This is a genomic window from Nonomuraea indica, from assembly GCF_002850745.1.
GTDB lineage: Bacteria > Actinomycetota > Actinomycetes > Streptosporangiales > Streptosporangiaceae > Nonomuraea > Nonomuraea indica.
Window position 1 is genome coordinate 81,379 of the sequence record NZ_KZ559478.1, and the last position, 94,516, is coordinate 175,894.

The window sequence follows — 94,516 nt, forward strand, 5'->3', positions numbered from 1 at the left end:
TCCGCCGACGGCATGGCGAGTGCCTGGGGCAAGGTCGCCATCAGCCAGTTCGGCCATGTCGTGTACGGCAACCTGGAGGACACCCGGGGCAAGGGCTGCGCCTGGGCGGTGCTGCGGGCGCAGGACGCGAACAACGGGCGCTGGAAGACGTTCGGCTTCTACAACTGCACGCCGGGTGTCGGGACGTTCCGCAAGGACTACGGGAGCGTGCTGCAGATCAAGGTGCAGGTGTGCCGCGGCACCTCGAAGGCCCCCACCGGCGATTGCTCGAAGCAGAAGACCATCCTCACCCAGGGTGGCTGACGGCGCTCGCGGCGTCGAGGGAGTCGAGCCAGGCGAGGAGGCGGTCGCCCTGGCTCGTCATGACGCCGGGGTCGCGCAGGGCGTTGGACAGCAGCGACATGCCCTGGTACGCGCCGACCAGCGTGAGGGCGAGCCCGGCGGGGTCGGGCAGGCCGAGTGCGCCGAACTGCCGCTCCGCCCAGTCGAGCAGCAGCCGGATGACCTTGCCCGCCTCCAGGTCGAGACCGCCTTCGGCGCGCTTGTCCAGCTCGACGGCCAGCGTCCCGGTGGGGCAGCCGTAGCGGGCCGCCACGTCGCGCTGGCCGACCCACGCGGCGACCAGGCCCTTGAGCCGGTCGCGGGGGTCCGGGAGGGCGTCGAGACGGTCCGTGAGCGTGCGCAACTGCCGGGCGTGCTCGGTGAGCGCCGCCGCGACGAGTTCGTCCTTGGTCTTGAAGTAGTAGTAGACGTTGCCCACCGGCACGTCGGCGGCCCGGGCGATGTCGGCGATGGTGGTCCGCTCCACGCCCTGCCGGTGGACGACCTGCGCGGTGGCGGTCATCAGCCGTTGCCGCTTGGAGCCCGCCGTCGCCCGGGAGCCGGCCCCGGAGCCCTTGGAGTCAGTCACCTGACTCACTATAGACGTCCCGGACGAGCGAATACCGTGATCCGCGACGACAAGGAGAGTTCATGAACCGTAAGACCGCTGTCGCGTCGTTAGCCGCGGCCCTGCTGGTCACCGGGTGTTCGGTGACCATCCCCGAGCCCGACCAGAAGGGCATCGTGTACGACGCGGGGATGTTCTCCGACACCACGTTCCAGAACTGTGTCGATCCCGGCGTGCGTGACGTGTCCGGCTGGGGCGACAAGGGCTACGTGTACCCGGCCGGGCAGCGTACGTTCGAGTTCGCGGCCGACCCGAACGACCCGTCGGGCGACAGGACGAAGCCCGGAGCGGAGGCGGGCCCGCTCACGATGTGGACGAAGGACCCGCTGGAGATGCGGGTGTCCGGCGTGGTGACGTTCTCCCTCACCGGCGACTGCCAGACGTTGCGGCGCTTCCACGAGCAGATCGGGCTGAAGTACGAGGCCGACACCGACGCCGGCTGGGACAAGCTGCTCAGCGTCTACATCGGCCAGCCGCTCGACCGGGCCCTGGACGCGGCCAGCAAGGAGTTCGCCTGGCGCGACCTCACCTACGTCAACCCGCAGGCCAAGCAGCAGTGGGAGACCAAGGTCGCCGAGTACATGGGACAGTTCCTGCGCGAGCAGGGCGGCACGGCGTTCTTCGAGAAGTTCTCGGTCACGCTCCAGCAGCCGCAGCCGCCGCTGAAGGTGCGTGAGGCGATGGCGGCCGTCCAGCAGGCGCAGGAGGAGAACACGGCGCAGAAGGCCAAGAACGAGAAGGCCCGTACGGAGCTGGAGGCGATCAAGGCGCTGAAGGACGTGCTCGGCGCGCAGGGCGCGGTCATGTGGCAGGCGGTCAAGGACGGACGGATCCAGATCATCGTCTCGGACAGCGGCCAGATCAACGTCACGCCCAACCGCGGCGGCGGCAACTGAGCCACCGGTCCCCCGCCGCGTCACGCACGGGGAGCCCGGCACGTCACCCGCGTCGCCGCCCGCGGCCGCCGCGACGGCTCCGGCTGCCCCGGCTGCCCGGCGCGTGGCCGTCCGGCATGCGCAGCCGGTGACGCGGGGCGCGGGCCGGCACGGACACCAGGTTGCGGAATTCGGCCATGGCCACGTCGGCCGGATGATCGGAGTTCGCCACCGCCGCGACGATCTCGGACGCCTCCCTGCCCGCCACCTCCGCGAGCTGGGCCACGACCTGCTGCGGGCCGCCGAGTTCGAGGAGGTTGAGCAGACCTTCGGCCATCAGCGACAGCTGCTCCCGCGGGCTGAGCTGCTCCGGGCGTACCTTGCCGGCGTCGACGAGGGCGGTCAGGGCGATGGGCCCCAGCACGCGGTCGTCCCGCAGGCGCGGCAGCATGGCGCGGCCGTCGGCGTGCAGTTGCACCAGGGTGTCGAGCAGGGCGGCAGCCCGGGAGCGGAACGGGCAGGCGCGCACGGCGTCCAGCAGCGGCTCCACGCTGCCGCCGTTGGCGGCCAGCCAGCGGCGCAGCTCCTCCTCGGCCTGTTCCTGCGGGTAGTGCTGGGCGAGCATGCCCAGCAGCTCGGCCGGCGCGGCGCCGGCCAGCTCGCCGACCAGCGGGGCGTCGCGCCCCTCGGCGAGCAGGCGGTCGCGCACGGCCCGAACGCCCAGCGGGGTCAGCTGGACGAGAGGGCCCGGCTCGGCCAGCCGGGCGCGCAGGCGGGCGCGGGCGTCGGGCGGCAGATCGTGGTCGTCGATGTCCAGATCGCTGGAGTAAAGGTCGTCGGCCAGGCCGTGGCTCAGCTCGACGGCGCCCAGGGCCGCCAGCGCCTCGAACGTCGAGTCAAGCCCCTGGCGCACCTGCTCCCGCCAGACGCCGTCGTCGAAGCCGAGGTAATCCTCGCAGGCCAGCAGGATCGGCTCCGCGAGGCGGGCCACGGGCATGGGAGCCGGCATGCCGTACACGGAGTTCAGCGCGTCGTCCACGATCTCGTCGAACAGGCGGGCCAGCGGCGAGCGGGACGCACCGATCGCGGCGCCGAGGTCGAAGAAGGACTCGAAGGCCCGTGACCACAACCGCTCGGGCTCGCGCAGGAGCGGTGCCGCCTTCGCCACCCGCAGCAGGCGGCCCTTGCTCACCCGGACGAGCCGCGCCGCCTTCGCCCAGGCGACCAGCAGTCCGACCTTCGGCAGCTCCGCCGCGCTGCGGGCGCGCAGGTCCTGCTCGCCGGTGCCGAGCAGGGCGGCGAGCTCGCGGGCGTCGGTCAGGCGGAGGTTGCCGGTGCCGGTGAGTGCCCGCCCGCCGCTCCCCGTCCAGTCCGCCAGTGCCACCAGCTGCCGTACGACTTCGCTGCGCGCCGCCGCCGCGGTGAGTGCGGCCGGCGGCGGCAGGGTGACGGGTGGCTGCGGGAACGCCCGCTCCTCATCGGGCCCGGACTCGAAGAACCGGGCCATCACCAGCCTGTCGAGCAGGTCGGCGTCGTAGTCGACGCGTCCGGCGTCGACGTCACGCCGGAACCTCGCCACGGCCTTGCCGTCGGTGAGGTCCACACCGTGGTCGAGTGCCGTCCGCGTCCAGAACGTTGCGACGCTCTGCCGGTCGGGATCGTCGAGCACGGCCGGATACTCGGCCGCGGTCGCGTCCACGGCCGCCTCCAGCTCGGCGGGCGTGGCGCCCCGCGGATCACGCAGTCCGGCCTCGGCCAGGTAGCGGAACATCGTCGTCAGGCTGTCAGGCGCGGCGTCCAGCACCTCGCGGGAGGCGACCACGTGGTGCGGAAGCCACTCCAGCAGGAAACGTCGCACCTGCCGGGCGTTCCAGAAGCACAGCCGCCCGTCCCGGCTGCGGTGTCGCGACTCCAGCGCCGCATCCACGATCACGCCCTCGACCGGCAGGCGGCGCTCGCCGGCCCAGGTGAGGCAGCGGCGAACCAGCAGTGCCTTGGCCGCCTCGAACTCCTCGTCCTCGTCCGGCTCGAACCACGTCCTCATGATCTGCTCCGGCTCGACGGTGCTGGCTGCATCACCCGCAGCGTATCCCCTCAGCCCACACCACAGCGGCCTTTCGGCCGCGCGGGCGGAGCGCGGGTGCGAGGCGCCGAAATGGCCGAAAGTGGCCGGGATCGTGTGGCGGGTGCGGGAATCGAACCCGCCCTGTGCGGCTTATGAAACCGCCGAGCACACCAGCGCCCTCACCCGCCCTGGCAGGCGAGCCTGCGGGGCATGTGCGTGCCGCTACGCATTCGCCGCATGTCGCCCTCCTCCGGCTCGGGTCGCTGGACTTACGAGGATGCTGGATCCGCCGTACGCGGTGCAACGGGATATCGGGGCCCCGCCGCACCGCGTCCCGGCCGGCGGTCGCCGGGGCCCGCCTAGAAGAGGCCGAGCTTCTTGGGCGAGTAGCTGACGAGGAGGTTCTTGGTCTGCTGGTAGTGGTCGAGCATCATCTTGTGGTTCTCGCGGCCGATGCCCGAGTTCTTGTACCCGCCGAAGGCCGCGTGGGCCGGGTAGGCGTGGTAGCAGTTGGTCCAGACGCGGCCGGCCTTGATCTCGCGGCCGAGGCGGTAGGCGGTGTTGCCGTCGCGGGTCCAGACGCCGGCGCCCAGTCCGTACGCGGTGTCGTTGGCGAGTTTCAGGGCCTCGTCCACGGAGTCGTAGGTGGTGACGGCGACGACCGGGCCGAAGATCTCCTCCTGGAAGACGCGCATGTCGTTGGTGCCGCGGAAGATCGTCGGCTCGATGTAGAAGCCGCCTTCCAGGCCGGGGACGGTGCGCGGGCCGCCGCCGGTGAGCAGTTCGGCGCCCTCCTGCCGGCCGATGTCCAGGTACGAGAGGATCTTCTCGTACTGCTCGCTGGACGCCTGGGCGCCGATCATGGTGGCCGGGTCCAGCGGGTCGCCGGAGACGATGGCGCGGGTGCGTTCGACGCAGCGGGCGATGAAGTCGTCGTAGACGGCGGAGTGGATCAGCGCGCGCGACGGGCAGGTGCACACCTCGCCCTGGTTGAGGGCGAACATCACGAACCCCTCGACGGCCTTGTCCAGGAAGTCGTCGTCGGCCGCCAGGACGTCGGGCAGGAAGATGTTGGGGCTCTTGCCGCCCAGTTCGAGGGTGACGGGGATGATGTTCTCGCTGGCGTACCTCATGATGAGCCGGCCGGTGGACGTCTCGCCGGTGAAGGCCACCTTGGCGACGCGCGGGCTGGACGCCAGCGGCTTGCCGGCCTCCACGCCGAAGCCGTTGACGACGTTGACCACGCCGGGCGGCAGCAGGTCGGCGATCAGTTCGATCACCAGCAGCAGGCTGACGGGGGTCTGCTCGGCGGGCTTGATGACCACGCAGTTGCCCGCGGCGAGCGCGGGGGCGAGCTTCCAGGCGGCCATGAGGATGGGGAAGTTCCAGGGGATGATCTGGCCGACGACGCCGAGCGGCTCGTGGTAGTGGTAGGCGACCGTGTCGGGGTCCAGCTCGGCGAGGCCGCCCTCCTGGGCGCGGATGACGCCGGCGAAGTAGCGGAAGTGGTCCACGGCCAGCGGCAGGTCGGCCGCCAGGGTCTCGCGTACCGGCTTGCCGTTCTCCCATGTCTCGGCCACGGCGAGCGCCTCCAGGTGCTGCTCGATGCGGTCGGCGATCCGGTTGAGGATGTTCGCCCGCTCGGCGGCCGGGGTGCGGCCCCATCGTCCGGCCGCGGCGTGGGCGGCGTCCAGGGCCAGCTCGACGTCGGCCGCCGACGAACGGGCGACCTCGCAGAACACCTGGCCGGTCACGGGGGACGGGTTGTCGAAGTAGCGGCCTTCGACCGGTGCGGTCCAGTCGCCGCCGATGAAGTTGTCGTACCGCCGGGCGAAGCTGACGATGCTGCCGTCGGTGCCTGGCTGCGCGTACACCATGGGACGCTCCTCGCTGGTCGGTGTGCCGTCGGGTGATGGGGCTCACTATGCGAGGACGAGGTTGGTGAAAGGTTGGCGTCCGCGTCAGCCGTGCAGGGCGCGGTGCAGCCTGCCGAGGGCGATGCCGCGCCGGGCGTCGCCCGGCGCGAGCAGGCGCAGGGCGTGCTCGTGCACACCCGCGTCGTACGGCACGCGCTCGCCGTACCCGAGCGCGTGCTCGGCGTCGTCGCCGGCGAGGACGGCCTCCCTGACGGCCACCTCCAGGTGCCGTCGCCACTCCACGATGCCCGGCGCCTCCGACCAGGGCAGCAGCGGGCCGCGGTAGTGCCGCAGGGCCGCGGCCACGTCGCGGCGATCGAGCGCGCGCAGCACCTCGGCGGCGTCGCAGGTGACCGGCCGGGTCAGCGCGTACCTGCGGGTGGCGACGCCGCCGCCGAGCGCGCGCCGCAGGTGGGAGATCTCGGCCTTGAACGTGGAGACGGTGACGTGCCGGTCGCCGTAGAGGGCGTCGCGCAGGCGTTCGGGGGTGAAACCGCCGGGTTCGAGGGCGAGCAGCGTGAGGATCTCCACCTGGCGGGGACGCAGGCGCAGCGGCGTCTCGCCGAGCCGGACGTCCTGGGCGCCCAGGCAGTCGAGCCTGATGTCCGAGCCCGGCGGGCTCGTGTCGACGGCCGGGTCCAGGCGGGCCTCGACGGCCGCGGCCAGCGAGCGGACCGTGGACATGGCGAGCGGGTGCGAACGGTCCCAGGTGGTGGACAGGTCGAGCACGCCGAGGACGCGGCCGCCCGGGCTGCGCAGGGGCGCGCAGTAGCACACCCAGCCGTGCAGGGCGGCCACCAGGTGCTCGGCCGAGAAGACGGTGCTGGGGCGGCCGGTGAGCAGGGAGAGGGACAGAGCGTTGGTGCCCATGGCCGGCTCGCCCCACCGCCCGCCCGGCGCGAAGTTCACCCGCTCGGCGCGGCGGCGCATCACCCTGCCGCCGCAGGTCCACAGGATCGTGCCGGACTCGTCGGTCACCGCGGCCACGTAGCCGGCGTCGTCGGCGACGCCCCGCAGCTCGTCGGCCAGCGCCGTCACCGGGCCGTGGAGGGGCGAGGCCGGCCAGCGCGCGTCGCTCTCGGCCACCGGCGCGGCGTCCCTGGCGGGGTCCACCGTGGCCAGCGAGCGCCGCCACGACTCGGCGACCTCCCTGCGCAGCGGGGATCCGGCGTGGGGCGCCGTGCGCGGGTCGCGGACGCGGCGGGACCACTCGTGTTCCAGCGCCGCGCGCCGCTGACGGAGGTCGCCGTGTTCGGCCATGGGGCTTCCCGGGTGTGCGTGGAGTGCCGTGCGTCCCCACATGGTGCGTCGCCGGACCGCCCGAGGTCCAGTGGGCGGCGGGAGGTCAGGGCACCGCGTACGTGCTGTCGCGGACGTCGGTGATCGCCATGGAGCCGGGGGCGTGGCTGATGGCGAACGGCGGCCGCGACCGCATGACCGCCGCCTGGGACGTCACCCCGCAGCACCAGAAGACCGGCAGCTCCCCGCGCCGCACCTCGACCGGGTCGCCGAAGTCGGGCCTGTCGAGGTCGGCGATGCCGAGCAGGGACGGGTCGCCCACGTGGACGGGAGCGCCGTGCACGGCCGGGTAGCGGGAGGTGACGCGCACCGCGACCGGGACGAGGTGGGCGGGTACGGGCCGCATCGTCACCACCAGCGGGCCCGACAGTTCGCCGGCGGGGCGGCAGGCCCGGTCGGTGCGGTACATGGGCACGTTCGTGCCGGCCTCGAGGTGGCGTACCGGCACGCCGGCCTCGACCAGCGCCCGCTCGAAGGTGAAGCTGCAGCCGAGAAGAAAGCACACCAGGTCGTCGCGCCAGTAGGGGGTGACGTCGGCCGTCTCGGTGACCTGCTCGCCGTGCTCGTACACGCGGTAGGCGGGCAGGTCGGTGCGCAGGTCGCCGTCGAAGATCGACGCGGCGACGTCGCCGGGCTCGGTGACGTCCAGCACCGGGCAGGCCTGGTCGTTGCGCTGCGCGAACAGCAGGAAGTCGTACGCGCGGTCCTTCGGCAGCGCGAGGAGGTTGGCCTGCGTCCAGCCGGCCGACCAGCCGGACGTGGGCGTGACCAGCCCGGCGCGGAACGTCTCACGGGCCTCGCGCGGGGTGAGCCGGGCCGGGTCCGAGGGTGGTGTCATGTCGCAGCCCTTTCGCGGATCGGATGAGCCGGTCGGAGGAGCCGGGTCGGAGGAGCCGGGTCGGAGGAGCGGGATCAGATCAGCCGGAAACGTACGCGCTGGCCGGGGCGGGCCTGGGCGGCGCGGTCGACGTCGCGGGAGCAGACGACCGCGATCACCGGGTAGCCGCCGGTGAGGGGGTGGTCGGCGAGGAACAGCGTGGGCTGCCCGGACGGCGGCACCTGCAGCGCGCCGGGGACCATGCCCTCGCTGGGCAGCTCGCCCGTCCTCGCGCGCTCCAGGGCCGGGCCGCACAGCCGCATCCCGACCCGGTCGCTGTCGGTGGTCACCAGGTACGGCTCGGCGCACAGCCGGTCCAGCGCCCCGGCCGCGAACCAGTCGTCGCGCGGGCCCGCGATCACGTGCAGGAGCACGTCACCGCAGGGGGGGTCGGCGACCGGCGCCAGGTCCAGCGTCGGGAACCGCGCCGGCGGCGGCCCGACCGGCAGCAGGGAGCCCTGGACGGGGCGCGGCGGGCCGAGCCCGGCGAGCGTGTCGGTGGCCAGCGAGCCGAGCACGGGCGTCAGGTCGATCCCGCCCCGCACGGCGAGGTAGGTGCGCAGGCCCCGGCCGGGGACGCCGAGCCGGAGCGTGGCGCCGTCGGGCAGCGGTTCGACGGCGTTGTGGCCGAGTTGCCGTTTGCCGCCGTCACGGCAGGTGACGGTGGCCGGGCAGGGGGCGCCGGTAAGCGCCACGAGCAGGTCGCCGTGGGCGGTCACCCGCAGCCCGCCGAGCGTGACCTCCAGCGCGGCCGCGCCTTCGGGGTTGGCCAGCAGCCGGTTGGCCAGCCGCAGCGATCCCCGGTCGGCCGCGCCGGACCGGCCCACGCCCAGGTGGCCGTGGCCGGGCCGGCCGAGGTCCTGCACCGTGGTCATGGGGCCGGACGCCAGCACCTCCAGCAGGCGCGGGTCACCCATCGCGGACCTCGGTGAACCGTACGCGGACGCCGGGGCGCAGCAGGGCGGGCGGGTCGGCGGCGAGGTCCCAGACCGCGAGCGCGGTGCGGCCGATGAGCCGCCAGCCGCCGGGCGACTCCCTCGGGTAGACGGCGCTGAACTCGGCCGCCAGCGCCACCGACCCGGCGGGCACCCGGACGCGCGGCTCCGGGCGGCGGGGCACCACCAGGCGGGGATCGCCGCCGGCGAGGTAGCCGAACCCGGGGGCGAACCCGCAGAACGCCACCGTCCACGGTGTCCCGGTGTGCGCGGCCACCACGTCCCGCTCGGACAGCCCGGTCAGCTTCGCCACCTCGGCCAGGTCGGCGCCGTCGTACACGACCGGGATCGTCACCTCGCCGGCCGGTGCGGGCCGCGAGGCGGCGGGGCGGGCGGCGCGGACGGCCGTCTCGACCTGGCCCAGCCGGGCCGGCGAGTCGCAGCGGATCAGCAGGGTGCGCGCCGCCGGGAGGAGGTCGGTGACGCCGGGCACGGGATCGGCGGTCAGCGTCCCGTACAGGGCGATGACGTCGTCCAGCGTCGCGAGCTCCACCAGGAGCGCCGTGTCCCCGTAGCGGCGCACCGTCGGCGCCGTGGCCCCGTCCCTCGCACTCTGCGACGTGTCCATATGTTGAACCTAAGTATTGTTGAACGATCAGACAAGTCTTGGAAGCCAGGTTTCCTCGACGGTTACACAGAAGTGGCGGGCACGCCGTGTCCGCCGGGTCGTCGATCATCTCGCGTCCCGGGTGCGGCCGCTCCGCGTATCGTGAGGACATGCTGACGGTCGGCGTGGATCTCGCGGCGGAGGCGGCGCGGACCGCGGTGGCCTGGCTCGGCTGGGAGGAGGGCCGCGCCCGGCTCACCGGGGTGGCGGTCCGCGCGGACGACGACCAGGTGGTCCGGGCCGTGACGGGCGCCGCCAAGGCGGGGTTCGACTGCCCGCTCGGCTGGCCCGACCGGTTCGTCGACTTCGTCAGCGCGCACCGGGCGGGGCACGTACGGGTGCCGGAAGGGGTGGCGGGACGGGTGTGGCGGCGGGATCTGGCGCTCCGGGTCACCGACCAGGTGGTGCACGAGCAGACCGGGCTGACGCCGCTGAGCGTGTCCGCCGACCGCATCGGGCACGCCACCATGCGCTGCGCCGGGCTGCTCGCCGAGCTGGCGCTGCGGGGCCGGACGGTCGACAGGCGGGGCGGCGGGGCCGTGGTGGAGGTCTACCCGGCGGCCGCCCTGAAGCGCTGGGGGCTGCCGTACCGGGGGTACAAGCGCGCCGCCAACCTGGCGGCGCTCGGGCGGCTCGTCGACCGGCTGCTGGAGGCGGCGCCGTGGCTCGACCTGGGCGAGCACGAGCGGGTGTGCCGCGCCTCGGACGACGCCACCGACGCCGTCGTCTGTGCGCTCGCGGCGCGCGCCGCCGCCCTCGGCATGGTCACCGCGCCACCCGAGGATCAGGCCGGCGTGGCCGCCACCGAAGGCTGGATCGCCCTGCCCACCGCGCCGCTGGACCGGCTCGTCACAGCCGGGTGAGAAAGCCTCCTGCCCCCCCCGCCGCTGGACCGGCTCGTCACAGCCGGGTGAGGAACCAGTCGCAGGCCAGGCGGGCGACCTCCTCCAGGGCGCCCTTCTCCTCGAACAGGTGGGACGCGCCCGGCACGATCTCCACCCGGGCCTCGCCGGCCAGCAGCCGCACCGCCTGCCGGTTCAGCTCGATGACGACCGTGTCGTTGCCGCCGATGACGAGCAGCGTGGGCTGCCGCACCTGGGGCAGCGCGTCGCAGGCCAGGTCGGGCCGCCCGCCCCGGGACACGACCGCCCGCACCGGGCCGGGGCGGCGGGCCGCGGCCACCAGCGCGGCCGCGGCGCCGGTGCTCGCGCCGAACAGCCCGATGGCGGGGCCGCCGCCGGAGTCCTCCCGGGCGGAGGGGCCCTGCGGAGCCCAGTCGGCGACCACCGCCCAGTCGATCAGCTCGGTCATCCGGTCGGCGAGCAGGCCGATGTCGAACCTCAGCTCGCGGGTCACCGTGTCCAGCCGCTCCTCGGCCGGGGTGAGCAGGTCGGCGAGCACGGTCGCCAGGCCGGCCGCCTGCAGGTGGGCGGCGACGTAGCGGTTGCGCGGGCTGTGGCGGCTGCTGCCGCTGCCGTGCGCGAACAGGACCACGCCCCTCGGCCGGGCGGGCACGGCGACGTCCGCGTCCAGGACCACGCCGGCCATGGGGACGCGCAGGCTCTCCTCGACGACGGTCATGGCAGTCCCGTCGGGCGCACCCGGGTGTGTCGCGAGGGCGCCCGCACCCTCGCGACCTGCTGACATACCAAGCGTACGCCTCGGCCTCCCGGCCGCTCCCGATGCGCCGGCAGCGCCCGCAGCAGCGCGCCGACCGGGCAGCCGGCCGCTCCTACAGCGCGAGCAACGCGCTGACGGGCAGCCGGCTGTCGGACAACGGCCGGATGGCGATGCGCAGCAGCGCCAGCGCGTTGTCGTCACCGGCGATGCGGTTGGCGCTCAGCACGCCGCACGCCTCGCAGAGGTGGATGATCAGCCACTCGCCGTCGCCGCGCACGGTGACGCTGAACGCCGCCATGCGCCCGCGGCAGCCCGCCCGCCGATCGCCGGGCACCCGGTCGTCGACGTGCAGGCTGGTCAGGCAGTGCGGGCAGTGGTTGCGATGGGCCGTGCCTGGCGCGACGACGGGCACGTCGAGCCGGCAGCCGGCGCACCGGAACGCCTCACGGCCCTCCCCCCGGTGCGGGTCCTTGCGCCGTTGCGGCCGGCTCGCGACCGGTTTGCGGCGCGGCATCACAGATCCCCGAACGCTTCCAGCGGGAACGGCGGCTGAGCCAGTGGACGCACCGCCATCCGCATGAGGATGAGCTGGTTGTCGTCACCTGCGATCGGGTTGGAGGTGAGCTCGCCGCAGCGGGCGCACCGGTGGATGACCATCCAGCCGCCGCTGCGCAGCACGGCGATGGAGATCGGGATCATGCGGGACCGACACTCCGACGGTCCGCCCTCGACCCGGTCGAGGACGTGCAGGGAGTGCAGGCAGCTCGGGCAGTGGTTGCGTCGGCCCCCGTCGGGGGCGACCGCGGTGACGGTCAGCCCGCAGCGGACGCACGGGAAGGTATCGGTGATGGTGCGGGTCTTGTCGTCGGTGGACACCCTGGGTTACTCCTTGCCGGGAAACGTGCATGTGAGCAGCAAGGAAGCCCGAGCGGGCCTCGCGCGGTCAGGTGTGACCGGGCAGGCGTGACACGGTGGGCGGTCCGGCCGTCAGGGACGACGGAGCGGGGACGAGCCCACGGTGGGGCGAGGCGCGCCGGGCGCGGGGCGGGTCATCAACCACTCCTCTCCGGCGGCCGCGAGGCCACCCACGGTGTAGACGACAGACGACCGCGAGCGTAACAACGTACCGCTCGCGGTCGCCAACGATTTTCCGGCGCGTCCCAGGTGGTGGGACCGCCGGTGGACGGTCGCCTCAGACGGTGATGGTGGGGCGCTCGTCGCGGCGGTGCCGGCTGATGCGGGTGCCCACGCGCCTGAGCCGGATGCGGTCCCGGCGGTGGGCCGGCTCCAGCGCGATCGAGCGCGCCCCCTCGGGCACGTGCCGCAGGTCGTGCGTGATGAGGATCGTGGTCCGCCCGGCCATGAGCCGCCGCAGCGGCTCCATGACGCGCGCGGCCGTCACCTCGTCCAGTCCCGTCATCGGCTCGTCGAGCACGAGGACCGGCGCGTCGCGCACCAGCGCGCGGGCGATGGCGATGCGCTGCCGCTGCCCGCCCGACAGGAGCCTGCCGCGCTGCCCGACCGGCGTCTCGTACCCCCGGGGCAGCGTGCTGACGAAGTCGTGCACCCCGGCCAGCTCCGCTGCGCGGATCACCTGGTCGAGCGTGGCCCCCGGACGGCCGTAGGCGATGTTCTCCCGCACCGTGCCGGAGAACAGCATGCTCTCCTGGTGCAGGATGGTGACGTTGTCGCGGAGCGAGGCCCGTGTCAGGTCGCGGATGTCCACGCCGTCGAGCAGGATGCGTCCCGCGTCCGGGTCGTAGAACCTCAGCAGCAGCTTGGCCAGCGTCGACTTGCCCGCCCCGCTCGGTCCGGTGCAGACGATGAGCTCGCCCGGCGCGGCGGAGAAGGACAGGTGCTGGAGCGTCGGCCTCCTGCGGCCGGGATAGGTGAACGAGACGTCCTCGAACTCGACGTGCCCGCGGCTGCGCGAGACGAGCGTGACGGCGGTGCGGCGGTCGGTGACGGCCGGCCGCGTCCGCAGGACCTCCATGACCCGGTCGGAGCCGGCGGCGGCCTCCGACACCGACAGCGCGATCTCGCCCAGCGCCTGCACGGCCGGGTAGAGCATCGCCAGGTACGCGGCGAAGGCCAGCAGGCCGCCGAGCGTGAGCCGGCCGGCGGCGATCTCCCAGGCGCCGAAGCCCAGGATGACGATCATGCAGACGGTCTCGATGACCTGCACGATCGGGCCGTACAGACCGGACAGGCGGGCCTGCGACAGGTTGGCGCGCAGCCAGCCGCGCCCCTCCGCGTGCAGCCGCCTGGACTCGGTGGCCTGGCGGTTGTACGCCTGGACCAGCGACTGGTTGGCGAGGCTCTCCTCGATGACGCTGTTCATCGCGCCGTTGCTGAGCCGCTCGCTGGCCGAGGCGGTCCTGAAGCGGCTCGCGAACGCCTTGGACACCACGAGGAAGCAGGGGACCAGCGCCATCGTGATCAGCGCGAGGTCCCACCGGACGAAGAACGCGGCCCCGGCGAAGAAGACGACGCTGACCATGGTGGTGAACACCTTGACCAGCCCCGATCCCACCAGTTGCTCGATCGACTCGATGTCGTCGGTGAGCCGGGCCATCAGGTCGCCCAGTTTCCGGTTCTCGAAGTAGTCCGGCGACAGCGTCTGGACGTGGGCGTAGATCCTGTCGCGCAGCCTCAGCAGGAAGCGTTCGCCCGCGAGCGCGGTGACGTACGCGCCCCCGAACGCGCTCGCCCCGGCCAGTGCGGCGAGGCACAGCCAGGCCAGCGCGGGCTGCCAGAAGGCTCCCAGGTCGCGGGTGGCGAGCACCTCGTCGGTGATGCGTCCGAACAGGGCGATCGCCGCGACCTCGCACAGGGCCGCCACGATCGCGAACGTCCCGCCGACCACGAACAGCCAGCGCAGCCCACGCGTGTCCGGCCAGAACTCCCGGAAGGTCCGGCGGACGGACACGGCCGGCGCGAGCACTGCCGCGTCCGGCCGGTCCCTGGCGGAGAGTGAGAGCCGGCGGGTCGCCCGCCGGCTCTCACGTGGGGCTTCTACCACCACCAACCCCGGCGCCATCCGCCCCATCCGCCGCCCCACCAGCGGCGGCCGCAGCCACCTCCCCATCCACATCCGCAACGGCGACGACGGCAGCCGCAGCCGCCCCAGCCTGCCTTGAATCCGTTGAGAGTCATCGCTCTCTCCCCCCGTGATCGGGACTTTCATTTCAAAACGGGACGTTAGCACCCACACTCGCACAAATCACTACTAATCACAGTCATTAAATGAGACTTGACCGGACACGCCGAGAAAGGGGCTGGTTGCGCACATGCGGTAAATGACCAGCAAATATTCGTGTACGTCTTCTTACTCCTCTGTTGGTTTAACCTTCAACACGGGGCTCGACCAGCGGGGATGCCACCAAGAGGCAAGTCGGAGGAGCCACTTACGACCGACCTGAGTAGGCATTTCGCGCAAATGCCGAGCGCGGCCCGACGAGGCTCGGACCGGAGGCGGTGAACGGCCGTTGATGTGAACTCCGGAGTAACGTGCGGAGGCGCGATGTCTATGGGCCGGATCGCGCACTCATCCGGCCGGGCGAGGAACTCCCTCCTGAGAGGGAGCCGGGAGATCGCCCGGCTCGGCGATGCCCTCCGACCTGCGCGGACGCCAGGATTGCGGCACGACCTCGCCCCCGAAGGAGCCACCGCAGATGAACGTCCGCACCGCCTTCGTCGCCGCCCCCCTGCTGATCCTGGCCTACGGGCTGATCAGGATCGCCGACGGTTTCGACGGTGAACGGGGACCTGGCCTCGCCTGGACCACCGGCCACCTCGCCTTCCTCGCCGCCCTCGTGCTCTTCGTCCCGATATTTCGGGAGATGAGGCGGATGCTGGGCGGCACTCTCCTGGCCACCGCCGGCCTCGTGATCGGCGTCGCGGGCCTCGCCTGCGCGGGCGCCCAGTTCGTGATCGACATCGTCGTGGGCCTCATGGCCGCCGACCACGCCGCGATGAGCGTGCTGTTCGACCAGGTGCAGGCCGTACCGGGCGTCCAGCTCGCCGTCTACGACGCCGGGCCCTTCCTCTTCTACGCCGCCCAGCTCATGCTCGTCACCCACCTCGCCGCGCGCCGCCTGGTCAAGGCGTGGACGCCCCTGCTCGTGCTGCTCGACCTCGCGCTGCCGATCATCGACCGCGACTTCATCCCCGTGGGCGCGCTCCTGCTGCTGGTCTCGTTCCTGCCGCTGGCCCGCCGTTCCGCGCCCGCGCCCAGGCACATCCCCGCCCATGCGTGAGACCCGGCGTCCGGCTGCCTCCCGGTTCGCGGAAAGATGGGACGCCGTGCCCCATCCGACACTGGTCGACGTGGCCCTCCGCCGCCTGCGAGCGCTCCCCACCCCGCTGGTGGACGGGGCGCTTGCCGCCGTCATCCTCCTCGTCCAGATGTGGCCGCTGCTGACGGCGGACCAGCGCACCGGCGTTCCCTGGGACTGGTGGGGCTACGTGGTCGTCGTCGCGGCCTCGGCGCCGCTGGCGTGGCGGCGCCGCGCGCCGGCGGTCGTCCTCGTCGCCAGCCTCTGCGCGGGCGCCCTCTACGACCTCGCCGACCACGTGGCGCGCCAGCCCATCTGGTACGGCGCGCTCGTCGCGATCTACACGGTGGCCTCCCGGTCGGCCCGCCGGCTGCGGCTGGCCCTGCTGGCCTTCACCGTCGTCGGCGGCCTGGCGACGGTCGGCTCCTCGGAGACCGCCCTGCGCGGGGTCGTGCTGTTCGTCGCCGCGTACGCCATCGGCAGGGCCGCGGCCACCTCCCGCGCCCACGCGGCCGCCCTGGAGGAGCGCGCCGAGCACCTGGAGAGAGAGCGGCAGATGGAGGCCGAACGCGCGGCCGAGCGGGAGCGGGCCCGGATCGCCCGCGACATGCACGACATCCTCGCCCACGCGGTCAGCCTCATGGTCGTGCAGGCCGAGGCCGGGCCCGTGGTGGTCAGGAGCGACCCGGCCCGCGCCGAGGCCGCCTTCGACGCGATCGCCGCCGCCGGCCGCGACGCGATGGGGCAGCTCAGGCGGATGCTCGGCCTGCTGAAGGAGGACGAGGCCCCCCGGGCGCCGCAGCCGACCGTGGACGACCTCCCCGCGCTGGCGGCCCAGGTGTCGAACGCCGGGCTGGCCGTCGGCTGCACCGCCTCCGGCGTGCCTCGGACGCTGGCCCCGGACTGCGCGGTCGCCGCGTACCGCATCACGCAGGAGGCGCTCACCAACACCGTCAAGCATGCCGGGGCCCGGCACGCCGACATCAGGCTGACCTGGGACGACGACGGACTCCTGATCGACATCACCGACGACGGCCGGGGCGCGGGCCACGGGCTGCCGTCCGGCGGGCACGGCCTCATCGGCATCCGCGAGCGTGCGGCGGCCTGCGGCGGCACCGCCACGGCCGGGCCGCGGCCGGACGGACCGGGGTTCCGGGTGTCGGTGCGGCTGCCGGCGGAGGGAGCATGACCATGGACATGGCAGACAGCGCGGGAAGGGTGTGGCCGTGAGCGTGCGCATCGTGGTGGCGGACGACCAGGAGCTGGTACGGGGCGGGTTCGCGATGATCCTGGACGCCCAGCCCGACATCGACGTCGTCGCCGAGGCGGGCGACGGCGTGGCGGCGGTGGCGGCCGTCCGCGAGCACGACCCCGACGTGCTGCTGCTGGACATCCGCATGCCCCGGATGGACGGCATCGAGGCGGCCGGGATCGTGTGCGCGGAGACCGGCTGCCGGGTGCTCATGCTGACCACGTTCGACCACGACGACTACGTCTACGACGCGCTGCGGACGGGCGCCAGCGGGTTCCTGCTGAAGGACGTGCGCCGCGACGAACTGGTGAACGCCGTCCGCGTGGTGGCGGCGGGCGAGGCGCTGCTCGCCCCCACGGTGACCCGCAGGCTCATCTCGCAGTTCGCGGCCGGCCCGGCGGCCCGGCCCCGGCAGGCCGCCGCCGGGGCGCTGGAGGCGCTGACCGCGAGGGAACGCGAGACGCTGCAGCTCATCGCCCGGGGGCTGTCCAACGCCGAGATAGCCGAGGCGATGGTGGTCAGCGAGCACACGGTCAAGACCCACGTCAGCAACCTGCTGGCCAAGCTCGGGCTGCGCGACCGGGTGCAGGCGGTGATCGCCGCCTATGAGTCGGGACTGACCGTTCCGGGTGCGTAACGCGGGGTGCGGCGGGTAGGCGGGCCGTCATGACCACGGGAATCGAGGACTTCGACGCCGACATGCTCTGGGAGGAGTTCCACCAGGTGGTGAACATGACCTCCGAGGAGCTGCGCGCCTACCTGCTGGCCGACGCCTCCGGTGAGGAGGGCTTCCCGCCCGAGGCCGACCTGGGCATGGACGAGCTGGGCCGGGGCGTGCTGCACGTGCTGAGCAAGCGCAAGGGGGACCTGACCAAGGAGGACCTGGAGACCATGCGCCAGGTCGTGGACCTGGTGGAGACGCTCGGCGACAGGACGGACGACGAGTCGCGCCGGCTGCAGCTCTCGGTCGGCCACGACCCGCTGAGAGCCGCCTGACCGCCGGGGCGCGGCGGCACGGATGGCACCATGGGTGGATCGGGCACGACTCCGGTGATACCAGGGCCGTGCCGTCATCGTCCGAGGAGGCCCGTTGACCGACAACCTCGACCTCGCCGCCAGCGCCCAGGAATTGGCCGACGCCGCACCCGCGGGATCGCTGGACCGCGCGGCGGCGGCGTCCGTGGCCATCACCCTGGCCACGACCCGCGACGCCGCCCAGGCCCGGCAGACGCTCGACGGGCTGGCGCCCGACGACGTCCGGCAGGCCGCACTGCGACTCTTCGACCGCCTGCGCGGCGCCTGACCCGGACCGCGGGCTCGCCCGTGGAGTCGCCCGTGGGCTCGCCCGTGGAGTCGCCCGTGGAGTCGCCCGTGGAGTCGCCCGTGGAGTCGCCCGTGGGCTCATCCGTGGGCTCGCCCGTGGGTCGTCCGGGGCCTCGCCGGCGCGTCCCGTCAGAGGCGGATCTCGTACTCGACCTCGTCGATCGCGGTGCCGCCGTAGTCGTCGACGCGCCGCTCGCCCGACTCGGTGAGCCCGCACTTGGCGTAGAAGCGGCGCGCCTGCGGCGTGTCGCGCAGCGTCCACAGGTGCGCCAGGCCGTACCCCTCGTCGCGCAGCGCGGCGAGGGTGGCCGTCATGAGGGCGCCCGCGATGCCGGTGCCCCAGCCGTCCGGGTGGTTGTAGAAGCCGACGATCTCGGCGGCACCGGGCCGCCGCGGCGAGGCGCCGAAGCGGGAGAAGGCGAGCGGCCGCTCCCCCGCCGAGGCGAGCAGCACGGTGTCCGTCGTCTCGGCGAGCACGCGGTGCCACCGGGTGCGCCGTTGCTCCGCCGCCCGCGCGCAGAACTCGGGGTCGAAGAACCTCGCGTAGGCCGCGAGCCAGGTCGTGGCGTGGATGTCGCCCACCACCACGCTGTCGGCGGGCCCGGCCCGGCGGATCGTGAAGTCTGACGCCATGGCCGCATCCTAGGCGCCTGGCCGCACCTGACCCAGGGGGCTGCGCGAGACGGGCCTCAGGGTGACGGTCCACGAGCGTGACCGCACGCCGGCCGACCGGCTCCACGGCTACCGCCTGCGCATCGACCAGCAGGGTCAGGGGCGCAGGTCGTGGAACAGGGCGAGCCGGGAGTGGTGGTAGGCGAGGGCGTCCTCGTCGTGCGCGTCGCCCCTGCCCGCCGCCTTGTGGAAGTACGCGCACTCGCGGCGGATCTTGTGCCGGACGAGCTGGGCCAGCGTCTCGTCGTCGAGCCGGCCCGCCGTGCCTCCGGCCTCGTGGTAGGCGGCCATGAACTCCCGGGCCGGGCCGAACTCGTAGTCGCCCCACTCGGCCGCGGCGGCCGCCAGCTCCACCTCCGGGGCGCCGGTGAACGCCTCGTCCCAGTCGAGCACCGCGACGGGGACGCCGTCCCGGAACAGGACGTTGCCGGTGTGGTAGTCGCCGTGCAGCGCGTGCCGCCCGGGGTGCGCGGCGTGGAAGGCCGCCAGCCACCGGTCCAGCTCGGGGTCGGCCAGCTCGGGCGCGTCGGCGGGCGGCTCGCCGTACAGGCCGGTCTCCTGGAAGGCGGGCCGTGGGCGGGGCGGCGGGCGCAGGGCGGCCAGGGCACGGTGCAGACGGGCGAGCAGCCCCGCGGCGCCCGCGAGTTCGGCGGCGGACGGTTCGTCGTCGAGCCGGGCGCCCGCCACGTACGGCCAGACGGACACCGGGCGGCCCTCCACCTGGACGAGGGTCGCGCCGGCCGCGCAGGGCAGGGGGGCCACGGCCTCCGGCAGCAGGCGGACGGCGGGGAGCACGAGGGCGTGGCACCACCGCGCCTCGACCGGGTCCTGACCCGCCGGGCCTATCCTGACCACGTGGTCGCCCAGCCGGTAGGCGGCCGACTCCTCGCCTCCGCTCAACCGCTCGGCCGGACCCGTGACGCCCCAGAGCTCGGCCGCCACCCCGAACGCCGCCGCGACGAACGGCTCCTCCCCGATGATCATGACCGACAGCCTAGCGACCCACCGTGGCCCATGCTCGTGGCGAGCTACCGCGGGCGGGGAGAATGCGCCAGGGTTGGGGGGACAGCGCACCACATCGCGACGTGAAGGAGACCAGTGGCAGAGCCCGTCACGCTGGAGGCCCGAGGCAGCGACTTCGCCCGGCTGGCCAGGAAGATCAACGACGCCGGTCTGCTCGACCGGCGCCCCGTCTACTACGCGGTACGGCTGAGCCTGGTCCTGGCGGCCTACGCCGGCTGCTGGGCGCTCTTCTGGTGGGTCGGCGACTCGTGGCTTCAGGTCCTCGTGGCCGTGCCACTCGCCGTGATCTTCGCTCAGATCGGGTTCCTGGCCCACGACCTCGGACACCGGCAGGTCTTCCGGACCCGTCGGCCGAGCGACGTGGTCGGGCTGCTGATCGGGAACCTCGGCATCGGCCTCGGCTGGGGCTGGTGGAACACCAAGCACAACCGCCACCACGCCAACCCCAACCACGAGGACCACGACCCCGACGTGTCCCCGGCGGTGATCGTCTGGTCCACCGACCAGGCGAGGCGGAGCAGCGGCCTGCCGCGGTTCGTCGCCAGGTGGCAGGCGTTCCTGTTCTTCCCGCTGCTCACGCTGGAGGCCTGGCACCTGCACGTCGCCAGCTTCAAGGCGCTGGCCGACCCCACGACGAAGCGCCGGCCGGTGGAGGGGGCGCTGCTGGTCACGCACTTCGCGCTCTACCTGGGCGCGGTCCTCGCCGTGCTGCCGTGGGACAAGGCGCTGGTGTTCCTGGTGGTGCACCAGGGCCTGTTCGGCGTCTACCTGGGCGCCACGTTCGCGCCCAACCACAAGGGCATGCCGGTCCTGACCAAGGACGACAAGCTCGACTTCCTTCGCAAGCAGGTGCTGACGTCGCGCAACGTGCGGGGCGGGCTGTTCACCGACGTGCTGCTGGGCCAGCTCAACTACCAGATCGAGCACCACCTGTTCCCGAACATGCCGGCGCCCAACCTGCGACGGGCACAGCCGATCGTCCAGCGTTACTGCGAGGAGATCGGCGTCAGCTACCTGCAGACAGGGCTGATCGACTCGTACGGCCAAGCGCTGCGGCACCTGCACGAGGTGGGCGCGGTGCTGCGCGCCTGACCGGAGGCGGACTCAGCTCTGGGCGAGCCGTCGCTGCAGCTGGTCACGGCGCCGTTCCAGGTCGGCGATCAACTGCTCCTGCTCGTCGGCCATCGCGATCATCGCGCCGACCTCGATCGGGTCGGTGGCGCCGATGTCCCCGATCTGCTCGCGGACCTCCTTGTTCTGGGCCCGCAACCTGGCCAGGTCCTCTTCGACCTGTCGCAGCTCATCATCTGTGCTCATTCCCGGCCCCTACCCACGAGTGGGCCGGGCGCACCCGCCCCGGGAACAACGCTGCGACAGCCCGGGCACAATGGGCGCATGCGCAGGGTGCCGGCCACCACGGTCATCTCGTTCGCCGCGGTCGTCGTCGTGCTGGCCGGCACGGTCGTCGCCTCGCTGTTCACGCCGCACCGCGTCCCGAACGCCCTCGACGTCGTCCTGCCGCTGGTGGCGGCGGCAGGCACGCTGCTGCGCGAGCGCTTCCCCCTGGCGGCGCTCATCACCGTGGTGGCGGCGGTCGACGTCTACTACCGGTTCGCCGGGTACGACGGCCCGCTGATCGTCCTGTCCTTCCTCGCCCTCTACACCGCCGCCGACCGGGGTCACCTCGTCGCCGCCATCGCCGCCGGCGCCGTCTCGCTGCTGGCCATGGCCATCGGCGAGACCGGCGAGGTCCGGCACGTGGACGACAGCATGTTCGTGGCCGTCACCGGCTGGATCGTGGCCTGCATCGCCTTCGGCGGGGTCACCCGCAACCGCCGCGCCTACCTCCAGGAGGCCGAGCGGCGTGCGCTCGACGCCGAGCACACCAAGGAGGAGGAGGCCAGGCGGCGGGCGAGCGAGGAACGGCTGCGGATCGCCCGGGAGCTGCACGACGTGGTCGGGCACAACATCTCGATGATCAATGTCCAGGCCGCCGCCGCGCTGCACGGCCTGCACCGGCGTCCCGAGAAGGCGGAGGCGGCGCTGCGCACCATCAAGGACACCAGCAAGGAGACGCTGCGGGAGCTGCGCACCACGCTCGGCGTGCTGCGTCAGGTGGACGAGGACGCGCCGACGGCGCCCAGCGACAGCCTGGCCCGGCTCGACGCGCTGGTGGCGGCGACGGGCCTGCGGGTGACGACCGAGGTGTCCGGGCCGCTCGACGCGGTGCCGACCGAGGTGGACCTGGCGGCGGCCCGCATCATCCGCGAGGCGTTGACGAACGTCTCGCGGCACTCGGGCACCGACCGGGCCACGCTGAGCGTCACCAGCGAGTCCGGACATATCGTGATCAGGGTGGAGGATGACGGCCCCGGAGCGTCGTACACCGAAGGGAGCGGCTACGGGGTGCGCGGCATGCGCGAGCGTGCCCTGGCGCTCGGCGGCACCCTGGAGGCGGGCCCCCGCCCCGAGGGCGGCTTCCGCGTCGTCGCCGACCTCCCCCTGCCCGCCCCCGCACGCCCCCAGTGATCGGAGTCCGATGATCCGCGTACTGCTCGCCGACGACCAGACCCTCGTCCGCGCCGGATTCCGGTCCATCCTCAGCGACGAGGACGACATCGAGGTGGTGGCCGAGGCCGCCAACGGCGAGCAGGCCGTGGCCAAGGCCCGCGAGTCGCGCCCCGACGTGATCCTCATGGACATCCGCATGCCCGAGCTGGACGGCCTGGAGGCGACCCGCCGGATCGTCGCCGACCCCCGGCTCGACGGCGTCAAGGTGATCATCCTGACCACGTTCGACCTCGACGACTACGTCTACGGCGCGCTGCGCTCCGGCGCGGGCGGCTTCCTCGTCAAGGACACCGAGCCGGCCGAGCTGATCCACGCCGTCCGCGTGGTGGCCAGGGGCGACGCGCTCATCGCGCCGTCGATCACGCGCCGGCTGATCGCGGAGTTCGCCGGCCGGGTCAAGCGGCCCGACCCGAGCCCCCGGCTCAACGCGCTGACGGAGCGCGAGCGGGAGGTCATGACGCTCGTCGCGGGCGGCCTGTCCAACGACGAGATCGCCGAGCGGCTCGTGCTCAGCCCCGCCACGGCCAAGACGCACGTCAGCCGCATCATGACCAAACTGGGCGCCCGCGACCGGGCCCAGCTCGTGGTGTTCGCCTACGAGGCCGGCATGATCACCCCGGGCTGGCTCGGCTCCTGATACGTCCGGGGATGTACACCCGGCGGCCGGATGAGACCGGAGTCGTACGCCGGATGCCCGCTGCGGGCTGACGCGGCGGAGCGGACCGTAGCCCGAGGCTCTGTGGCATGGAAACCGTGGACCTCGCCCGCCTGCAGTTCGCGCTCACCGCCGGGGCGCACTTCCTGTTCGTCGCGCTGACGCTGGGCCTCGTCACGCTGGTGGTCGCCGTCCAGACCTGGGCGACGATCACCGGCAGCCCCGTCCACGAGCGGATGACGAGGTTCTGGGGCCAGCTCTACATCATCAACTACGCCATGGGCATCGTCACCGGCCTCGTGATGGAGTTCCAGCTCGGGCTGTCGTGGAGCGGGCTGACGGAGTACGCGGGCAACCTGTTCGGCGCCGCGCTGGCGCTGGAGACGCTGGTCGCCTTCTTCGTCGAGTCAACCTTCCTCGGCCTGTGGATCTTCGGCTGGAACAAGCTCAACCGGTGGGCCCACCTGGCGGTGATCTGGGTGGTCGCGCTGACGGCCTACGCCTCGGCGTTCTGGATCCTCGTCTCCAACGGCTTCCTGCAGAACCCCGTCGGGTACGTCGTGGACGGCGACCGGCTGCGGATGACCGACTTCGGCGCGCTGGTGGCCAACCCCGCCGCCCAGGTCGCCTTCTTCCACGTGCTCGGCGGCGCGATGATCGTGGGCGGGGTCTTCATGGCCGGGGTGAGCGCCTACCACCTGCGGCGACGCTCCCGTGAGCAGGACTTCTTCCGCAAGTCGCTGCGGATCGGGATCGCGGTGGCGCTGCCCGCGACGCTGTTCACGGCCACGTTCGGCGGTCTCGGCTTCCAGACGCTGCAGCCCGCCAAGGCGGCCGCGTGGACGCGTGACGTCTCCGGGCTGGCCGCGGCCCAGGCGGAGATGGTCGCCGCGCACGGCCCTGGCGACTACCTGCCGCCGGTCGCGTGGGTGCAGGCCGGCGGCATGACGATGATGCTGGCCTTCGCCGTGCTGATGTTCTTCTACGGGGGGAGCTTCCTGCTCATGCTGGCCCGGCCGGCGGCGCACGGCTTCCGGCTGTGGCACTGGCTGCTGACCGCGACGATCCCGCTGCCGTTCGTCGCCATGATCTCCGGCTGGATCTTCCGCGAGATGGGCCGCCAGCCCTGGGCCGTGTACGGCCTGCTGACCACGGCCGAGGCGATGTCACCGGTCACCGGCGGCCAGGTGCGGTTCTCGCTGGCCGCGTTCGTGACGGTGTTCGCCGTGCTCATCGTCGTCAACTCCTGGCTGCTGGCGAGGGCCGCCCGCCGCGGGCCCGACGCGGTGGCGTTGGGCGACCGCCCGATCGACGTCCCCTCCCCCGCCCTGACCTTCTGAGGAGCCCGTCATGGAGATCTTCATCCTGGCCTTCTTCACGCTCGGCTACCTCGTGCTGGCCGGGGCCGACATCGGGGTCGGCATGCTGCTGCCGTACCTGGGCCGCTCCGGCGGCGAGCGGCGCGAGGTGATCGCCGCCATCGCGCCGTTCTTCCTCGGCAACGAGGTGTGGCTGGTCGCCACCGCCGGTGTGCTCGCCGGGATGTTCCCCGAGCTGGAGGCCGAGCTGTTGCACGGCAACTACGGGCCGGTGGTCGTCCTGCTGGTGTCGTGGGTGGTGCGGGACGTGGGGCTGTGGCTGCGCGGGCGCCTGCCGGGCGAGCGCTGGCGGCTGTGCTGGGACGGCGCCGTCGTCGCCGGGAGCTGGGGTCTGGCGCTGAGCTGGGGCGCCCTGCTCGGCCACGTGCTGCTCGGCCTGAGCGGTCCCATCGCCGCGCTGCCCGCGCTGGTGCTGTCCGCGCTGTTCGCCGTGCACGGGCTGGCCTTCGCCACCCTGCGGCTGCGCGGCGAGCTGCGCCGGCGCGCGGCCGTGCTGTCCGGCGGCGCCGGCGAGGCCCGCACCTACGCCCTCACCGCCGGCGCGCTCATGGTGATCGGCGTGCTGGCCGGGACGCGGCTCCCGCTCGACGCGGGGCCCACGGCGTCGCTCCTGACACCGGTGATCCTCACGCTGCTCCCGCTGCTGGTCGCCGCGCAGGCGTGGGTGTGGTGGACGTTCCGGCACCGCGTGACCGGCCCGTCCTACCTGTGAGCGGCACCGCGTGACCGGCCCGTCCTACCTCTGCGCGCCCGCCCCGGGAATGCGTCGCGCCGGGGCGGGCGCTGTGACCGGCATGACGGTACGCGAACTACGGCTGGTCGTGACGGCCGAGGACTACGAGCAGGCGCTGGCCTTCTACCGCGACACGCTGGGCCTGCCGCAGCGGGCCGCGTTCTCCTCCGAGGGCGGCCGGGTGACGATCCTGGAGGCCGGCAGGGCCACCCTGGAGATCACCGACCCGCCCCACGCCGCCTTCATCGACGAGGTGGAGGTGGGCCGCAGGGTGGCGGGCCACATCCGGGTGGCGTTCGAGGTGGACGACTCCACGGAGGCGACGGCCCGGCTCGCCGCGGCCGGGGCGACGGTGGTGGCCGAGCCGACGCGCACCCCGTGGAACTCGCTCAACGCGCGCCTGGAGGGACCGGCAGGACTCCAGCTCACCCTGTTCGAGGAGCTGGGCGACTGACGCGCTACCGGGAGTGCTCCGACTTGGCGGAGGCGTCCTCCGGCGGCACGTCCGGCGCCGAGGCGCGCAGCCAGCGGCAGCCGTGCGGGCCCAGGTGCAGGGACACCTTCCCGCCGTCCGGCACGCGCGTGGTGCCGTCCTCCAGGAGGTCGGTGAGCAGGCAGCCGTCGAGGCCGTCCAGCGTCAGGCCGACCTCCCGGGCGGTGTCCGACAGGTTGTGCAGGATCACCACGGTGGCGCCGTCGGCGTCGCAGCGGTGCGCGAGCACGGCCGGATGGTCCGCGTCGAGCACCGTGCAGGAGCCCCACGCCAGTTCGGGGCACTCCCGGTAGCGCTCGATCAGCAACTGGATCCACCGCAGCAGCGAGCCCGGGTCGCGCTTCTGGTCGGCCACGTTCACCCGCTTCGGGCCGAACGCGCCGTCCGGCATGGTCCGCTCGGGCTCGCCCCGGCCGAACCCGCCCTCGGGCGCCCACTGCATCGGCACCCGGACGGCCATCCGCCCCTCCGCCTCCAGGTTCTCGCCGAGGCCGATCTCCTCGCCGTAGAACAGCACCGGCGTGCCCGGCAGGGAGAACAGCAGGCTGTAGGCCATCTTGATCCACCGCAGGTCGCCGCCCAGCATCGGCGGCAGCCTGCGGCGCAGCCCCCGGCCGAACACCTGCATGGACTTCTCCGGGCCGAACGCCCGGAAGACCTCCTGCCGTTCCTCCTCGGTGAGCTTGTCCAGGGTCAGCTCGTCGTGGTTGCGCAGGAACGTGGCCCACTGGCAGTCCTTGGGCGGCTTGGGCCGTTCCCTGAGCGCCGAGGCCAGCGGTCCGGCGTCGCCCCGGGCCAGCGACAGCCAGGCGCGCTGCATGCCGATGAAGTCGAAGCACATGGTGACCTGGTCGCCGAGCCCGTCGCCGAAGTAGGTCACCAGGTCCTCGTACGGCACGTTGACCTCGCCGAGCAGGACCGAGTCGCCCTTGCGCCGCGTCATGAACGCCCGCAGGTCGGCCAGGAAGTCGTGCGGGTCGGCCAGCTCCGGATCGACGTTCTCGATGAGGAACGGCACCGCGTCCACCCGGAACCCCGACAGCCCCAGCTCCATCCAGAACCCGAGCACCCGGGTGATCTCGTCGCGGACGGCCGGGTTGGCGACGTTCAGGTCCGGCTGGTGGCGGTAGAAGCTGTGCAGGTAGTACTGCCCCGTCTTCTCGTCGAACTCCCAGACGCTGTCCTCCTTGTCGGGGAAGACGATCTGGCTCTTGTCGTCCGGCTCCGGCACGTCCGACCAGACGTACCAGTCGCGCAGCGGCGACTCCCTGCGGGAGCGGGCCTCCAGGAACCACGGGTGCTGGTCCGAGGTGTGGTTGACGACCAGGTCCGCGATGACGCGCAGCCCGCGGTCGTGCGCGGTCCGCATGAACTCCACGAAGTCACCGAGCGTCCCGAGCCGGGGGTCGACGCTGTAGAAGTCGGTGACGTCGTAGCCGTCGTCCTTGCCCGGCGTCGGGTAGAACGGCATCAGCCACAGGCACGTCACGCCGAGCCCGGCGAGATAGTCGATCTCCTGGGTCAGGCCGCGGAAGTCGCCGATCCCGTCGCCGTTCCCGTCCTTGAACGTCTCCACGTCCAGGCAGTAGATGACCGCGTTCTTCCACCACAGATCCGACGTGTAGGTAGGTCGCATCGCGACCCGCTACCCAGCGGGGGCGCTCGCATGCCGGGCCCGAGGGCCACGAACCCGTGCCCCGCCGCGTTTCCCGCGGCGTGCCTCCGTCACCGCGATGCGGGGCGTGCTACATGTCCGGTTTTGCGGGCAGTCATCATCGCGCTGTGGCAGAACACCACTAAGGTCTGACCGACACGACCCCCCGCGGAAGGGCGATCATGAGCGACCACGCCATCACCTTCGACCTGATCGACGCCGACAAGGACGGCCGCATCTCGGCCGAGGAACTGGTCCGGCTGATGGAGGCCCTCGGGCAGCCCATCACGCTGGAGCGCGCCCAGGCCGGGGTGGCCAGGCTCGACCAGGACGGCGACGGGCTGATCGACCTGGAGGAGTTCGGCTCGTTCCTGCGGGACTGAGGCGGGCGCCCGGGATGCTAGAGTCTCGGGCGGACCGATTCCTGATCATGGGCAGAGGGAGGTTGATGAATATGGCTGCCGACAGCCGTCTTCAGCATGCCCTTCCCCGGGTCGCGCGAGCCTGAAGCTTCTCGGCGCGGCCCGGTCACCCCGAACGACCAGGAGCCTTGATGTCCTCTTCCGTCTCCACCGCCGACCTGATCACCGACCGCCTCGTCCTGCGGTCGTGGACCCCCGACGAGGTCGCCGCCGTTCTCGACGGCGCCCGGCCGGCGCACTGGGCCGCCGACTTCCCCGCCGAGGGCGACCACGTCATCGCCGGGCTGTTCGCCGACCACCCCGCCTGGCTCGGCCCGTACGGGCACCGGCAGATCGTCGAGCGCGACAGCGGCCTGGTGGTCGGGTCGATCGGCCTGTTCTGGCCGCCGTCCGACGGCGCGGTCGAGCTCGGCTACGGCGTCGTGGCCTCCCGCCGCGGGCGCGGTTACGCCCCCGAGGCGGCCCGGGCCCTGACCGCGTTCGCCTTCACGGCGCCGGACGTCCGCGGTGTCCACGCCACCGTCGAGCTGTCCAACCCGCCGTCGATCCGCGTCCTGGAGAAGGCCGGCTTCCACCGGACGCACACCGACGCGGAGCAGGGCACGGCCAGGTACGACGCCGCGCCGCCGGCCCGCGACTAGCGGCCCCGGCCCCGGCGCGCTACCAGTGACCCCGGCCCCGGCCCCGGATCGAGGTGTTCAGGGGCGGGCCGGGGCCGGGTGCGGCGTGGTGAGGTGGTGGCGGTCCAGCCAGCGGGAGATGGCGCGGCCGATGGCGTCGGGCTGGTCCTCGGGCGCCTGGTGGCCGGCGGGGCCGATCCCTTCGACCTCCAGCGCGGCGGCGGTGCGACGGGCCCAGTCGACGATCTCGGGGGCCGCGATGCCGACGCCGTCCTCGACGGTGAGCAGCAGTTTGGGCACCTCGGGGCTGTCGGCGAGCCATCTGCCGTAGGCGTCCATGCGCTCGGCGACGTCGGCGGGCTCGCGGTCGAAGGGGATCTCGCGGGGCCACTGCAGCAGAGGTCGTCGTGAGGCGGGGTCGGGGTACGGGGCGCGGTAGACGTCGTGGTCCTGGCCGCTGAGGCCGGACTTGATGGCGAACGGGTGCGGCAGGGCGTACTCGATGGCGGCGTTGTCCTCCAGCAGCAGCCGTTCGCCGAGGCCGGGGGTGCGCAGGGCGCGGGAGTGCTCGGCCACGTCGGGCGGCAGTTCGTCCCACATCTGCGGGCGCAGGAAGGTCTCCAGCACGGCGATGCCGCGGGTGCGGCCAGGGTGACGGGCGGCCCAGTCCATGCCCAGCGAGCCGCCCCAGTCGTGGCCGACCAGGACGACCTGGTCCAGTTCCAGGGCCTCGAACCAGGCGTCCAGGTAGCGGGCGTGGTCGGCGAAGCGGTAGGCGATGTCGGGTTTGCCGGATGCGCCCATGCCGATCAGGTCCGGCGCCAGGATTCTGGCCTGCCCGGCCACATGCGGGACGACGTTGCGCCAGAGGTGGGAGGAGGTGGGGCTGCCGTGCAGGAACACCACCGGCTGCTCGCCGGTCCCGGTTTCGACGTGGGCGAGGTAGGAGTCGAGAACAGCGGTGACGGGCATGGCGTGTCCTTTCGCGCGGATGCCGATGTCGGCATGGGAGGACTCCTCGGGGAAATCGACACGATACGTGGCGTGTCGCAACGGAAGTATCTCCTCAGCGGATATCACTGTCAACACGACACGTTGCGTGTCTCCGATACCCTGGGGCCATGATGAAGCCGCCCAATCCCGAGCGCCGCAGCGAAAAGAGCCACCGCGCCACCCTCGAGGCCGCCCTCGACCTGTGCGCCGAGCAGGGATACGCGCAGGCGACGGTGGAGGGCATCGCCGCGCGTGCGGGCGTGAGCAAGAAGACGATCTACCGGTGGTGGCCGTCCAAGGGGGCGGTCGTCCTGGAGGCCGTCCACGAGGCCTCACTGCTCCCCACGGCCTTCCCCGATACCGGAGACCTGGCCGCGGACCTGCACACGCAGCTCATGGGGGTCATCGACATGCTGCAGGCGCCGCGCGTGCGGTCAGCCTTCATCGGCGTGCTCACCGAGGCTCAGCACGACCCCGCCCTGGCCGGGCGCCTCCATTGTCAGTGGCTCAGACCGCGCATCGACGAGTTCCAGGACCGCCTGCGCAGGGCTCAGGAACTGGAACAGGTCCCGCATGACGTCGACCTGGACATCACCATGGACCTGCTGTACGGGCCGATCTTCCACCGGCTGATGGTGCACCTCCCCCTGCCCGACGCCGTCCACATGCGCAAAGTGATCGTCAGCGCCCTTCCCTCCCTCGGCCGCCCGCCCGGCGGCCGCTGACCCGCGAACGCCCGCCGCCGACCCGTGAACGCGCGCCGCCCCGCCCCGGAAGGCCGGGGCGGGGCGGGGCCTGCGGATCGCGGGCGCGGAGCGCGGGTCGGGCGCGGGCGTCAGGCGGTGTGGACGTACACCTGGCCGAAGACCTCCGACAGGGCCTTCAGGTCGGTGGCGGCGTCGGTCTCCGGGTGGGCGGGGTCGTAGACGGTGGCCAGGCGGGGGCGGATCTCGGTGAGCTTCTTGAACTGGTCCCAGGTGGCGTTGGCCGCCCACTTCTCGCCGTACATCCGGCTGACCTGACCCTCGGCGTTCTGCCAGCGGCTCCACAGGGTGACGGTCTCGGCGGCGTCGTCCTGCAGCGGCGTGGCGACGCGCTCGGTGACGGCCTTGGTGACCTGCTCGGCGGTGAGCTGCGAGCCGCCGGCGGCGGCGAAGCCGGCGTCCTCGGCGGTGAGGTGGCCGTAGGCGTCCCAGGCGCGGGCGCGGACCTGCAGCCACTGGTTGCGCTGCGCCGTGGCGGCGTCGATCTTCCAGGGGGTGTACGTGGTGGCCAGGTGGCCGCTGTCGAGTGCGAGCTGGTCGATGAGGCCCTTGGCCAGCCAGGCGCCGATGCGGTCGGGGTCGAGCAGCGGGTACTTGGCGGTCACCGCGGTCTTGCAGGCCTCCTCGGCCCCGCAGCCGAACACCGGCACGACCGTGTGCGCCGCCAGCTTGCGACCCGGCAGCAGCTTGCGCAGCTCGGCCGTGGCCTCGGTGACGAACTTGTCCATCTCGTCGGCGTTCTGGAACGTCTGGCCGACGCCGAGCTGCCGGGCGAACCGCACGCCCACGACGCCCTCCTGCGCGGCGACGGCGGCGACCTTCCTGGCCGCCTCGGGCAGCTTGCCCGCCTTCCAGTCGTCGGAGAGCTCGGTGTCCACCCAGACGCGCAGGCCGGCGGCGGCCGCGGTCTTCACGGCCTGCCCGGCGGCCGTCTTCTCCGCCTCCGACACCTGGGCCTGGGTGAGGCCGTGCGGGTTGACGTAGCAATCCTCGCCGGCGGCGCACTCGGGCGTGCCGCCGTCCTCGGCGCCCTCGACGTCGGGCTCGCCGACGTCGTGCAGCTCGCCGTCACCGTCGCCGGGGCCGGGGGCGGCGGGAGTGCACTCGTTGCCGTCCTCGGCGCAGTCGATGAGGATCGGCGGGATCGGGGCGGCCGCCTCCATGTTCTCGCCGTCGTTCTGCATCCAGAACTGGACGGCGTTCAGCGCCTCCTCGGGCGTGTTCAGCCAGCGGCAGGTCACGTACGACGGAGTGCCGGCGGGAAGCTCGTCGTTGCAGCTCCGCGGATCGTCCTGAGCCGAGGCGGGGGCGGCGATGCCGAGCAGGGAAAGGGTCACGCCTAGGACGAAGATCTGCCGCAGTCGCATCGGGCGCCTTACTTCGAGGGGGTGATCGTCGGGCATTTAGCACAATATCCGGACGATCAGTGCTGTTCAATGAAATCGAAGGCTTTGGTCAGGTCGCTCTGACCCGCAGTGGGCGGGGCTGTCACCCCGGATATTCCGACGGCCGTCCCCGGATATTCAGGCGACAATCGCGCACCGTACCGGCAGAATGAGCCCGTTTGGCGGGTTCAGGGGGTTGCTCGGTGCATGGTTTTCTGCGCGATGTCGGGCTGTTGCGGGATCGGCGGTTCGCGCTGCTGCTCGCGGCTCGGACGATCTCGGTCCTGGGCACCGCGTTCGCGCCGGTGGCGCTCGCGTTCGGCATCCTCGACCTGCCCGGCGCCGACGCCACCACGCTCTCGGTCGTGCTCACCGCCGAGGCGCTGCCGATGGTGCTGTTCATGCTGGTCGGCGGGGTGATCGCGGACCGGTTCCCGCGGCACCGGGTGATGACGGTGAGCGAGCTGGTCAACGCGCTCGCCTTCGCCGCGCTCGGCACGATGCTGCTCACCGGATGGACCCCGCTGCCGGTCATGGCCGCGGCCGCGGCCGTCAGCGGCCTCGGCATGGCGGTGATGTACCCGGCGCTGACCGGCATCATCCCCGAGGTGGTGCCGGCCGACCGGTTGCAGACCGGCAACGCGCTGCTCGGCCTCGGCGCCAACAGCTCGCGGGTGGCCGGGGCGGTGCTGGGCGGGGCCACGGTGATCCTGGTGGGCGGCGGATGGGCGCTGGTGGCCAGCGCCGCGATGTTCGCGGTCGCCGGGGTGCTGATCGCGGCGCTGCGGCTGACCCGGGCGGAGCGACCCGCCGCCGAGCGGCACTCGGTGCTGGGCGACCTGCGCGAGGGCTGGCGGGAGTTCTCCTCGCGGCAGTGGATCTGGGTGGTGGTCGCCCAGTTCTCCATCATGGTGATGGCCATCCAGGCCGGTCACGGGGTGCTCGGGCCCCTCATCGCCAAGGAGAGCCTGGGCGGGGCGCCGGCCTGGTCGGCGTTCCTGGCCGGCGAGGCCGTCGGCACGATGGCCGGGGTGATCGTGTCGCTGCGCGTGCGACCCGCCCGCCCGATCTTCGTCGCGGTGCTGCTGTGCCTGCCCTCCGCGCTGCCGTACCTGCTGCTCGGCCTGGCGGCGCCGCTGTGGGCGATCGTGGCGGCGGCGTTCGTGCTGGGCGTCTGCTTCGACGTCTTCGGCGTGCTGTGGCAGACGACCATGCAGCGGGAGGTGCCGGCGGAGTCGCTGTCGCGGGTCAGCTCGTACGACGCGCTGGGGTCGCTGATGTTCGGGCCGATCGGGCTCATGCTGGCCGGGCCGGTGGCGCAGCTCGCGGGCACCCGGACGGCGCTGCTCGGCTGCGGCGTCCTCGTCGTCGTGTCCACGTTGGCGGCGCTGCTGTCCCCAGGGGTGCGCAACCTGCGCGCTCCCGTGGCTGCCTCCCCCGCGTCCGCGCCCGCGTCAGGCTGACGCGCCCAGCGCGGCCCGGTCGCGGAAGTAGGCGTTGGACCGCGGCTGGAACATCAGCGTCACCGCGCCCAGCACGGCCAGCAGGTGCAGCGACCGGCTGGCCATGAACACCAGGTCCACGACCCCCGCCTCGGCCAGCGCCGCCGCCACCGACCCTCCGTCGAGCAGCCACCGGGCCGGCTCGACCACCAGCGACAGCGTGCCGAACACGCCCAGGGTGACGGCGAGCGTCCAGCGCGCCCAGCCGGCGCCGGCCCGCATCCGCAGCGCCAGCAGGACGGCCGCGGTGAAGACGGCCAGGCGGAAGGCGATGCCGGGCAGCAGCCCGCCGAGGGCGGCGCCGTCGGCCAGCGCCCCCGTCACCATCAGCGTGGCCTCGAACGCGCCTGCCGCCACGGCGAACAGCCACAGCATGGCGGCGGTGCGCACGACGGGCGGCGGGTCCGCCTGGGCGGTGGCGGCGGAGGGGGCGTGCGTGATCATGGCGGGCTCCCGGTGAGTCGGTCGGCTACGGCAGAAGTCTGCGCCGATCAGCCCGCCAGGACATGCCCGCCGTCCCCCGGATGCCCGGTGAGGCAGGCCCTACCGGACCTCTCCGCTCGTCCGCAGCCCCCGTGACGGCAGCCGCTCGTGCCGCCCGAAGCGGGCCTCCGGCTGGTGCTCGCCGTCGAGCACCCCCGCCACGTACGCGGCGAGCTCCGGGGCGTGCTTGAAGCCGTGCCCGGAGTCGCCGCCGAGCAGCCACACGCCGGGCGAGGCCTCCGCGATGATCCACTCGGCGTCGGGGGTAAGCGGATACTGGCAGACCTGGCTGAACAGCACCGGAGCCGTCGCCAGCGAGGGGAACCGGCGCCGCAGGTAAGCCCTGATCCGCTCCACGCTCTCGGCGTCGACGACGCGCTCGCCGTGCTCCGGCTCGTACGGCCGGCCCTCGGCGTCGGAGGTGGCCTTCGCGCCGGCCCCGTCCACGTCGCCGTGCCCGTAGGCGGAGGCCCCGTAGTCGACCCAGGCGGGCGTGCCCGGCGTGGTCCAGGCGGCGGGCACGGCGAAGTGCAGCGTGTCCTGCTTGGTCACGGTCAGCGGCAGGTCGAACAGCTCGGGCAGCCACGCGCCGCACGCCCACACCACCCGGTCGGCCCGCAGCACCTCACCGCCGACGTCCACCGCGCACCCGTACGGCGCGTCCGCTCCCGGCACGGGCACGGCGCGGGCCCGCACCAGCCTGACCCCGGCCGCGACCGCGAGCCGGGCGGTCACCTGGGTGGCCCGCCGGGCGCGGAGCACTCCGGCGTGCGGCTCCCAGAGCAGGAAGCTGAGGTCGTCGCCCCGGAACTCGGGGAAGAAGCGGGCGCCGTCGGCCGGGTCCAGCACCTCGCACGGGATGTCCAGGTTCTTCAGCACCCGGGCGCTGTCGCTCTCCCAGCCGTCCGGCGTGCCGGCGAACCACATCATGCCCGCCTCGTGGTACAGCTCCTCGCCGGCCCGTTCGCCCAGCCGCCGCCAGCCCTCCCGCGCCCGCCACGCCATCCGCGCGTACCAGTCGTCGGCGCCGTGGGAGCAGCGCAGCAGCCGGGTCTCCCCCGCGCTGGCCTGCCGGACGTGGCCGGGCTGGTGCCGCTCGACCAGCGTGACCTGCCAGCCGGTGTCCGCCAGCCGCAACGCCAGCGACGATCCCCAGATGCCCGCTCCGACCACAATGACCGATTTCATGGGTCCAAGGTGACCGTAACCCGCCCCCTGCCGCAAGGGTCAGGCGATGAACAGCGTCACCACCACGCCCGAGCAGTTGCCCGCCACGCAGATGCGCACCGGCACCCGGGACACGCCCGTGGCGGCCGGGATGCCGCCGACCTGGCCGTCGGGGCCGATGGAGACGCCGCGGGGCAGCGTGCGCGCGTTCGTCACGGTGAACGTGGGCGGCACGCCGGCCGGGCCGCCCTCGACGCCGATGTGGCCGTCGAGCCGCACCCCCACCCGCCCGGGGAAGGTGAGCTGGCGGGGCCGCCAGCTCACGTAGTCGTAGACCAGCAGCGTGACGGGCTGCTCGACGCACTTGGCGCTGTCGCACAGCCGGACCGGCTCGGTGAAGGATCCGGGGATCCGGGGCTTGCCGCGCAGGTTGCCCTGCCCGTCGAGCTCAACGCCGGGTGCCAGCCGGGTGGGCTCGATGGCGACGTCGTCCTCGTACGGCAGGAGGCGGTCCTTCACCTCGATGCCCACGGTGACGTAGAAGGTGTCGACCACCACGTGCGCGGGCGGCGGCTCCGGCTCGTCGTCCGCCGCCCGCGGCTCGCGCAGGCTGGTCTCGCCGGACACGTGGATGCCCGCATCACCCGCCACGTGGACGCCGGACAGGTCGGCTCGGGCCTCGCGGGCGTGTCCGGACATCTGCTCCCGGACGGGGGGCAGCACGGGAATCATGGCGCACACGACCAGCGCGGCGATCAGGAGTGTCCGCATCCATACCCCTCGGTCGAACCTCCCAGCTACGTACCCTCATCGCCGCGGAGGGTCACCTCGGGTGCACCCATAGATAATCGATGCATGACGGCCGAATCCGCCCAGACGCTGGAGCGCGGGCTCCGCCTGCTGAGACTGCTCGCCGACGGCAAGGGCGGGCGCACCCCGACCGAGCTGAGCAGCGAGCTGTCGCTGAGCCGGCCGGTGGTCTACCGGCTGCTGACCACGTTGACGAGCGAGGGGTTCGCCCGGCGGGACGCCGAGGGGCGGGTGCACCTCGGGTTCGGGGTGCTGGTGCTGGCGCAGGCCGTGCAGCCGCTGCTGCGCGCGGCCGCGCTGCCCGTGCTGCGCCGGCTGGCCGAGCAGGTGGGGGCGACCGCGCACCTGACCGTGGCGGAGGGCGACGACGGGCTGGCCGTGGCGGTGGTCGAGCCGACGTGGACGCACATGCACGTCGCCTACCGGGAGGGCTCGCGCCATCCACTGGCCAGGGGCGCGGCCGGGCGGGCGATCCTGGCGCTGCGTGACGGCCGGACGGACTATCTCGTGACGGAGGGGCAGTTGCAGGAGGGAGCCCGGGGCATCGCCGCTCCGGTGGCCGGGCTGCCGTGGCTGGAGGCGTCGGTGGGGGTGGTGACGTTCGGTCCGCTCGACGAGACGGCGGGCCCGCGCGTGGTGGAGGCGGCCGAGCAGCTGACCGCCGCGCTGGGTTGACAGGGAACACCTGATGGACGACGGTATTCCCATATAGAGGACACTAGCGTCCGATAAGCGGACACTGCTGGGGAGGGCGGATGCCGTACTACCGCGTCGTGGGCGAGGTGCCCCGCAAGCGCCACGTCCAGTTCAGGCGACCCGACGGCGGGCTGTACGCCGAGGAGCTGATGGGCGAGGAGGGCTTCTCGTCCGACGCCTCCCTGCTGTACCACCGCCACCTCCCGACCGCGATCGTCAAGGCCGAGGCCGTCGCCCCGGCCGCCGAGACGCGTCTGGAGCCCAACGTGCCGCTCTCCCCGCGGCACTTCCGCACCCAGGACCTGCGCAGCGCCGGCGACCTGGTGTCCGGCCGCATGCCGCTGGCCGGCAACGGCGACGTCCGGTTGTCGTACGCCACCACCGACCGGCCCAGCGAGCTCTACCGCAACTCGATGGGCGACGAGTGCGTCTACGTCCAGAGCGGGCGGGCCAGGTTCGAGTCCACGTACGGCGTGATCGAGGCGGGCCCCGGCGACTACGTCGTCATCCCCACCGGCACCATCCACCGCTGGGTGCCCGACGCGCCGGTCAACGCGCTCGTCATCGAGGCCGCCGGGCACATCCGGCCGCCCAAGCGCTACCTGTCGCAGTACGGCCAGTTCCTGGAGCACGCCCCCTACTGCGAGCGCGACCTGCGGGCGCCCGCCGAGCCGTTCACCGTGGAGGGCGAGGAGGTGCCGGTGCTGGTGCGCACCCGTGGCGGGCTGACCCGGCTCGTCTACCGCAACCATCCGTTCGACGTGGTCGGCTGGGACGGCTGCCTCTACCCGTACGCCTTCAACATCGAGGACTTCGAGCCGATCGTGAAGAAGACGCACGCGCCGCCGCCCGTCCACCAGACGTTCGAGGGCCCCGGCTTCGTCGTCTGCTCGTTCTGCCCGCGCCCGCTGGACTTCCACCCCGACTCGGTGCCGATCCCCTACAACCACCACAACGTCGACTCCGACGAGTTCATGTTCTACGTGGGCGGCGACTACTCCGCGCGCAAGGGCTCCGGCATCGACGTCGGGTCGGTCTCGCTGCACCCGGCCGGGTTCACCCACGGGCCGCAGCCCGGCGCGGTCGAGGCGGTCATCGACGCGGTCGGCCGCGGCGTCACCACGACCAGCGAGATGGCGGTGATGGTCGACACGTTCCGCCCGCTCGACCTCGGACCGGCCGCACTGGCCTGCGAGGATCCCGGTTACGCCTGGACCTGGTCACGATGAGCGCCATCCTCTTCACCGCCCTGGTGGACGACGCGGGCCTGTTCCCGCCGACGTCCCTGCACATGGACGAAGCGCTGGCCCGCCACCGGCGCGACCAGGAGCGGGGCCACAAGGTGCTGACCCATCGCTTCCTGTGCCCCGCCGGCCGCCTCGACGGGCTGCGCCGCGAGGACTTCGTGCCCCGGCGCATCGGCCTCATCGTGGACACGCCCGAGGTGCCGTCCTTCGACGACCTGCCGGTCGACCTGGTCGAGATGCGGCCGGCGGACGACACGCCCGTGTCGGTCGTGGCCGGGCGCCTGGCCGGGCGGCTGCCGGCCGGGGTCCGCCTGTTCGTGGAGGTGCCGGCGGGCCCGGCCCCCGGTGACGTGCCGGAGGGCGTCGGGCTCAAGGTGCGGTGCGGCGGACTGACCGGCGACGCGTTCCCGGCTGTCGAGCACCTGGCGGCGTTCATCCGGTCGTGCGCCGACAGGGAGATCCCGTTCAAGGCCACCGCGGGACTGCACCACGCCGTACGCCACTTCGACCCGTCGCTGGGCGTCGACCGGCACGGGTTCCTCAATCTCGTGCTGGCCGTCTGCGAGGCCGTCGAGCAGCGCGACCCCGCGCCCGTGCTGCGCACCACCGACGCCCGCCGGCTGGTGCAGCACGCGCGCTCGGTGCCCGCCGACACCGCCAAGCGCGCCCGCGAACTGCTGGTGAGCTACGGCTCGTGCAGCACCACCACGCCGGTGGCCGACCTGACCGAACTCCGGCTGATCGAGGAGGACGCGTGAGCTGGGGAGTGGACAACCTGCCCTACGGGGTGTTCTCCCGCCAGGGGCAGGCGCCCCGGGTGGGGGTGCGCTACGGCGACCGGGTGCTCGACCTGGCGGCCGCGCTGCACGACGAGGTGTTCGCCGCACCCTCGCTCAACCCGTTCATGGCGCGCGGGCGCAGCGCCTGGCACGACACCAGGGCACTGCTGCAGGAGAAGCTGACCACCGACCTGTCCGTCGTCGAGTCCCACCTCGTCCCGCTGGACCAGGTGACGATGCATCTGCCGTTCGAGGTGGCCGACTACGTCGACTTCTACTGCTCGCTCGACCACGCCTCCAACATCGGCAGGATGTTCCGGCCCGACTCCGAGCCGCTGCTGCCCAACTGGCGGCACCTCCCGGTCGGCTACCACGGCCGGGCGGGCACGGTCGTGGTGTCCGGCACGCCGATCAGCCGGCCGCGCGGCCAGGTCAGGGCCGGGGTGTTCGGGCCGTCCGGCAAGCTGGACATCGAGGCCGAACTGGGGTTCGTGGTGGGCACGCCGACCAGGCTGGGCACCTCGGCGGGCGCGTTCGAGGACCACGTGTTCGGGGTGACGCTGCTCAACGACTGGAGCGCGCGCGACATCCAGGCCTGGGAGTACGTACCGCTCGGGCCGTTCCTCGGCAAGTCGTTCGCCACGTCGATCTCGCCGTGGGTGACACCGCTGGAGGCGCTGCCCCGCGTGCCCGGGCCGCCGCAGGACCCCGAGCCCCTCGGCTACCTGCGCAGGCGGGCCGACTGGGGGCTGGACATCGAGGTCGAGGTGCGGATCAACGACGAGGTCGTCTCGCGCCCGCCGTACTCCACCATGTACTGGACGCCGGACCAGATGCTCGCCCACCTGACCGTGAACGGCGCCTCGCTGCGCGTCGGCGACCTGTTCGCCAGCGGCACGATCTCGGGTCCGCGGCGCGAGGAGCGCGGCTCCCTCATCGAGATCACCTGGAACGGCACCGAACCGGTCAAGCTGTCGAGCGGCGAGACCAGGACGTTCCTGGAGGACGGCGACACCGTGACCCTGCGCGCCACGGCCGGCGACATCACGCTGGGAGAGGTGTCGGGGACCATCGTGTAGATCACCGAGCGTGCTTGTGTCGTGACTCCCCGATACTCTGGACTCCCCTTCCCGGAGAGCAGGAGTGAGATGCGGCGCGCCACGGTGAGTGTTCACTGTGCCCTTGTAGTCACCGTTCTGAGCGTGTTCCTCACGGCCGGCTGCGGCTCGGTGACCGCGCGGGCGCCGGCGCCCGCGCCGCCGTCCGTGCAGGTGTGGCCCGCCTTCGACGGCAAGAACGCCCGCACCGACCGCGGGCTGGTGGTCCGGGCCCGCGGCGGCACGCTCGGCAGCGTGCTCGCCTACGCCGAGGGCCGGCCGGTGCCCGGCCGGCTCGACGCGGCCCGCACCACCTGGCGCTCCGACTGGACGCTGCGGCCCGGCACGGAGCACACGGTGACGGCCACCGCCACCCGCCCCGGCGCCCCCTCCGCGGTGGCCGTGGGCCGTTTCCGCACCCGCACCGCGCAGCGCACCTTCCGGGTGGCCTCGGCCGTGCCGCTGCCCGGCGAGACCGTGGGCGTGGGCATGCCGATCATCCTCACGTTCGACACGCCGGTGCGTGACAGGGCGGCCGTCGAACGAGCCCTGGAGGTGCGGGCCGAGCGGCCGGTCGAGGGCGCCTGGCGGTGGATCGACGACACCCGGGCGATCTACCGCACCAAGGAGTTCTGGCCCGCCAGGCAGCGGGTCACGGTCGTCGCCCACCTGGCCGGCGTCCGCGCCGCCCCGGGCGTGTACGGCACCGCCGACCACCTGCTCAGCTTCACCGTCGGACGCGCCCAGACCAGCACCGTCGACACCCGCACCCACCAGATGACGGTCCGGCGCGACGGCCGGGTCGCGCAACGCATGGCCATCAGCGCCGGCATGGGCACCACCCACGAATACACCACGACCAGCGGCGTCCACCTGACCATGGACAAGGGCAACCCGGTCCGCATGATCTCCCCCGGCCGCAGCAAGGGCGACCCCGGCTACTACGACCTGCTGATCGACCACGCGGTCCGCATCTCCGACAGCGGCGAGTACGTCCACGCCAAGGACAACGTGTGGGCCCAGGGCCGGGTCAACGTCAGCCACGGCTGCATCAACTCCCGGCCGGACCAGGCGGCCTGGTTCTACGCCGGATCGCTGCGCGGCGACCCCGTGACGATCACCGGCACCGACCGCGAGCTCGAGTGGCACAACGGCTGGGGCTACTGGCAGCTGTCGTGGGAGGAGTGGCTGAAGGGCAGCGCCCTGCGTCGCCCGGCGCCCGCGACAGGCACGCCGGCGCAGCCCCTGCCCCAGCGCTGAATCGGCGGCTACGGTGTGGGTGGAGAGGAACTAATCAGGCACCTGGGCCCGTTGTCCTAAGAGGAGGGCCGGAGCATGGATGAATGGGTCATCTGGGTGATCCTCGCGCTCGTCCTCGGCGTGGCGGAGATCTTCACCCTCACCGCATCACTCGGGATGCTCGGTGTCGCCGCGCTCCTCACGGCGGCGGGCGCCGCCATCGGGTTGCCGGTCCCCCTGCAGTTGCTCGTCTTCGGCCTGTCCTCGACCGCGGGCCTGTTCGTGGTGCGACCGCTCGCCCTGCGGCACATCCGCCAGCCGCAGCTCAGCCGCTTCGGCGTGGAGGCCCTCGTGGGCAAGCCCGCCTACGTGGTGTCGGAGGTGACCGGGCGCGACGGCAGGATCCGCATCGGCGGCGAGGAGTGGTCGGCGCGCGCCTATGACGAGAGCCTGGTGATCCCCACAGGGGCGACCGTCGACGTCATCGAGATCGAAGGGGCCACCGCCCTCGTCTATCCCAGGGAGTGAACATGGATCCGCTGTTGCTGGTCGGGCTCTTCGTCATCCTCTTCGCCGTGTTCACCGTGCTCAAGGCCGTGCGGATCGTGCCGCAGGCACGCGCCCGCAACGTCGAGCGGCTGGGCCGCTACCACCGGACGCTGAAGCCGGGCCTCAACTTCGTCATTCCCTACATCGACCGCGTCTACCCGATGATCGACCTGCGCGAGCAGGTGGTCTCCTTCCGCCCGCAGCCCGTCATCACCGAGGACAACCTGGTCGTCGAGATCGACACGGTGCTCTACTTCCAGGTGACCGACCCGCGCGCCGCGGCCTACGAGATCGCCAACTACATCCAGGCGGTCGAGCAGCTCACCGTCACCACGCTGCGCAACGTGGTCGGCTCCATGGACCTGGAGAAGACGCTGACCTCGCGCGACACCATCAACAGCCAGCTGCGCGGCGTGCTCGACGAGGCGACCGGCAAGTGGGGCATCCGCGTCAACCGCGTCGAGATCAAGGCCATCGACCCGCCCAAGACCATCAAGGACGCGATGGAGAAGCAGATGCGGGCAGAGCGTGACAAGCGCGCCGCCATCCTCACCGCCGAGGGCCAGCGCCAGTCGCAGATCCTCACCGCCGAGGGTGACAAGCAGAGCCGCATCCTGCGGGCCGAGGGCCAGCGCTCCGCCGCCATCCTGGAGGCCGAGGGCCAGTCAAGGGCCATCGACCAGGTCTTCCAGGCCGTCCACCGCAACGACCCCGACCCGAAGCTGCTGGCCTACCAGTATCTCCAGGTGCTGCCGCAGCTCGCCCAGGGCTCCGGCAACACGTTCTGGGTGATCCCGAGCGAGGTCACCTCGGCGCTGCAGGGCGTCTCCAAGGCGTTCACCGAGGCCCTGCCGCCGTCACCGGCCACCCGCGAGGAGATCCCGCAGAGCGCGGAGATGGACGAGGAGATCGCCAAGGCCGCGGAGGCGGCGGCCGAGGCGGTGGCGGACGCCCAGGAGGCCGAGAGCCCCAACGGCCCCCGCCAGCTCACCCAGTCCACCCCCGACCCCCTCGCCACCCTGACCGAGGATCGGGACAGGTCACCCCGGGAACGCTGACCCCGCGAGGGCCGCACAGGCGACCCGCCTCGGACGACCCGGGCCAGGCGACCTGCTCAGGCGCGCTGGTCGGCGGCCAGGGCACAGCGGCCTGGGCAGGCGGCCTGGGTCACACGGCCTGGGCAGGAGGGCTGGACAGGAGGGCTGGACAGGAGGGCCGGGCAGGAGGGCTGGTCAGGCGACTTCGAGCAGGCGACGCACCTGGTCCTCCCGGTGCGTCGCCCTGGCCCGGCAGGCCAGTTTGACGGCCGCGTCGGCCAGCGCGATGTCGCGGTTGACCTCCGGGATGTCGTCGCCCATCGCGGTCCGCAGCCAGGTGGAGATCTCACCCCACGAGTAGACGCTGATGTTGTCGGCCTCGACGAGCGGCGGCGGGAACCCTCCGGGGCCCCGCTGGCCGTTCGCGAGCTGGCGAAGGCTGGCCTGTGTCCGCTTGCCGTGCCGCCGCGCCGCGTCGCCCAGCGTCACCGCGTCGTCGTGGTCCACGCCGATGGCCCACAGCCCGTCCACGCTCCGGATCTGGACGAGCACGGACATGATGGCCTCAAGCAGGCTGCCTGATTCGCGGTCGCACATGAGAAAGGTGCTGCCGTCCGGTCCGCCCGCCACGGCGCAGTCATCCAGCCCCGCCTCGTAGAGAAGATCGGCCTCCTGGTCTGTGGGCGCTCGATTGAGCGTGACGCGGAAATCCCACGTGCTCATGACTCCTCCTCGCTCTTGCCGCACCGAGCGTGACCGGTCGCCCAGGTCACGACGGCCTTGGCATGGTTGCCCGCATTGCGGGGCGTGGACCACACCTTGAAGGGCGTGGCACCGCATATGCATCGCACCCAGCCCCACCGATGCCCGTTGTGGCTTTCGACCACTGTCAACGTCGGGATCTCGCGTAGCCTCCTGAAGGCCGCGTTGATCTCGTTGTACTGGTGTCTTCCTCGACCGACCATGTTGTAATCCTGCAACAGTGTTGCACACGTAGAACGCCTTATCCAGCACTGGAGCCCCAACTTCAGCGCTGTGGACCCCGGTTCAACAAACGGGGCCCGGCCCGCGTCTGGGTGGTGATGAGACGAGGAAAGGCGAAGTCACGTGGAAGATGACTCCCGCTTCGCGGAGTTCGTCGCCGAGCGGGCCGACGCGCTGCTGCGCTACGGCTACGTGCTCAGCGGCAACGCCCACGACGCGGCCGACCTGACCCAGGAGGCGCTGATCAGGCTGCACCGGGCCTGGGCGCGGGTGCGCCGGAAGGACGATCCGGAGAGCTACACCAGGATGATCATGGCGCGGCTGCACATCAGCGCCTGGCGGCGCCGCCGCCGCGAGCGGCTCGTCCGGGACCTGCCGGAGACCTCCCACCTGGACACGCGGCCTTCCGACGGCGAGCAGGGCCTGTGGCAGGCGCTCGCGGAGCTGCCGCGCAGGCAGCGGACGGTGCTCGTGCTGCGCTACTACGAGCAGCTCACCGACTCGGAGATCGCGAGTGTGCTGAGGATCTCCCACGGGACCGTGCGCAGTCACGCCTCGCTCGGGTTGAGCAGGCTCCGCTCCACGATCGCCCACCGGACCTTCACCCAGAGGAGCGTGTGATGACCAGGGAACTGGAAGACGACCTGCACCGGCTCCTCACCCGGGCCGCCGACCGCGCGCCGCGCGCGCCGAGCGGGTTCCCGGCGCGCATCGTGACCCGGTCCCGGCGGCGGCGCGCGCGAGGGCGTGGCGTGCTCGCGGCAGCCGCCGTGGTGCTCGTCGTCGGCGGGATCGGGGTGACGGTACGCGACGGGGCGGGGCCCGACACGGCCCGGCACCCGGCTCCTTCGCCCGTGCCGACGACTTCGCCCGTGCCGACGACGACCGCCTCCGCGCGCCCTGCTCTCGTCGAGCGGGTCTGGCCGGAGGCGGTGTGGAAGATCCCGGTCAAGCTGCCCGGGGGGCGCAAGGGCCGGCCGCAGATCTTCCTCGGCGACCGCACCCTGCTGCTGGAGACGTGGGAGAGCCATGAGAAGGCCGACGCCCTGTACGCCTACGACCTGGAGACCGGCGAGGCCCGCAGGATCACCGCCATCCGCACGCCGAAGGGGGTCTTCGCGTCCGGCTACGCGGTCGGCGCGGGACGGATCGTGTGGCAGACGATCGAGGGCGGACACACCCGGTTCTGGTCGGCGCCCGTCGAGGGCGGCGACCCCGTCGCCGTCGCCACGGACCGCGAGGTAAGGGGGCGCGGCGACGAACTGACCGTGGTGGGCGGCCGGATCGCCTTCTCGCTGTTGGAGGGCGGTGTCTTCACGCTTCCCCTCGGGGGCGGGAGCGTGGAGGCCGTACCGGGCGCCGACCGGCACCACATCCTGCGCTGGCCGTGGGTGGGAACGCCCGGCGAGTACACGCCGGACGGCGAGACGAGCTTCGAGGAGCTGCTCAACGCCGAGACCGGGGAGACGAGCCGGGCGGTGGTGCGACCGGGCGAGCGGGACGTCCGGTGCGGGGTGACGACCTGTACCGGCACCAGCCCCGAGGGGCGGCCCTTCAGCCGGCTGCGGGACGGCTCCGGCGAGCGGGACCTGCCCGACTCCACGTACGGGCTGGCCGCCGACCGTTTCATGACCGTCCGCCTGCCCCCGCCCTCCGGCGGCCAGGTCCTGCTCGACCTGGCCACCGGCAGGGCGGCCGACCTGGGCTTCCGGACGGACGCCGAGGGGCGGTCGATCCATGTCCAGCCGGGGATCGGCGACGGCCGGCTCGTCTCCTTCGAACTCGACGGCCAGTACGTGGTCATCGACCTGGCCAGGATCCGCTGACCGGCTCTCACTCCGCCTGGCCGCGGTCGAAGTAGGCGGCCAGGCCGGGGTCGAGGGGCGGGACGTCGTACGGCATGCCGCCGTCGCGCAGCGACATCGTGGCCATGTAGCCGGCGGCGACGCTCATCCGGGCGGCCACCGGCGAGGTGTCGGTCGTCCCGCCCTCCCGGACGAACCTGAGCCACTCGGTGATGATGGCCGTGTCCGCGCCGCCGTGGCCGCCCTGGGCGTCGGGCACCCGGTAGGTGACGTCGGCGTCGGGGCGGTAGTCGGTGGGGCCGGTGTTCCACACCCGGACGGTGTCGCCGGGGCGGTCGCCGAAGTTCTCCAGCCGCCCCTCGGTGCCGATGACCGTGTAGTTGCGCACGTAGTCGGGCGTGAAGTGGCACTGCTGGTAGGCGGCGATGACGCCGTTGTCGAGGCGCATGTTCATCACCGACACGTCCTCGACGTCCACCACGTGGTGCAGCCCTGTGCGGTGGGTGGGCGGCCAGTCGAACTCGCGCAGCCAGCCCTCGGGCCGCGGCGTGCCGGGCTCGCGGCGCGGCAGGTCGCCGTACAGCATGAGGTCGCCGAAGGCGTTGACGCGGCTGGTGTAGCCGCCGGCCAGCCAGTGGATCACGTCGAGGTCGTGCGCGGCCTTCTGCAGCAGCAGGCCGGTGGTGCGGGCGCGGTCGGCGTGCCAGTCCTTGAAGTAGTAGTCGCCGCCGTAGGCGACGAAGTGCCGCACCCACACGGTCTTCGGCTCGCCGATGTCGCCCCGCCGGACGATGTCGCGCATCAGCCGGACGACTCCCATGTGCCGCATGTTGTGCCCGACGTACAGCCTGGTCCCGGTGCGGCGGGCGGCCCGCAGCACGCGATCGCAGCCCTCGACAGTGATGGCGAGGGGTTTCTCCAGGTAGACGGCCTTGCCCGCCTCCAGGAAGTCGATGGCGACGCTCTCGTGCGTGTCGTCGGGCGTCAGCACGATGACGGCGTCGAGGTCGTCGCGCTCCGCCAGGCGGCGGTGGTCGTCGGTGAGGAACTCGGCCTCGAACCGGCCGGCCTGCGCCTTGAGCACCGCCGGGTCGCTGTCGCACAGCGCGGCCACCACGGCGCCCCGGCCGGGGCGGTGCGCGGCCAGGGCGAGGCCGGCGCGCAGGCCGAGGCCGACGACTCCGATCCGCAGGTCTTCCACGTGCGTCCTTTCTCGGGTGGTACGGGTTGGGACCCTACTTCGAGCCGGTGAAGGCGATGCCCTCGATGAGCTGCCGCTGCATGACGACGAACAGCACGACGATGGGCGCGCTGGCCATCAGCGAGCCGGCCATCAGCACCGGATAGTCGGTCATGTGCTCGCCCTGCAGCGCCGACAGCCCTGCCGACAGCGGCATGCTCTCGGGGTCGGTGTTGACGATGAGCGGCCACATCAGGTCGTTCCACGACCACAGCACGGTGAGCACGCCGAGCGCCATCAGGCCGGGCCTGGCCAGCGGCAGCATCACGCTCCAGAAGACGCGCAGCGGGTTGGCGCCGTCCAGCCGGGCGGCCTCCTCGACCTCGGCGGGCAGCGTCATGAAGAACTGCCGCATCATGAACGTGCCGAACGCGCTGAACATGCCGGGCGCGATCAGTCCCGGCAGGGTGTTGAGCCAGCCGAGGCTCTGCACGATCTGGTACTGCGGGATGAGGAAGAGCTGGCCCGGCACCATGAGCACCGACAGCAGCGCGATGAAGATGACGTCCCTGCCGGGGAAGCGCAGCCGGGCGAAGGCGTAGGCCGCCAGCGAGCAGAACAGGAGCTGGGCCAGCGTCCGCCCGGCGGTCATCACCACGGTGTTGCCGAACTGCTGCAGGAACGGCGTCTCGTCGAGGACGGTCGCGAAGTTGGACCACTCGAACGAGGGGATCCACACCGGGGGCGTCCTGGTCGCCTCGGTGAAGGTCTTCAGCGAGGTGAGCACCTGCCAGAAGAACGGCATCACCATCGCGGCCGCGCCTACCGCGAGCACCAGGTGGACGGGCCACAGCCGGCCGTTACGCATAGTGCACCCACCTCTTCTGGACCCGGAACTGGACGACGGTCAGCAGCAGGGTGATGGCCATGAGCACCACGGCCATCGCCGCCGCGTACCCCTTGGCGCCCTCCTCGAAGGCGCGCGTGAAGAACAACGAGACGACGGTCTGGGTGTCCTCCCGCGCCGGGTTGCCCCGGCGCAGCATCAGGTAGACCAGGTCGAACATCTGCAGGCCGTTGATCACGCTGAGCACGGACACGAAGAACACGCTGGGCGACAGCAGGGGCAGCGTCACCCGGAAGAACTGCCTCACCCGCCCGGCCCCGTCGATCGAGGCGGCCTCGTACAGGTGACGCGGGATGGCCTGCAGGCCGGCCATGAAGATGACGGCGTTGTAGCCGATCTGCGTCCACACGCCGACGGCGACGAGGGCGTACAGGGCTGTGGACGGGTTCGCGATCCACGAGGTGCCCTGGACGCCGACGAGGGAGAGCAGGTAGTCGACCAGGCCGTAGTCGCCGTTGTAGAGCCAGGTCCAGATCATCGCGACGGCGGCCGGCATGGTGACGACGGGCAGGAAGTACAGGGTCCGGTACAGCGAGACCAGCTTCAGCCCGCGGGTGCCGAGCAGCGCGGCCACCGCGATGGACAGCGGGATGCCGAGCAGGCTCAGCGCGCCGTAGACGAAGGTGTTGCGCAGGGCCCTGGCGTTGGCCGGGTCGGTGAAGACCTCCGCGTAGTTGCGCAGGCCGATCCAGGTGGCGTCGCCGAACAGCGTCCACTCGGTGAAGCTGTAGTAGACCGACTGGACGACCGGCCACAGGTAGAACACACCGAGGCCGAGCACGAGCGGCGCGATCATCGCGTAGCCCCACACCCAGTCACGGTCGCGCAGCCGGCGGCGGGTGGCGGGGCGGGCGGCCGCCCTGGCGGCCGCCCTTCCGACGGTGCTCACTTCTCCTGCGACAGGGCGGCGTTCATGGTCGCCGCGAACGCGCGGGCGACGGCCTCCACGTCCTGCCCCTCCGAGAACGCCTTGGTGATGGCGTCGGTCTCGGGCCGCGCCCAGGCGGCGGTGTTCTTCGAGACGGGGTACGGCCGGGCGTCGGGAAGCTGGTCGATGAACGCCTGGAGGTTCAGCTTGGGCATCGACTTGACCCAGGAGTCCTGCAGTCCCTCGTAGGCCGGGATGACGGCGCCCGACTCGGCCTGAATGCGGTTGGCCTGCTCGGAGCCGAGGAACCTGAGGAACTCCCACGCCTGCTCGGGGTGCTTGGTCTTGGCGTAGATGACGTTGGCCAGGCCGTGGATGACGGTCGCCTTGCCCTTGGGGCCGGCGGGCAGCGGGGCGACGTCGGCGTTCAGGCCCTCGGTCTTGTTGTACTGCGCGGCGTCGTACGAGCCGTCGTACCACATGGCGAGTTTGCCGCTCTTGAACATCTCGATGGGGTCGTTGTCGGTCATCTGCTGGACGGTGGGCGACAGCTTCCGGTCGAGGAGGTCCTTCCAGAACTTCAGGCCCTCGATGGTGGCCGGGTCGTCGTAGCCGGACTTCTTCCTGTCGTCGGAGATGACGTATCCACCGGCCTGGAAGATCGTGTTGTAGTAGAGCTCCTGGGGCCAGGCCATCGCGCCGATGCCGTGGACGCCCTTGGCCGGGTCGGTCAGCTTCTTGGCCGCGTCGCGCACGTCGTCCCAGGTCCACGAGGCGTCGGGGTACTTCACCCCGGCGGCGTCGAAGAGGTCCTTGTTGTACCAGAGGCCGATGGTGTCGAAGTCCTTGGGGATGCCGTACTGCTTGCCGTCGAGGGTGTAGAGGTCGACCAGCGACTTGGGGTACTTGCCGAGGTCCAGCTTGTCCTTCGCGATCCGGTCGGAGAGGGGCAGCAGCGCGCCCTGGGAGGCGTACAGGCCGATGCGCGGGCCGTTCATCCAGAAGACGTCGGGGGCCGTGCCGCCGGCGGCGGCGGTCTGCAGCTTGGTCCAGTACTCCTTGTTCGGGGTGAACTGGAGCTTGACCTCGATCTCCGGGTGCGTCTTGGTGAACTCCTCGACGATCTTGCGCATGGCCGCGCCCTGGTTCTCCTCGTCCCAGTACGCGTACGTCAGGGTCACCTTGCCGCCGGAGCCGGCCCCGTCAGACGAGGAGCATCCCGCGAGTCCCGCCACGAGCGCACCGGCGCACACCAGCGCCCACACCTTGCCTGTCATGTCGTCCCCATCTGTCGGGTTTCTGCGAGTGACTGGAAGGTAGCGCCCATTTATGAAAACAACTAGAGATAATCGAGCACGATCACGCAGAAGATGCACGCATGCGACATGACTGTGATGCGCCCGTGACGGAATTAGCGAAGTGATCTACGAAAAGAGCGTGCTGTCGGCCCGGTCGAGGGCCCATCGCACGGCGCCGAGCGCGACACAGTCGCTGCCGAGGGCGGACGGGACCACCTTCGGCGGATAGAGGCACACCTCGTCGAAGTACGCCTGGATCGGGGCGACCAGCAGGTCACCCGCCCGCGCCATGCTGCCCCCGAGCACCACCAGCTCGGGATCGAGCGGGTTGACCAGCGTGAGCAGGCCCTCGCCCAGGTGGCGGGCGAACGCCGTGACGGCCGCCAGCGCCCGCTCGTCGCCCCGGCGCGCCCGCTCGATGGCGAACCTGGCCGCCTGCTGGTGCGAGCGCAGCTCGCCCGGCTCGGCGGCCATCGCGTAGTCGGTGACGTGCTTGAAGGCCCACCAGTGGTCGCGGGCCTGCTGCCCGATCTCGCCGGCGGCCGCGTGGGCGCCCCGGTGCGGCCGGCCGCCGACGAGCAGGGCCAGGCCGAGCCGGTGCCCGGTGAAGAGGTAGACGACGTCGTCGTGGCCCTTCGCCTCGCCGCGCCAGTGCTCGGCGAGCAGCGCCAGGCGCATGTCGTTCTCCACCAGCACGGGGGGCGCGAGCCGCCGGGCCAGCTCTCCCTGCAGGTCGAGCCCGCTCCAGCCGGGCAGGATGACGCTCTTGACCACCCGCCCGGCGGCGTCCACCACGCCGGTCGTGCCCACCCCCACGGCGGCCAGGCCCGCCACGTCCACGCCCGCCCGCGCGGCGACAGTCTCGACCAGGCCGGCGACGGCGTCGAGCCGGTCGCCGACGGGCAGCTCCACGTGGGCCGGCACCCGGTGGGCCGCGACGACCGTGCCGTTGAGGTCGGCCACCATGGCCCGCAGGTTGGACCCCCCGATGCCCACGCCCACGACGTGCCCCGCCGACGCCCGGAACCTGAACCGTCTGGCGGGCCTGCCGCGCTGCCGGTCGCCGGGCTCCTCACCGCACTCCTCGGCCCAGCCCTCCGCCAGCAGGTCGTCGACGATCACCTCGGCCGTCGGCCTGGAGACGCGGGCGGCCCTGGCCAGCTCGCTCAGCGTGGCCGTCTCGGCCTCCCGCAGGATGCGCAGGACGGCGGCGGAGTTGAGCCTGCGCAGGAGGGAGGCGTCGCCGCTCTGCTGTCGCACCGAAACCTCCAGGGAGACCGTCAGGTCCTGTCATCCTACTTAACGAAACTGTGTTGCTTAATCTCGGGGACGACGCCACGCCGGATGCGGCGTGAAGCCGAGCTGTGGGGGCACTTAAGAATCCCTCGATGGACATGCCGCAACGGGACCGGGCACAGTGCGTAAGGTTCGACGAGGGGGAGTGAGGCCATGAAAGCGCTGGTCAAGGAGAGGCCCGAGGCCGGCCTCCGGCTGGTCGACGTCCCGGAGCCCACGCCGGGGCCGGGCGAGGTGCTGATCAGGGTCCTGCGGACCGGGATCTGCGGCACCGACCTCCATATCCGGAAATTTGATGACTGGGCGCGGCACACCCTGAAGCTTCCCCTCATCGTCGGCCACGAGTTCAGCGGCGAGGTCGTCGAGGTCACCCCCGGCGTGGACAACATCGCCGTCGGCGACCTGGTGAGCGGCGAGGGCCACATCGTCTGCGGCACCTGCCGCAACTGCATGGCCGGCCGCCGCCACCTGTGCCGCAACACCGTCGGCCTCGGCGTGCACCGCGACGGGGCGTTCGCCGAGTACGTCACGCTGCCCGCCTCGAACGTCTGGGTGCACCGCACCCCCGTCGACCCCGACGTGGCCGCCATCTTCGACCCGTTCGGCAACGCGGTGCACACCGCGCTGTCGTTCCCCCTCGTCGGCGAGGACGTCCTGATCACCGGAGCCGGCCCGATCGGCCTGATGGCGGCGGCGGTGGCCACCCACGTCGGTGCTCGCAACGTCGTGATCACCGACGTCAGCGACGAACGGCTCGACCTCGCCGCCAAGCTGGGCGTCACGCTGGCGCTCAACGTGCGGCGCGGCACGGTCGCCGAGGGCATGCGGCGGCTCGGCATGCGCGAGGGCTTCGACGTCGGCCTGGAGATGTCGGGCAGCCCGCAGGCCATGCGCGACATGATCGCCAACATGACCCACGGCGGGAAGATCGCCATGCTCGGCCTGCCCGCCGAGGAGTTCGCGATCGACTGGGCCACGGTCGTCACCTCGATGATCACCATCAAGGGCATCTACGGCCGCGAGATGTTCGAGACCTGGTACAACATGTCGGTCCTGCTGGAGAAGGGGCTCGACCTGTCTCCGGTGATCACTGACCGGTTCACCTACCAGGACTTCGACGCCGCGTTCGACACCGCGGCGAGCGGCCGCACGGGCAAGGTCATCCTCGACTGGAGCGGAGGAGCTCGGCCGGAGAGAGCGAGGACCGAGCCAACGAAGGCCGGAGCGGCCGCGACCATGAGCACGCGCGGAGGAGCTCGGCCGGAGAGAGCGAGAACCGAGCCAACGAAGGCCGAAGCGGCCGCGACCATGAGCACGCGCGGAGGAGCTCGGCCGGAGAGCGCCAGGAACGAGCCGACTCAGGCCGGAGCGGCCGCTGACACGAACAGGAGCGCTTGATGTTCACCAACGTGCGCGAGCAACTGCGTGCGACGCTCGACGAGATCACCGAGGCGGGGCTGCTCAAGCCCGAGCGGGTGATCACCACCCCCCAGAGCTCCAGCGTGAGCGTGGCCGGGCGCGAGGTGCTGAACTTCTGCGCCAACAACTACCTCGGCCTGGCCGACCACCCGGCCGTCGTCGAGGCGGCCAAGGAGGCGCTCGACCGGTGGGGCTTCGGCATGGCCTCGGTCCGCTTCATCTGCGGCACCCAGCAGGTGCACAAGGAGCTGGAGGCGCGCCTGTCGGAGTTCCTCGGCATGGAGGACACCGTCCTGTACAGCTCGTGCTTCGACGCGAACGGCGGCGTGTTCGAGACGCTGCTCGACGCGCAGGACGCGGTGATCTCCGACGCGCTGAACCACGCCAGCATCATCGACGGCATCCGCCTGTCCAAGGCGCGACGCCTGCGCTACGCCAACCGCGACATGGCGGAGCTGGAGGCCCGGCTGAAGGAGGCGGGCGACGCGCGGCGCAGGCTGATCGTCACCGACGGCGTGTTCTCCATGGACGGCTACCTCGCGCCGCTGCCGGAGATCTGCGACCTGGCCGACCGCTACGACGCGATGGTCATGGTGGACGACTCCCACGCCGTCGGTTTCGTCGGCCCCACCGGCCGGGGCACGCCGGAGCTGCACGGCGTGACCGACCGGATCGACATCATCACCGGCACGCTCGGCAAGGCGCTCGGCGGCGCCAGCGGCGGCTACGTCTCCGGCCGTACGGAGATCTGCGAGCTGCTGCGCCAGCGCTCGCGCCCCTACCTGTTCTCCAACTCCCTGGCCCCGGTGATCGCCGCGGCCTCGCTGCGCATCCTCGACCTGCTCGAGACCTCCGGCGAGGCCCGCGAACGGCTGCGCGCCAACACGGCCCGCTTCCGCAGCGAGATGACGCGCGCCGGGTTCGACCTGCTCCCGGGCGACCACCCGATCGTGCCCGTGATGATCGGTGACGCGGCGCAGGCGGCGGCCATGGCCGACCGGCTGCTGGACCTCGGCATCTACGTGATCGGGTTCTCCTACCCGGTGGTGCCGCACGGGCAGGCGCGGATCCGGGTGCAGCTCTCGGCGGCCCACTCCGCCGAGGACGTGGACCGCGCGGTGGCGGCGTTCGCCCAGGCGCGCGGCTGACCCGCCGGCCGCGGATATCCTCGCTGCGTGATAGACACGCGGCGCCTGCGCACGCTGCGGGCGGTGGCCGACCACGGCACGGTCACCGCCGCGGCCGCCGCCCTGCACCTGACGCCGTCCGCCGTGTCGCAGCAGCTCGTCGCGCTCGAACACGAGGTGGGCCACAAGCTGTTCGCCCGTGACGGGCGCGGCGTCCGCCTCACGGCCGTCGGGAAGATCATGCTCGGGCACGCGAACGAGGTGCTCGCCCAGCTCGAACGCGCCGAGGCCGAGGTGGCCGCGTACGCGACGGGCTCGGCCGGCGAGGTGACCGTGGCCTGCTTCGCGACGGCGATCAGCGCCGTGCTGTCACCCGCTCTGGCCGTGCTCCGCGAGAAGGCGCCCGGCCTGCAGGTCCGCGTCCGCGACGCGGAGGGCGACCAGGGGCTGGTCATGCTGCTGGACGGGGAGGCGGACCTGACGGTCGCGGTCGAGTACCGCGGCGCCCCCGACGTCACCGACCGGCGCCTGTCACTCATGCCCCTGTACGCCGAGCCGTTCGACCTGGTCCTCCCTCACGACCACCAGCTCGCCACCGCGGGCGACGGCCGGCCGGTCACGCTCGCGGATCTGGGCGGTCAGCCGTGGATCGGCCCCTACCCCGGCAACCCGGTGCACGACGTGATCGCTTTCGCCTGCGAGCAGGCGGGCTTCACCCCGCGCTTCGCGCACTGCTCGGACGACTTCCGCGCGGTGGCCGCGCTGGTGGCGGCCGGGGCAGGGGTGGCGCTGGTGCCGCGGCTGGCGTTGCGCGACATGGCGCTGTCAGGCGTCGTCGTCCGGCCCGCGCCCGGCCCGGAGCGGCGCGTCTTCGCCGCCGTCCGCCGCGGCGCCGACTCCCACCCCCTCCTGGCCCCGCTGCTCGACACCCTGCACACCGTCGCGGCCGACCTCGGCGACGGGTGACGGTGCCCGCCCGGCCGCCGGATCACCTCGTCGCGTTCGGCGCTTCCGGACAGGTGGCGCGGCTGTCGTAGGTGTCGCGCGCGGCGGTGACCTGTTCGATATGTGTCTCGGCCCAGTCCTTGATGGCCCGCATCACGGGCAGCAGGCTGACACCCAGCGGGGTGAGGGCGTAATCGACCCGAACCGGGACCGAGGGCGTGACCGAGCGAGAGACCAGGCCGTCGCGTTCCAGGGTGCGAAGGGTCTGGGTGAGCATCTTCTGACTGACACCGGCGATGGTACGAGACAGGCTGCTGTAGCGCTGTGGGCCGTCGGCGAGCGCGGTGAGCAGGAGACTCACCCATTTGTCGCTGATCCGGTCGAGAAGTTGACGGGCCGGGCAGGTCGCCAGGTAGGCGTCGTAGGCGATGCGCGCCTGCTCGCGCTGCTGGGCGGTGGTGCGGGTCGTCATCGCGCTCCTGTTCGTGCGATAGGCACCTTGAAGTGCGTACTTCCCGTGAGAGAGTAGCTCTCCGTACGGTCGTCCTCAAGTCCTGAATCCTTCGGAACGACGAGGAGATCCCATGCGCGCAGTTGTGGTACGTGCTTTCGGCGGACCTGAGGTTCTGCAGATCACGGACGTGCCGATGCCGGTCGCGGCAGAGGGGCAGGTCCGGATCCGGGTGGAGGCCGCGACGGTCAACCCGGTCGATCTGGCGACGCGGTCCGGCGCGCTCACCGAGGCGGGGTTGCTGCCGGCGCGGGACGTGATCGGCATCGGGTGGGATGTGGCCGGAACCGTCGAGCAGACGGGCCCCGGGGTCACCGGCGTCATGCGCGGGGACCGGGTGATCGGCCTGTCCGACCGGCTGGACGTGCCGATCGGCACCCAGGCCGAACACGTCGTGCTCGACGCGGACGCGGTCACGGCCGCGCCCGCGGGCGTCTCACCCGCGCAAGCCGCCACCCTGCCCCTGAACGGTCTCACCGCCGCGCAGGCGCTGGAGGGACTCGGCCTGCACCCCGGGCAGACGCTGCTGGTGACCGGGGCGGCCGGTGCCGTCGGCGGCTTCGCGATCCAGCTGGCCGTCGCGCGCGGGCTCCGGGTGGTCGCGGTCGCCGGAGCCGGCGACGAGCCGCTCGTCCGCGGGCTGGGCGCCGACCTGTTCGTGCCACGCACGGCGCGGCTGGGTGAGGCGGTCCGTTCCCTCGTTCCGGGCGGCGTGCACGCGGCGCTCGACGCCGCCGTGGTGGGGGCGGCCGCCCTGGACGCGGTCCGGTCAGGGGGAGCCTTCGCCGCCCTGGTGGCGGGAGGAGCGCCGGTCCCACTGCGCGGCATCCGGGTCTTCAACCACTGGATCCGCGCTGACGGCGCCCTCCTGTCCAGGCTGGCCGCCCTGGTGGAAACAGGTTCCCTCACCCTGCGCGTAGCCGGGACCATGCCCCTCGACCACGTCGCCGCAGCCCACAGGCGCCTCGCCGAAGGGGGTCTCCGCGGCCGCCTCGTCCTCACTCCCTGAGGTCATCACCCGGGCACGGACGCCGCGTCGGATAATCGCAGAGGCGTCGCGGGGGAGGCGCTGCCAGGGTGACCGGCGGACGGAAGGTGGCAGGACGTGGAGGCCGACAAGAGGGGGAAGCGGCGGGGCCGCCGGCCGATCGGGCCTGCCCCGGACGCTGGGGCGGTGGGCGCGTTCGCCGCGCGGTTGCTCCTGCTGAAGCAGGAGGCGGGCGACCCGTCGTACGCGGAGATGGCCTCCCGGCTCGGCGCGGCGGCCTCGAAGTCGTCCCTGGCCAGCGCGGCGCGCGGGCAGAGGTTACCGACCTGGGAGACGACGTGGGAGTTCGTCCGGGTGCTCGCGGTCGACCGGCTGGGGCGTGACGCCGGGGAGACCGAGCGCGAGTGGCGCGAGCTGTGGGAACGCGCCAGGACAGAGCCGGGCGACGGACCGGTCGACGGACCGGTCGACGGGCCAGGCGACGGACCGGTCGACGGGCCGGCGGCGGTCGAGGGGGTGCCGAGGGCCGCGCGGCGCGGCCAGGTCCTCGCCTACGTCATGGCCTCGGTCGCGGTCGTCACAGCCAGCGTCACCGTGCTCTATCTCGCCCTGCGGGAGGACCGCCGCGTGACCCCGCCCTCGCCCGCCCCCACGGCGAGCGTCATCCCGAGGGACGATTCGGAGTTCCTCGGTGACGTCACCTTTCCGGACGGCTCGAAAGTCCGGACGAATGCCACGTTCACCAAGACCTGGCGGGTGCGCAACACCGGGACCATCCCCTGGGAAGGCCGGCTGTTGGCGCGCGTCAATGCCGATCCCTGCAAGTCACCCGAGACGGTCGTCATTCCGCCGACCGCGCCCGGCCAGACGGTGGATCTCTCGGTCCGGGTCCGCGCTCCCGGCAAACCCGGCAAGTGCCGTATCTACTACAAGATGACCGACGCGCAGGGCAGGGTGCTGTTCCCGCTCAAGCGCCCGGTGTTCCTGGACATCCGAGTCGTGGACCCCTGACCTGCGGCTTCATTTGTCCAACAGGTCTTGGACGTCCTCTGGACGGACATCCCCTGTCGGGGCGGCGGGCCCGCTGCCACGATGGCGGAGTCCCGGCGCACGCCGTTTCCTGCCACGGCGTGCGCCGATTCGCCAACGAAAGGGAATGCACAGTGACCAAGGTGACCCGCGCACTGACGATCGCGGCCGGCACGGTATCCGTGCTGATGACGATCGGCGGTGGCATGGCGCAGGCCGCCGTTTCGACGGCGTCCACCCAGACCGCCGCGAGGGTCGTCTGCAACGCCCCCGGGACCGGCAACACCACCGTCTGGGGGAAGTGCTGGAACAACGGCAACAAGACCGGGAAAGCGCGCCTGGTGTACTGGTGCAAGAACATGATCGGCAACGGTTCCAAGCAGCACAGCACCGGCTGGAAGAGCGTCAAGCCCGGCAAGACGGTGAAGTTCGTGGGCGAGTGCACGTTCAAGGCCCGCAACCCCGCCTTCCACATCGGCTGACCCGCCCGGTCCGCCCCCATACCTCCGCACGAGACCGAAGCCGGCGCGACCGCCGGCCCCTCCCCCACATGCACCATCCCTGCCCGGACGGGGGCGCCGGGCAGGGATGGTGCATGTGCCGTTTTCCCGGCTTTCACGAAACACGATGAAACACCACGCCATAGCCGGACATCTGCTCAGGTGTGTCCAATCACCCAGAAGAAGATGACATGTGGCCACCTGGGGCGGAGCGGCGTTTCGAGGAGCTCTACCTGGCGCACTACCCGGCCGTCGCCGCCTACGTCAGGCGGCGGACCGACGCGCCGGACGACACCGCCGACGTGATCGCCGAGACGTTCACGACGGCCTGGCGCCGCCTGGACGACATCCCCGCCGGAGACCAGGCCCGGTTGTGGCTCTATGGCGTGGCCCGGCGTACCCTCGCCAACCATTTCCGCTCCGAGGAGCGCCGCTCCGCGCTGGCCGCACGGCTGCGTGAAGAGCTGGCCACCTCGGCGCGGCCGGTCGCCGAGGGCGAGCGGGACGCCGCCCGCCAGGCGTTCCGGCGGCTCTCGCCGGACGACAGGGAGCTCCTGTCGCTGGTCGGCTGGGAGGGTCTGACCACTCCGGAGATCGCCCAGGTGCTCGGCTGCTCGCGCGGCGCGGTGCGCCTGCGCCTCCACCGGGCCCGCAAGCGGCTCGCCCGGGCACTGGCCGCCAGTGACCTCGACCTCACCACGTACGGCCTGCGCGCCGTGGCTCTCGCGGAGGGAAGCCCGTGAACACCGACATCGACCGCGTCGTCGCCCATCTCGCCCCGGACCCGGGCCCCGGCATGACCGAGGGGGCCCACGCGCTGATGCGCGAGATCATCACGACCCGGCCCGGCCCCCAGGCCCGGCCCGCGCGCAGGACACGGCCGGTGCTGCGCCTGGCGCTGCCGGGAGTCGCCCTCGCCACGGCCGCGTTCGTGGCGCTGAGCTGGCTGCTGCCGACGGGCCTCGGCTTCGGCCCCCGCCCCGCGGCGGCGCTCGACATCAGGCAGGAGGACGGCTACTACGTCGTCGAGGTCAAGGACGTGCACGCCGACCCGGACCGCTACGAGGAACAGCTCCGGGCGGCGGGCCTGGAGGTGACGCTCCGGGTCGTCCCCGCGACTCCTTCGTTCGTGGGCACCATCATCCCCACCTCGTCCACCGAGAAGCGGTACCTCGACGAGATCAGGACCATCGACCAGCCAGGCGAGTGCGCCAAGCTGGGCGGCTGCCCGATCGGGATGAGGATCCCCGTCGGCTTCGAGGGACCGGCCCAGATCACCCTCGGGCGCGAGGCCAGGGCCGGGGAGCAGTACGACATCTTCGCCTCGATCGACGTCCTCGGCGAGCCCCTGCACTGCGTGCCGTTCCGTGGCAGGACCGTGGCCGAGGTGCGGGAACTCCTGGCGCGACGCGGGCTGACCGTCCACTCGTTCACGGACACGAACTCGTACATCGACGCGGCGGACGCGACGAAGACCTCGGTGCCGGACTCCTGGTACGTCAACGGGGGGCACCTGGAGGAGCCGGGGAAGGCGAGCCTCGTCGTGAGCGAGGAGCCCGACGCCGGGGGCCTCCGCAACTGCGCCACTCCCCAGGGCTCCTGAGCCCGCCTCGGGTCAGGCGCGGGCCCGCTCCACGGCGGCGCGGAAGCGGGCGTACCTGTCGAGTTCGTCCTCCACGGGCCGCAGGACGTGGTCGGCGGCGACCTCGTCGATGGCCGCGCGCAGGGCCCTGGCCGTCCGGCGGGCGCGGCGGCGGCCGCCCGCCCAGGCGGCGAACCGGGCCAGCAGGGCGAGCAGCACCCCGGCCAGCGCACCGCCCACGAGAAGCACGGTCGGCCACGGCACCTCGCCCAGGGTGGGCACCGGCGGCTCCGGCAGCTGCAGGTAGTCCAGCCCGAACAGCGCCCCCAGCCAGACCACCCCGGCCATCATGGCCATGAAGATCATCCACTGGAGCCCGCCGACGGCTTTCCACCAGCGGGGCCGTCTGGTGGCCCGGGAGGAGGTGGCGCCGACGGCCCGGTCCACCGCGTCGGCCAGCTCGCGCGACCGGGCGCGGGCCGCCTGCCGCACCGCCGCCGCCCACGGGCCCGGCATCCCGCTCGCCGCCGCGTCGCCGACGTCCCTGATCGCCGTGTCCACCTGCGCCTGCTGGACGACCGACGCGGCAGGTACGGAGGTACGCCCGACGGCCTGGCCGTCCGGGCCCGCGCCCGTCCCCTCCGCGGCGCCGCCGGCGGGGAGCGGAGCGGCGCCGATGCGGAGCCTGCGCAACGGGTCCGGCCTCAGCCGGCGCACCCACCGGGTGACCGGCCAGCCGGTGGCCACCACGGCCCGGTGCCGGTGCCCCTTGGCCACGGCCTCCAGCACGACGGGCACTCCGGCCGCCTGCTCCAGCGCCGCCGTGAGCCGCCGCCCCAGCCGCGCCGAGACGTCATCGGCCCCGGCCTCGGGCAGTGGGGCCGCCCGCACGGCCTCCCGCCCCGCCGCCAGCACCGGGACCGCCGTCCCCGCCCGCGGCGTGGAAGGCCCTTCGACGGCCTCCCCCTCCCGGGCCGCCCCCTCCGTGGCCTCGGCCCGCGACGAGCGGGAGACGTCCCGGGTCGCCTCGGCCGTAGCGGGGGCGAGATGGCCGTTCTCCGCTGCCGGACCCGCCTGGCGTGCCAGGCCCGCCGGGCTCGCTGGGCTCGCGGGGTGGGTGGAGGCGGTGGCGAGCAGGTCGGCGGCCGTGGTCACGTCGGCCGAGAGGCGGGCGCTCCACGAACGGCGGTCCGCGACGCGGCTTCCGAGCAGGGACCGCAGGTCGTCCAGACCGGTCCCGGTGCGGGCGGAGGCGGCGAGGACGGGGACGCCGCGCAGGCCGTCCTCGTCGAGGAGGCGGCGCAGGTCGCGCAGGCAGCGGTCCACGGCGGCGGGCGGGAGGCGGTCGACCTGGTTGAGCACCACGACCATGACGTCGCGGTGGGCGGCCAGCGGGCGCAGGTATCGCTCGTGCAGGGCCGCGTCGGCGTACTTCTGCGGGTCCACCACCCACACCAGCAGGTCCACCAGCTCCACGAGCCGGTCCACCTCCAGCCGGTGGGCGAGCTGGATCGAGTCGTGGTCCGGGAGGTCCAGCAGGATAAGTCCGGAAAAATCGGGACTGACGTCGGCCGCCGGATGCCGCCCGAAGACGTCCAACCAGTCGAGCAGCGGCCCCGCGCCCCCACCCCCGCCCGCGCCGCCTCCGCCGTCCGCGCCATCCCTGGCCGCGCCCTCCCCGACCGCGCCCTCCCCAAGCGCGCCCTCCCTGGCCGCGCCGTCCCCGACCGCGCCACCCACGTCGGCGCCGCCCCGGGCCGCGCCCTCCCAGACCACGGCCTGGGCCGCCGACGTCGTGGGCCTGGTGACACCCACCGCGGCCACGTCCTTGCCCGCCAGCGCGTTGAACAGCGACGACTTGCCGCTCCCCGTGGCCCCCGCCAGCGCCGCCACCGTGTGCTCGACCGAGAGGCCGCGGCGCGCCCCGGCGCGTTCGGCCACCGCCCGCGCGCCGGTCACCGCCTCACCCGGCAGCCGTCCCTCCGCCAGCGTGACGGCCTCCGCCAAAGCCTCCAGCCGCGAGTCCAGCGACGGTCCCTCCTTGCGGCGCAGCAGCTTCACGACCCCTCCGTAGCCGCGCCGGCCGGCAGCTCCCTCTGGTGCTCGCGCACCGAGTGGGCCGCCGCCAGCAGCTCGTCGGCCGTGCCGGCCCGCGGCTCGACCGCCTCCAGCAGCGTCTCGTACCGCGCCGCCTCCTCGTCCATCAACCTCCGGACCCGCTCCCGCAGATCCTCCCGGGCCCGCACCGTCAGCGTCCGCACCGCCTGGTCGCCGAAGATCGCCTCCAGCAGTTTCTGCGACAGCACGCTCGTCCCCCCGGCGATGCCCACCTCGATCCCGGTCAGCCCGCCGGTCGAGGCGAAGACGGCCAGCATGAGCAGCAGCCCCGCCCCGTTCACCCCGAAGGACGCCACGCGCGCCGTGGTGCGCCGCTCCCCGCCTTCCTGACGTACGAGGTCGAGGACGAACTCCTGCCAGCCCCGCACCGCCGCCTCGGCCCGCTTGGCCAGGTCGGGCGAGGCCCGGCCGAGCCGGGCGGCGTCCACGGCGCCGAGGCGGTCGAGCAGCCCCGGACCGCCGGGCGCGGCCGACCAGCCGTCGAGGCAGCGCTCGGCGGCGGCGTCGGCCGCTCCCCTGATCAGCGTCTCGACGCCGCTCTCCAGCGCGTCACGCAGCTCGGCCGCGGGCTGCCGCCCGGTGAAGAACCCGACGACCCGGTCACGCAGCCATCCCACCCGGCTCTCCAGCGACCGCATCAGGTCGCCGGTGCCGATGAAGTCCTGCCAGCGGGCCAGCACCTCGCCCCGCAGCAGCGACCCGTCGCGCATGCCCTCGTCGAAGTCGGCCAGCGCCCCCGCGTAGGCGCGGTCGACGATGGAGCGCAGCCCGTCGAAGCCGGCCCGCTGCCGCTCCACCGCCGCGGCCAGCTCGGGCACCCGGCCGGCCAGGCTGTCGAGCGCGCCGGACAGCGTCTGCCGCACCACGCGGGCCCGTTCGGCGGCGTCGGCGGCGAGCCCGGTCAGCCACCGCGTGATGGGTTCGACCAGGGCGGCGGGCAGGCGCGCCCGCTCGGACGGCAGCACGGCCTCCGGCACGGTGAACAGGCGGGTGCCGTCGAGGCGGTTGGCGACGAGCAGGCGTTCGAGGTCGCGGGTGACCGGGTCGAGGGCCTCGGCCGGCACCCGGTCGAGCACCACGGCCAGCGCCGTGCTGCGCTCGCGGGCCGAGCGCAGGAAGCTCCACGGCACCTCGTCGGCGTACCGGGAGGCGGTGGTGACGAACAGCCACAGGTCGGCGGCGGCGAGGAGCTGCGCGGCGAGCTCCCGGTTGGCGGTGACGACCGAGTCGATGTCGGGCGCGTCGAGCAGCGCGAGGCCGGGGCCGAGCGCGTCGGAGGTCACCACGCGCAGGGCTCCGGCCGAGCCGCCGCTCGTACGGGACAGGCCGGGCAGCACGTTGGGCCCCATGAACCAGTCGAGGTCGGCCGGGCTGGCCACCAGCGTGGGCACCAGCGTGGTCGGCCGCAGCACCCCCGGCTCGGTCACGTCGGCGCCGACCAGCGAGTTGACCAGCGTGGACTTGCCCGCGCCGGTGGAGCCGCCCACCACGGCCAGCAGCGGCGCGTCGATCGCCCGCAGCCGCGGCAGGAGGTAGTCGTCGAGCTGCCCGGTGATCTCCCGGTGCGTGCGGCGGTCGTCCTCCACCGCTCCGATGGCGAGCGGGAACAGCTCGCCGTCGAGCCGGCGGCGCAACCCCTCCAGCGCTCCCAACAGGTCCATGCACTGTAGTTAGCCCGCAGGCGGCTCCCTAAGCACATATCCGACACTCCGTAGCGTGTGGATCAGCCGGGGCTCGCTCGCGTCGACCTTGCGCCGCAGGTAGGAGACGTACGACTCGACCACACCGGCGTCTCCGCCGAAGTCGTAGTTCCACACGTGGTCGAGGATCTGCGCCTTGGACAGCACCCGCCCGGCGTTGGCCATGAAGTAGTGCAGCAGCTTGTACTCGGTGGGTGACAGCCGCACCGGACGGCCGGCCCGCCACACCTCGCGCGCGTCCTCGTCGAGCTCGAGGTCGGCAACCCGCAGCCGGCTGGCGGGCGAGCCCTCCCCACGGGTACGGCGCAGCACCGCGCGGATCCTGGCCTGCACCTCTTCGAGGCTGAACGGCTTGGTCACGTAGTCGTCGCCCACGCCCAGCCCGTGGATCTTGTCCTCGGTGGCGTCGCGGGCGGTCAGGAACAGCACGGGGGCGGCGATCCGCCTGGCCACCTCGAACCCGTCGAGGTCGGGCAGCATCACGTCGAGCACCACCAAGTCGGGCGAGGCCCGCTCGGCCACCTCGACGGCCTCGTACCCGTCGGCGGCGGTGAGCACCTCGAACCCGGAGAAGCGCAGGCTGGCGGAGAGCAGGTCCCGGATGCTGGGCTCGTCGTCCACCACCATGATCAACGCCTCGGGTTTAGTCACCTACCCAGCGTGACGCAGCCACCTGAGTACAAGCTGAAGGCTCACTCCAAAGCGAGTGGGAGTTCGACCCGGAACGTGCAGCCCGCGCCCGGCACGGTGTCCAGGCTCACGGTGCCGTCGTGGGCGCGCACCAGGGCGTCCACGATCGCCAGGCCGAGTCCGCTGCCCCGGTCGTCGCCGGAGCGGCGGCGCGAGCGGGCCGAGTCGGCCCGGTAGAACCGCTCGAAGACCTTCTCGGCCTGTTCGGGGGTGAGGCCGGGTCCCTTGTCGGCCACCTCCAGGAACACCGTGTCCGGGCCGGCGCCGACCCGGACCGTGACCGGGGTGCCCTTGTCGGTGTGGATGAGGGCGTTGCTCATCAGGTTGGCGATGACCTGGCGCAGCCGCACCTCGTCGCCGGAGACGATGAGCGCGGCGCCGCCGACGACCTCGAGGTTGACGACCCGATCGGGTTCGAGGATGCGGGCGTCGTGCACGGCCTCGGCGGCCAGCGCCAGCATGTCCACCGGCCGCATCGCCAGCGGGCGCTGCTGGTCGACGCGGGCGAGCAGCAGCAGGTCGTCCACGAGCAGGCTCATCCGGCCGGCCGCCTTCTCCACGCGCTGCATCAGCTCGGCGGGGTCGGCGCCGGGGTTCTGCCGGGCGTACTCGGCGAAGCCGCGGATGGAGGTCAGCGGCGTGCGCAGCTCGTGGGAGGCGTCGCCGACGAACTGCCGCATCCGGTCCTCGGACCGGCGGGCCGCCGCCTCGGAGGCCGAGCGGGCCACGAACGCGGCCTCGATCTGCGCGAGCATCCCGTTGAGCGACCGGGCCAGCCGCCCCACCTCGGTGCCGGGGTCGCCGTCGGGCACCCGGCGGCTCAGCTCGCCCCGGGCGATGGCCTCGGCGGTCCGCTCGATCTGGGCGAGCGGGCGCAGGCTGTGCCGGACGCTGGTGACGCCCACGACGGCGAGGATCAGCAGGATGCCGCTGCCGCCGAGCATCTCGATGAGGGCGAGCCGGCGGGTGATCTCGTTGACCTCCGTCAGGTCGGCGGCGACGACGTACGTGGCGTGCGGGCTGGCGGCGTGCAGCACCCGCCACTCGCCCGCGCCGTCGCCCGCCGGGGCGGTGTAGATGTCGGAGCCCGGCGTGGGGGACAGCACCGGCTTGGACTTGAGGTCGACGTCGCGGTCCACCTGCAGCGGGGTGAGCCGCCCGCCCGGTTCCTCCTGGACGAGGACGATCGTGTCGGACTCGATGAGGATCTGCTTGTCGCCGGTCCTGCGGCCCTTCTGGCGGCGCTGGAAGTCGTACTCGAGCTTCTTGTGCATCCGTACGGCGACCAGCTTGACCTGGGTGTCCACCCGGTCCATGAGGTAGCCGTGCAGGACCGAGACGCTGACCAGGCCGATGAAGGTCAGCCCCAGCGCGAGCAGCGCCAGCATGGCGGCGATCAGCTTGATCCTGAGCGGCAACCGGGACATCAGGCGCCCGGTGGCAGGCGGAGCACGTATCCGACCCCGCGCAGGGTGTGGATGAGGCGCGGGCTGCGGTTGTCGATCTTGCGGCGGAGCACCGACACGTACGACTCGACGATGCCGACCTCGCCGCGGAAGTCGTAGTCCCAGACGTGGTGGAGGATCTGCGGCTTGGACAGCACCCGCCCGGCGTTGGTCATGAAGTAGCGCAGCAGCTTGAACTCGGTCGGCGACAGCGACACCGCGCGGCCGCCGCGCCACACCTCGTGGCTCTCCTCGTCCAGCTCGATGTCGGCGAAGGTCAGCCGGGGCGGCGGGGCGGGCGCCTCCCCGCTGGTACGGCGGAGCACCGCGTGGATGCGGGCGACCACCTCCTCCAGGCTGAACGGCTTGGTCACGTAGTCGTCGCCGCCGATCGTGAGCCCGCGGATCTTGTCCTCGGTCTCGTCGCGGGCGGTCAGGAAGACGACGGGTGTGTGCGTCCCCCCGCCGCGCAGCCGCCGGACGATCTCGAAGCCGTCGAGGTCGGGCAGCATCACGTCGAGCACGATGAGGTCGGGCCGGTGCCGCTGCACGGCCGCCACGGCGTCCAGGCCGCTCTTGGCCGTGGTCACGTCGAACCCCGCGAACCTGAGGCTCGCGGCGAGGAGTTCGAGGATGTTCGGGTCGTCCTCGACGATCAACAGGCGCGCTTCCATTCCCTCAAGGATGCCCTCATCGGACGACTGCCGGAACAAGACCGGCGATATGCCGCGCAATGGCCAGGCTGGACGTGGCGGCCGGAGAGGGGGCGTTGCGGACGAGCACCACCCTGCCGTGCACGTCCACGGCGAAGTCGTCGAGCAGCCGGCCGTCCCTGGCGACCGCCTGCGCGCGCACCCCTCCGGGGGCCCGGCGCAGGTCGGCAGCGGTGAGCTCGGGGACGTAGCGCCGGGCCGCGCGCAGGAAGGCGCTCCTGGCCAGCGAGCCGTGGACCTCGCGCAGTCCGGTGCGCCAGTGCCGGCGGGCCATCCGCAGCGTGCCCGGCCAGCCGAGGATCTGCCGGGCGTTCGCGACGTTCCGCCGGCTGTAGCCCTCGTAGGCGAGGGCCAGCACGGCGTTCGGCCCGACGAGGACCTCCCCGTCGATGTGCCGGGTGAGGTGGACGCCGAGGAACGGGTAGCGCGGGTCGGGCACCGGGTAGATCAGACCGCGCACCAGCTCCCGGGCGGCTCCCGCCAGCGCGTAGTACTCGCCGCGGAACGGCACGATCCTGACGTCCCCCGGCCGCCCGGCCATCGCCGCGACAGCGTCGGTGCCCAGCCCGGCGCACACCACCAGCCGGTCGAAGGCGAGGCGCCGCCCGGCCGCCAGCACCTCCACGCCGCCGGCGGTCTCCCGGACGGCGCGCACCGGGTGCGCCAGCCGTACGGACCCGCCCAGTTCCGCCACGTCGAGCGCCAGCCGGCGCGCGACCGCGACGAAGTCGGTGATCGCGGTGTGCGGCGAGTGGACCGCGGCGACGCCGACGGCGTGCGGCTCGACCTCGCGCAGCCCGAGCGCGTCCAGCTCGGCGACGCCGGGCACGCCGTTGGCGCGGGCGCGCTCGGCCAGCGCGCGCAGCAGCGGCCGCTCGGCCCGGGTGCTCGCCACGACGAGCTTGCCGACCTCCTCGTACGGCAGGGCGTGCCGCGCGCAGTAGTCCTTGAGCAGCGCCACGCCCTCGCGGCACAGCCGGGCCTTCAGCGAGCCCGGCGGATAGTAGAGGCCCGCGTGCACGACACCGCTGTTGTGGCCGGTCTGGTGGGCCGCGACCTGGGGCTCCTTGTCGAGCACGGTCACCTCGGCGCCCCTGGCGATGGCCAGCTCGCGGGCCACGGCGAGTCCGACGATCCCCGCCCCGACGACTCCGATCTTCTCCGTCACGGCGCCAGTCTGCCCACTTCATGCCCGCTTTCGGAGCGGTGCCGCCGCAATGTAGTCGAAACCGTGTCCTTGACCGGATGTGCCGTGCGGCTCCCGGGCCTGGCCGGCAGCCGCCGAATCGAACGTGAGTACGATGGCCTCATGTACGTCCCGCCGGAGTGGCCCGCCGAGGTACGGCCGCCCAGCGTTCCCGACTGGGAGACCTCGGCCGTGGCCTGGCTGCTCGACGCCGTGCCGCCCGACTACCGCGCCTACGAGGTGCTCAGGCGGCACCCGGTCGCGCTGGCCCGGATGGCCCGCCACCACGTCCAGTCGGCCGTCGAGGCCGCCCGCGCCGGCTACCGGGGCGCGGCCGTCGAGCTCAAGGGGCACCTGCCGCCGCACGCCGTCGAGGCCGTGCTCGACGCCTACCGGCAGGAGGGGCCGCGGCTGGTGCGGCTGTCGCGCTCGATCGAGGTGGTCGAGCGCGCCCTGCGCGGCGACATGTTCACCGCGACCATGCGCCGCCCGTGACGCCTCACCGGGTGCGCCTGGCGACGAATCCGATCACGGCGGTGGCCAGCAGGCCGGCCAGCACCAGGATCATGACGTCGCGGGCGGTCAGCCCGCCCTGCTCCACCACGTCGCGCTCTCCGGCGGCCTTCTTGGCGTCGCCGTCCCGCTCGCGCGGGCTCTCCCGCGCGACCGGCCGCTCGGTCGGCCGCTCGGTCGGCCGCTCGGTCGGCCGCTCGGTCGGCCGCTCGGTCGGCCGCTCGGTCGGCCGCTCGGTCGGCCGCTCGGCGGGTTGACCGGTGGGCCGGTCCGCGGGCCTCCCGGCCTGGAACGCGCCCTCCGGCAGCGGCACCCGGTAGACCGGGCTGGCCGGCCCCTCGCTGCCCACCAGCAGCGCCCGGCCGTCGGCGGTGAACGCGATCGACTCGGCCTGCTTCAGCTCGGGCATCGACACCCGGGTGATGATCTCGCCGGAGGGCTTGTAGAGGGTGGCGGAGAAGTAGGTGCGGATGACGTACGACGAGCCGTCGGGGGCGTAGGCGGCGTCGGTGGCCATGAGCGGCGCGGCGGCGACCTTGCGCAGGATGTTGACCCGGTCGGCGCGCAGCGTCTTCGGGGCGGCGTACACCGAGCCCGCGAACTCCTTGGTGACCACGTAGAGCCGGCCGGTCCGGGGGTGGACCATGACGCCCTCGGCGTTGCGTCCGCCGTCCGCGTAGCGGAACCGGTAGCGCACCGCCGTGACCGTCGCGTCGCGCAGCGCCGGCGGCTCCATCACCTTGTAGACCGAGATGTCGGGCCAGGCGCCGTCGAGGTTGTCGCCGATGTCGGCGAACCACAGCACGCCGCGCCCGGTCGCCGGGTCCGCGCGGGCGGCCATGGCCTCCCAGTCGCGGGCCTCGGCGCCGCGCACCCGGAACGTGGCCCTGGTCCGGCCGTCCTGGCCGACCGCGTAGAACATCGGCTCGGCCGCGGAGTCGTTGTGGGTGTAGTAGACGCCCGGGTGGGTGGGCGACACGGCCAGACCGCTGGACTCGGTGATCCCCCGGTCGCGGAACGTGAAAAGCTTCTCCCCGGTGTCGTCGGCGGCGGCCGCGCGGGCCCGGACGGCCGGGAGCGCCGTGACCCCCTTTGCCGCCGTGGCAGCCGGGACGGCCACCGCCGGGACGGCCGTGACCGCCGCGACGGCCGGGACCGCCGGGACGGCCGTGACGGCGCACGTCACGAAGGCCACGGCCAGAGTGCGCAGCAGAAGATCCCCCACGCCGCCATCATGCCCCAACCGGCGCCCGCCCGACCCTCGCGCTGTGCCGGTGGAAGCCCGCGCTCTGGAGCACGACCAGGCACGCGTTGGCGACCGCCACGGCCGTCCACAGCCCCGCGATCCCCCACGTGCCGGCCACCGGCACCGCGGCCAGCACGAGCAGCCCGTATCCGGCGGCGAAGTAGCGCAGGCTCGTCGCCGACCGCCTGAGCCCGGTCAGGCCGATGCCCTGGACGGCCTGCGTCCCGTCGGCCGCCGAGGCGAGCAGCATCAGCGGCAGCAGCGCGACGACCCGCTCGCGCACCCCGGCGTCGTCGGTGAACAGCGACGGCACGGCGTCGCCGGAGAGCAGCAGCGTCAGCGCGGCGACACCGGTTCCGGCCAGGGCGAGCAGCGCGGCGGCGCCGTTGGCCCGCCGCGCCCCGGCCGGAGTGGCGGCGCGCGCCACCTCGGGCAGCGCCGCCTGCGCCACGGAGACGGAGGCCACGAGGATGAGGCCGGTCAGCGTGCCCAGGACGGCGTGGGCGGCGGCGTCGCGGGTGTTCGTCGTACCGGCGGCGAACGTGACGACCCCGAGCCCGCCGAACTTGATCAGCACGGTCGCGGCCAGCGGGAGGCTCACCCGGCCCAGCCGGACGATCTCGGCGACCCGCGGCCGGCCCTGCCCGACCCGGACGCCGAGCACGCGGCGCAGGGCGAGGTTCGCCACGGTGACGCTCGCCGCCGCGGACAACAGCCAGGCGACGCCGGCCCCGGCCAGGCCGAGCGGCGGCACCAGCGCGACCGCGCAGCCGGCCAGCACCGCCGTGCCCGCCAGGCTGGACCAGAGCACCTGGCGACCGTGCCCGAACGCGACGAGCACCGTGGTGGCGCCGCCGCCGGAGGCGGACACGAGCAGGTAGACCGCCAGCAGGTACGGCAGCGGCCCCAGCTCGGCCACCACCTCGCCGGGCACGCCCGCCGCGCCGGCCAGCACGGGCACGGCCAGCATGGCGAGGGCGCCCGCCGTACCGACGAGCAGGGCGAGCCAGCGCGCGTCGCGCAGGACGGGCAGGGCCGCGGCGGGATCGTCGCGGTGCGGCGCGACGAACGGCGACAGCCCGCGCATGGCGCCGACGACGGCGGCGGAGGCGGGGTTGAGCACAGCCGTCATGACCGCGAAGGCGGCCAGGGTGACGGTGTCGTGCCGGCCGAGGACCGAGGTGACCACCAGGGTTCCGAGCATGCCGGTGACCATGGAGAGGAACAGGGGCAGGGCCGTGCGGAGAATGCCCGTGATCACCCGGGTCACCCTACTAGCCTGGAGTGCGCTCCAGGTGCCTAGCCTGAAGGCATGGATTACGTGAACCTCGGACGCAGCGGGCTCAAGGTGAGCCGGCTCTGCCTCGGCACGATGAACTTCGGCCCCGTGACCAGCGAGGAGGACTCCTTCACGATCATGGACCGGGCTCACGAGCTGGGCATCAACTTCTTCGACACGGCCAACGTGTACGGGTGGAAGCAGGGCGAGGGGATCACCGAGAAGATCCTCGGCAACTGGTTCGCCAAGGGCGGCGGCCGCAGGGAGAAGACCGTCGTCGCGACGAAGCTCTACGGCTCGATGGGCGACTGGCCCAACGACAACCTGCTGTCCGCGCTGAACATCCGCCGCGCCTGCGACGCCTCGCTCAAGCGCATGCGGACCGACTACATCGACATCTACCAGGCCCACCACGTCGACCGGAGCACCCCGTTCGACGAGTTCTGGGAGGCCATGGAGGTGCTGCGCCAGCAGGGCAAGATCCTGTACGTCGGCTCGTCCAACTTCGCGGGCTGGCACATCGCCAAGGCGCAGGAGACGGCGGCCCGGCGCGGGACGTTCGGCCTGGTCAGCGAGCAGTCCCACTACAACCTGCTGACCCGCGAGGTCGAGCTGGAGGTGCTGCCCGCCTGCGCCGACTACGGCCTCGGCGTGATCCCGTGGAGCCCGCTGGCCGGCGGCCTGCTCGGCGGCGTGCTGCGCAAGACCGACAAGGGCCGCTCGGCCACCGAGAACATGGTCAAGGAGCTCGACAAGCACCGCGACAAGATCGAGCGGTACGAGAAGTTCTGCGACGAGCTGGGCGAGGAACCGGCGTACGTGGCGCTCGCCTGGCTGCTCACGCGCCCGGCCGTCACCGCGCCGATCATCGGCCCGCGCACGGTCGAGCAGCTCGACGGCACCCTGCGGACCCTGGAGGTCACGCTGGACGAGCAGGCGCTGGCCCGGCTCGACGAGATCTTCCCGGGACACCGGACGGCGCCCGAGGACTACGCCTGGTAAGGGCCGGTCAGGTCAGCAGCGCGCCGACGACCACGATCAGCAGGAGGAGGCCGAGCACGATGGGCAGCAGCCAGGAGCGAGGACGGTCCACGCCCTGGAGCCTAATCGGGCCGGGAGGGTGCGAGCGCCCATTCGGCCAGTGACTCGTACCTCACGTGGGCGCCCTGGTGGCTGCGTACGAGCCGGACGGACTCCGCCCGCCACGGCGAGCCGCTGAACCACTCCAGCGACTCGACCAGCGGGCGGAGGTCCGTCTCCGCCCTGGCCCTGGCCAGGGTGAGGTGCGGGTGGAAGCGCTTGCCGTCGGTCTGCGCCGCCCCGGCCCTGCGGGCGCCCGCCCGGACCGAGTCGGCCAGCCGGGTCATCGGGTCGCCGGACAGCCCGGCCCAGAAGACGCGGGCCCGCCGCGGCGACGAGAACGCCCCGAACCCGGTGAAGGCCACGTCCAGGGCCTCGTGCCGGCGCACGGCCCGCGCCAGACGCGTCTCCAGCTCGGGCAGGACGCTCTCGGGCACCTCGCCGAAGAAGCCCAGCGTGATGTGCCAGGTCGCGCGCTCGGGCCAGCGCAGGCCCGGCACCTGCCCGACGTGCGGCGCGATGGCGCGCTCCAGCTCGTCGAGCACTCGTGCGGGCGGCGCGGACGGGCGGCGCGGGACGAGACGGGGCGGACGGGCGGCGCGGGGTCGCCGTCGGATCAGGCGGCGAGCGGCATGGGCCTGCGGACGCGGGAGCCGATCAGCCGGGTCAGCAGCACGGCCAGCCCGGTGCCGGCCAGCACGAGCACGCCGGAGAGCATCACCCCGGCGCGCGGCCCACCCAGCTCGGACAGCCAGCCGACCAGCGGCGCGCCGATCGGGGCGCCGCCGGTGAACACCAGCATGTAGATGCCCATCACCCGGCCCCGCATCTCGGGCGAGGTGGCGAGCTGGACGCCGGCGTTCGCGGCCGTGTTGACCGTGATGAGCGCGACCCCGGTGGGGATCAGCAGCAGCAGGTACGCCGGGTAGAACGGGGCCAGCCCCGTCGCCACCTGGAACAGCCCGAACCCGATCGCGCCGGCCATGAGCAGCCTGCGTGACGGCCGGGCACGACGGGCGGCGAGCAGCGCCCCGCCCAGCGCGCCGACGGCGAACATGCTGGACGCCAGCCCGAACGACGACGCCCCCGCGTGGAAGACCTCGCGGGCCATGAGCGCGATCGACATCGAGAACGACTGCGCGAACATCGACACGAACGCGATCAGCAGCACCGGCATGAGGAGCTCCTCGCGCTCCAGCACGTAGCGCAGCCCCTCGCGGAGCTGGCCCTTGGCGCGCGGCACCGGATCGGACAGGTGAAGCTCCGACGCGCGCATGAAGACCAGGCTGGAGATGACGCCGGCGAACGTGAGCGCGTTGATGAGGAACAGCGGCCCGGTGCCCCCGAGCATGTGGATCAGCACACCGGCGATCGCCGGGCCGACCACGCGGGCCAGGTTGAAGATCGAGCTGTTGAGCGCGATCGCGTTCGACAGGTCCTGCCGGCCGACCATCTCGACCACGAACGCCTGCCGGGTCGGCACCTCGACGCAGGAGATCAGGCCGAGGACGAACGCCATCACGTACACGTGCCAGACCTGGGCGGCGCCCGTCATCGTCAGCACGCCGATCGTCAGCGCGAGCCCGGCCATCAGCGACTGGGAGATGACGAGGATGGGGCGCTTGGGGTAGCGGTCGGCGAGCACGCCGCCGAACATCCCGAAGAACAGCATGGGGAGGAACTGGAGCGCGGTCGCCGTGCCGAGGGCCGCCGCGCTGCCGCCGGTGAGCTCCAGCACCAGCCAGTCCTGGGCGGTGCGCTGAAGCCAGGTGCCGACGTTGGAGACGGCACCACCGGCCGCGAACATGCGGTAGTTGCGAATCCTGAGCGACCGGAACATCCCGGTCCTGGGTTGTTCGGGTTCGTCTAGATCCGGCTGAGCTTCTCCAGGATGGGCGCCGCCTGCCTGAGGATCGCCCGCTCCTCGGGGGTCAACTCCTTCAGCCGCTGGGTCAGCCACGCCTCCTTGCGGCGTCGCTCCTCCTTCAGCAGCTTCTGGGCGGCCTCGGTCACGGTCACGGTCACCTGGCGCCGGTCGGTCGAGTGCGGGGTGCGCGACACCAGGCCGCGCTCCTCGAGCGCGGCGATCACGCGCGTCATCGAGGGCGGCTGCACCTTCTCGAGCTCGGCCAACTCGCCGGGGGTTATCCCGGAATGCCGTTCCACCGCGGCGAGCGTCGCGAACTGCGTGGGAGTCAGCGAGTGGGCCGCCGCCTGTCGTCGTAGGCGCCTGGTCAGCCGCGCCAGCGACACGCGCAGGGCGGATGCCAGGCCTGCGTCGCTGCGCAGGCTTGTCTGTGGGGTGTTGGTTAGCATGAGTCATTACCTTTGCTAACTATATGGGAAAGCACGATATTTCCTCAAATCCTCGTCGTCTCACCTTGTGATACACCGAGGCCGCCCCCCGCGCGAGGGGGCGGCCTCGACCTGCGTCAGAGCCCGAGCAGCGCCCTGATCGGGCCGAGCGCGAAGTAGAGCACGAAGAGCAGCGTGACCACCCACAGCAGGGGATGGATCTCCCGCGCCTTGCCCCGCACCACCTTGATGACCACATAGGAGATGAACCCGGCCCCGATGCCGTTGGAGATCGAGTACGTGAACGGCATGATCACGATCGTCAGGAAGGCCGGGATGGCCACCTCATAGTCGGTGAAGTCGATCTCCCGGATCGCCGTCATCATGAGGAAGCCCACCACGACGAGCGCCGGCGCGGCGGCCTCGTACGGCACCACCGCGACGAGCGGCGCGAAGACGATCGCGACCAGGAACAGCAGGCCGGTCACCACGCTGGCCAGGCCGGTCCGCGCGCCCTCGCCGACGCCCGCCGCGGACTCGACGTAGGTGGTGTTGGACGACACCGAGCCGGCGCCGCCGGCCGCCGCGCCGACCGAGTCGACGAGCAGGATCTCCCTGGTCCGCGGCAGCGTCCCGTCGGGCTGGACCAGCCCGGCCTGGCGGCCGACGCCGACCATGGTGCCCATCGTGTCGAAGAAGTCGGTGATCAGCAGCGTGAAGACGAGGACCACGGCCAGCGTCACCGACACCTGGCCGAACGCCCCGAAGGGGTCGAACTCGGCGAACAGCGTGAGCGGGTTGTTGAAGCCGATGATCGCGTCGGCCTCGGGCACGCGGGGCACGTTGAGCTGCCAGCCACCCGGGTTCTTGTCGGTGAAGCCGCCCACCTGGGTGATCGCCTCGACGATGACGGCCAGCACGGTCGTGCCGATGATGCCGATCAGGATCGCGCCCTTGACCCTGCGCGCCACCAGCGCCGCCGTCACGAGCAGACCCGCCACGAACACGAAGATCGGCCAGGACGTGAGGGTGCCGCCGAGGCCCATCTGCAGCGGCGGTCCGGCGGCGGCCCGCCGGACGAACCCGGCGTCGACGAAGCCGATCAACGCGATGAACAGGCCGATGCCCACGCTGATGGCCGTCTTGAGCTGGGTCGGGATGGCGTGGAAGACCGCCACCCGAAAGCCCGTCAGCACCAGCAGCGCGATGATGACGCCCTCCAGGAAGACCAGCCCCATGGCGGCCTCCCAGCTCATCACCGTGGCGATGTTGAAGGCCACGAAGGCGTTGATGCCCAGCCCGGCCGCCATCGCGAACGGCACCCGGGCGACCACCCCCATGAGGATGGTCATGACGCCGGCCACGAACGCCGTGCCGGCCGCCACCAGGGGCACGTTCGCCGGGCCGTCGCCGATGTGCTGGCCCTGGACGTCGGGGACCGTCGCGATGATGATCGGATTCAGCACCACGATGTAGGCCATCGTGAAGAAGGTGGCCAGCCCGCCCCGGATCTCACGGGAAAAGGTCGAATCACGTGCGCTGATGCCGAAGAAACGATCGAGTCTGCTCTTCAAGTCACTCACGCGCGAAGCGTAGACGGGACCTCACGGTACGCCAAAAGTGCTGGTGACCGTATCGAGACCTGATTGGAAGCTAGGGTGGACCCGTGAAGCAGGAGTGGCACCCCGACCCCGAGCCGATCGAGACCAACGACACGCTCACCGTCGCCGTGGGCACCGGCCTGTGGGCGGTCGCGCTCGTCGCCCTGCTGGTCGTCCGTCCCGCCCCGGCGAACTCGTGGTGGATCTGGACGTGTGTCGCCGGCGTGGTCCTCGGCCTGATGGGCCTGGCGTACGTGCGCAGGCGCGCCTCCCAGCGGGAGGTTTCCGGCGACAGGTGACATTCGTCATCCCCGGCCCATCCCGGAAGTCAGCGACAAGAGTTGTTACACGCCACTACCTGCGCGAATGTGGTCCCGGCATGCTGATGGGCATGAAGAAGACCTTGCTCACCTTCGTCCTGTGCGCGACCGCTCTCGCCGGATGCGGCAGCGCGGAAGACCCCGCCAAGCCCGCCACCGAGCCCGCGGCGAAGAGCACCGACCGGTCGTCCGGCCGGCCCGCGAAGGAGGCGGGCACGGTCGCCTGGAGCACCTGCCAGGGCCTGACCGGCCCCGACGGCAAACCCGCCGCCCCCGACCCGTCCGTCGAGTGCGGCACGATCAAGGTCCCGCTCGACTACGCCAAGCCTGACGGCGACCAGATCGACCTGGCGCTGATCCGCGTCAAGGCCACCTCCGACGACCGGCTCGGCTCCCTCGTCTTCAACTTCGGCGGCCCCGGCGGCTCCGGCGTCGACACGCTGGCCCTGGCCGCCAAGGCGTTCGCCGGCCTCGGCACCCGCTACGACCTCGTCAGCTTCGACCCGCGCGGCGTCGACCGCAGCGCGGGCGTCAGGTGTGGCGGCGAGGTCGAACGCCTGCTGGCCGCCACCTCCGGCGCCGACGGCGAGAAGCTGGCCAGGCAGTTCACCGCCGCCTGCGAGAAGGACTCCGGCAAGATCCTGCCGCACGTCGGCACCGTCAACGCCGCCAAGGACCTCGAACGGCTGCGCGTCGCGCTCGGCGACGACAAGCTCAACTACTTCGGCCTCTCGTACGGCACGCACCTCGGCGCCGTCTACGCCACCCACTTCCCGGCGAACGTCGGCAGGTTCGTCCTGGACAGCGCCTACGACCCGACGGTCACGTTCGAGGAGCGGGCCGTCACCCAGGCCACCGGCTTCGCGACCTCGTTCGAGGCGTTCGCCAAGAGCTGCGTCGCGCAGGGCTGCGACCTCGGCAAGACCCCCGCCGAAGTGAAGGAGAACGTCGAGAAGCTGGTGGAAGGGCTGAAGACCAGGCCGCTCAAGGTGGGCTCGCGCCGCCTGACGCACGGCCTCGGCCAGCTCGCCGTCATCACCCCGCTGTACGCCAAGGCGACCTGGCCGATGCTGGAGCAGGCCGCCGCGTCCGCGATCAAGGGTGACGGCGCCGCGCTGCTGGCGCTGGCCGACTCCTACACCGGCCGCAAGCCCGACGGCACGTACTCCACCATGATGACCAGCCTGCAGGCGATCACCTGTGTGGACAGCGCCGAGCGCCCCGGCCGCGCCGAGACCGCCGCGATCAACGAGAAGGTCGAGAAGGTCTTCCCCGTCCTGTCCACCGACAGCCCCGTCACGGCCTGCTCCTCCTGGCCGGCGAAGGGCAGCGACGAGGCCAAGAGGATCGACGCCACCGGCTCCGCCCCGATCGTCGTCATCGGCGGCAAGGGCGACCCCGCCACGCCGTACCAGTGGGCCGTCAGCCTGAACAAGCAGCTCAAGACCGGCGTCCTGGTCACCTACGAGGGTGAGGGCCACGGCGCCTACCTCAGCGGCAGCTCGTGCGTCATGCGCCTGGTCGACGCCTACGTCCTGAGCGGCAAGGTCCCGGCGGCGAACACCTCCTGCCCCGCCGCCTGACCCCAGACCGCCTGACCCCGGACCGCCTGACCCCGGACCGCCTGACTCCCCCGGTTCACCGGACCCACCGGACGCCTGACTCCCCGGCTCACCGACCCACCGGACCCGCCCGGGCCTCACTCGCCCGGCCACCGCTCCGGCGCCGCCACCCTGGAGGTGACGGCGCCACCGAGCGGGGATGGGCGTTACGGGGCCGGGCGTTACGGGCCCGGCGGCGCGGGCCCGGCGTTACGCGCCCGGCGGCGCGGGCCGGGCGGGCGATCAGGACAGGTCGGCCTCGGCGAGGAGCAGGGGGACGGCGGCCGGGTCGCGCAGCAGCGCCGCCACGGCGAGCCGGTCGTTCCACTGGCCGGTCGCCCAGGCCAGCCCGCGCGCCAGCCCCTCCACCCCGGTGCAGTGCACGGCGCCCTCGAAGAACCGCCACGTGCAGGCCACCCCGTCCACCAGCAGCTTCTCGTGCTCGACGTAGGTCTCGGGGGCCGTGGGGAGCAGGGAGCGCACCTCGGGCGGCACCGGCCGGACGACGCCCTCGGAGGTGACCTCACCGCTGGCCAGCTCACCGGCGAGCGGCAGGTCGAGCAGCTCCGACAGCGCCTCTGCCAGGTCGTAGGGGGCGAGCACCAGCGGCCGCTCGGCGACGAGCTGCAGCAGGTCGGGCGCCTCCACCACGACGGCGTCGTCGGCCGCGGCCACCACGATGTCGCCGTGCAGCACCGCACGCACCCGGGAGGGCGGCGCCACCCGCTCGGGCGCGACGCCCGCCAGCGCCATCCACAGGGCGCGCAGCTGGGCCCGGTCGACCTCCAGGGACTCGTCGGCCATCAGGTCGAGCAGCTCCTCCGGACCGCCGTGGGAGGCCAGCAGCTCGGCCAGCGTGGTGCGCACGCCGAGCATGGCCAGCGCCCCCTCGTCGAGCCCGGCGGGTGCGTCGGCGTAGAGGCCCTGCAGCAGCGGGTCGGCGCCGGGCAGCCGCAGCTCGCGCGGCCGGCGCCCGTCGAGGACCGGGTGCTCGCCCAGCCACCACGCGGTGTAGGACGGCACCTCGACGCCGCCGACGCGCAGCGGGTGCAGCGCGGCCCGCAGCGGCGGCCTGGTGAGCAGCGCCAGCGCGGCCGGCCAGTCGGCGACCAGCTCCAGGTCGCGCACGGCCGCGAAGTCGGCCACGACGGGAGGCACGTCCAGGTCGGGCAGCAGGTCGATGACGTGGTCGAGCCACTCGGCCTCGCCGTCGAGGTCGTGGTCGCAGTCGTCGTGGTCGAGCAGCACGTCGGAGTCGTGCGCCACCGCGAACCCGTCGAGCACGCCCGTGGCGGCCAGCACCCGCGAGCCGTAGGTCTCCACCAGGTCGGCCGCCACGACGCCGAGGTGGCTGTCGGGCCCGACCAGCTTGGCCAGCGCGCCCTCGGCCAGCATGAGCTCGCCCGCCGGGTAGAGCTCGCCGTCGACGCCGCGCAGCGCCAGCGCGGCCAGCCCCGGCGCCTCGCCGGGGGCCAGACCGGCGGCCTCGACCAGCGACAGCACCGCCCGCGCCACCGGCTCCGGGTCGGGGTTGTCGAGCGACTGGGCGACCGCCTCCCTGGTGAGCGGGTCGTCGAGGATCGTGCGCGGGGTCGCCTCGGCCGCGCCCAGCCGCAGCAGGGCCGGATGGGCGGCGTCGGGGTGCACGATGCGCAGCCCGAGGGGGGTCAGGTCGAGCCCGCCGTGACCGTCGAGCCGCAGGATGAGGGTGCCGCGCGGGCCGCGGACCAGGCGGCCGTCGGCCAGCGGCACCGGCAGCGCGCCGAGCGACTCGGGGTCGTCGGCGGGCAGCACCTCGTACAGCGAACGCCACCACGACGGCTCGCGGCCCTCGACTGCCTCCCCCGACAGCAGGTCGACCACTTCGGCCAGCTCCACCCGGCGCACGCCGAGCGAGACCATCGCCGGGTGCCGGGCGGGCCAGCCGGCGGGCAGCAGGCCGGGCACGAAGGGGGCGACGGCGGCCAGCAGGTCGGCGGCCCCGGCGACCACGGCCGCCTCGCGGCCCGCGACCACCCAGCCGTCGCCCTGCGGCTCCCTGGCCGGATGCTCGACGCGCCACTCGGCGTCGGGCTCGTAGACCTCGGCGTCGGCGAACGACGGCGTCTGCACGTCGGGCTCCGGCGCCGACAGCGCGGGCAGCAACGGCGTGTCGGGCAGCCGCAGCAGGATGGCGCGGCGGATGCGGGCGTCGAGCTCGCCCTTGCCCATGAGCGCGGGCACCAGGTCGAGCAGCCTCGGCGTGCGCGGCAGCTCGCGCAGCAGCCTGACGTAGGCGTCGGCGGCCCTGTCGACGAGGAAGTCGGTCAGCGGCCCCTTGGCCACGTGCCGCCGGTCGGTGGCCATCGGGAAGGAGGCGATGAGCAGGACGGGCAGGTCGAGAGGTTCGTCGCTGGGCGTGGGGGCGTGCACCACGGGCGGCACCGTCGCGGGCAGCGGCCCCGGCTCGCCCGTGCCCGTGTGCGGGACGGCCCAGCGGACCGACCAGTAGGGCCTGGTGCGCTCCTCGGTCGGCCGGTCGGCGAAGAGCGCCGCCACCTCCTCGGGCGTGAACTCCCCCGACTCCGACACCACGTGCCAGCCGTCGGCGTGCACCGTGCGGACCTCGCCGTCGAGGTCGATCTCGATGGCCGTGAGCGCGGGCATGCCCAGCGGCAGCGCCGGGCTGGTCTCCTCCAGCATCCGCCGCACGGCCGCGACCGCCGCCTCGTCGCGCAGCGGGAGCCGGACCAGCGTGTCGAATCCATCAGGCACGTCCATCGGCTCGGCCGTGAACGGCAGGCGCAGCAGCGGCACGTGACCGGATCGGGAGGCCAGCTCGCCGGCCAGCTCCGGCACCCCGGCCACCACCGCGGCCGTCTCCTCGCGCGACCAGCGCACCGCCTGCGCGCCGCGCGAGCCGATCGACGGCGCGTCACAGACGGAGACGACCGCGGCGAACCCGACACCGAACCGCCCCGCCGCACCCGCCTCGCCGCGCTTGCCGGACACGCGGAGCGTCGCGAGGCTCTCCACGCCGGTGGCGTCGAGAGGCGCGCCCGTGTTGGCGGCCGTCAGCACGTCGCCGCGCAGCGTCAGCCGCAGCACTCCGGGCACGCCCGCGCGCAGGGCCGCGTCGGCGGCGTTCTGGGCGAGCTCGACGATCAGCCGGTCGCGGTAGCCGCCGAGGGCGAAGTCCTCCTCGGCGTTGGCGTCCTCGCGGAAGCGGGCGGGCGAGGCCGTCCATGCGGCGAGCACGGCGGCCCGCATCCGGTCAGTGCCGAAGGTGTCGGTCATCGATCACGATCCTGGTTGAGGGTAGGGGGGCCACCGTAGGTTAGCGGCCCGCGCCGACACTCCCCGACCCGTTGGCGGATCAGGAGTGCCCGAGCTCCTCCTGGGCCCGCTCGTCCACCGAGCCCGCCTCCTCCTCGAGCAGGTCGAACCCCAGGTCGTCGAGGATCGGGGTGGCCTGCTCGACGGGGGGCGGCATGACGGCGGCCTCGGAGTGCGCCCCGCAGCCGTGGTCGGCGGCGACCACCCTGCCGTCGTCGGGCGCGTACTCGTTGGCGCAGACCCCGAAGGTCAGCCTCAACTCACCCGACAGCGGCCAGTAGAAACCGCAGGTGGAGCACTGCGCGGGAGCGGCGTGTGCGATCGGAGTGTGCGGCCCGTGCTCGCCCGAGTGCCAGCGCCTGGCAGCCAGGTCCCTGCCGATGGCCGAGAGCACACGTGCCCGGCCCAGGCCGTACTCGAAAACCATCTGGTGGTCCGCGTCGTCGCCGGTGTCGGTGAACCCGGGCACGAGCCGGTCGTCGTCCTCGGGGGTCGGCAGCAGGTCGCCGACGCCGAGGTCACCCGGACGCAGCCGCTCGCTCCACGGCAGCCACTCGGGCGCCAGCAGCGCCCCGGGGCCGGGCAGCAGGACGGCCTCGCTGACCGTGACCTTCTTCGCCCGCGAGGCGCGGGTCACGGTGATCGCCCACCGCCAGCCGCGGTAGGCCCGGTCGAGGCAGGCGAAGAAGTGGGTGACGATCCGGTCGCCCTCGGACTCGTAGCCCAGGTGGTCGCCGGGCTCGCCGGGCCGCGCGAGCTCCTCGGCGGCGGCGCGCGCCAGATCGACCGCGGCGACACAGGCCTGGTCGGGGGCGGAGACGCGGGTCCTGGTCCGGCTCATCGGCCCGCCTCCGGCGAAAGGTGCTGTTCGCTCACACTTCATTCTCACCCATGGCCGGACCCGAAGGTGCCGACAGCGGGGGATCCGCCCCATCCGGAACCGGACGGAACCCCCACACGGCCACGAGTCCGGCCTCCGGCGGCGGCCCTCCGGCGCCGGACCCGCCGACACGAGGGCGCCCGAGGTCGCGCCGCCCGCGAGGGGAGATCGGGTAAGACTGGTAGGCGTGGACGGTGGCTGGGACAGGGCGCGCGAGGTCTCGCGGCGGGTCGGGCGAGGCATCGCCGACGCCTCCCGCGCCACCGCGCGCGCCGGCCGGGCCACCGCGAGCGGCACCAGACGCGCCGGCCTGGCCACGGCCCGGGGCGCCCGGCGAGCCGGGGTCGCGACGGCCAGGGGCGCCCGCTCGGTGGGCCGGGCCACCCGCCGCCTCACCCACGCGGGCGGAGCCGGCCGCACCGGGCTGGGCCGCCTGATCGAGCTGACCGCGGGGCACAGCGTGGGCGACACGCTGGTCACGGTGGCGCTCGCCAGCACGGTGTTCTTCGGGGTGCCCGTCGGCGAGGCGCGCGGGCCGGTGGCGCTCTACCTGGTCATCACCATGCTGCCGTTCGCGCTGCTGGCGCCGTTCGTCGGGCCGATCCTCGACCGGTTCAGGTCGGGCCGCCGCTACGTGATGGCGGGCACGCTGTTCGGCCGCGGGCTGCTGTGCTTCGCGATGGCCGCCGCCGTTGGGCCGGGCGACCTGGTGACCCTGTTCGGCGGGGCGCTGGGCGTGCTGGTGCTGTCGAAGGCCTACAACGTCTCACGCGCGGCGATCATGCCGAGCGTGCTGCCCGCCGACATCACGCTGGTGTCCGCCAACGCCCGCGTCGCCCTGTTCTCGCTGGTGTCGGCCGGCGTGATGGTGCCGGTCGGCGCGGGCCTGGCGGCCTGGCTCGGCAGCGCCCCGGTGCTGCGCATCGCGATGGTGGTGTTCCTGCTGGTCGGGGTGTTCGCCGTCCGGCTGCCGCGGCACGTCGACGCGCCCGACCTGGAGGAGGACGGCGACGAGGGCCACGCCCCCCGGTGGCGGACCCTGCTGCAGGTGGGCCCGGCGGTGGCCGAGGCGATGTGGGCCAACGTGGCGATCCGGCTGTTCTCCGGCTTCCTGCTGTTCTTCCTGCTCTTCCTGGTGCAGGACGGCCAGGTGCCGTGGCTGGCCGGGCCCGCCCCGCTGTTCGACGTGCCGAGGACGATCGCGCTGCTCGCGGCGGCGGCCGGGCTGGGCGGCCTGGCCGGCGCGGCCGTCGCCAACTGGGCGCGCAACAACTCGCCGCAGGTGATCGTGCTGCTCACGCTGGCCCTCACCAGCGTCACGACGATCGTGACCGCGATCTTCTTCGGCCTGTGGACGGCCTTCGCGATCTCCGTCGTCACGGCGTTCGCGCAGGAGCTCGGCAAGCTCGCACTGGACGCGATCGTGCAGCGGGAGATCGGCGAGGAGGTGCGCTCGTCCACCTTCGGCGTGGTGGAGGCGCTGCTGCAGCTCGCGTGGGTGTTCGGCGGGCTGGTCGGGCTCGTGCTGTCGCTGACCGAGAGCAGCCTGGCCGGGCTGGTCACGCTCGCCGTGGCGCTGACGGCCGCCCTGGGCTGGCTGGCGATCCGCCGGCGGGCCCGGCTGCGGGCCGTCGAGGAGCGGCTCGACGCGACCGTACGCGAAGGACGCCCCGAGCCCCGTGACACCCTCGACTCGACCAAGCCCCTCACCAACCCGAACACCTAGCGCGGCGCGGGGACGAGGGGCCGGGTCAGGGGGCGCGGTCAGGCGTCGAGGTCGTCGGCGACGGCCCGCAGCACCTGGGCGATCTTCTTGGCGTGGGCCGCGTCGGGGTGCTTGCCCCGCTGGTAGGAGGTCGACACCCCGTCGAGGAGCTTGATCAGGTCCTCGACGATGACGACCATCTCGTCGGGCTTCTTCCGCTTGCCCTTGGGCTTGGTCTTGGCCAGCGTCGGAGGCTGCTCCAGGATGCGGACCGAAAGGGCCTGCTGGCCGCGCCGGCCCTCCGCCACGCCGAACTCCACCTTCTGGCCGGGCTTGAGTGGCCCGGCGCCGGCGGGCAGCGCGGAGGAATGCACGAATACCTCACCGCCGTCGTCACGGGTGAGGAAGCCGAAACCCTTGTCGGCGTCGTACCACTTGACCTTGCCACTCGGCACAGGAGGGACCTCGTTCGGGACAGTCGTCTGGGAATGGATGCGATGTAAGGTTATGCCCCCGAGCGCTCGGGGGCGACCGGGTAAACACTCATGATCGCCCGCGTTCGGCGGGCGGCCGCCAGCCCGAATACCAGGCGGCGAACTCGGTCAGGTCGCCCAGCGCCACGTCGGCTCCGTGATCACGCAGCTCCTCCGCCGTGTAGGGGCCGGTCGCGACCGTCACGCTGACGGCGTTGCCCGCCCGCGCCGCCTCGATGTCGGCGACATGGTCACCAACATAGGCGGCGGCGCCGAACCGCGCGAGCGCCGATCCCTTGGCCGCCCCGAAGAGCGAGCCGACGACCTCGTCCACCTCGAACCCGAGAAGTTCGATCGTGCTCGTCGCGTCGCGGACGTTCTTGCCCGTCACGACGATGACCCGGCCGCCGGCGGCGCGCACGGCCCGCACCGCCTCCGCCGCCCCGGCCATCGCCGTCGTCGCCGGTAAGGCCAGCCGCGGGTACAGCTCCCTGAACAGCGAGGCGGCGGCCGGCACCTCCTCCGGCGGCAGCCAGTTGGCCAGCTCCTGCTCCAGCGGCGGCCCGAGCCGGGTGATGACCGCGGCGCTGTCGATCGGGACGCCGAGACGGCCCGAGACCTCGTCGTAGACGGCGGCGATGCCCGTCCGCGTGTCGGCCAACGTCAAGTCAAGATCGAAACCCACCGATATCCCCACAGGATGCAGCATGCCAAACGAGCACCGGGCTCGCCCAACGCCCCCGGAGCTCCCCGCCGCGACGACTACGCTCCTCGGGGAGGTGTCGCCAGGACATGAACAGATCGCCAGAGACCGGCGGCCCGTCGGCCACGCGCGCGCCCGTGAGCACCCGCGAGCGGATCATCCACGAGGCCCTGCGGCTGTTCGCGGAGCGGGGCTACGCCGCCACGTCGGTGGCCGAGATCGAGGCTGCCTCGGGCCTGTCGCCCGGCGCCGGGGGCCTGTACCGGCACTTCCGGTCGAAGTACGAGCTGCTGGCCGCGGCGATCACCGAGCACGCCGCCCGCACCCGCACGCAGGTGGCCGAGAGCCTGGCGGTGCTGGGCGACATGGAGGACTCCGCCGACCTGCAGGCGCGGCTGTCGCGGCTCTGCCGGGCCGGGCTGGCCAAGGTGCGCGAGGAGTCGGAGCTCACCCGGGTGTTCTTCCGCGACCTCAGCCAGTTCCCCGAGCTGGTCGCGGTCGTCCGCGAGGGGCTGCTGCAGCCCATGTACGACGCCATGACGACGTGGTTCGGCACCCAGCCCGAGTACGCCGACGCCGACGCCGACTGGCACGCCGTCGCCGCGGTGCTCGCCGGGGCGGTGGTGCACTACCGGCTGTTCCAGGAGACCGTGGGCGAGTGCCCGGGGCACGTGGACAAGGACCGGTTCGTCGCCGCGTGGGTGCGGCTGGCCGCCGGCCTGCTGCCCTGCCCCGCGCCGGTGACCTGACGGGAGACCGCGCGACCACCCCGCGGCGACCGCGCGGCGTCCTCACCGCCACAGAGCGACCACCGCGCGGCCTCTCATCGCCGCCCCGCGACCACCGCGCGGCCTCCGCTGCCCCGATCAGGCGGGACATACCATGGCATCGATGGAGTTCACGGAGTGGATCAGGGGGCGCACCGACGACCAGTTGCGGGCGCTCGTCTCCGCACGCCCCGAGCTGATCACCCCGGTGCCCGCCCATCTGGAGGGCCTGGCCTCCCGGGCCGCCAGCCCGTCGGCGATCGGCCGGGCACTGGACCGGCTCGACCGGTTCACCCTCGCGGTCGTCGAGACGCTCGCCGTGCTCGGCGCCCCCGTGCCGAAGGCGGAGCTGGGCAAGCTGGTGGGCCGCGCCCTCGCGGCCGGCGAGCCGGAGCCGGCCCTGTCGGCAGCCCTCGACCGGCTGCGCGACCTGGCCCTCGTGTACGGCCCCGACGACGGGCTCGACCTGTCCCCCGGAGTGCGCAAGGTGCTCGACGACCCGGCGGGGCTGGGGCCGGCCGCCGTCGACGTGTTCCGCCACCACCCGCCCGAGCAGCTCGACGAGCTGGCCGACGACGTCGCCCCGGGCACGACGGGCACCGGCCGGGACCGCCTGGCCGCCGCGCTCGCCGACCCGGCGGGCCTCGTCGGCGAGGTCTCCGACGAGGCCAGGGCGGCGCTCGACCAGCTCGCCTGGGGCCCGCCGACCGGCCGGGTGCCCAACGCGCGGCGCGAGGTGCGCGTCGGCTCCGCCCGCTCCCCCATCGAGCAGCTCCTGGCACGCGGGCTGCTCGCGGCGACGGGCGAGGAGAGCGTGACGCTGCCGCGCGAGGTGGCGCTGCACCTGCGTGGCGGCCGGGTGCACCGGGACCTGCTGGCCGTGCCTCCCGCGCTGGAGGGCACGCCGCGCGACCAGAAGCAGGCCGACCGGACGGCGGCCGGGCAGGCGTTCGCGTTCGTCAGGTCGGTCGAGGAGCTGTGCGAGCGGTGGAGCATCGACCCGCCCGGGGTGCTGCGCACCGGCGGGCTCGGCGTGCGCGACATGAAGCGCACCGCCACCGAGCTGGACCTGCCGGAGTGGGCGGCGGCGCTGGTCGTGGAGGTGGCGCACGCGGCGGGCCTGGTCGCGGCCGGCGGCAGCGTCGACGGGGAGTGGCTGCCGACCAGCGGCTACGACCTGTGGCGGGTCCGCTCGACGGCCGACCGGTGGGTGACGCTGGCGCAGGCCTGGCTGCAGATGGACCGGGTGCCGGGCCTGGTCGGCGAGCGCGACGAGCGTGACCGGCCGCTCAACGCCCTGCACGCCGACCTGCGCAGGTCATCGGCCGCGCCGGTGCGCTCCGCGGCGCTGGGCGTGGTCGCCGCCGCGCCCGGACTGGCGCCCTCCCTGGATTCGCTGCTCGACCGGCTGGCCTGGGAGCAGCCGCGCCGTCGCGGGCCGCTGCGCGAGCAGCTCACCGAGTTCGCGCTGCGCGAGGCGGAGCAGGTCGGCGTGACGGGGCTCGGCGCCCTGTCCGGGCACGGGCGCGCGCTGCTGGCCGGCGACGACGCGGCGGGGATCCTCGCGCCGCTGCTGCCGGAGCCGGTCGACCACGTGCTGCTCCAGGCCGACCTGACCGCCGTCGCGCCGGGGCCGCTGACCAGCGAGCTCAACCGGTGGATGACGCTGGCCGCCGACGTCGAGTCGAAGGGCGGGGCGACCGTCTATCGGTTCGGCGACGACTCGATCCGGCGGGCGCTCGACGCCGGCCAGGGCGCCGAGGAACTGCTGGCCGCCCTCGCGCGCCACTCGGCCACGCCGGTGCCGCAGGCGCTGTCCTACCTCATCGCCGACGTGGCGCGCCGGCACGGGCGGATCCGGGTGGGCACGGCCAGTGCCTACGTCCGCTGCGACGACCCCGCCCTGCTGGACCAGATCGTGGCCGACCGACGCTCGGCGGCGCTGCGGCTGCGCAGGCTCGCCCCGACGGTGATCGCCTCGCGCACGTCGCGTGCCGCGCTGGTCGACTCGCTGCGGGCGATGGGCTACGCGCCGGTGGCGGAGTCGCTGGACGGCGACGTGATCATCTCGCAGCTCGACAGCAGGCGCACGGAGGGCGGGCCCGTCACCCGGCCGGTCCCGCCGGGCAACGGCCTCGACCCCGAGGTGGCGGCGGCGGCCGTCAAGGCGCTGCGGGCCGGCGACGCGGCGCACCTCGCCCGCCGCGAGCCCGTCGCCGCGCCGTCCGGCGCGATCCCGCGCGGCCCGGCGACGGCGACGATCTCCGCCCTGCAGGACGCGATCCGGCAGGGCGTCCGGGTGTGGATCGGCTACCTCGACTCCCAGGGCAACGCCACCTCCCGCATCCTGGAGCCGGCCCGGATGGAGGGCGGCTACCTGACCGCGTACGACGAGACCCGGGCGGCCGTGCACCGATTCGCCCTGCACCGCATCACCGGAGTGGCCGGGCTGTCTTGACGCGCGCTCAAGATCGCGCGAGGTTGGGACCGTGAGCGAGCTGACGCTGGGCAGGCTGGCCGAGGAGTCGTGGGACAGGTTCGGCGACCACGACTCGGTGTTCTACGAGGGGGTCTGGCACCGCAGCCACGCGCTCGCCGAGCGGGCGCGGCGAGCCTGCGGAGGGTTCGTCGAGGCGGGTGTCCGGCCCGGCGACCGGGTCGTGGTGATGATGGCCAACTCGCCGGAGGTGCCGATCGTCTACCAGGCGCTCTGGGCGGCCGGCGCCGTGGTGACGCCCGTGGTGTTCCTGGTGGGGGCCGAGGAGCTGCGGCACATCGTGACCGACAGCGGCGCCGCGGCGATCGTGACCTCTCCGGAGCTGCTGCCCACCGTCGAGGCTGCCGCGCCGGGCGTGCGCACGTTCGTGGACACCGGGGAGCTGGAACGGGCGGACGAGCACGGCCCGGTGCCGCGCGACCCCGCCGACCTGGCCGCGCTCATGTACACGGGCGGCACCACCGGCCGGGCCAAGGGCGTCATGCTCAGCCATCGCGGGCTCTGGCAGGTGGCCAGGGCGTCCTTCGCGATGTCCCATCAGGAAGGGCTCGACCGCGCCATCGTGCCGGTGCCGCTGTCCCACGCGTACGGGCTGATCGTGACGGTGGCCGGGATGCACGCCACGGAGCCGCAGCAGGCGGTGCTGATGCGGTGGTTCGACCCGAAGGCGTTCCTGTCGCTGGCGGCCGGGCAGCGGGTGCGCTACGGCACGGTCGTGCCGGCCATGCTGCGGATGCTGCTGGCCGAGCCGCTGGAGGAGCATCCTCTGCCGGACCTGGCGTTCCTGACGTGCGGGGCGGCGCCGCTCGGGCGGGAGACGCTGGAGGAGTTCGAGCGGCGGATGCCCGGCACGCAGATCCTGGAGGGCTACGGCCTGACCGAGACGAGCGCGGTCACCTCGTTCAACCCGCCGGGCCGGCGGCGGGTGGGCAGCGTCGGGCTGCCGCTGCCCGGCTACGAGATCACGATCCGCGACTCCTCCGGCGAGGAGGTGGAGTGCGGCGACGTGGGCGAGATCTGTGTGCGGGGCGAGGCCCTGATGCTCGGCTACTGGGGCGAGCACGGGCCCGACCCGGCGGGCACCACGCTGGCGGGCGGCGAGCTGCGCACGGGCGACATCGGATGCGTGGACGACGACGGCTACCTCTACGTCGTGGACCGCAAGAAGGACCTGATCATCCGGGGCGGGTTCAACGTGTTCCCGCGGGACGTGGAGGACGTGCTCGACCGGCATCCCGACGTCGTCATGTCGGGCGTGGTGGGCCGGCCGGACCCGCGGGTGGGCGAGGAGGTCGTGGCGTTCGTCCAGCTCCGGCCGGGTGCGACGGTGACGGCCGACGCGCTGGTCGGCTGGGCGCGGGAGCGGGTGGGGCGGGTGCGGTATCCGCGCGAGGTGCGGATCGTGGACACGATTCCGGTCACCAGCGTGCTCAAGCTCGACCGTAAGGCGCTGCGGGCGATGCTCGGCTGACAGATGACGATGGAGATGGGCGCTTCCCGTCAGGGTCTGCCCCATCGGGTGACTCGGTCGGGTGAGCGCCATGGACGTTTCGTGATAGATGTGAGCACATGAGCCACGAGGATCCGCCCGGCGGCTACCCCTATCAGCCCTACGGCGCGCCCTACGGGGATCAGCCGCCCCCGCACTACGGGCAGGGTTACGGGCCTCCGCCGCGCCCGTCCGGGCAGGGCCCGCAGGCCTCCGCCATCGTCGCCCTGGTGCTCAACCTGCTCGCGGTCGTCTCGTGCTGCAACCTGCTGGCCATTCCCGGCTCCATCCTGGCGGGCCTGGCGATGGGCCGGTCGGCCACCGAGCCCGACAAGGCCCGCGGGCTGCTGGTGTGGAGCTGGGTGCTGTTCGGGGCGGGGTTCGTGCTGACCATCGGTCTGTTCGTCTTCCTGGGTGTGATCGGCGCCTTCGACGATTGACGTGAGCCGATTCCTCGTTCGGGGACTGTTCCCGGCGCCTGATGTGTTGGATAGGGGTCAGCCGTAGGAAGGAAAGTCCGTGAACGACGGCCCGCTCATCGTCCAGTCGGACAAGACCCTGCTTCTCGAAGTCGACCATGACCGGGCCGACGAGTGCCGCAAGGCGATCGCGCCGTTCGCGGAGCTCGAGCGCGCGCCCGAGCATGTGCACACCTACCGCGTCACGCCGCTCGCGCTGTGGAACGCCCGTGCGGCGGGCCACGACGCCGAGCAGGTGATCGACGCGCTGATCGGCTACAGCCGCTATCCGGTGCCGCACGCGCTGCTCGTCGACATCGCCGAGACCATGGCCCGGTACGGCCGGCTCAGGCTGGAGAAGCACCCGGTCAGCGGCCTGGTCCTGACCTCCACCGACCGGGCCGTGCTGGAGGAGGTGCTGCGCTCCAAGAAGATCCAGCCGATGCTGGGCGAGCGCCTGGGCGCCGACTCGGTGATCGTGCACCCGAGCGACCGGGGCAACGTCAAGCAGGCGCTGCTCAAGCTCGGCTGGCCGGCCGAGGACCTGGCCGGTTACGTGGACGGCGAGCACCACCCGATCAAGCTGGCGCAGGAGGGCTGGTCGCTGCGGCCCTACCAGCAGGCCGCCGCCGACGCGTTCTGGCACGGCGGTTCCGGCGTGGTGGTGCTGCCCTGCGGCGCCGGCAAGACGATCGTCGGGGCGGCGGCGATGGCCCACGCCCAGGCCACCACACTGATCCTGGTCACCAACACGGTCAGCGCCCACCAGTGGAAGCAGGAACTGATCAGGCGGACCTCGCTGACGGAGGACGAGATCGGCGAGTACTCCGGCTCCAAGAAGGAGATCCGGCCCGTCACCATCGCCACCTACCAGGTGATGACGACCCGGCGGAAGGGCGTCTACAGCCATCTGGAGCTGTTCGACGCGCGCGACTGGGGGCTCATCGTCTACGACGAGGTGCACCTGCTGCCCGCGCCGATCTTCCGGATGACGGCCGACCTGCAGGCGCGCAGGCGGGTCGGGCTGACGGCGACGCTGGTGCGCGAGGACGGCCGCGAGGGCGACGTGTTCTCGCTGATCGGCCCCAAGCGCTACGACGCGCCGTGGAAGGAGATGGAGCACCAGGGCTGGATCGCACCGGCCGACTGCGTCGAGGTGCGGGTCACGCTCACCGACGAGGAGCGGCTCGCGTACGCGATGGCCGAGCAGGAGGAGCGCTACCGGTTCTGCTCCACCACGCCGTCCAAGACGCGCGTCACCGAGGCGCTGGTGCGCCGCCACCTGGGCGAGCAGGTGCTGGTCATCGGCCAGTACATCGACCAGCTCGACGAGCTGGGCGAGCACCTGAACGCGCCGGTCATCAAGGGCGAGACGCGGATCAAGGAGCGCGAGCGGCTCTACCAGGCCTTCCGCGACAAGGAGATCCAGGTGCTGGTCGTCTCCAAGGTGGCCAACTTCTCCATCGACCTGCCGGAGGCGTCGGTGGCCATCCAGGTGTCGGGCACGTTCGGGTCACGCCAGGAGGAGGCCCAGCGGCTGGGCCGGGTGCTGCGCCCCAAGTCGGGCGGCGGGGGCGCGCGCTTCTACACGGTCGTCAGCCGCGACACGGTGGACCAGGAGTTCGCGGCGCACCGGCAGCGGTTCCTGGCCGAGCAGGGGTACGCGTACCAGATCATCGACGCGGACGACGTGCTCGACGAGGTCTGACGCTGCGGGGCGGGCGGGAGCGGCAGGGCGCGGCCCGGCCGCTCACTTCCCGAGCGGCCGGACCCTGGCGCCTGTCACGTCCAGGAGACTCCGCGGGCCGTCGACAATCGAACCACCCCCCTCACATCAGTGATTCCGCCGCCGCAACCGAACCGCCTGCGACATACCCCCATGATCCGGCAATCCCACCTACTATGCCCAAATTTCGCGGTATTGCCAGGGATCTCCAAGGTTGGTCATTTCGCCAGGAGACCGCCCACGAACAGCACCGCCACGGCGGCCACCCAGACGACCACGGCCGCCCCCATGACCCGGGTGAACACGGCCGGATCGCGCCGCGACCGGGGCACCAGCCACGCGGCGGCCGTGCAGCAGGCCGCCAGCACCGCGAACAACCCCGACACGGCCGAGACCGTGCCGAGCCGCCGCGAGCAGTCGGCCGGCGCCTCCCCACCCGCGCAGAACGCCTCCAGCCCCCACCCGGCGAACACCGAAAGCCCCCACAGAGCGGCCAGCAGGAAGCCGGCGATCGTCGGGATGATCGGCGAGAAGCCCAGGCGGACACGTCCCACGGCCTTCACCTACCCGGGGTAAATCCGGTGGAAGCCTCTGCAGGGCCGCACTAGACTGACCGATTCGCTACCGGTTACCCACCTCGTTCACTCCGCAGGGAGGCGCTTTCGCATGCCCGCACACCAGTTGGCACCCGACATACCCACCGACGTCCTCGCCGCCGAGCAGGCCCACCTGGCCGAGGCGCGCGCCGCGCTCAAGGCCATGCGCGCCCACGCCCAGTCGCTGTCCGCCGACGCCGCCGGCGACTGGGTCTCCCAGCAGATCCTCCAGTCGCTGCTCGACCAGCGGGTGGCCGCGCTCGCCGACCACCCCGACACGCCGCTGTTCTTCGGCCGCCTCGACCGCGAGGCCGGCGACGACCTGCCCGGCGTCATCCACGTCGGCCGCCGCCATGTGCACGACGGCAACAGCCGCCCCCTCGTCGTCGACTGGCGCGCCCCGGTCTCACGGGCCTTCTACCAGGCCAGCCCCGCCGACCCGATGGGCGTCGTACGGCGGCGCCGCTTCGGCTACCACGGCGGCGCGCTGACCGCGTTCGAGGACGAGCCGCTCACCGAGGGCGGCCAGATCGGTCCTTCCCGCATCCTCACCGAGGAGATCGAGCGCCCCCGCACCGGCCCGATGCGCGACATCGTGGCCACCATCCAGCCCGACCAGGACGAGATCGTCCGCTCGACGCTCGGCCAGACCGTCTGCGTCCAGGGTGCTCCCGGCACCGGGAAGACCGCTGTGGGCCTGCACCGGGCCGCCTACCTGCTGTTCACGCACCGCGAGCGGCTGGCCCGGTCCGGCGTGATGATCGTGGGCCCCAACCGGGCGTTCCTGTCGTACATCTCCTCGGTGCTCCCGGCGCTCGGCGAGGTGAAGGTCGACCAGACGACGGTGGCGGGCCTGCTCGGCGAGCACGCCGCCGCCGAGGACCCGGCGGTCTCCACGGTCAAGGGCGACGCCCGGATGGCCAAGGTGCTGGAGCGAGCGCTGTGGCTGCACATCGTCAAGCCCGAGGAGGGACTGGTCTACTCCAGGGGCGCCCACCGCTTCCGCGTCGCCGACTACGAGGTGCGTGAGATCGTCGCCTCGCTGCGCGGCACCACCCGCTACGCTCCCGGCCGGGCGGCGCTGGCCCAGCGGCTGGCGCACCAGGTCCTGGTCCGGATGGAACAGCGCGGCGACTCGCCCGACGACCGGGTGCAGGACGCCGTGGCCCGCTCCAAGCCGGTCAAGCAGCTCGTCGACGCGGTCTGGCCGAAACTGGTGCCCGAGCAGGTGCTCTTCCGGCTGCTGTCCGACGCCGACTTCCTCGCCCTCGCGGCCAGGACCGACCTGACGCCCGACGAGCAGCGACTGCTGCTGTGGCCCAAGCCGTACCGGGGGTGGAAGTCGGCGAAGTGGTCGGCGGCCGACGCGGCGCTCCTCGACGAGCTGGCCGACCTCATCGAGCGCACGCCGTCGCTCGGCCACCTGGTCGTGGACGAGGCGCAGGACCTGTCGGAGATGCAGCTGCGCGCGCTCGGCCGGCGCTGCCGCAACGGCTCGGCCACCGTGCTGGGCGACCTCGCCCAGGGCACCACGCCGTGGTCGGCCCGCTCGTGGCGGACCGTGCTGGAGCACCTCGGGCAGGACGGCGAGGTCACGGAGCTGACGCTGGGCTTCCGCGTGCCGCGCGAGGTGCTCGACTACGCCGCCCGGCTGCTGCCGTCGATCGCCCCCGACCTGGCCGCCCCCCGCTCGCTGCGTCCCGGCGCCGGTTCGCTGTCCGTACGGCAGGGCGGCGAGGTGGCCGCGGCCGTGCGCGAGGCGCTGGCCCGCGAGGGTTCGATCGGCCTGATCGTGCCGGACGCCATGACCGGCGAGGTGTCACGCTCGCTCGACGGCATCGCCCACGCCGTCCTCGGCCCCGACTCGACCGAGGAGCACCGGCTGCTGGTCGTCCCGGCGAGCCTGGCCAAGGGTCTGGAGTACGACCACGTCATCGTGGTGGAGCCGGCCGACATCGTCGAGGCCGAGCCGCGCGGGCTGGCCCGGCTCTACGTGGTGCTGACCCGCGCGGTCACCACGCTGACGGTGCTGCACGCCAAGCCGCTGCCGCCCCAGCTCGCCTCCTGACCTCAGGGCCCGCCGATCGTGCGCAGCACGTCGTCGGGCACCACGAGGTCCGCCCGGTCCCGGGTGGTGGCGATCAGGTCGGCGTTGCGCTGGTCGGTCCCCATCACCCAGGCCACGGCCGCGTCGTGGTCCTTGCCGAACCTCTCGTGCCGGGCGACGAGGCGGCGCAGCCGCTCGCCGGAGTCGAGGGCGCAGTACCAGACCTCGTCCAGGCAGTCGCGCACCCGCCTCCAGTCGCCCCGGTCGAGCAGCAGGTAGTTGCCCTCGGTGACGACGAGCCGGGCCGCGCGGAACACCGGGATGCTCCCCGCGACCGGCTGCTCCAGCTCGCGCTCGAACGCGGGCGCGTAGACCACCTCGTCCTCGTCCTCGCGCAGCCGGCGCAGCAGGGCCGCGTACCCCGCCGCGTCGAAGGTGTCGGGCGCCCCCTTGCGGCCGCGCCGCCCCAGCCGGTCGAGCTCGACGTCGGCGAGGTGGAAGCCGTCCATCGGCACGTACGCCACCCAGTCGGCGGCGTGGCCGGGCGGCGGGGCCTGCCGCAGCGCCCGCACCAGGTGCTCGGCCAGCGTCGACTTGCCGGCGCCCGGCCCACCGGTGATGCCGAGCACGGCCCGCCCGGGGCCGGTGACCAGACCGCGGGCGCGGGCCGCCAGGTCGTCCAGGGTCATCGGGCGCGGCCCACCCGCAGGCGGCCGCCGACGAAGGCGTGGGGGTGGCGGGCCGGCCCCAGCGTGCAAGGACGCGGTGCGGTCGAGGCGGCATCCGAGGCGGGCGCGGTGGTTCTCGCCGACATGGCCATACCCTAGCCGGTCGCCGTCCCGGCGCCCCGGCCGGACGGGCGCCGGCCCGCACCGGCGCGTGGACAGCCGCCGTACGGCGGCCGCGCTCCTAGGATGGCGGGAAAGACCACGCAAGGCCGTCAACGAAGGAGGACGTCGTGCCCGCACCGCTTCCGCACGAACACCTGCCGCCGGTCCCCGCCCTCACCGTCGAGAGCGGCGACATCATGGACGGGGAGAGGCTGGGAGACCTGCACGTCTTCAACGACTGGGGCATGACGGGCCAGAATCTCTCACCCGCCCTGCGCTGGTCCGGCGCTCCGGAGGGCACCCGCGGCTACGCCGTCACCTGCTTCGACCCCGACGCGCCCACCGGCAGCGGGTTCTGGCACTGGGTGCTGTTCGACATCCCCGCCTCGGTCACCGAGCTGCCCACGGGCGCCGGCACTTCGCCGGAGTTCAAGGGCCTGCCGGAGGGCGCGACGCACGCGCGCAACGACTACGGCGTGAAGGCCTACGGCGGCGCCGCTCCTCCGCCCGGCGAGCCGCACCGCTACGTCTTCACGGTCCACGCCCTGAGCGTCGACCGGCTCGGCGTCGACTCCGACGCGAGCCCGGCGGTGGTCGGCTTCAACATCACCGCCAACACCCTGGCCCGCGGCCACATCATTCCCCACTTCGGCGTCTGACCGTCCCCGCCACAGCCCTCCGCGCGCCGCCCGGCCGGAGCCCCGTACGGCACTGCCCGCCGCACGAGGCCCGGGACCTCCGGGAAGGCGCCTGCCGGCGGGGCTGTGGCGGGGCGCCGC

Annotated in this window: 92 protein-coding genes and 1 tRNA gene; 47 read left to right on the forward strand and 46 right to left on the reverse strand. The window is 72.9% G+C overall.

Annotation, left to right across the window (positions count from 1 at the left end; genetic code table 11):
* On the forward strand, positions 1–303 hold a 303-nt coding region (locus tag CXR44_RS28390), incomplete at its 5' end, for a hypothetical protein (protein WP_219602024.1).
* Here CXR44_RS28390 and CXR44_RS28395 read toward each other — a convergent pair.
* The gene (locus CXR44_RS28395; RefSeq protein WP_245899495.1) at positions 287–910 is read right to left on the reverse strand and encodes a TetR/AcrR family transcriptional regulator; all 624 of its coding nucleotides are present in this window, start codon (positions 908–910) and stop codon (positions 287–289) included. The genes CXR44_RS28390 and CXR44_RS28395 overlap by 17 nt on opposite strands.
* A gap of 62 nt (positions 911–972) precedes the next feature.
* Between CXR44_RS28395 and CXR44_RS28400 the strand changes: the two genes are divergently transcribed.
* The gene (locus CXR44_RS28400) at positions 973–1,845 is read left to right on the forward strand and encodes an SPFH domain-containing protein (RefSeq protein ID WP_101789207.1); all 873 of its coding nucleotides are present in this window, start codon (positions 973–975) and stop codon (positions 1,843–1,845) included.
* Between the two features lie 43 nt (positions 1,846–1,888).
* On the opposite strand, the gene CXR44_RS28405 is transcribed toward CXR44_RS28400, so the two are convergent.
* The 7 genes from CXR44_RS28405 to CXR44_RS28435 form a co-directional block, all read right to left on the reverse strand.
* Positions 1,889–3,868, reverse strand: coding sequence for a hypothetical protein (locus CXR44_RS28405; RefSeq protein ID WP_180903747.1), 1,980 nt, complete (start codon positions 3,866–3,868; stop codon positions 1,889–1,891).
* Between the two features lie 136 nt (positions 3,869–4,004).
* A tRNA-Met gene (locus CXR44_RS28410) sits at positions 4,005–4,077 on the reverse strand.
* Between the two features lie 171 nt (positions 4,078–4,248).
* Positions 4,249–5,766, reverse strand: a complete 1,518-nt coding sequence (gene exaC, locus CXR44_RS28415; protein WP_101789209.1) for an acetaldehyde dehydrogenase ExaC — start codon at positions 5,764–5,766, stop codon at positions 4,249–4,251.
* Between the two features lie 84 nt (positions 5,767–5,850).
* Positions 5,851–7,065, reverse strand: coding sequence for a helix-turn-helix domain-containing protein (locus CXR44_RS28420; RefSeq protein WP_101789210.1), 1,215 nt, complete (start codon positions 7,063–7,065; stop codon positions 5,851–5,853).
* A gap of 85 nt (positions 7,066–7,150) precedes the next feature.
* A complete protein-coding gene (locus CXR44_RS28425) occupies positions 7,151–7,942 on the reverse strand; it encodes a putative hydro-lyase (protein WP_101789211.1) in 792 nt (263 codons plus the stop codon).
* A 74-nt stretch (positions 7,943–8,016) separates the two neighbouring features.
* Positions 8,017–8,898 (reverse strand): 5-oxoprolinase subunit C family protein, encoded by an 882-nt coding sequence (locus CXR44_RS28430; RefSeq protein WP_101789212.1) that lies wholly within the window; start codon positions 8,896–8,898, stop codon positions 8,017–8,019.
* On the reverse strand, positions 8,891–9,544 hold the full coding sequence (locus CXR44_RS28435; RefSeq protein WP_101789213.1) for a 5-oxoprolinase subunit B family protein: 654 nt from the start codon (positions 9,542–9,544) through the stop codon (positions 8,891–8,893). The genes CXR44_RS28430 and CXR44_RS28435 overlap by 8 nt, the downstream gene beginning before the upstream one ends.
* Before the next feature lie 149 nt (positions 9,545–9,693).
* Here CXR44_RS28435 and CXR44_RS28440 point away from each other — a divergent pair, with 149 nt between their 5' ends.
* Positions 9,694–10,446, forward strand: a complete 753-nt coding sequence (locus tag CXR44_RS28440) for a DUF429 domain-containing protein (RefSeq protein ID WP_101789214.1) — start codon at positions 9,694–9,696, stop codon at positions 10,444–10,446.
* A gap of 37 nt (positions 10,447–10,483) precedes the next feature.
* Here the strand turns inward: CXR44_RS28440 and CXR44_RS28445 are convergent, their stop codons facing one another.
* The 4 genes from CXR44_RS28445 to CXR44_RS28460 all read right to left on the reverse strand — a co-directional run bounded on the left by CXR44_RS28445 (position 10,484) and on the right by CXR44_RS28460 (position 14,147).
* The gene (locus tag CXR44_RS28445; RefSeq protein ID WP_101789215.1) at positions 10,484–11,164 is read right to left on the reverse strand and encodes a dienelactone hydrolase family protein; all 681 of its coding nucleotides are present in this window, start codon (positions 11,162–11,164) and stop codon (positions 10,484–10,486) included.
* Positions 11,165–11,315: 151 nt separating this feature from the next.
* Positions 11,316–11,717: an RNHCP domain-containing protein gene (locus CXR44_RS28450; RefSeq protein ID WP_101789216.1), complete on the reverse strand. Its 402-nt coding sequence runs from the start codon at positions 11,715–11,717 to the stop codon at positions 11,316–11,318.
* A complete protein-coding gene (locus CXR44_RS28455) occupies positions 11,717–12,079 on the reverse strand; it encodes an RNHCP domain-containing protein (RefSeq protein WP_101789217.1) in 363 nt (120 codons plus the stop codon). The genes CXR44_RS28450 and CXR44_RS28455 overlap by 1 nt, the downstream gene beginning before the upstream one ends.
* A 316-nt stretch (positions 12,080–12,395) precedes the next feature.
* Entirely contained in the window at positions 12,396–14,147 is a 1,752-nt protein-coding gene (locus tag CXR44_RS28460) for an ABC transporter ATP-binding protein (RefSeq protein ID WP_245899497.1), read from the reverse strand.
* 730 nt (positions 14,148–14,877) lie between these two features.
* Here CXR44_RS28460 and CXR44_RS28465 point away from each other — a divergent pair.
* The 5 genes from CXR44_RS28465 (at position 14,878) to CXR44_RS28485 (ending at position 18,035) form a co-directional block, all read left to right on the forward strand.
* Positions 14,878–15,462 (forward strand): hypothetical protein, encoded by a 585-nt coding sequence (locus CXR44_RS28465; protein WP_101789219.1) that lies wholly within the window; start codon positions 14,878–14,880, stop codon positions 15,460–15,462.
* Between the two features lie 46 nt (positions 15,463–15,508).
* Positions 15,509–16,669 (forward strand): sensor histidine kinase, encoded by a 1,161-nt coding sequence (locus CXR44_RS28470; RefSeq protein ID WP_245899499.1) that lies wholly within the window; start codon positions 15,509–15,511, stop codon positions 16,667–16,669.
* A gap of 37 nt (positions 16,670–16,706) precedes the next feature.
* Positions 16,707–17,369, forward strand: a complete 663-nt coding sequence (locus tag CXR44_RS28475; protein ID WP_101789323.1) for a response regulator — start codon at positions 16,707–16,709, stop codon at positions 17,367–17,369.
* 29 nt (positions 17,370–17,398) lie between these two features.
* Positions 17,399–17,728: a DUF3140 domain-containing protein gene (locus CXR44_RS28480; RefSeq protein ID WP_101789221.1), complete on the forward strand. Its 330-nt coding sequence runs from the start codon at positions 17,399–17,401 to the stop codon at positions 17,726–17,728.
* 94 nt (positions 17,729–17,822) lie between these two features.
* Positions 17,823–18,035 carry a hypothetical protein gene (locus CXR44_RS28485; RefSeq protein ID WP_101789222.1) on the forward strand — a complete coding sequence of 71 codons (213 nt, stop codon included), beginning with the start codon at positions 17,823–17,825 and terminating at the stop codon, positions 18,033–18,035.
* Between the two features lie 149 nt (positions 18,036–18,184).
* Here CXR44_RS28485 and CXR44_RS28490 read toward each other — a convergent pair whose 3' ends face one another.
* On the reverse strand, positions 18,185–18,688 hold the full coding sequence (locus CXR44_RS28490; protein ID WP_101789223.1) for a GNAT family N-acetyltransferase: 504 nt from the start codon (positions 18,686–18,688) through the stop codon (positions 18,185–18,187).
* 135 nt (positions 18,689–18,823) lie between these two features.
* Entirely contained in the window at positions 18,824–19,711 is an 888-nt protein-coding gene (locus CXR44_RS28495; protein ID WP_101789224.1) for a phosphotransferase family protein, read from the reverse strand.
* Between the two features lie 114 nt (positions 19,712–19,825).
* Here CXR44_RS28495 and CXR44_RS28500 point away from each other — a divergent pair, with 114 nt between their 5' ends.
* A complete protein-coding gene (locus tag CXR44_RS28500) occupies positions 19,826–20,842 on the forward strand; it encodes a fatty acid desaturase family protein (RefSeq protein WP_101789225.1) in 1,017 nt (338 codons plus the stop codon).
* A gap of 12 nt (positions 20,843–20,854) precedes the next feature.
* On the opposite strand, the gene CXR44_RS28505 is transcribed toward CXR44_RS28500, so the two are convergent.
* Entirely contained in the window at positions 20,855–21,067 is a 213-nt protein-coding gene (locus tag CXR44_RS28505; protein WP_101789226.1) for a hypothetical protein, read from the reverse strand.
* 78 nt (positions 21,068–21,145) lie between these two features.
* Here CXR44_RS28505 and CXR44_RS28510 point away from each other — a divergent pair, with 78 nt between their 5' ends.
* The 5 genes from CXR44_RS28510 (at position 21,146) to CXR44_RS28530 (ending at position 25,542) form a co-directional block, all read left to right on the forward strand.
* The gene (locus tag CXR44_RS28510; protein ID WP_101789227.1) at positions 21,146–22,279 is read left to right on the forward strand and encodes a sensor histidine kinase; all 1,134 of its coding nucleotides are present in this window, start codon (positions 21,146–21,148) and stop codon (positions 22,277–22,279) included.
* Between the two features lie 10 nt (positions 22,280–22,289).
* Positions 22,290–22,958, forward strand: coding sequence for a response regulator (locus tag CXR44_RS28515; protein ID WP_101789228.1), 669 nt, complete (start codon positions 22,290–22,292; stop codon positions 22,956–22,958).
* A 107-nt stretch (positions 22,959–23,065) separates the two neighbouring features.
* A complete protein-coding gene (locus tag CXR44_RS28520; RefSeq protein WP_101789229.1) occupies positions 23,066–24,316 on the forward strand; it encodes a cytochrome ubiquinol oxidase subunit I in 1,251 nt (416 codons plus the stop codon).
* A gap of 10 nt (positions 24,317–24,326) precedes the next feature.
* Entirely contained in the window at positions 24,327–25,067 is a 741-nt protein-coding gene (locus CXR44_RS28525) for a cytochrome d ubiquinol oxidase subunit II (RefSeq protein ID WP_101789230.1), read from the forward strand.
* 82 nt (positions 25,068–25,149) lie between these two features.
* Positions 25,150–25,542, forward strand: coding sequence for a VOC family protein (locus tag CXR44_RS28530; protein ID WP_101789324.1), 393 nt, complete (start codon positions 25,150–25,152; stop codon positions 25,540–25,542).
* A gap of 4 nt (positions 25,543–25,546) precedes the next feature.
* Here CXR44_RS28530 and CXR44_RS28535 read toward each other — a convergent pair whose 3' ends face one another.
* Positions 25,547–27,217 (reverse strand): alpha-amylase family protein, encoded by a 1,671-nt coding sequence (locus CXR44_RS28535; RefSeq protein WP_101789231.1) that lies wholly within the window; start codon positions 27,215–27,217, stop codon positions 25,547–25,549.
* A 200-nt stretch (positions 27,218–27,417) separates the two neighbouring features.
* Between CXR44_RS28535 and CXR44_RS28540 the strand changes: the two genes are divergently transcribed.
* Together CXR44_RS28540 and CXR44_RS28545 are read left to right on the forward strand one after the other, a co-directional pair.
* Entirely contained in the window at positions 27,418–27,618 is a 201-nt protein-coding gene (locus tag CXR44_RS28540; protein WP_101789232.1) for an EF-hand domain-containing protein, read from the forward strand.
* Positions 27,619–27,788: 170 nt separating this feature from the next.
* A complete protein-coding gene (locus tag CXR44_RS28545) occupies positions 27,789–28,298 on the forward strand; it encodes a GNAT family N-acetyltransferase (RefSeq protein ID WP_101789233.1) in 510 nt (169 codons plus the stop codon).
* 57 nt (positions 28,299–28,355) lie between these two features.
* Here CXR44_RS28545 and CXR44_RS28550 read toward each other — a convergent pair whose 3' ends face one another.
* The gene (locus CXR44_RS28550; RefSeq protein WP_101789234.1) at positions 28,356–29,249 is read right to left on the reverse strand and encodes a haloalkane dehalogenase; all 894 of its coding nucleotides are present in this window, start codon (positions 29,247–29,249) and stop codon (positions 28,356–28,358) included.
* 149 nt (positions 29,250–29,398) lie between these two features.
* On the opposite strand from CXR44_RS28550, the gene CXR44_RS28555 reads away from it, so the two are divergent.
* Complete coding sequence (locus CXR44_RS28555; RefSeq protein WP_101789235.1) at positions 29,399–29,995, forward strand: TetR/AcrR family transcriptional regulator; 597 nt, start codon at positions 29,399–29,401, stop codon at positions 29,993–29,995.
* Between the two features lie 110 nt (positions 29,996–30,105).
* Here CXR44_RS28555 and CXR44_RS28560 read toward each other — a convergent pair whose 3' ends face one another.
* Entirely contained in the window at positions 30,106–31,371 is a 1,266-nt protein-coding gene (locus CXR44_RS28560) for a hypothetical protein (RefSeq protein WP_144070115.1), read from the reverse strand.
* Between the two features lie 251 nt (positions 31,372–31,622).
* On the opposite strand from CXR44_RS28560, the gene CXR44_RS28565 reads away from it, so the two are divergent.
* A complete protein-coding gene (locus tag CXR44_RS28565) occupies positions 31,623–32,882 on the forward strand; it encodes an MFS transporter (protein WP_101789237.1) in 1,260 nt (419 codons plus the stop codon).
* Here CXR44_RS28565 and CXR44_RS28570 read toward each other — a convergent pair.
* The 3 genes from CXR44_RS28570 to CXR44_RS28580 form a co-directional block, all read right to left on the reverse strand.
* Positions 32,874–33,365, reverse strand: coding sequence for a hypothetical protein (locus CXR44_RS28570; RefSeq protein WP_101789238.1), 492 nt, complete (start codon positions 33,363–33,365; stop codon positions 32,874–32,876). The two genes, CXR44_RS28565 and CXR44_RS28570, sit on opposite strands and share 9 nt — an antisense overlap.
* Before the next feature lie 99 nt (positions 33,366–33,464).
* Positions 33,465–34,592: an NAD(P)/FAD-dependent oxidoreductase gene (locus tag CXR44_RS28575; RefSeq protein WP_101789239.1), complete on the reverse strand. Its 1,128-nt coding sequence runs from the start codon at positions 34,590–34,592 to the stop codon at positions 33,465–33,467.
* Positions 34,593–34,631: 39 nt separating this feature from the next.
* A complete protein-coding gene (locus CXR44_RS28580; RefSeq protein WP_101789240.1) occupies positions 34,632–35,342 on the reverse strand; it encodes a hypothetical protein in 711 nt (236 codons plus the stop codon).
* Between the two features lie 84 nt (positions 35,343–35,426).
* On the opposite strand from CXR44_RS28580, the gene CXR44_RS28585 reads away from it, so the two are divergent.
* The 7 genes from CXR44_RS28585 to CXR44_RS28615 all read left to right on the forward strand — a co-directional run bounded on the left by CXR44_RS28585 (position 35,427) and on the right by CXR44_RS28615 (position 42,046).
* A complete protein-coding gene (locus CXR44_RS28585) occupies positions 35,427–36,056 on the forward strand; it encodes an IclR family transcriptional regulator (RefSeq protein ID WP_101789241.1) in 630 nt (209 codons plus the stop codon).
* A gap of 80 nt (positions 36,057–36,136) precedes the next feature.
* Complete coding sequence (locus CXR44_RS28590; protein WP_101789242.1) at positions 36,137–37,306, forward strand: homogentisate 1,2-dioxygenase; 1,170 nt, start codon at positions 36,137–36,139, stop codon at positions 37,304–37,306.
* Positions 37,303–38,082, forward strand: a complete 780-nt coding sequence (locus CXR44_RS28595; protein WP_101789243.1) for a hypothetical protein — start codon at positions 37,303–37,305, stop codon at positions 38,080–38,082. The genes CXR44_RS28590 and CXR44_RS28595 overlap by 4 nt, the downstream gene beginning before the upstream one ends.
* A complete protein-coding gene (gene fahA, locus CXR44_RS28600; RefSeq protein WP_101789244.1) occupies positions 38,079–39,182 on the forward strand; it encodes a fumarylacetoacetase in 1,104 nt (367 codons plus the stop codon). The genes CXR44_RS28595 and fahA overlap by 4 nt, the downstream gene beginning before the upstream one ends.
* Before the next feature lie 123 nt (positions 39,183–39,305).
* Positions 39,306–40,460 (forward strand): L,D-transpeptidase, encoded by a 1,155-nt coding sequence (locus CXR44_RS28605; protein ID WP_245899501.1) that lies wholly within the window; start codon positions 39,306–39,308, stop codon positions 40,458–40,460.
* A 75-nt stretch (positions 40,461–40,535) separates the two neighbouring features.
* Positions 40,536–40,967, forward strand: coding sequence for an NfeD family protein (locus CXR44_RS28610; protein ID WP_101789246.1), 432 nt, complete (start codon positions 40,536–40,538; stop codon positions 40,965–40,967).
* A 2-nt stretch (positions 40,968–40,969) separates the two neighbouring features.
* Positions 40,970–42,046: an SPFH domain-containing protein gene (locus CXR44_RS28615; RefSeq protein ID WP_101789247.1), complete on the forward strand. Its 1,077-nt coding sequence runs from the start codon at positions 40,970–40,972 to the stop codon at positions 42,044–42,046.
* A gap of 174 nt (positions 42,047–42,220) precedes the next feature.
* Here CXR44_RS28615 and CXR44_RS28620 read toward each other — a convergent pair whose 3' ends face one another.
* Positions 42,221–42,748, reverse strand: a complete 528-nt coding sequence (locus CXR44_RS28620; RefSeq protein WP_101789248.1) for a hypothetical protein — start codon at positions 42,746–42,748, stop codon at positions 42,221–42,223.
* A 384-nt stretch (positions 42,749–43,132) separates the two neighbouring features.
* Between CXR44_RS28620 and CXR44_RS28625 the strand changes: the two genes are divergently transcribed.
* Both CXR44_RS28625 and CXR44_RS28635 read left to right on the forward strand, forming a co-directional pair.
* The gene (locus CXR44_RS28625) at positions 43,133–43,630 is read left to right on the forward strand and encodes a SigE family RNA polymerase sigma factor (RefSeq protein ID WP_101789249.1); all 498 of its coding nucleotides are present in this window, start codon (positions 43,133–43,135) and stop codon (positions 43,628–43,630) included.
* The gene (locus tag CXR44_RS28635) at positions 43,630–44,835 is read left to right on the forward strand and encodes a TolB-like translocation protein (RefSeq protein ID WP_180903748.1); all 1,206 of its coding nucleotides are present in this window, start codon (positions 43,630–43,632) and stop codon (positions 44,833–44,835) included. The genes CXR44_RS28625 and CXR44_RS28635 overlap by 1 nt, the downstream gene beginning before the upstream one ends.
* A 7-nt stretch (positions 44,836–44,842) precedes the next feature.
* Here CXR44_RS28635 and CXR44_RS28640 read toward each other — a convergent pair whose 3' ends face one another.
* The 5 genes from CXR44_RS28640 to CXR44_RS28660 form a co-directional block, all read right to left on the reverse strand.
* A complete protein-coding gene (locus tag CXR44_RS28640) occupies positions 44,843–46,015 on the reverse strand; it encodes a Gfo/Idh/MocA family protein (protein WP_101789252.1) in 1,173 nt (390 codons plus the stop codon).
* 34 nt (positions 46,016–46,049) lie between these two features.
* Positions 46,050–46,862 (reverse strand): carbohydrate ABC transporter permease, encoded by an 813-nt coding sequence (locus tag CXR44_RS28645; protein WP_101789253.1) that lies wholly within the window; start codon positions 46,860–46,862, stop codon positions 46,050–46,052.
* Positions 46,855–47,790, reverse strand: coding sequence for a carbohydrate ABC transporter permease (locus tag CXR44_RS28650; RefSeq protein ID WP_245899503.1), 936 nt, complete (start codon positions 47,788–47,790; stop codon positions 46,855–46,857). The genes CXR44_RS28645 and CXR44_RS28650 overlap by 8 nt, the downstream gene beginning before the upstream one ends.
* Entirely contained in the window at positions 47,787–49,046 is a 1,260-nt protein-coding gene (locus CXR44_RS28655) for an ABC transporter substrate-binding protein (RefSeq protein WP_101789254.1), read from the reverse strand. Before CXR44_RS28655 ends, CXR44_RS28650 begins: the two co-directional genes overlap by 4 nt.
* Positions 49,047–49,193: 147 nt before the next feature.
* Complete coding sequence (locus tag CXR44_RS28660) at positions 49,194–50,327, reverse strand: ROK family transcriptional regulator (RefSeq protein ID WP_101789255.1); 1,134 nt, start codon at positions 50,325–50,327, stop codon at positions 49,194–49,196.
* Positions 50,328–50,516: 189 nt separating this feature from the next.
* Between CXR44_RS28660 and tdh the strand changes: the two genes are divergently transcribed.
* The 3 genes from tdh to CXR44_RS28675 are packed head-to-tail and all read left to right on the forward strand — an operon-like array spanning position 50,517 to position 53,875.
* Positions 50,517–51,761, forward strand: a complete 1,245-nt coding sequence (gene tdh / locus CXR44_RS28665) for an L-threonine 3-dehydrogenase (RefSeq protein ID WP_245899505.1) — start codon at positions 50,517–50,519, stop codon at positions 51,759–51,761.
* On the forward strand, positions 51,761–52,930 hold the full coding sequence (locus CXR44_RS28670) for a glycine C-acetyltransferase (protein ID WP_101789256.1): 1,170 nt from the start codon (positions 51,761–51,763) through the stop codon (positions 52,928–52,930). Before tdh ends, CXR44_RS28670 begins: the two co-directional genes overlap by 1 nt.
* Before the next feature lie 27 nt (positions 52,931–52,957).
* Positions 52,958–53,875 (forward strand): LysR family transcriptional regulator, encoded by a 918-nt coding sequence (locus CXR44_RS28675; RefSeq protein ID WP_101789257.1) that lies wholly within the window; start codon positions 52,958–52,960, stop codon positions 53,873–53,875.
* Positions 53,876–53,897: 22 nt separating this feature from the next.
* On the opposite strand, the gene CXR44_RS28680 is transcribed toward CXR44_RS28675, so the two are convergent.
* The gene (locus CXR44_RS28680) at positions 53,898–54,326 is read right to left on the reverse strand and encodes a winged helix-turn-helix transcriptional regulator (protein ID WP_101789258.1); all 429 of its coding nucleotides are present in this window, start codon (positions 54,324–54,326) and stop codon (positions 53,898–53,900) included.
* Between the two features lie 112 nt (positions 54,327–54,438).
* Here CXR44_RS28680 and CXR44_RS28685 point away from each other — a divergent pair, with 112 nt between their 5' ends.
* The 5 genes from CXR44_RS28685 (at position 54,439) to CXR44_RS28705 (ending at position 58,485) form a co-directional block, all read left to right on the forward strand.
* Positions 54,439–55,374: an NADP-dependent oxidoreductase gene (locus CXR44_RS28685; RefSeq protein ID WP_101789259.1), complete on the forward strand. Its 936-nt coding sequence runs from the start codon at positions 54,439–54,441 to the stop codon at positions 55,372–55,374.
* Positions 55,375–55,539: 165 nt separating this feature from the next.
* Complete coding sequence (locus CXR44_RS28690; protein ID WP_101789260.1) at positions 55,540–56,364, forward strand: NBR1-Ig-like domain-containing protein; 825 nt, start codon at positions 55,540–55,542, stop codon at positions 56,362–56,364.
* Positions 56,365–56,516: 152 nt separating this feature from the next.
* Positions 56,517–56,864, forward strand: a complete 348-nt coding sequence (locus CXR44_RS28695) for a hypothetical protein (RefSeq protein ID WP_101789261.1) — start codon at positions 56,517–56,519, stop codon at positions 56,862–56,864.
* Between the two features lie 209 nt (positions 56,865–57,073).
* Positions 57,074–57,625, forward strand: coding sequence for an RNA polymerase sigma factor (locus CXR44_RS28700; protein ID WP_101789262.1), 552 nt, complete (start codon positions 57,074–57,076; stop codon positions 57,623–57,625).
* Positions 57,622–58,485, forward strand: coding sequence for a hypothetical protein (locus CXR44_RS28705; protein ID WP_101789263.1), 864 nt, complete (start codon positions 57,622–57,624; stop codon positions 58,483–58,485). The genes CXR44_RS28700 and CXR44_RS28705 overlap by 4 nt, the downstream gene beginning before the upstream one ends.
* A gap of 12 nt (positions 58,486–58,497) precedes the next feature.
* Here the strand turns inward: CXR44_RS28705 and CXR44_RS41220 are convergent, their stop codons facing one another.
* The 6 genes from CXR44_RS41220 to lhgO all read right to left on the reverse strand — a co-directional run bounded on the left by CXR44_RS41220 (position 58,498) and on the right by lhgO (position 66,298).
* Positions 58,498–60,525 (reverse strand): GTPase, encoded by a 2,028-nt coding sequence (locus CXR44_RS41220; protein WP_245899507.1) that lies wholly within the window; start codon positions 60,523–60,525, stop codon positions 58,498–58,500.
* Positions 60,522–62,243 (reverse strand): GTPase family protein, encoded by a 1,722-nt coding sequence (locus CXR44_RS28715; RefSeq protein ID WP_245899509.1) that lies wholly within the window; start codon positions 62,241–62,243, stop codon positions 60,522–60,524. The genes CXR44_RS41220 and CXR44_RS28715 overlap by 4 nt, the downstream gene beginning before the upstream one ends.
* A 9-nt stretch (positions 62,244–62,252) precedes the next feature.
* Positions 62,253–62,909, reverse strand: coding sequence for a response regulator transcription factor (locus tag CXR44_RS28720; RefSeq protein WP_101789264.1), 657 nt, complete (start codon positions 62,907–62,909; stop codon positions 62,253–62,255).
* Between the two features lie 65 nt (positions 62,910–62,974).
* Positions 62,975–64,399 carry a sensor histidine kinase gene (locus CXR44_RS28725; protein WP_101789265.1) on the reverse strand — a complete coding sequence of 475 codons (1,425 nt, stop codon included), beginning with the start codon at positions 64,397–64,399 and terminating at the stop codon, positions 62,975–62,977.
* The gene (locus CXR44_RS28730) at positions 64,399–65,091 is read right to left on the reverse strand and encodes a response regulator transcription factor (RefSeq protein ID WP_101789266.1); all 693 of its coding nucleotides are present in this window, start codon (positions 65,089–65,091) and stop codon (positions 64,399–64,401) included. The genes CXR44_RS28725 and CXR44_RS28730 overlap by 1 nt, the downstream gene beginning before the upstream one ends.
* 16 nt (positions 65,092–65,107) lie before the next feature.
* Positions 65,108–66,298 (reverse strand): L-2-hydroxyglutarate oxidase, encoded by a 1,191-nt coding sequence (gene lhgO / locus CXR44_RS28735; RefSeq protein ID WP_101789267.1) that lies wholly within the window; start codon positions 66,296–66,298, stop codon positions 65,108–65,110.
* A gap of 141 nt (positions 66,299–66,439) precedes the next feature.
* Here lhgO and CXR44_RS28740 point away from each other — a divergent pair, with 141 nt between their 5' ends.
* A complete protein-coding gene (locus CXR44_RS28740; protein WP_101789326.1) occupies positions 66,440–66,811 on the forward strand; it encodes a hypothetical protein in 372 nt (123 codons plus the stop codon).
* A gap of 4 nt (positions 66,812–66,815) precedes the next feature.
* Here the strand turns inward: CXR44_RS28740 and CXR44_RS28750 are convergent, their stop codons facing one another.
* Positions 66,816–68,054, reverse strand: coding sequence for a PT domain-containing protein (locus tag CXR44_RS28750; RefSeq protein ID WP_144070118.1), 1,239 nt, complete (start codon positions 68,052–68,054; stop codon positions 66,816–66,818).
* Between the two features lie 7 nt (positions 68,055–68,061).
* Positions 68,062–69,336 carry an MATE family efflux transporter gene (locus CXR44_RS28755; RefSeq protein WP_144070119.1) on the reverse strand — a complete coding sequence of 425 codons (1,275 nt, stop codon included), beginning with the start codon at positions 69,334–69,336 and terminating at the stop codon, positions 68,062–68,064.
* 51 nt (positions 69,337–69,387) lie between these two features.
* On the opposite strand from CXR44_RS28755, the gene CXR44_RS28760 reads away from it, so the two are divergent.
* Positions 69,388–70,356, forward strand: a complete 969-nt coding sequence (locus tag CXR44_RS28760; RefSeq protein WP_101789269.1) for an aldo/keto reductase — start codon at positions 69,388–69,390, stop codon at positions 70,354–70,356.
* Between the two features lie 101 nt (positions 70,357–70,457).
* Here CXR44_RS28760 and thpR read toward each other — a convergent pair whose 3' ends face one another.
* From thpR to CXR44_RS28780, 4 genes are all read right to left on the reverse strand, one after another.
* Entirely contained in the window at positions 70,458–70,979 is a 522-nt protein-coding gene (gene thpR, locus CXR44_RS28765; RefSeq protein ID WP_101789270.1) for an RNA 2',3'-cyclic phosphodiesterase, read from the reverse strand.
* A 71-nt stretch (positions 70,980–71,050) separates the two neighbouring features.
* A complete protein-coding gene (locus tag CXR44_RS28770) occupies positions 71,051–72,274 on the reverse strand; it encodes an MFS transporter (protein WP_101789271.1) in 1,224 nt (407 codons plus the stop codon).
* A gap of 26 nt (positions 72,275–72,300) precedes the next feature.
* Entirely contained in the window at positions 72,301–72,750 is a 450-nt protein-coding gene (locus CXR44_RS28775; RefSeq protein WP_101789272.1) for a MarR family winged helix-turn-helix transcriptional regulator, read from the reverse strand.
* A 116-nt stretch (positions 72,751–72,866) separates the two neighbouring features.
* Positions 72,867–74,312: an NCS2 family permease gene (locus tag CXR44_RS28780; protein ID WP_245899511.1), complete on the reverse strand. Its 1,446-nt coding sequence runs from the start codon at positions 74,310–74,312 to the stop codon at positions 72,867–72,869.
* Between the two features lie 83 nt (positions 74,313–74,395).
* Here CXR44_RS28780 and CXR44_RS28785 point away from each other — a divergent pair, with 83 nt between their 5' ends.
* Positions 74,396–74,629: a DUF2530 domain-containing protein gene (locus tag CXR44_RS28785; protein WP_101789274.1), complete on the forward strand. Its 234-nt coding sequence runs from the start codon at positions 74,396–74,398 to the stop codon at positions 74,627–74,629.
* 92 nt (positions 74,630–74,721) lie between these two features.
* On the forward strand, positions 74,722–76,233 hold the full coding sequence (locus CXR44_RS28790; protein WP_101789327.1) for an alpha/beta hydrolase: 1,512 nt from the start codon (positions 74,722–74,724) through the stop codon (positions 76,231–76,233).
* Positions 76,234–76,494: 261 nt separating this feature from the next.
* Here the strand turns inward: CXR44_RS28790 and CXR44_RS28800 are convergent, their stop codons facing one another.
* Positions 76,495–79,527: a sacsin N-terminal ATP-binding-like domain-containing protein gene (locus CXR44_RS28800; RefSeq protein ID WP_101789275.1), complete on the reverse strand. Its 3,033-nt coding sequence runs from the start codon at positions 79,525–79,527 to the stop codon at positions 76,495–76,497.
* A gap of 79 nt (positions 79,528–79,606) precedes the next feature.
* Complete coding sequence (locus tag CXR44_RS28805; RefSeq protein ID WP_101789276.1) at positions 79,607–80,407, reverse strand: DUF3027 domain-containing protein; 801 nt, start codon at positions 80,405–80,407, stop codon at positions 79,607–79,609.
* A gap of 226 nt (positions 80,408–80,633) precedes the next feature.
* Here CXR44_RS28805 and CXR44_RS28810 point away from each other — a divergent pair, with 226 nt between their 5' ends.
* Positions 80,634–82,172 (forward strand): MFS transporter, encoded by a 1,539-nt coding sequence (locus CXR44_RS28810; protein WP_245899513.1) that lies wholly within the window; start codon positions 80,634–80,636, stop codon positions 82,170–82,172.
* Between the two features lie 38 nt (positions 82,173–82,210).
* Here the strand turns inward: CXR44_RS28810 and CXR44_RS28815 are convergent, their stop codons facing one another.
* Positions 82,211–82,606, reverse strand: a complete 396-nt coding sequence (locus CXR44_RS28815) for a cold-shock protein (protein ID WP_101789277.1) — start codon at positions 82,604–82,606, stop codon at positions 82,211–82,213.
* A gap of 88 nt (positions 82,607–82,694) precedes the next feature.
* Entirely contained in the window at positions 82,695–83,333 is a 639-nt protein-coding gene (locus CXR44_RS28820) for an HAD family hydrolase (protein WP_101789278.1), read from the reverse strand.
* Between the two features lie 83 nt (positions 83,334–83,416).
* On the opposite strand from CXR44_RS28820, the gene CXR44_RS28825 reads away from it, so the two are divergent.
* From CXR44_RS28825 to CXR44_RS28845, 5 genes are all read left to right on the forward strand, one after another.
* Complete coding sequence (locus tag CXR44_RS28825) at positions 83,417–84,076, forward strand: TetR/AcrR family transcriptional regulator (protein WP_101789279.1); 660 nt, start codon at positions 83,417–83,419, stop codon at positions 84,074–84,076.
* Positions 84,077–84,218: 142 nt separating this feature from the next.
* Positions 84,219–86,552 carry a helicase C-terminal domain-containing protein gene (locus tag CXR44_RS28830; protein ID WP_101789280.1) on the forward strand — a complete coding sequence of 778 codons (2,334 nt, stop codon included), beginning with the start codon at positions 84,219–84,221 and terminating at the stop codon, positions 86,550–86,552.
* Between the two features lie 31 nt (positions 86,553–86,583).
* Positions 86,584–88,062: a class I adenylate-forming enzyme family protein gene (locus CXR44_RS28835; protein ID WP_101789281.1), complete on the forward strand. Its 1,479-nt coding sequence runs from the start codon at positions 86,584–86,586 to the stop codon at positions 88,060–88,062.
* Positions 88,063–88,160: 98 nt separating this feature from the next.
* Positions 88,161–88,520, forward strand: a complete 360-nt coding sequence (locus CXR44_RS28840; RefSeq protein WP_101789282.1) for a hypothetical protein — start codon at positions 88,161–88,163, stop codon at positions 88,518–88,520.
* A 79-nt stretch (positions 88,521–88,599) separates the two neighbouring features.
* The gene (locus CXR44_RS28845) at positions 88,600–90,246 is read left to right on the forward strand and encodes a DNA repair helicase XPB (protein WP_101789283.1); all 1,647 of its coding nucleotides are present in this window, start codon (positions 88,600–88,602) and stop codon (positions 90,244–90,246) included.
* Positions 90,247–90,482: 236 nt separating this feature from the next.
* On the opposite strand, the gene CXR44_RS28850 is transcribed toward CXR44_RS28845, so the two are convergent.
* Positions 90,483–90,818, reverse strand: a complete 336-nt coding sequence (locus CXR44_RS28850; RefSeq protein WP_101789284.1) for a hypothetical protein — start codon at positions 90,816–90,818, stop codon at positions 90,483–90,485.
* A 112-nt stretch (positions 90,819–90,930) separates the two neighbouring features.
* Here CXR44_RS28850 and CXR44_RS28855 point away from each other — a divergent pair, with 112 nt between their 5' ends.
* Positions 90,931–92,928: a HelD family protein gene (locus tag CXR44_RS28855; RefSeq protein WP_101789285.1), complete on the forward strand. Its 1,998-nt coding sequence runs from the start codon at positions 90,931–90,933 to the stop codon at positions 92,926–92,928.
* Between the two features lie 2 nt (positions 92,929–92,930).
* Here CXR44_RS28855 and CXR44_RS28860 read toward each other — a convergent pair whose 3' ends face one another.
* Complete coding sequence (locus CXR44_RS28860; protein ID WP_101789286.1) at positions 92,931–93,596, reverse strand: nucleoside/nucleotide kinase family protein; 666 nt, start codon at positions 93,594–93,596, stop codon at positions 92,931–92,933.
* A gap of 269 nt (positions 93,597–93,865) precedes the next feature.
* On the opposite strand from CXR44_RS28860, the gene CXR44_RS28865 reads away from it, so the two are divergent.
* Positions 93,866–94,396, forward strand: a complete 531-nt coding sequence (locus tag CXR44_RS28865; RefSeq protein WP_180903750.1) for a YbhB/YbcL family Raf kinase inhibitor-like protein — start codon at positions 93,866–93,868, stop codon at positions 94,394–94,396.
* Positions 94,397–94,516: the final 120 nt, after the last annotated feature.

Bases quoted from the DNA above. Each gene is read 5' to 3' on its own strand.
- CXR44_RS28585 (WP_101789241.1), top strand. From the start codon at position 35,427: ATGACGGCCGAATCCGCCCAGACGCTGGAGCGCGGGCTCCGCCTGCTG.
- CXR44_RS28615 (WP_101789247.1), top strand. From the start codon at position 40,970: ATGGATCCGCTGTTGCTGGTCGGGCTCTTCGTCATCCTCTTCGCCGTG.
- CXR44_RS28645 (WP_101789253.1), bottom strand. From the start codon at position 46,862: ATGCGTAACGGCCGGCTGTGGCCCGTCCACCTGGTGCTCGCGGTAGGC.
- CXR44_RS28635 (WP_180903748.1), top strand. From the start codon at position 43,630: ATGACCAGGGAACTGGAAGACGACCTGCACCGGCTCCTCACCCGGGCC.
- CXR44_RS28730 (WP_101789266.1), bottom strand. From the start codon at position 65,091: ATGGAAGCGCGCCTGTTGATCGTCGAGGACGACCCGAACATCCTCGAA.
- CXR44_RS28720 (WP_101789264.1), bottom strand. From the start codon at position 62,909: ATGGTGGTGGACGACGAGCCCAGCATCCGGGACCTGCTCTCCGCCAGC.
- CXR44_RS28725 (WP_101789265.1), bottom strand. From the start codon at position 64,399: ATGTCCCGGTTGCCGCTCAGGATCAAGCTGATCGCCGCCATGCTGGCG.
- CXR44_RS28430 (WP_101789212.1), bottom strand. From the start codon at position 8,898: ATGGGTGACCCGCGCCTGCTGGAGGTGCTGGCGTCCGGCCCCATGACC.
- CXR44_RS28805 (WP_101789276.1), bottom strand. From the start codon at position 80,407: ATGAGCCGGACCAGGACCCGCGTCTCCGCCCCCGACCAGGCCTGTGTC.
- CXR44_RS28425 (WP_101789211.1), bottom strand. From the start codon at position 7,942: ATGACACCACCCTCGGACCCGGCCCGGCTCACCCCGCGCGAGGCCCGT.
- CXR44_RS28495 (WP_101789224.1), bottom strand. From the start codon at position 19,711: ATGATCATCGGGGAGGAGCCGTTCGTCGCGGCGGCGTTCGGGGTGGCG.
- CXR44_RS28775 (WP_101789272.1), bottom strand. From the start codon at position 72,750: ATGCTAACCAACACCCCACAGACAAGCCTGCGCAGCGACGCAGGCCTG.
- CXR44_RS28655 (WP_101789254.1), bottom strand. From the start codon at position 49,046: ATGACAGGCAAGGTGTGGGCGCTGGTGTGCGCCGGTGCGCTCGTGGCG.
- CXR44_RS28825 (WP_101789279.1), top strand. From the start codon at position 83,417: ATGAACAGATCGCCAGAGACCGGCGGCCCGTCGGCCACGCGCGCGCCC.
- CXR44_RS28840 (WP_101789282.1), top strand. From the start codon at position 88,161: ATGAGCCACGAGGATCCGCCCGGCGGCTACCCCTATCAGCCCTACGGC.
- CXR44_RS28575 (WP_101789239.1), bottom strand. From the start codon at position 34,592: ATGAAATCGGTCATTGTGGTCGGAGCGGGCATCTGGGGATCGTCGCTG.
- CXR44_RS28715 (WP_245899509.1), bottom strand. From the start codon at position 62,243: ATGGACCTGTTGGGAGCGCTGGAGGGGTTGCGCCGCCGGCTCGACGGC.
- CXR44_RS28490 (WP_101789223.1), bottom strand. From the start codon at position 18,688: ATGGCGTCAGACTTCACGATCCGCCGGGCCGGGCCCGCCGACAGCGTG.
- CXR44_RS28855 (WP_101789285.1), top strand. From the start codon at position 90,931: ATGCCCGCACACCAGTTGGCACCCGACATACCCACCGACGTCCTCGCC.
- CXR44_RS28480 (WP_101789221.1), top strand. From the start codon at position 17,399: ATGACCACGGGAATCGAGGACTTCGACGCCGACATGCTCTGGGAGGAG.
- CXR44_RS28820 (WP_101789278.1), bottom strand. From the start codon at position 83,333: ATGCTGCATCCTGTGGGGATATCGGTGGGTTTCGATCTTGACTTGACG.
- CXR44_RS28555 (WP_101789235.1), top strand. From the start codon at position 29,399: ATGATGAAGCCGCCCAATCCCGAGCGCCGCAGCGAAAAGAGCCACCGC.
- CXR44_RS28540 (WP_101789232.1), top strand. From the start codon at position 27,418: ATGAGCGACCACGCCATCACCTTCGACCTGATCGACGCCGACAAGGAC.
- CXR44_RS28610 (WP_101789246.1), top strand. From the start codon at position 40,536: ATGGATGAATGGGTCATCTGGGTGATCCTCGCGCTCGTCCTCGGCGTG.
- CXR44_RS28685 (WP_101789259.1), top strand. From the start codon at position 54,439: ATGCGCGCAGTTGTGGTACGTGCTTTCGGCGGACCTGAGGTTCTGCAG.
- CXR44_RS28670 (WP_101789256.1), top strand. From the start codon at position 51,761: ATGTTCACCAACGTGCGCGAGCAACTGCGTGCGACGCTCGACGAGATC.
- CXR44_RS28700 (WP_101789262.1), top strand. From the start codon at position 57,074: ATGTGGCCACCTGGGGCGGAGCGGCGTTTCGAGGAGCTCTACCTGGCG.
- CXR44_RS28535 (WP_101789231.1), bottom strand. From the start codon at position 27,217: ATGCGACCTACCTACACGTCGGATCTGTGGTGGAAGAACGCGGTCATC.
- CXR44_RS28400 (WP_101789207.1), top strand. From the start codon at position 973: ATGAACCGTAAGACCGCTGTCGCGTCGTTAGCCGCGGCCCTGCTGGTC.
- CXR44_RS28545 (WP_101789233.1), top strand. From the start codon at position 27,789: ATGTCCTCTTCCGTCTCCACCGCCGACCTGATCACCGACCGCCTCGTC.
- CXR44_RS28860 (WP_101789286.1), bottom strand. From the start codon at position 93,596: ATGACCCTGGACGACCTGGCGGCCCGCGCCCGCGGTCTGGTCACCGGC.
- CXR44_RS28680 (WP_101789258.1), bottom strand. From the start codon at position 54,326: ATGACGACCCGCACCACCGCCCAGCAGCGCGAGCAGGCGCGCATCGCC.
- CXR44_RS28405 (WP_180903747.1), bottom strand. From the start codon at position 3,868: ATGAGGACGTGGTTCGAGCCGGACGAGGACGAGGAGTTCGAGGCGGCC.
- CXR44_RS28620 (WP_101789248.1), bottom strand. From the start codon at position 42,748: ATGAGCACGTGGGATTTCCGCGTCACGCTCAATCGAGCGCCCACAGAC.
- CXR44_RS28465 (WP_101789219.1), top strand. From the start codon at position 14,878: ATGAACGTCCGCACCGCCTTCGTCGCCGCCCCCCTGCTGATCCTGGCC.
- CXR44_RS28830 (WP_101789280.1), top strand. From the start codon at position 84,219: ATGGAGTTCACGGAGTGGATCAGGGGGCGCACCGACGACCAGTTGCGG.
- CXR44_RS28770 (WP_101789271.1), bottom strand. From the start codon at position 72,274: ATGTTCCGGTCGCTCAGGATTCGCAACTACCGCATGTTCGCGGCCGGT.
- CXR44_RS28580 (WP_101789240.1), bottom strand. From the start codon at position 35,342: ATGCGGACACTCCTGATCGCCGCGCTGGTCGTGTGCGCCATGATTCCC.
- CXR44_RS28790 (WP_101789327.1), top strand. From the start codon at position 74,722: ATGAAGAAGACCTTGCTCACCTTCGTCCTGTGCGCGACCGCTCTCGCC.
- CXR44_RS28420 (WP_101789210.1), bottom strand. From the start codon at position 7,065: ATGGCCGAACACGGCGACCTCCGTCAGCGGCGCGCGGCGCTGGAACAC.
- CXR44_RS28505 (WP_101789226.1), bottom strand. From the start codon at position 21,067: ATGAGCACAGATGATGAGCTGCGACAGGTCGAAGAGGACCTGGCCAGG.
- CXR44_RS28440 (WP_101789214.1), top strand. From the start codon at position 9,694: ATGCTGACGGTCGGCGTGGATCTCGCGGCGGAGGCGGCGCGGACCGCG.
- CXR44_RS28800 (WP_101789275.1), bottom strand. From the start codon at position 79,527: ATGACCGACACCTTCGGCACTGACCGGATGCGGGCCGCCGTGCTCGCC.
- exaC (WP_101789209.1), bottom strand. From the start codon at position 5,766: ATGGTGTACGCGCAGCCAGGCACCGACGGCAGCATCGTCAGCTTCGCC.
- CXR44_RS28550 (WP_101789234.1), bottom strand. From the start codon at position 29,249: ATGCCCGTCACCGCTGTTCTCGACTCCTACCTCGCCCACGTCGAAACC.
- CXR44_RS28520 (WP_101789229.1), top strand. From the start codon at position 23,066: ATGGAAACCGTGGACCTCGCCCGCCTGCAGTTCGCGCTCACCGCCGGG.
- CXR44_RS28760 (WP_101789269.1), top strand. From the start codon at position 69,388: ATGGATTACGTGAACCTCGGACGCAGCGGGCTCAAGGTGAGCCGGCTC.
- CXR44_RS28570 (WP_101789238.1), bottom strand. From the start codon at position 33,365: ATGATCACGCACGCCCCCTCCGCCGCCACCGCCCAGGCGGACCCGCCG.
- CXR44_RS28595 (WP_101789243.1), top strand. From the start codon at position 37,303: ATGAGCGCCATCCTCTTCACCGCCCTGGTGGACGACGCGGGCCTGTTC.
- CXR44_RS28450 (WP_101789216.1), bottom strand. From the start codon at position 11,717: ATGCCGCGCCGCAAACCGGTCGCGAGCCGGCCGCAACGGCGCAAGGAC.
- CXR44_RS28445 (WP_101789215.1), bottom strand. From the start codon at position 11,164: ATGACCGTCGTCGAGGAGAGCCTGCGCGTCCCCATGGCCGGCGTGGTC.
- CXR44_RS28590 (WP_101789242.1), top strand. From the start codon at position 36,137: ATGCCGTACTACCGCGTCGTGGGCGAGGTGCCCCGCAAGCGCCACGTC.
- tdh (WP_245899505.1), top strand. From the start codon at position 50,517: ATGAAAGCGCTGGTCAAGGAGAGGCCCGAGGCCGGCCTCCGGCTGGTC.
- CXR44_RS28525 (WP_101789230.1), top strand. From the start codon at position 24,327: ATGGAGATCTTCATCCTGGCCTTCTTCACGCTCGGCTACCTCGTGCTG.
- CXR44_RS28515 (WP_101789228.1), top strand. From the start codon at position 22,290: ATGATCCGCGTACTGCTCGCCGACGACCAGACCCTCGTCCGCGCCGGA.
- CXR44_RS28510 (WP_101789227.1), top strand. From the start codon at position 21,146: ATGCGCAGGGTGCCGGCCACCACGGTCATCTCGTTCGCCGCGGTCGTC.
- CXR44_RS28530 (WP_101789324.1), top strand. From the start codon at position 25,150: ATGACGGTACGCGAACTACGGCTGGTCGTGACGGCCGAGGACTACGAG.
- CXR44_RS28435 (WP_101789213.1), bottom strand. From the start codon at position 9,544: ATGGACACGTCGCAGAGTGCGAGGGACGGGGCCACGGCGCCGACGGTG.
- CXR44_RS28740 (WP_101789326.1), top strand. From the start codon at position 66,440: ATGTACGTCCCGCCGGAGTGGCCCGCCGAGGTACGGCCGCCCAGCGTT.